The sequence below is a fragment of the Acidovorax sp. JHL-9 genome, from assembly GCF_000426205.1.
Taxonomy (GTDB): domain Bacteria; phylum Pseudomonadota; class Gammaproteobacteria; order Burkholderiales; family Burkholderiaceae_C; genus Acidovorax; species Acidovorax soli.
On the sequence record NZ_AUEX01000005.1, the window covers coordinates 112033 to 227375 of the forward strand.

The window sequence follows — 115343 nt, forward strand, 5'->3', positions numbered from 1 at the left end:
GCCATGGGGCTGCGCGACATCGACAAGCTGGCGTTGCGCGAAACCCCGGGCGAAGGGGTGGTGCAGGCGTTTCTTGCCCGCGCTGCACAGGAGTTGCAGATGTGGGTGGTGGGCGGCACCCTGCCCATGCAGACCGGTGATCCGGCGCGCGTGCGCAACACCACGCTGGCGTATGCCCCGTCGGGCCAATGCGCTGCGCGCTACGACAAGATCCACCTTTTTCGGTTTGACAACGGACGCGAGCATTTTGACGAGAGCCGGGTGATCGAGGCGGGGGCTGCACCGGTGCACTTTGACCTGACAGCGCGCACGGGCCACACCTGGCGCGTTGGCCTGAGCGTTTGCTACGACCTGCGCTTTCCCGAGCTGTACCGCCGGTACGCCCATGCCGGGGCCGACCTGCTGCTGGTACCCAGCGCCTTCACCCACACCACGGGACAGGCCCACTGGGAACTGCTGCTGCGGGCGCGGGCGGTGGAAAACCTGGCCTACGTGCTGGCCCCCGCGCAGGGCGGAGTGCACGAAAACGGCCGCCAGACCTGGGGGCACAGCATGCTGGTGGACCCCTGGGGCCAGATCGTCAACACACTGGCGCAAGGCCCGGGCGTGGTGCTGGGCGACCTGGATGCCGGGCGCGTGCGCCAGGTGCGCACGCAGTTGCCCGCGCTGGAGCACCGCGCCCTGTGACGCTGCCGCCACGCACCCGCACACCCTGGCAGCGCTGGCGCAGCGCCTGGCGCCGGTGGTCGCTCTGGACCCTGCTGGGGGTCCTGGTGGCGTCCATGCTGGTCACGCTGGTGTGGCTGGCCGGGCGTTACGAGGCCAGCCAGGTGCAGTCCCGGCTGGAGCGGGATGCCGCCGACGCGGGTTCCGACATCCGCACGGCGCTTTCCCGCAACGTGCAGAGCCTGCAGGCGCTCCAGGCGGGCGACCCGGGCCTGCTGGCCTGGGAGGTCAATGCGACCGAACTGCTGCGCCTGCGCCGCGAACTGGTGCGCATCGAGTGGCGAGACAACAACCTGCGCCTGCGCGCGCATGCCCAGACCCCCTACCGCCCCTTGTCGTGGGACGCCGCGAGCCGTGAGGACGCGCATACCGATGCGGCGCTGGCCTGCACCAATGCCCACCGGTTGGGTTCGCCGGCGTATTCGGGCAGCTATTTCCAGCCCCATGGCGATGGCATGGGGTCGGAAATGATGGAGCTGTGCCTGCCACTCAACAGCGCCGGGCGTCCGTCCGGCTTCCTGGTGGCCACCTATTCACTGCAAGAAATGCTGGTGGACCTGGTGGGACACAACCTGACCCGCAGCCAGGAGGCATCGTTCACCGAGGCCGATGGCACCCGGCTGGCCATACTGGGCGCGGCCAGACGCGGCACGCGCATGTTCACGGCCCAGCAGCTGCTCGATCTGCCGGGGACCACGCTGGTGCTGCGCATGGACCGCTGGCACGGTGCACCCAATCTCTTTCCCAACGTGCTGACCGCGCTGGTCACCGCCATGTCGATTGCGCTGGTGACCGTGATGGTGGTGCTGGTGCGGGACAACCGGCGCAGGCTGCGTGCAGAGCGGGACCTGGCGGATGCGCTCGCCTTTCGCAAGGCCATGGAAGACTCCCTGGTGACGGGCCTGCGCGCGCGTGACCTGCAGGGGCACATCACGTACGTCAACCCCGCGTTCTGCGCCATGGTGGGGTTCAGCCCGCAGGAGCTGCTCGGGCAAAGCACGTCCGCCCCTTACTGGCCGCCCGAATTTGCCGAGGAGTACCGGCAGCGCCAGGCCACCCGGTTTGCCGGTGGCATGCCGCCGCGCGAGGGCTTCGAATCGGTCTTCATGCGCAAGGATGGCACGCGTTTTCCGGTGCTCATCATCGAGGCCCCGCTGATCAATGCCCAAGGGCTGCACACGGGCTGGATGAGCGCGTTTCTGGACATCAGCGAACAGCGTCGCATCGAAGAACTCTCCCGCGCCTCGCAGGAACGCCTGCAGGCCACGGCGCGACTGGCCACCGTGGGCGAGATGGCGTCGCTGCTCAGCCACGAACTCAACCAGCCCCTGGCGGCCATTTCCAGCTATGCCACCGGGTCGCTCAACCTGCTCGATTCCAGCGCCCCCGGCAACCTGGAGGATGTGCGCATGGCGATGCAGCACATTGCCCGCCAGGCCGAGCGTGCCGGACGCGTGATCAAGAGCGTGCACGATTTCGTCCGCCGCCGCGACCAGGCCCGCGAGGCGGTTGCGCCCCAGGAGCTGCTCGATGCCATCCTGCCCCTCATCAGCCTGCAGGCCCGCAAGCTGGGCGTGCGCGTGCACACCGCGGTGGAACCCCATCTGCCACGCACGCTGTGCGACCGCACCATGGTCGAGCAGGTGTTGCTGAACCTGGCGCGCAATGCCATGCAGGCCATGGACGACCCGGCCATCCACCCGCGCATTCTGGACATCCGGGTGCGGCGGGGGGCGTCCAATGCCTACAGCGGTTGGCTGGAGATCTCGGTCACCGACGGCGGCGTCGGCATCGCGCCCGAGGTGGCACAGCAGCTGTTCACGCCGTTCTTTACCACGCGTGCCGAAGGCATGGGCCTGGGCCTGAGCCTGTGCCGCACGGTGGTCGAGCAGCACGGCGGCTTCCTCTCGTACGAGTCCCATGCGCCGCGTGGTACGGTATTCACCTTCACCCTGCCCGTCTGCCAACCAACCCCGACCTGATGGAACCTGTATCCGACGCTATTGTGTACATCGTGGACGACGATGCGGGCGTGCGCGAAGCGCTGGCCTGGCTGCTGCGCTCCCGCCGCCTGCTCAGCGAATCGTTCGACAGCGCAGAGGCTTTTGATGCGATGCGGCTGGCCCACCCCGCGCTGCGCCAGCCCTGCTGCCTGCTGCTGGATGTGCGCATGCCGGGCATGAGCGGCCTGGCCCTGTTCGATGTGCTGCTGGCGCGGGGCGAGCTGCCCGCCATGCCGGTCATCTTCCTGACCGGCCATGCCGACGTTCCCACGGCGGTTGATGCCGTCAAGCGCGGCGCCTTCGATTTCTATGAAAAGCCTTTTTCCGACAACGCCCTGGTGGATCGCATCGAGCAGGCGCTGGCGCAGTCGGCAGCCCAGCTGGAACAGGTGCGCCAGCGCAGCAGCCTGCAGGCCCGCCTGCACGACCTGACCGAGCGCGAGCGCGATGTGATGGACCTCGTGGTCGCCGGCCTGCCCAACAAGCTGATCGCCGACCAGCTGGAGATCAGCGTGCGCACGGTCGAGGTGCACCGTGCGCGGGTGTTCGACAAGATGCAGGTGAAGTCCGCGGTGGAGCTGGCCAACCTGCTGCGCACCGGGCCCTGACGGACCACCGGTGCGCCGCCGCGTACCGCTTTAGCCGCGGGGACGCTCACCCACGTAAATTTCAACCCGGCGGTTGCGGCTGCGGCCCTGTGCCGTGTCGTTGGTGGCAATGGGCTGGCGCGCGCCCATGCCTTCGATGGAGATGCGGCGCCCATCAACGCCCCGGCCCGTGAGGTAGTTGCGCGTGCTGGCCGCACGGTCCAGCGACAGCGGGTTGTTCACGGCGTCGCTGCCGGTACTGTCGGTGTGGCCGATGATGCGCACGTCCGTATTGGGGTTGTTGCGCAAGCCATCAGCGAAGCGGTCGAGCACCGGGGCAAAGTTGGACTGGATGTCCGAGCGGCCCACGGCAAAGGAGATATCGCTCGGGATATCCAGCTTGAGCTGGTTGTCCTGCGTCTGGGTCACGGCGATGCCCGTGCCCTGGGTGGCCTGCTCCATCTCGCGCTTTTGGCGCTCCATGTTCTGCGACCAGATGTAGGTGCCCAGGGCTCCCACGCCGGCACCCACCACGGCACCCGTGCCCGCGCGACCGCCCGTGGCCGAACTGAGCACGGCGCCCGCCAGCGCGCCCACGCCCGCGCCCGTGGCGGTGCGGCGCTGGGTATCACTCATCTCGGCGCAACCGGTGGCCAGGATGACAACGGCGGCGACGCCGGAAAGAAGGTATTTGCGCATGGCTAGGCTCCTTGTGAATGATGGGACGGCATACAAATCCGATATTGACTCGGAATTGTGACTCTACGCCTTCGAAAGCATATCGGCCAGCCTGCGCGCCTTGTGTAGGACGAAAGCTTGCGAATACCAGCCCTGCATTCATTGCGCGGGCGGGTCGGTGCCATCGTCCGGCGGCGCTTTCAGTTCGCCCCGCTGGCGACCGGAAAACATCGTCCACCAGACAATCAGCACCAGCACCACCAACGCCAGCAACGCTTCAAGCAAAATCAGCCCCATGAAATTGACACTCCTGCGCCTTGTGATGACGGCGCTGATTGTAGGAACGCTGGCGGCCTGCTCCACCGCGCCCACGCCAAGCCCCGCGCGGCCCGGGGCCATCCCCGCGCCGCCGCCCACCGCAGGCCTGGCCCTGCCGGGCGACACCGCGCCGCTGCCGCCGGCCATCGCGCAGCCCAGGAGCCGCTGGGTGCCCGTGCGCTGGGCCGAGCTGCCCGGCTTTGCCGACGACACCCTGCACGAAGCCTGGAACGCCTGGATCAAGGGCTGCGAGCGCCCGGCGCCCGCCTTCGCCCCCCTGTGCGGCGAAGTGCGCCAGCTCAGCATTGCCAGCGCCGAAGAGCAACGCGCCTGGATGGTGCAGCGCCTGCAGCCCTACCGCGTCGAGGCCGCCGATGGCAATGCCGAAGGCCTGCTCACCAGCTACTACGAGCCCATGATCGACGCCGCACGGCAGCCCGGCAACGGCTACACCGTGCCGGTGTACGGCCTGCCCGCCGGCCACGGCACCCGCAAGCCCTGGTACACGCGCCAGCAGATCGACACGCTGCCCGAGGCCCAGGCCGCGTTGCAGGGCCGGGCGATTGCCTGGCTGCGCGACCCGGTCGAATCCATGGTGCTGCACATCCAGGGCTCGGGCCGGCTGCAGATCACCGAGGCCGACGGCCGCATCACCACCGCGCGCGTGGCCTACGCCGGCACCAACGACCAGCCCTACCAGAGCGTGGGCCGCTGGCTGCTGGACCAGGGCGCGACGCGCGATGCCACCTGGCCGGGCATCCGCGCCTGGCTGGCGCAGAACCCGCAGCGCACCAACGAGCTGCTGTGGAGCAACCCGCGCTATGTGTTCTTTCGCGAAGAGCCCTTGAGCCCGCTGGACGCCCGGTTCGGCCCGCGCGGCGCGCAGGGCGTGCCCCTCACGCCCGGCCGCTCGATCGCCGTGGACCGCCAGAGCATTCCCTATGGCACGCCGGTATGGCTGGCCTCCCGGGGGCCGCAGGTCTCGATGCAGCGCCTGGTGATGGCGCAGGACACCGGCAGCGCCATCGTGGGCGCGGTGCGGGCCGACTATTTCGCCGGCTGGGGCGCCGAGGCGGGCGAGCTGGCGGGGCGGCTCAAACAGGGCCTGCGCCTGTGGGCGCTGTGGCCGCGTTGACGCATCGCAGCGAACCCCCTTGCCGCATCAGCGCTCCATGAGGTAGCGCACTACCTCCGGGGGCGATTCGCCCCGATGGAACGCCAGCTTGCGCTCGCGCAGCGCCACATCCGACGCGGTCACCCGGTCAAAGCGGCGCAGGTGCTCGGTCCAGGACTCGTCCACGATCTGCTCCACATAGCGCGCCGGATCGGCCAGGTCGTGCAGCAAATCGCACGACAGCGCCCCCTGGCGCAGGCGGCTGCGGCGGCTTTCCTGCATGAGGGCGCGAAATTCCGTGGCGCGCGCCGGGTCGATGGTGTACGCGATGGTGACCACCACGCGCCCGGCCTCGGGCGGTGTCGCCGCCACGGGGGCCTTGAAGGCCTGGGAAGGACTCAGGTCCTCTTCCATGTGGCGGTCGGTCACCAGGCGCTGCACCAGGGCCATGGCGACCACGCCCGTCAGCGCGGCCAGCGCCAGGCTCAGGTGCACCGACGCCACCGTGGCCACCTGCCCCCACAAGGCGGCGCCCAGCGCGGTGGCGCCCATGATGGCCATCTGGAAGATCGACATGCCGCGCGCGCGCACCCAGTTGGGCAGGGCCAGCTGGGCCGACACGCTGAGCGAGTTGGCCGTGGTGATCCACGCCATGCCCGCCAGCACCATGGCGGGCACGGCCACATAGACATTGGATGCCATGGCCATCACCGCCATGGCGGCTGCCTGGAGCAGCGTGCCCCGGCGCACCAGCACATCGCGCGCCATGGCCTGGCGCAGGCGCGGCAAAAACATGGCCGCCACGATGGCGCCCGCCCCCATGGAGGCCAGCAGCAGCGTGAACGTGCCCGCGCCACCGCCATTCAGCCCCTTGGCCACCAGCGGCAGCAGGGCCATCAGCGCCGTGGCGTTCAGGAAAAACACGGCGATGCGCCACAGCACGGCCCGCATGCGCGGCGACTGGTGCACGAACTGCAGGCCCACGCGCATGGCGCTGGGCAGCTTTTCGCGGCCCAGCGGGCTGGGCACATGGGCGCGCTTCCAGCGCATGATCATCAGGCCCGACACCACCGACAGCACGGCGTTGAGCACAAACACCCAGGCGCTGCCGGCGCTGGCGATGATGGCGCCGGCCAACAGCGGGCCGATGATGCGCGAGGCGTTCATGGCCACGCCGTTGAGTGCCAGCGCCGCGGGCAGCTGCGGGCGGCTGACCAGCTCGGGCACGATGGCCGAGAACACCGGCCAGCGCATGGCCAGGCCGATGCCGTTGGCAAAAGTCAGCGCCAGCAGCAGCGGCGCCGTCATGCCACCGGCCAGCACGGCCACGCACAGCACCAGCGCCACGGCCGCCACCCAGAACTGCGTGGCGATGAAATAACGCCGCCGGTCAAGGATGTCGGCCAGCGCCCCGCTGGGCAGGCCCAGCAGAAAGACCGGCAGCGTGGACGCCGACTGCACCAGCGCCACCAGGATGGGCGACGAGGTGAGCGTAGTCATGAGCCAGGCGGCCGCCACATCGTTCATCCACATGCAGGTGTTGGCCGCCACCCAGGTGAGCCAGAGCATGCGAAACACCGGCACCGACAGCGGCGCCAGCGGCGAAAGAGAGGCCCGCTGGGCTGCGCTTTCGTCCAGCCTGGCGGTGGTGGCCTCTTCGGCGCCCAGGGCGGCCGCCGCCACATCGGCCGACGACGGGGCGGAATCAGGGGATGGGGCGGGAAAAACGCCGTGGGCGCTGTCGTGGGGCGGCTGTGGAGGCATGGCCCGCCATTGTGCTGCGTAAGGGCGTGGAGCGCAGCGCCCGCCTGCGCGACCCGGCGTGGACCAGGGTCTGGTTTTCGTGGCAATTGAAGCAAAAACAACCTACAGCGCTTTACCAGAAAGCACCACAAGCTATTGAATAAATAGCATTCAGGGGCGCCCGCGCGCCAGGTGCGTAAGCGGCAAGGCGCTGCTATCTTTCACCTCACCCAGCGAAAAGCTGGTGTGCATGTCTTTCACATTGGGCAGGTTGAGCAGCACATCGCGGGCAAACAGCGAGAAGCTGTCCAGGTCGCGTGCCACCACCTGCAGCTCGAACGTGCCGGTGCCGCTGATGTAGTGGCAGGACACCACTTCGGGGATCTGCCGGATGGCCTCTTCCATCGCGCGGGTCAGGTTGCCCGTGCTGCGGTCGGCATCCAGCCGCACGAAGGCCAGCACCCCCAGGCCGATCTTGTGCCGGTCGATCTCGGCGTGGTAGCCCTTGATGAAGCCTTCTTCCTCCAGCGCCCGCACACGCCGCCAGCAGGGCGCGGCCGACAGGCCCACGCGCTGGGCCAGCTCGGCGTTCGTTAAGCGGGCGTCAGCCTGCAGCTCGTTGAGGATGGCGAGATCGAATTTGTCGAGAGTGTTCACAAAATGGCGACAGAAAGAAAGATCCTTTCTCAGAATAGCCTAAACACGGCACACAACGCAAAGACATATCTGCCACGCAGACATACACTCACCTTCACACTGGAGCCGCTGCCCTAAACGGGCGGATGGTCCCTGCCCCACCGGCCCACAAGGCCCGGCCCTACAAAGAAGCCATTGGAGACATAGCCATGAATGCCCCCCTGCCCGAATCCATCCGCAAGGCACTGGAAACCGTCACGCTCGACGACAAATACTCCCTGGACCACGGCCGGGCCTTCATGAGCGGCGTGCAGGCCCTGGTGCGCCTGCCCATGCTGCAGCGCCAGCGCGACGCCGCAGCGGGCCTGAACACCGCCGGCTTCATCAGCGGCTATCGGGGCTCGCCGCTGGGCACGTATGACCAGTCGCTGTGGGCCGCCAAGAAGCACCTGGCCGCCAACAACATCGTCTTTCAGCCCGGCGTGAACGAGGAACTGGCTGCCACGGCGGTGTGGGGCACGCAGCAGCTTGACCTGTACCCGCAAAGCAAGAAGTTCGACGGCGTCTTCGGCATCTGGTACGGCAAGGGACCGGGCGTGGACCGCTGCTCGGACGTGTTCAAGCACGCCAACATGGCCGGCACGGCCCAGCATGGCGGCGTGATCGCGATCGCGGGCGACGACCACATCAGCAAGAGCAGCACGGCTGCGCACCAGAGCGACCACATCTTCAAGGCCTGCGGCACGCCGGTGTTCTTCCCCAGCAGCGTGCAGGAAATCCTGGACATGGGCCTGCACGCCTTTGCCATGAGCCGCTTTTCGGGCGTGTGGTCGGGCATGAAGACCATCCAGGAGGTGGTGGAGTCGTCCAGCAGCATCAGCGTGGACCCGGACCGCGTGCAGATCATCCTGCCCGAAGACTTTGCCATGCCACCGGGCGGCCTGCACATCCGCTGGCCCGATGCGCCGCTGGAGCAGGAGGCGCGCCTGATGGACTACAAGTGGTATGCGGCCCTGGCCTATGTGCGCGCCAACAAGCTCAACTACAACGTGATCCAGGGCCCCAACGACCGCTTCGGCATCATCGCCAGCGGCAAGGCCTACAACGACACGCGCCAGGCGCTGGTGGACCTGGGCCTGGATGACGACACCTGCCGCCAGCTCGGCATCCGCGTGCACAAGGTCAACGTGGTGTGGCCGCTCGAAGCCACCATCACGCGCGACTTCGCGCAGGGCCTGCAGGAGATTCTGGTGGTGGAGGAAAAGCGCCAGGTCATCGAGTACCAGCTCAAGGAAGAGCTCTACAACTGGCGCGCCGATGTGCGCCCCAACGTGCTGGGCAAATTCGACGAACCCGAGGGCGATGCCACGGGCGGCGAATGGAGCATGCCCAACCCCAGCCAGAACTGGCTGCTGCGCGCCAAGGCCGACCTCACGCCCGCCATCATCGCCAAGGCGATTGCCAAGCGCCTGAAGAAGCTGGGCGTGCCCGGCGACACCATCGCCCGCATGGATGCGCGCCTGGCCGTCATCGAGGCCAGCGAACGCGCCATGACGGAGCTGAAGATGGACACCGGCGAGCGTGCGCCTTGGTTCTGCAGCGGCTGCCCGCACAACACCAGCACCCGCGTGCCCGAGGGTTCGCGTGCCGTGGCCGGCATTGGCTGCCACTACATGACGGTGTGGATGGACCGCAGCACCAGTACTTTCACGCAGATGGGCGGCGAGGGTGTGAGCTGGGTCGGCCAGGCGCCATTCACTAAGGACGCGCATGTGTTTGCCAACCTGGGCGACGGCACCTACTTTCACAGCGGCCTGCTGGCGATTCGCCAGAGCATCGCGGCGGGCGTGAACGTCACCTACAAGATCTTGTACAACGATGCCGTGGCCATGACCGGCGGCCAGCAGGTGGGCGAGCGGCCCGAGGGGCATTCGGTGGCGCAGATTGCGCACAGCCTGCGCGCCGAGGGAGTGGTCCAACTGGTCGTGGTCACTGACGAGCCCGGGAAATACCACGGCCGCACGCACCGGCTGGACAGCAGCGCCGTGCGCGCCGGCCACCCCGAACTGATCAACGACCTGCCGCCCGGCGTCGAGGTGTTTCACCGCGACGAGCTCGACCGTATCCAGCGCGAATTCCGGGAAATCAAAGGCTGCACGGCGATCATCTACGACCAGACCTGCGCCACCGAAAAGCGCCGCCGCCGCAAACGCGGCTCCCTGGTCGACCCTGCCAAACGCGTGGTGATCAACGAACTGGTCTGCGAGGGCTGCGGCGACTGCTCGGTGCAGTCCAACTGCCTGTCGGTCGAGCCCGTGGAAACCGAGTTCGGCCGCAAACGGCGCATCAACCAGAGCACCTGCAACAAGGATTATTCCTGCCTCAAGGGTTTTTGCCCGAGCTTTGTGACCGTGGAAGGCGGCCAGCTCAAGAAGCCCAGGAAGGAGAAGAAAGGCGACCTCTCGGCGCTGCCCGCCGTACCCGAGCCCGTGCTGCCGGTGGCCGAAAGCGCCTGGGGCATCGTGGTGGGCGGCGTGGGCGGCACGGGGGTGATCACTATCGGATCTCTCCTGGGCATGGCGGCACACCTCGAAGGCAAGGGCGTGGTCACGCAGGACGCCGGTGGCCTGGCGCAAAAGGGCGGTGCCACCTGGAGCCACATCCAGATCGCCAACCGGCCCGACGCCATCTACACCACCAAGGTCGATACCGCCAAGGCCGACCTGGTGATCGGCTGTGATTCCATCGTGGCCGCCCACAAGTACACGCTGGCCGTGATGCAGCCGGGCCGCACCTTCGTGGCGCTCAATACGCATGGCACGCCCACGGCGGCGTTCGTGACCAACCCCAACTGGCAGTTTCCGGGCGCCAACTGCGACAGCGCCATTGCGGCGGCCGTGGGCGCAGGCGGCGTGGGCAGCTTCGACGCGGAACAGGTGGCCACGCAGCTGCTGGGTGACAGCATCTACACCAACCCGTTGATGCTGGGCTACGCCTGGCAAAAGGGCCGCGTGCCCCTGACCCTGGCCTCGCTGATGCGCGCCATGGAACTCAATGGCGTGCAGGTGGCAAACAACCAGGCCGCGTTTGAATGGGGCCGCCGCTGCGCCCATGACCTGGCCTCGGTGCAGGCGCTGTTTGCCGCGGCGCAGGTGATCCAGTTCGTCAAGAAGCCGTCGCTGGCCGAAATGGTGGGCAAGCGTGTGGAGTTCCTCACCGGCTACCAGAACGCCGCCTACGCCGCCGACTACCAGGCCTTTGTCGAAAAGGTGAAGGCGGCCGAAGCGAAGCTGGGCACCACCACCCGCCTGTCCGAGACCGTGGCCCGCTATCTTTTCAAGCTCATGGCCTACAAGGATGAATACGAAGTGGCGCGCCTGCACACCGACAAGGCCTTCACGGACAAGCTCGCCGCCATGTTCGAGGGCGACTACAAGCTGGTGCACCATCTCGCGCCGCCCCTCGCAGCGAAGAAAAATGACAAGGGCGAGCTGGTCAAGCAGCCCTATGGCCCCTGGATGCGCAGTGCCTTTGGCCTGCTGGCCAAGCTGAAAGGCTTGCGCGGCACCGCGCTGGACATCTTCGGCAAGACCGGCGAGCGCCGCATGGAGCGCGCCCTGATCGGGGAATACCGCGCCTGCATCGACGAGCTGCTGGCCGGCCTCACCCCCGAGAAGCTGCCACTGGCCGTGGAGATTGCCAGCATTCCCGAAGGCATCCGCGGCTATGGCCATGTGAAGGAGCGCCACCTGAAGACGGCGCGCCCGAAATGGGACGGCCTGATGGCGCAATGGCGCAGCGGCCAGACGACCGCGCCCCGGCGCCAGGCGGCCTGAACCCGTGCCATGGCCCGCGGCGCCCGGGTGCGTCGCGGGTTGCAACTATCAAAAAAGAGAGCCTTTGGCGCTTGCCCATTCAGCGCCAAAGGCTCTTTTCCTCACCCATTGCTGCGCTCCCTCGGCCGATCCACCGTGAACGGCTAACACCCGGCACCGGCTTGGGTCTTAGCCCTTGGGTGCCGGGCGGGGGCCCGCATACAATGGTCTGTTTCGCCCCGGCAGGTGCGTGTCAAGCGTGTCTGCGGCGGGTTCTGTGTGTTTCGACCATCCATTGTGGAGTCCTGTCCGTGTTTATTTCTTCTGCTTTCGCCCAGACCGCTCCTGCTGCCGCCACGGGTGGCGGTGACATCATGTCCTCGCTCACGGGCATGCTGCCCCTGGTGCTGATGTTCGTGGTGCTGTATTTCGTCATGATCCGCCCCCAGATGAAGCGCCAGAAGGAGCACCGCGCCATGATCGACGCCATTGCCAAGGGCGACGAAGTGGCCACGGCCGGCGGCATCATCGGCAAGGTCACGCGCCTGTCCGAAGGTTTCCTGCACATCGAGATCGCCAGCGGCGTGGAAGTGCAGATCCAGCGCAGCGCCGTGGCGCAGGTGCTGCCCAAGGGCACGGTCAAGTAAAGATGCACATTCCCCTGAGCGGCTGCGCCGCTTCCCCCTTCTCTCGCGCAATGCGCGCGAAGGGGGACGATGCCGATGGCCTGGCAAAGCCAGTTCCACGGCATCCCTGGCAGGGGCTGGCGCCATGCGCCATGGACAACTGAGTAGAGCGCGATCATGAACCGTTACCCGGTCTGGAAGTACGCGATCCTGGTGATCGTGCTGCTGGTAGGTGCCCTGTACACCCTGCCCAATTTCTTCGGCGAAGCACCTGCTGTGCAGGTTTCGTCCGCCAAGGCCACCGTCAAGGTGGATGCGGCCGTGCAGCAGCGCGTGGAGGAGGTGCTCAAGGAGGTGGGTGTCACCCCTGACCTCGTGACACTCGAAGGCGGCTCGGTGCGCGCACGCGTGGACACCCCCGACACCCAGCTCAAGGCCCGGGACGCGATCCAGAAAGCCCTGGTGCCCGACCCCGCCAATCCCTCGTACATTGTTGCGCTGAACCTGGTGTCGCGCTCACCGGCCTGGCTCACGGCCCTGCATGCGCGCCCCATGTACCTGGGGCTGGACCTGCGCGGTGGCGTGCACTTCATGCTGCAGGTGGACATGCAGGCCGCGCTGACCAAGAAGGCCGAGTCCTATGCGGGCGACATCCGCACCGCGCTGCGTGACAAGAACATCCGCCACGGCGGCATCAGCCGCGACGGCCAGACCATCGACATCAAGGTGCGCGACGAAGCCACGCAGACGGCGACCCGCAACCTGATCTCCGACCAGTTCCCCGACCTGCAGACTGTCAGCACGCCCGAGGGCAGCGAATTCAGGCTGCGTGCCACCATCAAGCCCGAGGCCATGCGCCGTGTGCAGGAACAGGCGCTCAAGCAGAACATCGTCACCCTGCACAACCGGATCAACGAACTCGGCGTGGCCGAACCCGTGATCCAGCAGCAGGGCCTGGACCGCATCGTGGTGCAGCTGCCCGGCGTGCAGGACACGGCCAAGGCCAAGGACATCCTGGGCCGCACCGCCACGCTGGAGGTGCGCCTGGTGGACGAAGGCACCGAAGCGCGCGCTGCAGAAGCCGGCCGGGGCCCGGTGCCGTTTGGCTCCGAGCGCTACCTGGAACGCAACGGCCAGCCTGTCATCGTGAAAAAGCAGGTCATCCTGACCGGCGAGAACCTGACCGACGCCCAGCCCGGCTTCGATGGGCAGACCCAGGAACCCACCGTGAACCTCACGCTGGATGCCAAGGGCTCGCGCATCTTCCGCGACATCACGCGCGAAAACATCGGCAAGCGCATGGCCATCGTGCTGTTTGAAAAGGGCAAGGGCGAGGTGGTCACGGCCCCCGTGATCCGCTCCGAAATCGGCGGCGGCCGCGTGCAGATCTCCGGCCGCATGACCACGGCCGAGGCCAACGACACCGCGCTGCTGCTGCGCGCCGGCTCGCTGGCCGCGCCCATGGAGATCATCGAGGAATTCACCATCGGCCCGAGCCTGGGCGCCGACAACATCGAGCGCGGCATCCACAGCGTGGTCTGGGGCATGGTGGCCGTGGCCGCCTTCATGTGCGTGTATTACCGGTTGTTTGGCGTGTTTTCCACGCTGGCGCTCTCGGTGAACGTGCTGCTGCTGCTGGCCATCCTGTCGATGCTGCAAGCCACGCTGACGCTGCCCGGCATTGCCGCCATGGCGCTGGCGCTGGGTGTGGCGATCGACTCGAACGTGCTGATCAACGAGCGCATCCGCGAGGAGCTGCGCGACGGCATGTCGCCCCAGGCTGCCATCCACGCAGGCTACGAACGCGCCTGGGCAACCATTCTGGACTCCAACGTGACCACGCTGGTCGTCGGTCTGGCGTTGCTGGCGTTTGGCTCGGGGCCCGTGCGCGGTTTTGCCGTGGTGCACACCATCGGCATCCTGACCAGCATGTTCTCGGCCGTTTTCTTCTCACGCGGCGTGGTGAACCTCTGGTATGGCCGCCAGAAAAAGCTCAAGAGCGTGTCGATCGGACAGGTCTGGAAAGCAGACGCCGACTCCGCCGTGGCCAAGACCAACTGAAGGAGGAAGACCATGGAATTCTTAGTTCCAGCATCACATGCGCTGCGCGCATATGAGCTTCCTCTGAAAACTCCAACCAAGGAATAAGAATCATGGAGTTTTTCCGCATCAGAAAAGACATCCCCTTCATGAAGCACGCGTTGGTTTTCAACGCGATCTCCTTCATCACCTTTGCGCTGGCCGTGTTCTTCCTGATCACGCGTGGCCTGCACCTGTCGGTGGAGTTCACCGGCGGTACGGTGATGGAGGTGGCATACAGCCAGCCGGCAGAACTGGCCAAGGTGCGCGAGACGGTCTCCGGCCTGGGCTACCCCGACGTGCAGGTGCAGAACTTCGGCACCGCGCGCGACGTGATGATCCGCCTGCCCGTGCAAAAGGGGGTGACCTCTGCCCAGCAGAGCGAGCAGGTCATTGCGGCGCTGAAGACGGCGGATCCGGCCGTCACGCTGCGGCGCACCGAGTTTGTCGGCCCGCAGGTGGGCGAAGAGCTGGTGCACGGTGGCCTCATGGCGCTGGCCATGGTGGTGGTGGGCATCGTGGTCTACCTCGCCTTTCGCTTCGAGTGGAAGTTCGGCGTGGCCGCCATCATTGCCAACCTGCACGATGTGGTGATCATCCTGGGTTTCTTCGCGTTCTTCCAATGGGAGTTTTCGCTATCGGTGCTGGCGGCCGTGCTGGCGGTGCTGGGTTACTCGGTCAACGAGTCGGTGGTGATCTTCGACCGGATCCGCGAGGCCTTCCGCAAATACCGCAAGATGAACACGCACGAGGTGATCGACCACGCGATCACCAGCACCATGAGCCGCACCATCATCACCCACGCATCGACGGAAGCGATGGTGCTGTCGATGTTCTTCTTTGGCGGACCCAGCCTGCACAACTTTGCGCTGGCGCTCACCATCGGCATCCTGTTCGGCATTTACTCGTCGGTGTTCGTGGCCGCCGCCATTGCCATGTGGCTGGGCGTGAAGCGGGAAGACCTGGTCAAGACAGCCAGGAAAGAGAACGAGGATCCGAACGATCCCAACGCCGGGGCCACGGTCTGACACGCTAGCATTGACGCATGGCTGCCCCCCCCCCGTCCCTTCCGCAGCGTCGACTGGCCTGCCAGGCGCGCCAGAAGTTTGTGGAAGGAGTCTGCGCCGGGTTGCCTGACGTGGACCAGGCGGTTCTGGACTTCCTGACCCAGCTGATGTCCCAGACCGGCACGCAGCGCGAGATGCAGTCGCGGCGCGATGCCTGGCTGCTGTACCAGCAGCACCACGACGACTGGCTGGCGCGCATGGTCAAGGCCCTGCGCGATGCACTGGTTCCCCCCATCAGCGCGACACGCGACAGCCGGGCCACCGGCGCCCAGTTCGAGCTGCTCAGCGACGATGTGGTGGAGAACAAGATCGCTGCCTCGCGCATGGCGCTCACGATCACCGAACAGGTCAGCCAGCAGCTCGACACGGTACGTCAGCGAACCCAGTCGCTGGAAGGCCAGGACCTCGACAGCAATGACATCCTGCGTCCCGAGGCCGTCTGCCTGATCATCGTCGAGCAATGGTGCGCTGCAGGCCTGCAGCGCACGGATCTGCTGACCGTGGTGGACCCCCTGCAGCGCGACCTGGCCAACCTGCTGCAAAAGCAGTACCAGGCTGTGAACGCGTTCTATGTGGAGCAGGGCATCACCCCGCAAAACAACCTGCGGGCACGCGTGCGTCGGGCCGAAGGCGGTGCCGTGGCCGGCAGCGATGGCAGAGCGGGTGGACTGGCATCGCAGGCACTGGCGCAAACGCGGGGGGCCATGGCCGCATCGCACGCAGCGCCACCGAGGCCGTCCCAGCCCCAGGGCATGGGAGCGGTCTTCGCCGGCATGACGCCACTGTCGCGTGCACGCCTGCGGGCGCAAGGCATCATGGGCCAGCTGCGGCGGCTGCTCACGCAACCCGCCACCGGCATGGACCTGGTCCATGCGCCGCCCGCATCGGCGGCGCTGGCGCAAGCCCTCACGGCCCACCGCGTCCAGGCGGACACCTATTACAACGGTGTCGCCACGCGCATCGAAGACTACAGCCCCGCCGCGGTGGTCCAGCTGGCGGGCGCAGTCCGTGAGCGATCCACCGAATTGAAGAAAAAAGCCTCGACGGCAGGAGAGAAGGCCATCATCGAAGTGGTGGCGCTGATGTTCCAGAGCATTCTGGCCGAGGACCGCATTCCCCCCGCCGTGCGCGTGTGGTTCGCGCGCCTGCAGGTTCCGGTGCTGCGCGTGGCGCTGGCCGAACCGGAATTCTTCAGCAACAGCGCTCATCCTGCACGCCAGCTCATCGACCGCATGGGTGCGTGCGTCATGGGATTTGATGCCACCACCATCAATGGCAGCGCACTGGAAGCCGAAATTCGCCGCGTGGTGCAGGTGATCGAACAGTATCCCGAGACCGGACGCCGGGTCTTTCAGCTGGTGTACGACGAATTCGAGAACTTCCTGTCGAAGTTCCTGACCGAAACGCAGGCCACCTCGCACCTTGTCAGCGTGGCCCAGCAGGTGGAACAGAAGGAAACGCTGGCCATCCAGTACACGATCGAGCTGCGCACCATGCTGCGCGACATGCCGGTGCGCGACGAGATTCGGGAGTTCCTCTTCAAGACCTGGGCCGAGGTGCTGGCCCTCTCGGCAGTGCGCGAGGGCCCACAGCACGCCGACACCATCACATTCAAGCGCACGGCCGCCGATCTGGTGTGGGCTGCCAGTGCCAAACCCCATCGCAGCGAACGGGCACAGGTCATCCAGAGCCTTCCGGGCCTGCTGCAGCGCCTGCGCCAGGGCCTGGTATTGATGGGGATCCAAGGAGCCGCCCAGGATGCCCAGATCAAGGTGCTGACCGATACCCTGGCCGATGCCTTCCTGTCCAAGACCGCGTCCATCCCGCAGGCCCACATCGACGCCATGGCCAAGCGCCTGGCCAACCTGGAAGACTTCATCGGGGATGCCACGCTGGGAGACATGCCGTTCAATGCCGACAACATCGAAATGATGCTCGGCATCGACGCCTCCTCCATCCACGTGATTGCCGACAACGGCGCCCCGGTGGACGATGCCATGGTGGCGTGGGCCCAGGAACTGCAGCGCGGTGCGTGGTTCACACTCGACCACAACGGGGCTTCGGCCCAGGTGCAGTACGCCTGGCAGAGCCAGCGCAAGCAATTGCACCTCTTCGCTGCCACGGACGGCAGCAGCTACCTCATCCAGCTGCGCCGGCTGGCGGCCTACCTGCAGTCCGGACTGCTGGTGGCGCAGGACGAGGAAGGCCTGACCCTGCGCGCCACGCGCGACGCGCTGGCCAAGCTGGACGCCAATCCGGAGCGGCTGCTGGGCTGAGGCACCCCGACCGGCAACGCAGGGCCGCTCAGGCGCTGCCCATGCGCTGGAACAAACCGCCCGGCAGCCGGGCCACGGCCCCGGCCAGCTCCAGCTCCAGCAGCTCGACCTGCATGGCGGCGGTGTCCATGCCCGTGCGCGCCATCAGTGCATCGAGCCCCACCGGATCGAAACCCATCGCCTGCAGCAATGCGCTTTCGGGCGGATGGGCGGGCGCCGTCCCAGGAGAAGCCGGCGGTGGTGGCACCGATGCAGCGGGAAAGTGGAGTTCTTCCAGCACATCCTGCACCGATTCCACCAGCTTGGCGCCCTGCCGAATCAGGGAATGGCATCCGCGCGACTGGGGTGCGTGGATGGAGCCCGGAATGGCGAACACTTCACGGCCCTGCTCCACCGCCAGCCGGGCCGTGATCAGCGAACCCGATGCCAGCGCCGCTTCCACGACCAGCGTTCCCTGCGAAAGCCCTGCAATGATGCGGTTGCGCTTGGGAAAATTGGGCGCCAGCGGCGGTGTGCCCAGGGGGTATTCGCTGATCAGCAGGCCGTGTGCGGCGATGCGCCGTGCCAGCCCCAAATTCTGGCGGGGGTACACCCTGTCAAGCCCGGTGCCGACCACCGCAATCGTGGCGGGGAATGTGGCATCTGCCATTGCGCTGTCCAGCGCCCCCTCATGTGCCGCCGCATCCACCCCCAGCGCCAGCCCGGACACGATGGTCAGCCCCGCCGCATGCAGCGCACGCGCAAACTGCCGTGCGTTGTCCGCACCCTGGGCAGTGGGATTGCGGCTGCCCACGATGGCCAGACAACGCCCGGTGGAAAAAGGCCGGGCGGCCCACAACGCCGCAGGTCCGATGCCATACAGCACCAGCGGAGGGTCTTCTGTGTCGAGCAGGGCCTCTGGATAACGCGCATCGCCCAGGGTCAGGAACACCCGTGCCGTCCCCTCTGGCGCCGGCCCCTGAAGCCAGGCCCAGGTGGTCTCCAGTTGCGGCGCCAGGCCCTCGGGAACCTGGCACAGGGCCCGGGCCTGCACGGGCGTGACGTACTGCCCCAGCGCCCCCTCGGACTGCTGAAAAATGGCGGCTGGAAGACCGAAAGCCGCCAGGAGGCGGCGGGCCGTGCTGTTGCCGACGCCCGGTGTCAGCGTCAGGCGCAGCCAGCTGGAGAGTTCATCGATGTCCATGGTCAGGACAGGGGAAACACACGGGACACCGAGGCCGCAGCATGGCCACCGGCGCCCTCCTTATTCGGGATTGACCAGGCGGTCACCCACCCGCACGCCGGTGCGGATTTCCAGAATCAACGCGTAGGAAACCCGGTCAAAGGTGCGGAACACCATCACATGGCCATTGCGCTCGCTGGGCAGCTTGATCACCGTCTTTGCGGCATCGGTGCTGTCCTTGAGGCGGTCGCCCTTGGTCATGATGTGAAGCACCTGGCCGGCTTCCATGCCGTCCTTGGTGCCCCGGTTGATGGCAATGACCTGGTTCTGTGCGGCGTAGGTCACCGAGTTGCCGCCGTAAATCGAGACCACCCGCGCATCGACCTCCATCTGGGGTGCGCGTGGCGTATAGCTGACGAAAGCGCGCGCTGGCGCTGGCAGCAGCCGGTCTCCCGCACGAACCTCTTGCTTGGTTGCAGACAGCTCCACGGTGGCGGGCACGTAGTCATACGCAATGCCGCCCTTGCCATTGGCCGATTCTTCCACCGACTCGCCACGCACCAGCTCTGCCTTGCCGACATATTGCGCTTCGTAACCCAGGATTTCACCCGTCAAAGGGTCCTTGAGGGCAATGGCATCCCGGAACACCCGGTAGTGGCGGGGTGCGCCGGCCTCCATCCGCAGCGGGCTGGATTCATCGCCGCGGGCATAGGCACGGTCGCCGTCGGCCATCAGCACGCGCTCGTCCACGGTGGCCACGATGCGCGGCGCACGCTGGAGCACCTCGGCGTCCACCACCAGCGGCTCCACCAGGAAAGGTTCGATGAGGTGCGGCTTGAGTGTGGGCAGGGCGGTATCGGCGAGGCTGTCGCTGCGCGTGCGAGGTGACACCCGCACCGTGTCAGGTGCGCCGCGGGCGCTGGTGCGCAGGCGTGCATAACCGCCGTTCTTTTCGAGATAGAGCGTCTGGCCGGGAAAGATCAGGTGGGGATTGGGCAGGGCCTGGAGGTTCATGCCCCACAGCTCGGGCCAGCGCCATGGGCGCTGGAGGTACATCCCCGAAATGCCCCAGAGCGTGTCTCCGCGTTTCACCACATAGGTGTCAGGAGCCCCGGGTGCCAGCTCGGAAAGAGGAACGCCACGTTCGGCCACCTGTTGCGCCGTGGCACGCTGCCCGCTCGAAACAGGATAGTTCTGCGCGTGAACCGGCGCGGCAAGCAAAGCGCCGGCCATTACTGTCAACGCACCCAGGGCGGTTCGCCGCACGCTGGTGAATGCCGTCATGTTGTTCCTTTTTTGATGCATTGTGAAACGCCCCCTCACTGGCGCCGCGATCGATTGCCCAATGCAAGCTGCCGGGCAGATACGTTACAAACCGTCTGAGATTTTCTGCTCAAGCCCTTGATTGGGCAACGAATAATGCACCAGGCGGCTGCAGCGCGGGGCAAAAGTGGCGAAAATAGCGACAGCTTTCACCTTCATTCATGGCAATTCTTCCCATTCTCTGTTATCCGGATCCCCGTCTTCACAAGGTCGCTCAGCCGGTCCAGGCCGTGGACGCCCGTGTCCAGGCACTGGTGGCGGACATGCTCGCCACCATGTACGACGCCCACGGCATCGGCCTGGCGGCCACGCAGATCGACGTGCACGAGCGCATCGTGGTCATCGATGTCTCCGAGGAGCGCAACGAGCCGCTGGTGCTGATCAATCCAGAGATCGTCTGGGCCAGCCCGGAGAAGCATGTGGGCGACGAGGGTTGCCTTTCGGTGCCTGGCATCTACGACGGCGTGGAACGCTCGGCAGCCGTGCATGTGCGGGCGCTGGATGCGCAGGGGCAGTCGCGCACCCTCGAAGCCGAAGGCCTGCTGGCCGTCTGCATGCAGCATGAGATGGACCACCTCATGGGCAAGGTGTTCGTCGAATATCTCTCGCCGCTCAAGCGCAACCGCATCAAGACGAAGATGCTCAAACAGCAAAGAGAAGCACGCGAGTGAGCACCAACGCACTGCGCCGCCTTGGCATCGGCGCCGGTGCGCTGGTGCTGCTGGGACTGCTGTCGGCCTGTGCCTCGCCGGACCGGGAAAAACCCGGGGCCAGCCGCGCCGAAGTGCTGTCGCGGCTGGGCCCGCCCTCCAGCGCGACCGCCCTGGAGGGCGGGGCAGAACGCCTGCTTTATTCCACTCTGCCAGCGGGCCGCCAGGTGTTCCACCTGGACTTCGATGCCGCCGGACGCCTTCAGCGCGTCGAGCAGACCCTCACCCTCGCCCGCTTCTCGGGCATTGCACTCAACGCATGGACCGCGGCCGACGTCGAGCGCAGCTTCGGCCCGCCGATGCTGGTCGAGCGGGTGGCCCGCTTTGATGGCGATGTCTGGACCTACCGGTTCATGGACGACTACGAACCGCGCATGGCGCACATCCACATCGACCGCGCGGGCACGGTGCGCCAGCTGCTCTTCAGCGACGACCAGCCCGTCGGCGACGACCGGAACCCCTGAGAGCGATCGCCCGACATTCCTTCATGAACATCATCTTTGCCGGAACCCCCGAATTCGCCCGCATTGCCTTGCAGCGCCTGCTGGACGCCGGATTCACCGTCCCCCTCGTCCTCACCCAGCCCGACCGTCCCGCGGGCCGGGGCATGAAACTGCAGGCCTCGCCCGTCAAGCAATGCGCACTGGAGCATGGCATTGCGGTGGCCCAGCCCCGCAGCCTGCGCCTGGATGGCAAATTTCCAGAAGATGCCGCTGCTGCACGCGACGCCTTGCAGGCCGCCCAGGCCGATGTAATGGTGGTGGCCGCCTACGGCCTGATCCTGCCGCAGTGGGTGCTGGATGCCATGAGCGCCGCCCGGCCGCCCGAAGGCGCGAAGGCCCCCTCGGGGGGCAGCGAACCACGCGCAGCGGGGAGCGTGGGGGCCAGGGGCCTGGGTTGCCTGAACATCCACGCCAGCCTGCTGCCACGCTGGCGCGGCGCCGCCCCCATCCACCGCGCCATTCAAGCGGGCGATGCCGAGACGGGCGTCACCATCATGCAAATGGATGCAGGCCTGGACACGGGCGCCATGCTGCTGACCGAAAAGCTGGCCATCAGCCCCCGCGACACCACGGCCTCGCTGCACGACCGGCTGGCCCACATGGGCGGCCGGCTGATCGTGGAGGCCCTGGAGCTGGCGGCCTGCGGCGGCCTGCAGCCGGTGGCGCAGCCGGCACAGGGCGTGACCTATGCCCACAAGATCGAAAAATCCGAAAGCACGGTGGACTGGTCGCTGCCGGCCGAGGTGATCGGCCGGCAGATCCGGGCCTTCAACCCTTTTCCCGGGGCTAGCACCACACTGGGCACCGAGACCATCAAACTCTGGGACTATGAACTCCATGGCCATCAGGGCACACCGGACAAGCGCTGCGGCCAGATCTTGTCCATAGACAACACCGGGGTGCTGGTGGCCTGCGGCGAAGGCGCCCTGCGCCTGACCAGCCTGCAGCGGTCCGGCGGCAAGCGCTTGCCCGCCTCCGAGTTCCTGCGCGGCTTCCCGCTGCAACCCGGCATGGTGCTGGGGGCCGAGCCTCCCGCGCCAGCGATCGCGTCCACGGGCCCATGAGCATCGCGTCGGTCCGCCAGACCCTGCGCCACTCGGCGTTTCGCCTGGCCATCACCGACATGGCCGGCACCTCGCTGGGCCTGGCCGCCTGGGCCCTGGTGACGGGCGTGGCCATGGTCAAAAGCGGCATGTCGGTGTCCATGGCGATTTTCATGTCACTGGTGGTCTATGCCGGCAGCGCCCAGCTGGCCGTGATTCCGCTGCTGGCCACCGGGGCGCCGCTGTGGGTGGTCTGGCTCACGGCGTCGTGCGTGAACCTGCGCTTCGTGATCTTCAGCAGCCTGTGGCGCAGCTACTTTGCGCACCTGCCGCGGCGCTGGCGCGTGACCATTGGCTACTTCAGCGGAGACGTGATCTTCGTGGCCTTCATGAAGCGCTTTCCGGCACCGCAGCCTGCGCCCGACCAGCTGCCCTATTTCTGGGGCGCCGCCGCCACCAACTGGCTGGCCTGGCAGGTGCCGTCGATTGCCGGCATCCTGCTGGCCAACGCCGTGCCGCTGTCCTGGGGCCTCGGGTTTGCCGGTGTGCTGGCGCTGCTGGGGGTGCTGCTGTCGCTGCTGTTCGACCGCGCCACCTGGCTGGCCACGGGGGTGGCCGCCACCGCCGCCATTGCCGCGTTTGCGCTGCCGCTCAAGCTCAACATCCTGGTGGCCATTGCCGCAGCAGTCACCGTGGGGCTGCTGATCGAGGCCGTGGACCGGCGCCGCCACAAGCCCGAGGTGCTGCTGGTGCCGGCCAACAGCCGGATCACCGCCGATGGGCTCGAACAGGTCGAAGCGGGCGACGCCGTGGCACTGCGCGAGGAGCAGCATCCATGAACTGGGATGGACTGGAAGCCTTTGTCGCGGTGATCGGCCTGGCCTTGCTCACGGTGCTGACGCGCTCGTTCTTCATGATCCCCGAGCGCGAACTGCCCCTGCCCGACTGGCTCAAGCGCGGGCTCAAATATGCGCCGCTGGCGGCGCTCACGGCCGTCATTGCACCCGAGATACTCATGTCGCACGGTGCGCTCATCGCCACGCTGAAAGACGCGCGCCTGCCCGCCGTGCTGTGCGCCGTGACCTACTATTTCTGGCGCCGCGGCATCCTGGGCACCATCGTGGTGGGGATGCTGGTGTACCTGCCACTGCACATCGGCTGGGGCTGGTAGGCCGGCAGGCCCCGCAGCACGGCGGGACGGGGCGGGGCCGGGCGCCTAAAATGACAGCCCCGTTACACGTGCCCCCTTCGCGAGCTACTTGCCCATGAACATCCTGCGTTTTTCCGACCTGTGCGCCCAGAACCGAGTCCGTGGTCAGCGCGTCTTCATCCGTGCGGACCTGAATGTGCCGCTGGACGCCGCCGGCCACATCACCGAAGACACCCGCATCCGCGCCTCGATTCCGTGCATCCGCATGGCCCTGGACGCAGGTGCCGCCGTGATGGTGACCAGCCACCTGGGCCGCCCCACCGAAGGCGCGTTCCAGCCCGAAGACTCGCTGGCCCCCGTGGCCCGGCGCCTGTCCGAGTTGCTGGGCCGCGACGTGCCGCTGCTCGCCAACTGGGTGGACGGCGTCACCGTAGCCCCGGGCCAAGTGGTGCTGCTGGAAAACTGCCGCGTCAACGTCGGTGAAAAGAAGAACAAGGAAGAACTGGCCCGCAAGCTGGCCGCCCTGTGCGACGTTTTCGTGAACGACGCCTTTGGCACGGCCCACCGCGCCGAGGGCACCACCTACGGCATCGCCCAGTACGCGCCTGTGGCCTGCGCAGGCCCGCTGCTGTCGGCCGAAATCGACGCCCTGACCAAGGCCCTGGCCCAGCCCCAGCGCCCCCTGGCGGCCATCGTGGCCGGCTCCAAGGTGTCCACCAAGCTCACCATCCTGCAAAGCCTGGCCGACAAGGTGGACCAGCTCATCGTGGGTGGCGGCATTGCCAACACCTTCATGCTGGCCGCCGGCCTGCCCATCGGCAAGAGCCTGGCCGAGCCCGACCTGCTGGATGCCGCCAAGTCCGTGATGGCCGCCATGAAGGCGCGCGGCGCCGAGGTGCCGATTCCCACCGATGTGGTCACCGCCAAGACCTTCGCCGCCGACGCCCCCGCCACCATCAAGGCCGCCACCGAGGTGGCCGACGACGACCTGATCCTGGACATCGGCCCCCAGACCGCCGCACGGCTGGCCGCCCAGCTCAAATCGGCCGGCACCATCGTCTGGAACGGCCCCGTGGGCGTGTTCGAGTTCGCCGCCTTTGAAAACGGCACGCGCGAGATCGCCCAGGCGATTGCGCAATCGCCCGCCTTCAGCATTGCCGGCGGCGGCGACACCCTGGCGGCCATCGCCAAATACGGCATCGAGCAGCAGGTGGGCTACATCTCCACCGGTGGTGGCGCCTTCCTGGAGGTGCTCGAAGGCAAGACCTTGCCGGCGTTCGAGATCCTCGAAAAACGGGCTGCTGCACAGTCCTGAGGAGCGCACTCAAGAAAGGCCGTTGCGACGGCCTTTTTGCTGCGCGCTTACACCCCGCCTGGCCCGCCTAAAATTGCGCCCATGACCTTCCTCGACATGCTGCGCAATGCCGCCACCCAGAACAACTCGATGCTCTGCGTGGGCCTGGACCCTGAACCCACCCGGTTTCCTGCCGGCATGCGCGGCGACCCGCACAAGATCTACGATTTTTGTGCCGCGATTGTGGACAGCACGGCGGATGTGGCCTGCGCCTTCAAGCCCCAGATTGCCTACTTTGCGGCCCATGGCGCCGAAGACCAGCTCGAGCGCCTTATGCAGCACATGCGCTGCAACGCGCCCCAGGTGCCGGTGATCCTGGATGCCAAGCGGGGCGACATCGGCTCGACTGCCGAGCAATACGCCAAGGAGGCCTTCGAGCGCTATGGCGCCGACGCCGTCACGCTCTCGCCCTTCATGGGGTTTGACTCCATCGAGCCCTACCTGGCCTACCACGGCAAGGGCGCGTTCCTGCTGTGCCGCACCTCCAACCCCGGTGGTGACGACCTGCAAAACCAGCGCCTGGCCAGCATCGAGGGCCAGCCCCTGCTGTACGAACATGTGGCCCGCCTCGCCCAAGGTCCCTGGAACAAAAACGGCCAGCTCGGCCTGGTGGTGGGCGCCACCTACCCCCAGGAAATCGAGCGCGTGCGCAGCATTGCGCCCACGCTGCCCCTGCTGATCCCTGGCGTGGGCGCCCAGGGCGGCGATGCCGTGGCCACCGTGCGCGCCGGCCTGCGCACCGACGGCCCCATCATCGTGAACTCGTCACGGGCCATTCTGTATGCCTCGGGCGGCGACGATTTCGCCACCGCCGCACGCCACGAAGCGCTGCGCACCCGCGCCGTGCTGCAGGCGGCGTGCGGCTAAGAGGCGCTTCGCAACATACCGGATTGCTATTGATTAAATAGCTGAAAGCGCCTGATGGATAAACGCTTCAGGCCTTTTTCATGCCCAACCGCGGCCCCAGCACCACGCACGCCAGGGCCAGCACCACGCAGGCCACGCCCGCCCATTGCCAGGCCGTGATGGCCTCGCCCAGCACCCCCATGCCTGCGGCAATGCCGACCAGCGGAACACCCAGGCTGAAGGGTGCCACGCGGTTGGCCGGGTAGCGCTTGAGCAAGGTGGTCCACATCCCGTAGCCCAGCACCGTGGCGGCCCAGCCCAGGTACGCCAGCGACAGCCAGGCCACCAGCGGCACGGCGGCCCAGGCGGCAGGATCGAGCCAGCGGCTCGCATCGGGGTCCAGCCAGAACGACAGCAGGGTGAAGGGCAGCACCGGCACCAGGCTGCTCCAGACCACGAACGAGAAAGGGTCGTAGCCCGGCGAGGCTTGCTGCGCCAGGCGCGAGACGATGTTCGACGCGGCCCACCAGGCCGCAGCGCACAGCGTCAGCAGCAAGCCGGCCAGCGTGGTGCCCGCCGCGGCATCACCCGGTTGTACGTAGTTCATCGCAAAGCACAGCAACCCCAGCCCCGCCAGCACGAGGCCCAGCACCAGCGGCCGGCCGGGGCGCTCGTGCAGCACCGCAAAACCGAACAGCGCTGTGAAGAACACCTGCGTCTGCAACAGCACGCTGGCCAGCGCCGCCGTCATGCCCATCTGCAGTGCCACAAACAAGAAGCCGAACTGCCCCACGCCCTGGAAGCTGCCAAACAGCAGCACCCAGCGCCAGTGCATGCGCGGCGCCTGCACCAGCAGCACCAGGGGCACCGCCGCGCACAGGTAGCGCAAGGCGCCCAGCTGGAAGGGCGTGAAGCTGCGCAAGCCCCACTTCATGGCCACGAAGTTCACGCCCCAGAGCACCACCACCGCCAGCGCGGCCAGAAGATCGCGGCCCCGCATCGGGCCCGGCACAGCAGCCATTTGCCGCCTTACTGCACAGCGCGCGCCGCTTCGCCGGCCCAGCGCAAGACGATTCCCCCCTGGATGCGGCCGGATGGCGATGGTGCGCCACAGCGGGCCAGAAAGCGCAAGGTGATGGAATGCATGCTGGGGGATCTCCGCAAAAGGGACGCCGGACATTATTCACCAGCACCTGCAGCCTGCCGATAGCCCCCAAGCCATCGACCAGCTGCCGCCATCGCCTGAGGCGAGCCCATACCACTTTGCGCGAGCATCCATGCACTGCGCTACGGATGGTGCAGCCCCGCATGGTTTTGCCATCTGCCCTGGCCGCCAGCACCGTAGCCGTGCAGGGCGGAGAGGTGGTGGGCGCCATCCGCCGCGTGAACGGGTATGGAAGGCCCTGCCCTCCAGCGAGAAGGTACCGCCCACACCGAGGATGCGCTGCGTGTATTTCCAGGTCTCGTACTGCGCGCGCCCGAGGTAGAACGGGCAGCCCCCAGCGTCGCCCAGGTACACGTCGCCTGCACCCATGGTGATCTCGCCTGGCAAGTAGCAGTTGGCCGCGCTGTTGTCGCGGCAGCCGCCCGACTGGTGGAACATCAAGTGCGGGCCATGTTTAGCTTGCAGAACGGCCACCAGCTCCAGCGTGCGATGCCAATAAAGTGCGGCAAGTTGGAACAACGAGCCGCCAGCAGCGCTTCCAGCGGTTCACAAACCGTCCCTGGCTAGGCGTCTCCGTCGCAGACAGTGGCAGCGCCACGGCAAGACGGCGCAACGACGCCAGGGGCGGTTTTTGGACCGCCACCCAAGATCAGAAGAAACCCAGTTTGTTTTCCGAGTACGACACCAGCAGGTTCTTCGTTTGCTGGTAATGGTCCAGCATCATCTTGTGCGTTTCACGCCCGATGCCCGACTCCTTGTAGCCGCCAAACGCCGCGTGCGCCGGGTAGGCGTGGTAGCAGTTGGTCCATACGCGCCCGGCCTTGATCGCGCGGCCCATGCGGTAGGCCACGTTGCCGTTGCGGCTCCACACACCCGCGCCCAGGCCGTACAGCGTGTCGTTGGCAATCGCCAGCGCTTCGGCCTCGTCCTTGAAGGTGGTCACGGCCAGCACGGGGCCGAAGATTTCCTCCTGGAAGATGCGCATCTTGTTGTGGCCCCTGAACAGCGTGGGCTGCACGTAGTAGCCGCCTTCCAGGTCGCCGCCCAGATGCGCCTGGCCACCACCGGCCAGCACTTCGGCGCCTTCCTGCTTGCCCAGGTCTAGGTACGACAGGATCTTGGTGAGCTGCTCTTTGCTGGCCTGCGCGCCCATCATGCTGTCGGTGTCCAGCGGGTTCTGGTGCTGGATGGCGGCCACGCGCTTCAAGACGCGCTCCATGAATTGGTCGTAGATCGATTCCTGAATGAGTGCGCGCGATGGGCAGGTGCAGACCTCGCCCTGGTTGAACGCAAACAGCACCAGGCCTTCGATGGCCTTGTCCAGAAACGCATCGTCCTTGTCCATCACGTCGGCAAAGAAGATGTTGGGGCTCTTGCCGCCCAGCTCCAGCGTGGCGGGGATGAGGTTGCTGGCGGCGGCCTGCGCGATCACGCGGCCGGTGCTGGTGGAGCCGGTGAAGGCGATCTTGGCAATGCGCTTGCTCTGCGCCAGGGGCATGCCGGCCTCGCGGCCAAAGCCGTTGACGACGTTCAGCACGCCGGGCGGCAGCAGGTCGGCAATCAGCTCGGCCAGGATGAGGATGGAGATGGGGGTGGACTCTGCCGGCTTGAGCACCACGCAGTTGCCTGCGCCCAGCGCCGGGGCCAGCTTCCAGGCCGCCATCAGGATGGGAAAGTTCCACGGGATGATCTGGCCCACCACGCCCAGCGGCTCCTGGATGTGGTACGCCACGGTGTTCTCGTCGATGTTGGAGAGGGCACCTTCTTGTGCCCGCACGCAGCCCGCAAAGTAGCGGAAATGGTCCACCGTGAGCGGGATGTCGGCGTTCAGCGTCTCGCGGATGGCCTTGCCGTTGTCCACGGTTTCGGCATAGGCCAGCAGCTCCAGGTTCTGTTCGATGCGGTCGGCAATCTTCAGCAGGATGTTGCCGCGCGTGGCGGCGTCGGTCTTGCCCCAGGCGTTGGCCGCAGCGTGGGCGGCGTCGAGTGCCAGCTCGATGTCTTCGGCGGTGGAGCGGGCGGCCTGGGTGTAGACCTTGCCGTTGACCGGCGAGATCACATCAAAGTATTGGCCCTTGACCGGGGGCACGAATTTGCCGCCGATGAAGTTGTCGTAACGGGGCTGGTAGGTGATCTTGGCGCCAGCGGCGCCGGGGGCTGCGTAAACGGTCATGGTGCATGTCTCCTGCGATGGTTGTGTGCATCGGGCAGACTCGGTGGAGCCTGTCCGATGCCAACCCCTTACTCAAAACACATGCCAGCGGGCCGTGGCGCGCGAAGTGTTGATTTCATTGGATTTTTTCGGCCCGCCAGGGCGGACACCTGTCGCAGCCGACCAAGCCAGGCTGTGCCGGGCCGCGACACCTGTCACGAAATGGAACAGTTGGCACACCGCTTGCGCCCACACCCTTGCCCCGCGCCGTGGAGCCCGCCATACTGGCCCACACACCACAAGCGGGCCACCCTGAGCCCGCGCGGAGACAAAGCGTGCGCCCCAACACCTCCCCCGTCGCCCTGCGACAGGCCCGCCAGCACCTGCTGGACTCTGGCCAGTGCCCCAGCGGCCTGGTGGACGAGCGCCTGGCGCGCTCCTGGTCGCGCAGCATGGCGGCCGGCCTGCTGCCCACCGGGCGGCCCCCGGCCATCGACCACCCCAGCAGCGGCACCCTGCGCCAGGTGCTGGCCAGCAACCCCGAGCTGCTCGCGCATTCGCGCCCGGTGATGGAGTACCTGTTCGAGCAGGTGCGCCACAGCCAGAGCGTGGTGGTGCTGGCCGACCGGCGCGGCATGCTCATGCACACCCTGGGCGACCCCTGCTTCATGGACAAGGCCGAGCGCGTGGCGCTGACCAGCGGCGCCTCCTGGCACGAGGCCCACCGGGGCACCAACGCCATCGGCACGGCCCTGGCCGAGGCCTGCGCAGTGGAGGTGCACGGCGGCGAGCATTTTCTGGAGCGCAACAATTTTCTCACCTGCGCGGCCTCGCCCATCCTGTCGGCCACGGGCGAGCTGCTGGGCATCCTCGACATCTCGGGCGACTACCGCAACGGCCACGCCCACGCGCTGGGCCTGGTCAGCACCGCAGCGCGCATGATTGAAAACCGCCTGCTGGCCGCCACCTGCAAGCGCAACATCCGCCTGCACCTGCACAGCGCGCCCGAGGGCATTGGCAGCGTGGCCGAGGGCATCGTGGCCGTGTCGGCCGACGGCTGGATCGTGGGCGCCAACCGCGTGGCCCTGGCGCAGCTGGGCCTGCACGCGTGCGACGTGGGCGCCACCTTGCTGGAGCGGGTGCTGGACGTGCGGCTCGATGACCTGCTCTCGCACCACAGGCGCCGCCCCCAGCAGCCGCAGGCGTTGCGCACACCGCAAGGCGGCCTGCTGTTTGCCCAGGTACAGCTTGACGCCGCCTGGGTCGCCACCCCCACGCGGCCCACCGCCGCGGCGGCCACCGCACCCCAGCACGACGCACTGGCCCAGCTGGACACCGGCGACGCCCGCTGGCGCGCCGCCGCCGACAAGGCCCGCCGCGTGGTGGGCAAGCCCATTGCGGTGCTGGTGCAGGGCGAGTCGGGCGTGGGCAAGGAAGTGTTTGCGCGCGCGCTGCACGCCAGTGGCCCGCGCCGCGATGCGCCGTTTGTGGCCATCAACTGCGCGGCGATTCCCGAGCACCTGATCGAATCCGAACTCTTCGGCCATGTGGCCGGGGCCTTCACCGGCGCGCGCAAGGAAGGCCACCTGGGCCGCCTGCGCGAGGCCCATGGCGGCACGCTGTTCCTCGACGAAATCGGCGACATGCCGCTGGCCCTGCAGACCCGCCTGCTGCGCGTGCTGCAGGAGCGCAGCGTGACGCCCGTGGGCGCCAGCAAGGCCGTGCCGGTGGACTTTGCGCTGGTCTGCGCCACGCACAACCAGCTCCTGCAGGCGGCGGAGCAGGGGCGCTTTCGGCAAGACCTGTACTACCGCATCAACGGCCTCACGGTGCAACTGCCCGCACTGCGCGAGCGCAGCGACTTGGTGGCGCTGCTGCAGCGCCTGCTGGCCGACCTGGCTGCCGAGCAGGGCCTGGGTTTTGAGGTGCAGGTGGCGTCCGACCTGCTCGCCCGCCTGGCCGCCTACCCCTGGCCCGGCAACTTGCGCCAGCTGGCCAACGTGCTGCGCACCGCCTGCGCCATGCTGGCCGAGGGCGAAGACACCCTGGGCTGGGAGCACATGCCCGACGACCTGGTGCAGTCATTGGAGACGGTGCCACAACCACCCGACAACCAGCCCGACACCCCTGCCCCCGGCGCATTGAGCTTGCAGCAACTGTCCAGCACGGCCATCGACCAGGCCCTGCAAGCCGCACGCGGCAACATGTCACAGGCAGCGCGCCAGCTGGGCATCAGCCGCCAGACGCTGTACCGCAAGCTGGCTTCGCGCACGCATTGATTCACTATCAATTCAATAGCTATCAACGCCTGATGGATATGCGCGAAAAGCCATTTCATCCAGATATCTTCCCCAAATACGGCGCCAGATACCGCCCGGTATGGCTGGCCGGGTTGGCCGCCAGTTCCTCGGGCGTACCCACGCCCACCACGGTGCCGCCACCCGCGCCGCCCTCGGGGCCCATGTCGATGAGCCAGTCTGCCGTTTTGATCACGTCGAGGTTGTGCTCGATGATGACGATGGTGTTGCCCGCGTCGCGCAGCTGGTGCAGCACCTTGAGCAGCAGGTCGATGTCGGCAAAGTGCAGGCCGGTGGTGGGCTCGTCGAGGATGTAAAGCGTGCGGCCGGTGTCGCGCTTCGATAGCTCCTGCGCCAGCTTCACACGCTGCGCCTCGCCGCCCGAGAGCGTGGTGGCGCTCTGGCCCAGGCGGATGTACGACAGGCCCACGTCCAGCAGCGTCTGCAGCTTGCGCGCGATGGTGGGCACGTCCTTGAAGTAGGCGGCGGCGTCCTCGACCGTCAGCTCCAGGATCTGCGCGATGTTCTTGCCCTTCCACAGCACTTCGAGCGTCTCGCGGTTGTAGCGCTGGCCATGGCACACGTCGCAAGGCACGTACACGTCGGGCAGAAAGTGCATCTCCACCTTCACCACGCCGTCGCCCTGGCAGGCCTCGCAGCGGCCACCGGCCACGTTGAAGGAAAAACGCCCGGGGCCGTAGCCGCGCTCCCTGGCGGTGTTGACCTCGGCCATCAGCTCGCGGATGGGCGTGAACAGGCCGGTGTAGGTGGCGGGGTTGCTGCGCGGCGTACGGCCGATGGGCGACTGATCGACGTTGATGACCTTGTCGAAGTATTCGATGCCCACGATCTCTTCGTGCGGCGCAGGCTCGTCGTGCGCGCGGTACAGCTGGCGCGCCACGGCCTTGTAGAGCGTGTCGTTGACCAGCGTGCTCTTGCCCGAGCCCGACACGCCCGTCACGCAGGTGAGCAGCCCCACGGGGAAATCCACCGTCACGTCCTGCAGGTTGTTGCCCGTGGCGCCCGCCACGCGCAGCGCCTGCACGGCGCCCTGGCGCGCATGGTGCTCGGCCATGCGCTCGGCGCGGCGCTTGCGGGCCTCGGTCTGCGGAAAGCGCGACTTGGCCTTGGCCTCGACCACCGGCGCGGCCGGCTCCAGCACCGGCAGCCAGGGCGTGCGGCGCCGGGGCACGGCAATGGTGCGCGCGCCCGACAGGTACTGGCCCGTGAGCGACTGCGCATTGGCGCGCACTTCGTCGTACGTGCCCTGCGCCATCACGCGCCCGCCGTGCACGCCGGCGCCGGGGCCCATGTCGATCACCTGGTCGGCGGCGCGCATCATGTCTTCGTCGTGCTCGACCACGATCACGCTGTTGCCGATGTCGCGCAGGTGCTGCAGCGTGGCAATCAGGCGGTCGTTGTCGCGCTGGTGCAGGCCGATGCTGGGCTCGTCCAGCACATACATCACGCCCGTCAGGCCCGAGCCGATCTGTGACGCCAGGCGGATGCGCTGCGCCTCGCCGCCGGAGAGGGTCTCGGCGCTGCGGTCCAGGCTCAAATAGCTCAGGCCCACGTCGTTCAGAAACTGCAGCCGCGTGGCGATCTCGCGCACCACCTTGTCGGCAATCTCGGCCTTGGCGCCGGTGAGCTCCAGGTCGTTGAACCAAGCATGGGCATCGCTCAGCGTGGCGTGGCTCACCTCATAGATGGCGCGGGCCTGCGCCCCCTCGCCCAGCTTCACATGGCGGGCCTCGCGGCGCAGGCGCTGGCCCTGGCATTCGGGGCAGGGCTGGGTGCCGCGGTAGCGGGCCAGGTCTTCGCGCACCACCACTGAATCAGTCTCGCGCCAGCGGCGCGCCATGTTGGGCAGGATGCCCTCGAACACATGCTTCTTGACGATAGCCTTGCCCTTGGAGGCGCCGCTGTCCATGATGTAGCTGAAGGCGATTTCTTCCTCGCCCGAGCCGTGCAGGATGGCGTGCTGCACGGGCGCGGGCAGTGATTCGAACGGTGCCTCGATGTCAAACGCGTAGTGCCTGGCCAGGCTCTCCAGCATGGCAAAGTAGTAGCCGTTGCGCCGGTCCCAGCCCTTGATGGCGCCGCTGGCCAGGCTCAAGGACGGAAAGGCCACCACGCGCGCCGCGTCGAACACCTCGCGCTGGCCAATGCCGTCACAGGCCGGGCAGGCGCCCATGGGCGAGTTGAACGAGAACAGGCGCGGCTCCAGTTCGGCCAGCGCATAGCTGCACACCGGGCAGGCAAATTTGCTGCTGAACAGGTGCTCCTGCCCCGTGTCCATCTCCAGCGCCAGCACGCGGCCGTTGCCTTCGTGCCCGCCCACGCGCAGTGCGGCCTCAATGCTCTCGGCCAGGCGCTGCTGCAGGTCGGCGCGCACCTTCACGCGGTCGATCACCACGTCGATGCTGTGCTTCTCGGTTTTCTTGAGCTGCGGCAGGTTCTCGTGCTCATGGATCTGGCCGTCCACCCGGAAGCGGATGTAGCCCAGCGCCTGCATCTGCGCGAACAGCTCGGTGAACTCGCCCTTCTTCTCGCGCGCCACGGGGGCGAGGACCATGAGCCTGGTGTCCTCGGGCAGGGCCAGCACGGCATCCACCATCTGGCTCACGGTCTGCGCCGCCAGCGGCAGGCCGTGGTCGGGGCAATACGGCGTGCCCGCGCGGGCGTACAGCAGGCGCAGGTAGTCGTGGATCTCGGTCACCGTGCCCACGGTGGAGCGCGGGTTGTGGCTGGTGGCCTTCTGCTCGATGCTGATGGCGGGCGACAGGCCTTCGATCAGATCGACATCGGGCTTGTCCAGCCGCCCCAGAAACTGCCGCGCATAGGCCGACAGGCTCTCCACATAGCGCCGCTGCCCCTCGGCATACAGCGTGTCGAACGCCAGGCTGGACTTGCCCGAACCCGACAGCCCCGTGATCACCACCAGCTGGTTGCGCGGGATATCGAGGTCGATGTTCTTGAGGTTGTGCGTGCGCGCCCCGCGGATGCTGATGCGCGCCTGCGCCAGGGCATGTCCCAGGTAAAGACCCGGGGGCCCGGAAGGCTGGTCATCGGCAGGACGTTGGGGCAGGGAAGGGTTCACAGTGGGGCGCACGCCAGAAAGCAGAAAAACCCACCATGATAGTGACGCGGGGCCTTCCATGCAGGGTGCCGTCCGGGCAGCCTGTGCGCGGATCGCGGACAATCCAACGCTTTATCGCTTCTGCGGCCCAGGCCCACCGGCCCCTTTTGAGCGTGTCTGACATTACCGTGCCCCCCCCAACCTCTTCGCCCACTCCCGCAAACCCCTCCACGGCCATGACCCCGCTGGAGCGCCGCTCCAGCATCAGCCTGGCGCTGATCTTTGCGCTGCGCATGCTGGGCCTGTTCCTCGTGCTGCCGGTTTTCGCCCTGGAGGCACGCAAATACCCCGGCGGCGACGACCCCGCGCTGGTGGGCCTGGCCATGGGCGTCTACGGACTGACCCAGGCCGTGCTGCAGCTGCCGCTGGGCATGGCCTCCGACCGTTTCGGGCGCAAGCGCGTCATCGTGCTGGGCCTGCTGGTGTTTGCGGCGGGCAGCCTGCTGGCCGCGCTGGCCGATTCGCTCACCGGGCTGCTGGTGGGCCGGGCGCTGCAGGGCGCCGGGGCCGTGTCGGCCGCCGTCACCGCCCTGCTGGCCGACCAGACGCGCGACGCCGTGCGCACCAAGGCCATGGCGCTGGTGGGCGGCAGCATTGGCCTGATGTTTGCCGTGGCGCTGGTGGCGGCCCCCGTGCTCACGGCGCATATCGGCCTGGCGGGCCTTTTTGGCCTGACCTGCGCCCTGGCGCTGGCTGGCGTGGCCGTGGTGCTGTGGTGGGTGCCTGCAGAGTCGGCCGCGCACAAGAACGCGCCGCGCGGCAGCCTGGCCGATGTGTGGCGACACCCCGATCTGCTGCGCCTGAACCTGGGCGTGTTCGTGCTGCACACCGTGCAGTTGGCTATGTGGGTGGCCGTGCCCGCCATGCTGGTGCAGGCCGGCCTGACCAAAGACCACCACTGGCAGGTGTACCTGCCGGCCGTGGTGCTGTCGTTCGCGGCCATGGGCGGGCTGTTTGCGCTGGAGCGGCGCGGCCGCCTGCGCGGCGCCCTGCTGGGCGCGATTGCCCTGGTGCTGCTGGTGCAGCTGGGCCTGGGCGCGCTGGCCGCCAGCGGCACCACGCCCACGCTGTGGGTGCTGGGGCCGCTGATGTTTCTGTTCTTTTGCGGCTTCAATGCGCTGGAGGCCAGCCAGCCCAGCCTGGTGTCGCGCATGGCGCCGACACCGGTGCGCGGCGCGGCGCTGGGCAGCTACAACACGCTGCAGTCGCTGGGGCTGTTTGCCGGCGGCGCACTGGGCGGCGCGCTGGTGAAATGGGCCGGCGCGCCCGGGCTGTTTGCCGCCACCGCCGCCTTGACCGCCCTGTGGCTGGTGCTGACCTGGCCCCTGCAGCCCGTGGGGCGCAACGCCGGCGGCGGGCACTGAAATCTAGGAGCCTGCGCGGCAGAAGGGACGTCGGCTGCAGGCCGTGAGCCCAGCCCCCGGTTGCGGCACAATGCAGCTTTTTGGCGCCTGGAATTCCCTCAAATCCGGCGCTTTCACCCTTTGAAGGCAAAGACACCACCATGGCATCCATCAACAAAGTCATCATCGTCGGCAACCTGGGCCGCGACCCTGAAATGCGCACTTTTCCCAGTGGCGACCAGGTGGCCAACGTGACCATTGCCACCACCGACAAGTGGAAAGACAAGCAGACCGGCGAAATGAAGGAAGCCACCGAGTGGCACCGCGTGGTCTTCAACGGCCGCCTGGCCGAGATCGTGGGCCAATACCTGCGCAAGGGCTCGCAGGTGTATGTCGAAGGCAGCCTGCGCACGCGCAAGTGGACCGACCAGGCCGGTATCGAAAAGTACAGCACCGAAATCCGCGCCGACCAGATGCAGATGCTGGGCGGCCGCCAGGGCATGGGTGGCCAGGGTGGCGGCCACGACGACGGCGGCTACGGCGGCGACCAGGGCGGCGGCTACGAAGCCCCCCGCCGTGCCTCCGCCCCCATGCAGCAACGCCCCGCAGCCCCCGCCCCCCGGCCCGCACCCGCCCCGGTGGCGCAGGCCCCGCGCGCGGCCTCGGGGTTTGACGACATGGACGACGACATCCCGTTCTGATTCGGACAACGCTTCAGCGAACCACAAAAAAGCCTGCCAGCTTCGTGCTGGCAGGCTTTTTTTGTGGGCATCCGGCAGCCCGGAGTGACCTCTTGGCGGCAGCGCAGTCGATTCAAAAATGACAGCGATCAGCAAATGTACTGAAAGCGTCAGCAGCCATTTTCTTCAAAATTCTCACACCGACGAATCCACCGCCGCAATCACGCCTCCACCCAGGCAGACATCGCCGTCGTAGAGCACCGCACTCTGCCCCGGCGTGACGGCCCATTGCGCATCGGGAAACTCCAGGCGAAAACCGGCGCCTGCCGCGCTCACCACGGTGCAGGCCGCGTCCTGCTGGCGGTAGCGCGTCTTGGCGGCATAGGCACCGGGCGCTGGCGCCTGGCCCGCGCACCAGCTCGCGTCCTGGGCATCGAGCCCGTGCGACAGCAGCCAGGGGTGGTCATGCCCCTGCACCACGCGCAGCACGTTCTTTTCCAGGTCCTTGCGCGCCACGAACCAGGGCGCATGCTCGCCCACGCCGCGCTGGCCACGCTCCAGCGCCGCCTTCAGCTCGGCGCCCTTGGCCTTCACGCCGCCAATGCCCAGGCCCTGGCGCTGGCCCAGGGTGTAGAAGCTCAGCCCCACATGCCGGCCCAGCGTGCGCCCCCGGTCGTCCTGGATGGGGCCGGGCGCGTGGCTGATGTAGCGGTTCAAAAACTCGCGGAACGGCCGCTCGCCAATGAAACAGATGCCGGTCGAATCCTTCTTCCTGGCGTTGGGCAGGCCAATCTCTTCGGCAATGCGCCGCACCTCGGTCTTGTGCAGCTCGCCCACGGGGAACAGCGTTTTCGACAGCTGCGCCTGGTTCAGCCGGTGCAAAAAGTAGCTCTGGTCTTTGCTCGGGTCGAGCCCCTTGAGCAGCTCGAACAGACCGTTTTGCGCGTTCTGGCGCACGCGCGCGTAGTGCCCTGTGGCGATTTTTTCCGCCCCCAGGCGCATGGCGTGGTCCAGAAAAGCCTTGAACTTGATCTCGGCGTTGCACAGCACATCGGGGTTGGGCGTGCGCCCCGCCTGGTACTCGCGCAGAAACTCGGCGAACACGCGGTCCTTGTAGTCGGCGGCAAAGTTGACATGCTCGATCTCGATGCCGATCACATCGGCCACGGCGGCCGCGTCCACAAAGTCGATGTTGGACGAGCAGTATTCGCTGTCGTCGTCATCCTCCCAGTTCTTCATGAAGATGCCGACCACCTCGTGGCCCTGCTGCTTGAGAAGGTAGGCGGTGACGGCGGAGTCCACGCCGCCCGAGAGGCCGACGACAACGCGCTGTTTGGTAGGGGCAGTCATTGGCCTGATTGTATTTTTTATGCACTGGCCGCTCTGCGCGAGGGTGCTAAACGCGCAGCGGCACGGAAGGCATGTGCCCGGCAGGGCTTCCTATGAGCGGCTATCGGCCACTACCGGTCATTGGCCAGTTGTGCCGAAAGCAGCCATGGCGAACGGCGAAAGGGTTAATCTGTCGAGATCGTGATCTTGAGGAGGCGTGATGCTGCCACCCATGCTGAAAATGATTAGTCGGGCACTGACAGGTTTGCTCCTCGCAGTGTTGCTGTCTGCTTGCGCTTCTACGCCAGGGCGAGATCAACCTTTGGGATACGTCGTTTCGACAGCGTTCTCGCCTGACGGACGGACTATCGCCGCCGCCACGAACGAAGGAGAGGTGGCCTTGTTCGACGCGCAACCGTTGTTATTCAGGCGAATTTTTACCCGGGAAGTTGATAAGACACCTATTCGACGGAGCTACCTTGATGTGATTGCGTCGATCTATCGCCCAATACCACTCACTTTCTCGCCGGACGGAAGCCTACTGGCAGCGGGCACCCTTTCGGGTAATGTTGTCGTGTGGGACGTCGCTTCAGGGATGGAGAAATACCGTTCGCCGGCCGGGGGCCCAATTGTCGATCTCATCTTTTCTTCTGATGGACAAGTGCTTATCAGCGCCGGGCCGGATTTGCTCTTGTGGCCCATGAAGAATACCGGACAGGCAAGCAGGGTCCAGTTACCCCTTGGCGCCAAGGCTACGGCCACCGCCATGTCTCCAGACGGATCGGTTTTGGTCGTGGGTCTTTCCAATGGAGAGATTGCGATATTTGATGCAAAAAACTTCGTTCTGTTATACAGCTCAAAAGCACATGAAGCACCGGTTACCGGCCTGGCGTTCCAAAGACAAAGCGGAATATTTGCGAGCACGGCGGGCGGATACGATTTGCGACTCTGGCAGCGTAGTCTGGAGGGGGGCTTCGAGAAAGCCGACGATTTACCAGTTGCTGCCGCAACCAGTGCGGCTGGGACATTTGATAAAGCACAAGGTGGCGGACTACTGCTGTGGCTGCTTGGCACAATTCGAGGTTTTCAGATTGTCGGGGCTCCGACTCTAGGCGCGCCACCCCTTATCGGTGGACCTGAGTCCAAGTTTGCCAAAGCTGCGCGGACAATTCCCCCTCATTGCGGATCGCAGGTAGCGTTTTCCGCGGACGGGCGTTATCTCGCATCATCGGCAAACCTAATGATGTGCCCGGATTGCATAGGAACACTCGCACCCGCTTTTCTAATGTTCGTAACGGATCTCGATAGCGGCGCGACAACGACCGTTCGAGACTTGGGTTGCGACGTTGCGATCTCGCCGGATGGTCGGACTTTCACTACTGGCGGCCCAGGGGCTCCTCAGATTCGAGATAGCGTCACGGGGCAGCAACTACCTCGCAACTAAATGGAGCATTTCGATGTAGGTCGGCTCCTCTGGAAAACTTAAGGCTGGTTTGGGTCGAGAGCCGTCCATCCGCCATCTTCGAAATCGCCACCACCTCTGCCGCACGCCGGATCGCTCGCATCCCATCCACCCGAGCGCTGACGAACTCCCCGGAAAAACGCGCTCGACCTTTATGGGCTATGGCCGCATGGCGTGACTGTGCGACCATCCCCCCATGGAACTGCGCCAACTCCGCTACTTCGTCCGCATCGTCGAACTCGGCTCCATGGGCCGGGCGGCGCTGGACCTCGACATGGTGCAGTCCGCCCTGAGCCAGCAGATCAGCCGCCTGGAGGGCGAGCTGGCTACCCGGCTGCTGCAGCGCACCGCCAAGGGCGCGGTGCCTACCGAGGCGGGGCTGGCGTTTTTTCGCGAGGCGCAGCTTGCCCTGCGCCATGCCGACCAGGCCGCGCGGGCGGCGCAGCAGGCGCGGCTGACGGGCACGGTGAGCGTGGGCCTGTCGCCCACCACGGCCTCGGTGCTAGGGGTGCCGCTGATGCGCGCCATGCACGAGCGTTACCCCGATGTGCGCCTGCACATGGTGGGCAGCCTCTCGGGCCATCTCTCGAACATGCTCAATGCGCGCCAACTTGACCTGGCCGTATTGTTCGACACCCAGCCGGCCCGCCGCTGGAGCGTGCTGCCGCTGCTGGAGGAGCGGCTGTTTCTGATCCGGTCGGCCCGGCATGGCGTGCGCACGCCGGCACTGGTCGGCAAGGTGGCCCTGGCGCAACTGGGCGATGAACCGCTGATCCTGCCCACCGGCCCGCACGGCCTGCGCAGCCGGCTGGATGCGGCCTTTGCCCAGGCGCGCGTGGCGCCGCGCATGGCCATGGAGATCGATTCGCTGGCGCTGCTGATGGACGCGGTGGACATGGGCCTGGGCAGCACCATCCAGCCCTGGGCCGCCGTGGGCCGCTATGCCGATGCGGCAGAGCGCTTTGTGCTGGCCGAAATCGAGGACGGCCCGGCCTACCGCCCCGCCGCGCTGTGCAGCCTGTCGGACGACGAGCTCTCGCCGGCCGCCCTGGCCGCGCGCGTGGTGCTGGGCGACTGCGTGCGCGAGCTGGTGCAGTCGGGCCAGTGGATTGGTGCAAGGTTGGCCTCCCCCTGAAGCGCTGCGCGCCTTCCCCCTGGGAGGGGGACGCCACCAGCGCCCGCACCGGGTGGTGGCGGCCCTTGCGCGGTGACCGTTGGCTTGTGCCGTGCTCTGTTGAATGGCCGCAGGCCGAGATAGCCCGTTTCAGCGGCCAAGCCATCACGATCCGTGATGGGGTCATGCCGCACAACCCCTGCGCAAGCGGGGGCGTTCTTTCTACAGTCCAGCCACCTTATGACTGAAAAGAACTGCCCATGAGCCCCGACGTCCTGGTGATTGGCGGCGGCAATGCCGCCCTGTGCGCCGCGCTGATGGCCCGCGAGGCCGGTGCCAGCGTGCTGTTGCTCGAATCGGCGCCGCGCGCCTGGCGTGGCGGCAACTCGGGCCACACGCGCAACCTGCGCTGCATGCACGATGCGCCGCAGGATGTGCTGGTCGAGGCCTACCCCGAAGAAGAATACTGGCAAGACCTGCTCAAGGTGACGGGCGGCCTGACCAACGAACACCTGGCGCGCCTGGTGATCCGCGCGTCCAGCACCTGCCGCGACTGGATGCGCAGCCACGGCGTGCACTTCCAGCCGCCGCTGTCGGGCGCGCTGCATGTGGCGCGCACCAATGCCTTCTTCATGGGCGGCGGCAAGGCGCTGGTGAATGCCTACTACCGCAGCGCCGAAAAGCTGGGCGTGCAGATCCGCTACGAAGCGCCGGTGGACCGCATCGAGATCGACAACGGCCGCTTCGTGGCCGCGCATTGCACCGTCAACGGCCAGCCAGAGCGCATCACCGCCAAGGCCTGTGTGCTGGCAGCGGGCGGTTTTGAATCGAACCGCGAATGGCTGCGCGAGGCCTGGGGCCAGAACGAGCGCGGCGAGTGGCCGGCCGACAACTTTTTGATCCGTGGCACGGCCTACAACAAGGGCGTGCTGCTCAAGCATTTGCTCGACGACCATGGCGCCGACCGCATTGGCGACCCAACGCAGGCGCACATGGTGGCGATTGACGCGCGCGCGCCGCTGTACGACGGCGGCATCTGCACCCGCATTGATTGCGTTTCGCTGGGCGTGGTGGTCAACCGAGCAGGTGAGCGCTTCTACGACGAGGGCGAGGACTTCTGGCCCAAGCGCTATGCCATCTGGGGGCGCCTGGTGGCGCAGCAGCCGGGGCAGATCGGCTACTCCATCATCGACAGCAAGGCGATTGGCCGCTTCATGCCGCCCGTCTTCCCCGGCGTCAAGGCCGACAGCCTGCCCGAACTGGCGCACAAGCTGGGCCTGCCGGTGGACACCTTCATGCGCACGCTCGATGCCTACAACACCGCCTGCCGCGTGGGCCAGTTTGACCACACGGCCCTGGACGACTGCCACACCGAAGGCGTGGCGCCCGCCAAGACACACTGGGCGCGGCCCATCGACACCGGCCCGTTCTACGGCTATGCACTCAAGCCCGGCGTGACCTTCACGTACCTCGGACTGCACACCGACGACACGGCCGCCGTACGCTTCAACCACCAGCCAAGCAGCAACCTGTTCGTGGCGGGCGAGATGATGGCCGGCAACGTGCTGGGCAAGGGCTACACGGCCGGCGTGGGCATGAGCATTGGCACGGCCTTTGGCCGCATTGCGGGCACGAACGCGGCGCAGGCGGCGTTGGCATCACAACAGCCTCCAGCGCTTACACAAAAATCGCCAAAAACGACAAAACAAGGAGCAGACCATGCAATCGCTTGAAGCCCTGACGCGCGACGCCCGGGCGCTGGCGAACGGCGAGATCGTGCTGTCTGCCCCCGAAACCGAGGTGGCGCGGCAGATGCAGATCTGCAATGCCTGCCGCTACTGCGAAGGTTTTTGCGCCGTGTTTCCGGCCATGACGCGCCGGCTCGAATTCGGCAAGGCCGACATCCACTTCCTGGCCAACCTGTGCCACAACTGCGGCGCCTGCCTGCACGCCTGCCAGTACGCGCCGCCGCACGAGTTTGCGGTGAATGTGCCCCAGGCCATGGCCCAGGTGCGCGGCCAGACCTATGCCGACTACGCCTGGCCGCTCGCGCTGGGTGCGCTGTACCAGCGCCAGGGGCTCACGCTGTCGCTGGCGCTGGCGACAGGCCTGGCGCTGTTCCTGGTGCTGGCCGTGGCCTTGAAAGGCACGCTGTGGAGCGCGCCCGGCGGCGACTTCTACGGCATCTTCCCGCACAACCTGCTGGTGGGCCTGTTTGCCCCGGTGTTCCTGTTCGTGGTGTTGGCGCTGGGCATGGGCGTGCGCCGCTTCTGGCGCCACATCACGCCCGCCACCAGCGGCGCGCCTTTGGGTGCGCCCGCCGCAGCCGAAGCCACCAACGCCGTGCTGCGCCTCAAATACCTGGACGGTGGCCATGGCGACGGTTGCCACAACGAGGACGACGCGTACACGCTCGCGCGCCGGCGCCTGCACCATCTCACGTTCTACGGCTTCCTGCTGTGCTTTGCCGCCACCAGCGTGGCCACGCTCTACCACTACCTGCTGGGCTGGGCCGCGCCCTACGACCTGCCCAGCCTGCCCAAACTGCTGGGCGTGGCCGGTGGCGTGATGCTGGCGCTGGGCACGGCGGGCCTGTGGCGGCTGAACCTGCGCCGCCACCCGCTGCACGGCGATGCCGCACAAAAGCCCATGGACCGTGGCTTCATCGCCCTGCTGTTCCTCACCGCCACCAGCGGTCTGGCCCTGTGGCTGGCCCGTGGCACACCGGCCCTGGCGCTGCTGCTGTGCCTGCACCTGGGCGCGGTGATGGCGCTGTTTGCCACCATGCCCTACGGCAAGTTCGGCCACGGCATCTTCCGCACCGCGGCGCTGCTGCGCCACGCGGTCGAAAAGCGCCAGCCCAACCCCATAGGACTGGGCGCGGACTGAACGCCACCTTCATCCCCACCCAACCACGACACCACCACAACCCGAGGAGACCTTCATGAACAAACGCCAATTGCTGCGCGCCACTGCGCTCGCTGCTTCCACTTTGCTGCTGGCCGGCACGGCCAGCGCCCAGGACTTTCCGCCCAAGAAACCCGTCACGCTGGTGGTGGGCTTCGCTGCGGGTGGCGCTGCCGATGCCGCTGCACGCCTGATCGCCAAGAAGCTGGGCGAGAACATCGGCCAGTCGGTGGTGGTGGACAACAAGGGCGGCGCGGGCGGCAACATCGCCCACCAGTTCGTCGCCAATGCGGCGCCCGACGGCACGGTGCTGCTGTTCGGCTCGGTGGGGCCGCTCACCATCGCGCCGCACCTGATGAAGCTGAGCTACGACCCGTTCAAGGACCTGGCGCCCATCTCGGGCGGCGTGAACTTCCCGAACGTGCTGGTGGTGCACAAGGGCGCGGGCGTGAAGACGCTGGCAGAGTTCATCCAGCTCTCGAAGAAGAAGCCCGGCAGCGTGGACTTTGCCTCCACCGGCGCGGGCTCGGCCTCGCACCTGGCGGGCGAGCTGTTCAACCAGCGCGCAGGCGTGGACATGGTGCATGTGCCTTACAAGGGCGGCGCCCCGGCGCTGCAGGACCTGCTGGGTGAGCGCATCACCTCGTACTTTGCCGCGCCGCCCACAGCCATGCCGCATGTGGAAACCGGCAAGCTGATCCCGCTGGCCACCACGGGCCTGACGCGCCCGGCCTACCTGCCCAACATCCCCACGGTGGCCGAGTCGGGCTTTCCTGGCTTCGAGGCGCTGAACTGGTATGCCTTCGTGGCGCCGGGCAAGACACCCGTGCCGCTGCTGGACCGCTGGAACCAGGAGATCGTGAAGGTGCTTCAGGATCCCGGCGTGAAGGAAGCCCTGCTCAAGCACGGCCTCACGCCCCAGCCCACCACGCGCGCCGAGTTCACGGCCTTCATGAAGAAGGAATCGGCCCAGTGGGCCGCCATCATCAAGGAGCGCAAGCTCACGGCGGACTGATTCCGGGAGTGCAACCCGGCGCGGCCCAGGCGGCCTCGTACCCACCCAGCGGCCCCGTCAGAGGGCCGCTACGCCTTGTAAAACGCTCGCGTCGGTATGGATCAGCCCCAGCGGCGCGCGCTGCCCGGCCAGGTAGTCCTGGACGCACTGCAGCACCAGCGGGCTGCGGTGGCGGTCGGCGCTGGCATGCAACTCTTCGAGGGTCATCCACACGGTGCGCACGATGCCTTCGTCGAGCGCGCGCCAGCCATGGTGCGTGCCCAGCGTGCCGGTAAACACAAAGCGCAGGTAGGTGATGTCATCGCCCGTGCGCGTGCGCGTGAAGCGGTTCAGGTACACGCCCACCAGGGCAGCGGGCGCAAAGTCGTGGGCGGTCTCTTCCAGCACCTCGCGCGCGCAGGCGTCGATGGGTGATTCGCCCGGGTCCAGGTGACCAGCCGGGTTGTTGAGCCTGAGGCCGTCGGCTGTGTCTTCTTCGACCAGCAGAAAGCGGCCATCGCGCTCGATGATGGCGGCCACGGTGACGTTGGGTTTCCAGCGGTTTGGCATGGCGCGCATTATGACGACGGGGCATGACAGGCGCCCGATGGGCGCGCCAAGGTGCTTTTTAGCGCGCCGCAGTTCAGTGCGATGCGCTGGGCGGCTGCACGAAGTCTTCGAGCGACAGGCCCTTCTCCTGGAGCAGCGCCTCCAGCACGGGCTGCAGGCGGCCCAGGCTTTCTTGCACGGCCTCGCGCACGGTGTCCACCACCACCTGCGTGCTGCGCTCGATCTCGATGTTCAGGCGGTCGCCCACTTTCTTGCTTTCAAACACGGTGGCGCGGCGCGTCTCGGGAATCATCCAGATCTCGAACCAGCCCTCGGTGCGGTTCACCTCGGCCACCGTGAGGCTGGCGCCGTGGATGGCGATGTAGCCCTTGGCAAAGATGTAGCGGCGAAACGCCTCGGGCACGGCGATGCGCCACACCAGGTTGTTGTCGAACTCGCGGCGCGCGATGAGCGTGCCGGTGAAATCGACGTGGCCCGACAGCGGGTGGCCGCCGATCTCGGCGCCTTCCTTGGCCGCGCGCTCCACGTTGACGCGGTCGCCTGGGGCATAGCTGCCCAGCGTGGTGATGTTCAGGCTTTGTTGCATCACGTCGAAGTCGGCCTGCGTGGGCGAGAGGATTTCGGTCACCGTCAGGCACACGCCATCGGTGGCCACGCTGGCACCAATGGACAGGTCCTGGCAGAAGCCCTCGGGGAAATCGAGCGTGAAAGTGCGCAGGCCTGCGCGGTCATGGATGGCGGCGATGCCCGCCGTGGCTTGGACGATGCCTGTGAACATGGTGGCGCGGCTTGTGGAGCGTTGGAGGGGAACGGAGAATTTTGCCACCCGCAGCGTTCACAGGTCACCATGGGGTTGAAACCTGCATGCGTCCCGCTTTCAGGTGAGTCGTACAAGTTCAGAGCGCAAAAAACGGGCGCAGCCCAAGGCCAGGGCAGCCGAGCGAGGGCTGCGTCCCCCTGCCCGCGCGCAGCGCGAGAGCGGGGGGAAAACGCGGGGGGTGTCACTTCATTTCGCTCGGAGCAGTTCGCCCACTTCGAGCAGCACCAGCTCGTTGTCATCCGCCTGGTTGGGCTCGCGACTGGAGCTGAAAGGCAGGTTGTTGTCGTTGCCCACCACGATGTGGGTGCTGTCCACGATGTCCACGTTCTCGATGGTGAAGAACGGGAAGGTCAGCACGCCGTTGTTTAGCGGCTTCCGGGCCAGGCGCTGCGGGTCCTGGATGGCCATGAGGTCGATGTAGCCCACCTTGCGGATCTCGCCGCCCACATTGGCGTCACTCATTTCCACCTTGTAGATGCGCTTGAACCTGGCGAGGTCGTGGAAGCAGTCGGCGCGCTTGTTGTCTGCGGGGCAGGCCTTGTCGGCCGTGCCTTCGCCGTTGTCGCGCTCGATGATGAGGCCCGTGCTGGCGTCGATCATGTTGAAGTCTCCGATGGCGTGGTGGTTGGCCTCCAGCACGTACTTCCAGTGGCGGCCCGTCCACTGCTCGGACTTCACGTCGAACTCCAGCACGCGCAGGTACTGCTTGCCGCCCAGGTTTTCGTAGGCCTTGGCCTCTTCGTTCCACAGCGCGCCTTCGAGCAGCGCGTAGAGCTTGCTGCCATCCCTGGAGGCGGCCATGCCTTCATAGCCCTTGGAGCGCTTGACCTCGAACGCCGTGGGCTTGGCGTCGGGGGCGCCGGGCATCAGCACGCCGGGCGCATCGGGCGAGCGCACCAGCTTGCCGTCCACCTGGGTCTCGAACACGGCCAGCACCTTGCCGTTCAGGTCGGCCTTGATGAGGAAGGGGCCAAACTCGTCGCCGATCCACAGCGCGCCACCGGCGAACTGGAAACTCTCGGGGTCGAAGTCGGCGCCCGTCAGGTAGCGCTTGTCGGTGCCTTCGTGGGTGATGCGAAACGGCACTTTCTTGTCAGGGTCGTGCAGGAAGACGGTCTTGAGGCGGTGGAACTGGCCGCTCTTGAAATCCACGGTGTAGTGGCTCAGGTGCAGCATGAAATCGGGCGAGTTGGCCTTGGAGCCCGCGCCGTTGTCGGTCAGGATCCAGAACGACCCGTCGGCCATGCGCTTGATGCCCGAATGGCCCTGCAGCGGCTGGCCCTTGAACGGCAGCGCGATGCCGGTGGGTCGGCCGACCGACTTGCCTTCCACGCTGGCCAGCTTCTCGACGCGGCTGCCGGTGGTGAACTTGCCGCTGGTCTGCAGGTCCGCCGGCGCGGCCTTGGGCGCGGCAATCAGCGAGAGGGCGGGCAGCACGGCGTGGCCCACCAGCGTGGCGGGATAGGCCTGCTGGGCCAGGGCGGCAGAGGAGGCTGCGCACAACAGTGCGGTGCAGGCGGCCAGGGAAGTGATTCGGAGCATGGTGGCTATCGGCGTGGATGAAGCCGCAACGATGCCGGGGCCACATGACCCGCCCGTGAAGGCGCCATGACACTGGCATTACGCGCCACGAATGCCGTTGCGTATCAAACACGCATGGCCCGCGCCATAGCAGGCCTGCTGCGCGGCCGGAGCACCCTCAAGGTCGCGGTGCGCGAGGGCGCGCAGGTGCACCGGGGCGCAGGGAACGCAGAAAGGGACATCACCGCGGCCTGCAGGCACAAGGCAGGCAATGGATTGTCGGGCAAGGACCGCCCGCTCGTCGCGGGTGCAGCGCGCTGGACGCGCAGGGAGAGAGCGGGATCAGGCGGCCTGCACGGCGGCAGGCAGGCCCCAGGCGCTGGCGGTCACGGTCAGCACGGCGGCAATGGTCGCGTTCAGGGGCGCAAGGGAAAGGATCGGCATGGCAACGGCAGTCAGGCAACAGAACAATGCCGCAACGATAGCCACCGGCTGTGACGCGGGGATGACATGGTTGCGCGCAAGAGATGACGCGCGGCACGCCCTTGTGCAGGGGCATTGCGGGCACGTCACACGGCCGTCATGCAAGGGCAAAACACTGCGCCTTCGTTGTTTCAAGTCGTCACATTACGGAAGACCCGCCATGCCCCTGCACATCCCGTTTGTATCGCCCCGCCGTCCGCTGGCCCTGGCCCTGATGGGCGCGCTCTCCCTGGGCCTGGTGGCCTGCGGCGGCAGTGACGATGCGCCCGGCTTCAAGGCCATCGAGCTGAACATTGCCCACATCAACGACCACCACTCGCAGCTCGACGCGTTTGCCACCACCGAACTCACCCTCGACGGCCTGGCCACGCAAGTGGAGCTGGGTGGCTTTGCGCGCCAGACGGCGCTGTTCAAGTCGCTGGCCGGCACGCCCAACCTGCTCAAGCTGCACGCGGGCGATGCCATCACAGGCTCGCTGTACTACACCTTCTTCAAGGGCAAGGCCGATGCGCAGATGATGAACAGCATCTGCTTTGACGCCTTCATTCCGGGCAACCACGAGTTTGACGACGGCGATGGCGTCTTCAAGGGGTTTCTGGATGCCCTGGCCGACCCGGCCAACGGCGGCAACTGCAAGACGCCCGCGCTGTCGGCCAACATCGTGCCGCAGGCCGGCACGCCCCTGGCTCCGGCAGGCGCCCCGGCCTACCTGCAGCCCTACACCATCAAGAAGATCGATGGCGTGGACGTCGGCATCGTGGGCCTGACCATTGCCGGCAAGACAACCACCTCGTCGCGCCCGCTGGCCACCACCCAGTTCCTGGATGAAGCCGCCTCGGCGCAAAAGGCGATCGACGAACTCAAGGCCAAGGGCGTGCGCCACATCGTGCTGCTGTCGCACCTGGGCTACGACAACGACAAGCAGATCGCCGCCAAACTGACCGACGTGGACGTGGTCATCGGGGGCGATTCGCACACCCTGCTGGGCGACTTCAAGGCCGTAGGGGTTGCATCCGCCACCGGCACCTACCCGACGGTGGTGACCAACCGATCGGGCGAAACGGTGTGTATCGGCCAGGCCTGGGAATACGCCAAGGCCTACGGCCTCATGAACGTGAAGTTCAACGACCAGGGCAGCGTCGCCAGCTGCGGCGGCAAGACCCAGCTGGTGATTGGCGACAGCTTCAAGCGCAAGGACAGCGCCGGCACCTGGCAACCGCTGGCCGATGCCGATCGCGCGGCACTGGTCAGCAAGCTGGCATCCAGCGCCAACGTGAAGGTCGTGACACCCGACGCCACAGCGACGCAGACGCTGTCCTCCTATGCCTCTCAGGTCACTGCCCAGAAGGCCATCCCCATCGGCACGGCCAGCGAAGCCCTGTGCCTGATGCGCGTACCCGGCGGCTCCAACAGCCGCAACACGGGTGTGGCGGGCTGCGAAACCGCCAACACCCTGGCCCGTGGCAGCGATGCCGCCCAGGTGGTGTCAGAGGCCTTCCTGCGCGCCAGCAAGCGCGCTGACTTTGCGCTGCAAAACGCCGGCGGTGTGCGCACCCCGATTGCCGCCGGCACGCTGAGCATGAACACGGCCTTCACGCTGCTGCCGTTCACCAACGTGCTGGTCGAGATGGACCTCAAGGGCTCCGAAGTGATTGCCGCCCTGGAAGACGGCGTGGCCGCCCATCTGGACGCCGCCGTGCCCTCGGACGGCGCGCACCCCTACGCCGCCGGCCTGCGCTGGGACCTGGACATGAGCAAGACCAAGGGCCAACGCTTCAGCAACGTGCAGGTGCGCAGCAAGACCACGGGTGCCTGGACCGCCATCGACCCGGCCCATACCTATGTGCTGGTGACCAACGACTTCGTGGCCGCAGGCGGTGACGGCTATGCCACGCTCAAGCCGATCTACGCCGCAGGCCGTTATGTCAATACCTACCTGCTCTATACGCAGAGCTTTGTGGACTATGTGATCGCCCAGGGCACCATCGCCCGCCCCGCGCCGGGCGATTACTCGCACCAGAAGGTCATCACCAAGGCGGGCGTGGCGCTGCCCTGAAGCCGCCCGGCGTGGCATGCGCGCGCCTGTGGCCCGCCGCGCATGCCACGCACCGAACCCGGGGGAAAGCCACGCCACCACCAGCCCCGCGCCATTCCCGCAGGTAAAGGCCTTTCGCACACAGAATATCCCGACCAGTCGCCGATGCCCAGCCTTTATGCACAGGCCAAGCCACATCGGAAGCCACCATGCCAGACCGCTGAAAATGTAATTTTTGAGTAACACTCACGCAGTAGCGTGTTACCTTCTACAACGATGGGGGCACAAAATGCGCTTTGCTCTGACTGTCATAGCTGCTTCAACGATTCTGGTTGCCTGTGGTGGCGGAGGGGGGGGCTCGGCAGGAACGCCTCCCGCCCCCTCGACAGCAACGCAGGCCACCATCACGCCCGCCAACTATGTGGCCGTGGCCCAGGAGGCCTTGTCTTCGAACTCCTTCTTGCTGGAAGCCACCAGCCTTGTCGTGGGTGCGCAGGTCAGCGACTCCAGCACGCTGATCCGTTTCGGCCAGAGCCAGCTGTCCAAGACACCGGGCCGCATCGCAAATGCTTCGGTGCAAGCCGTGGGCGCCACGCAGACCTTCACCGAGCAATGCGCGGGTGGCGGCACTCTGACTGTTGTCGAGAACGATCTCAACGGCAACCAGCAGGCCGACGCGGGTGATTCCGTTGCGTTGACGGCAAACAACTGTTCATTCGACGGCCAGGTGCTGAACGGGCAACTGAGCGTGACCTTGATTAGCGCGGCGGGCAACTTTGAAAGCGGTTATCCATACACCCTGTCCGGTACCCTCAGCTTCAACAACCTGACGGCGCAATCCTCCACCACACGCGTTGCCGCCAATGGCAGCATGACGATGAACATCGATGCACGCAGTGACGTCGACCAGTCTCTCGCGCTTGCCATTGACAGTTTTGCAATCAGCAGGACCTACGCGGGCGTCACATCCAGCCAGACCCTCACGAAATACGACACATCGCTCAAGGTGAGCCCCGCTGGAAGCGGTGCCAACTGGACCTCTTCCTTCCGTGGCACCCTGGCCAGCTCGGTCATCGACTCCAAGGCTGTCAGCATCGACACGCCGGTGGCTTTTGTGCGCTCCAGTAGCCAGACTTACCCGGCCAGCGGTCAGGCGACCATCCTTGGCGCGGCAGGTTCCAAGGTGAGGGTAACGGCGACCAGCGCCACCGACGTGACCATCGACCTCGATGCGGACGGCAATGGCACCTACGAGACGACCGTGACCAAACGCTGGAACGAAATCCTTTAAGAATGCTAGCCACCCACCATCGCGGCAGGACAACCTGGCGGAGGTTGGTATGGGCCTGCTTGGTGGCTATGCCCGGCACTGCGGCTGCCGTGGACTGCGGGGCGCCCAGGTTGGGGGCCCTGGCCGGCGCGGAACGAAGCCAGTGGGAAGAATTCGACGCGCAGGGAAGATCCTTGGTACGTGAGCAAGGAACCCTCAAGGTCGTTGGCCTGCAAATGGCGGGGCAGTGCCGCACACTGGACTGGTCCGTGCACTGGACACTGAGCCGCGGTGAGCGCGATTACGACGGCCTGACCAGCACCCAGGCACCATTTCAAACCCACAGCCGCCTGCAGGCTCAGCACCTCGCGGTGCATGCATGGCTACCCATGAATGCCGGTTGGTCCATGGGTTCACAACTGGGTTATCGACATACCGAGCGCGACATCGCCGGCAAGGGCAATGTGCTCGGTTATCCCGAGCGTTTTGGCTACTGGCAGGCCGCGCTGGGTGCGCGCTACCAGGCGGGGCTGGGTGAGCGTGTGCGCCTCACGGCATCTACCTGGCTGGGCGGCGGGCCGGGTGGGCACGTCAAGCTGGATTTGCCCAGTGCCGACCCGGTGAGTCTGAAGCTTGGAAGCAACCGCCTGCTGGCTTTGGCCCTGGAGCTGGAGGGCGGGGAGGCAGCAACCCAGCCTGGATGGTCATGGCAGGCCGGCATGTCTTTTCGGCGCGAACAGACCAGCGCAGGTACGGCCAAGGCCCTGTTACGCAACGGCATACCCGTGGGAGCGGCCTTGCAACCGCGTTTTGTGCAGCGCCATTGGGGCGGCACCGCGCGCGTCACCTATCGCTTTTGACGACGCGGATTTCAAAGCACGGAAAACACCTCGCATCGCCACATGTGCGGCGCGCAGTGCCGGGATCACGCGCGGCAACCGCGCCAATGTGGCAAGCCGGTGGGCAGTTGGCGCCCTACCGCGCCACCGCCAGTCCCGCGCCATGCCCGCGCGTGAAGGCCTCTTCGAACACCGAATACCCCGACCAGTCACTGTGCGCAAACGCCAGCCGCGCCGTGGTGGGCGTGGGCAGCCAGGCAGTTCGATCACCATGGGATCGCTGGTTGCGCGTATTGGACGGGCGCTGCAGGCCCATCTGGCTTAAAAAACCCAGCACACCCGGCGTGGGGATGGCCATGGCATGGCCGTAGCGGGTGATGTCGATGCGCGTGGCGCGGCGCGGCAGGTCGGGGTGGGGGCCGCTCAAAGCGGCCAGCGCAGCCTGGGCCCAGTGCGTCCAGGGCTGGTTGGCCAGTTGCGCGCGGCCCTGCGGCACATCGCCCAGGGCCTGGTAGTAGCTGAGCACGGTGGGCCCGGCGAGCACGGCGCGGGGATCCAGGCGCTGGTGGCCGGCGTCCACATAGCCCAGGCCGCCGGGGTTGGTGTCGCCGTAGAGCACGTTGTCCCACGCGGGCGCGGCGCCGGGGCGGTCGGCCAGCGGTGCATCGATGTGGATATTGGCCACCAGCCAGGGCGCCCACTGCAGGCGCCGCGCGGCCTCGCGCAGGAAAGCCGGAGGCTGTTGCACCACGCGCGCGGCCACCATCACCGGCAGCGCCACGATGCAGCGCTGCGCCTGCCAGCGCTCCACGCTGTCGGTGGCGTGGTTGTAGGCGTCCACCTCCACGCCGTGGCGGCCCTCGGCGATGCGCAGCACGCTGCAGGCAGTGCGCAGCTGCCCGCCGTCCTGCAGCGGCGCGGCCAGGCGCCGGGTGAGCCAGCCATTGCCCTCGGGCCAGGTGAGCACGCCCTCGCGCTCCTCGGGCGCGGCATCGCCCGGCGCATGGAAGCCGTGGCGGCTGGCGAAGTAGTGGATGCCGGCCCAGGCCGACACACGCGCCGTGCCGGCGCCGTAGTCGTCGCGGCAGCAGTAGTCGAGGTACCAGCGCAGGTGCGGGTCGTCCAGGTTTTCGCGCACCAGCCATTCACCAAAAGTGATAGCATCCAGCGCCTTCTGGACAGGCGCAATAGACCTTTTTGAGTCAAAACTCTTGAGCATGGGCATGGTGAAGCGCGCGGCCTGGCCCAGCGCCTGCACCCGCTCGGCAAAACGCCGGTACTGCGCCAGCGTGGCCGCGCCCACGCCCTGCACGGGCAGCAGGCCCTCTTGCCACTCGCCCTCGAAGAACAGGCGCTCCTGCGGGCTGTGGCACAGGTGGCGCTCGTCGTAGCGCCAGCGCCCGGCCACGCGCTGGCGCAGGCCCAGCTCTTCCAGCAGGTTCTGCACCTCGCGCGCGTCGTCGCCAGGCACGGGCAGGTAGTGCGCGCCCAGCGGGCAAGCAATGCCGTTCACCTGGCCGCCGCGGCTGTTGCCGCCGGCCTCGTCTTCCAGCTCCAGCAGGGCGAAATCATGAACCCCCGCCAGCCGCAGCGAGCGCGCCGCCGCCAGCCCGGCCACGCCGCCGCCCGCGATGACGACCTGCGTGCGGCGCACCAGGGCAGGCGCGGGCAACGTGCCGGTGGTCAGCAGGTCGCGCAGCGCATGGCCGCGCGCCATGTCGATGCCGGTGAAGCCGCCTTCGAGCGTGCGCGGTACCTTGTCACACCCCGCCGACAGCAAGGCAGCCGCCGCCGAGGTGGCAGCCGTGGCTAGGAAATGGCGGCGTTGCATGGGGCTTGATTCTGCGCCGGTGATACAGCGCAGCGCACGCAACGGGCACGCTCCAGACCCGTGCCGCCGGGGGACCGGCTTGGCCGGGCCAGTGGTGGCGTCACACTGAGGGGGAAGACGCGCAGCGGCTCAGGGGGCATCTAGTGCTTTCCCCACTCGCGCTCGTAGGTGTGCACCAGCGCCTGGTTCGACAGCCGGTTCACCTCGGCCGGCACGCGCACCATGTCCAGCGGAAAATCAAACAGCAGCGGCAGCGTGCCAGCGCCCAAAAACTGCAGCCCCGCGGGCAGCGCCTCGGGCAGGCGCCAGGGGCGTCGGCTGGCGATGACGAAACCCCACTCGCCAAAGCTGGGCACATGGGCATGGTAGGGCGCCGTGCGCAGACCCGCCGACTCGATGGTCTGCACCACGGTCCAGAAACTCTGGCGCGCCACCAGGGGCGAAGTGGTCTGCACCACGGCGTAGCCGCTGGCGGCCAGGCGCTTGTCGAGCAGCGCGTAGAAGCTGTTGGTGTAGAGCTTGCCTATCGAGAAGTTCGTAGGGTCGGGAAAGTCCACCACGATGACATCAAAAGTGTCCGTCCCTGCCTGCAGCCAGCCAAAGGCATCGGTGTTGACGATCTTCACCCTGGGGTCTTGCAAGGCGTGGCCGTTCAGGCGCGCCAGCATGGGGTTGCCTGTGAAGATGCGCGTCATGGCCGGGTCCAGCTCGACCAGCGTGACCGATTCCACCGAGGGGTATTTCAGGATCTCGCGCACCGCCATGCCGTCGCCGCCGCCCAGCACCGCCACGCGCCGGGGTGCGCCGTGCGCCGCCATGGCCGGGTGCACCAGGGCCTCGTGGTAGCGGTATTCGTCGCTTTCCGAGAACTGCAGGTTGCCGTTGAGGTACAGCCGGTGGCCATTGCGGCCCTGCGTAACCACGATGCGCTGGTAGGGCGATGCCGTGCTGAACACGATGCGGTCCTGGTAGAACTTGTCTTCGGCAAAGCTGGTGATCTGCTCGGCCCCGGCCAGGGCCGCCAGCAGAATGCCCAGCACCATCGCGCAGGCCGCCACATGCGCCTTCAGGCGCCGCAGCTCGTACCGGAACAGCCACACGGCCCACAGCGCCACCAGCGCATTCATCAGGCCAAACAGCAGGCCCGTGCGGATCAGCCCCAGCTGCGGCACCAGCAGCAGCGGGAACGCCAGCGACACGGCCAGCGCGCCAAGATAGTCGAAGGTCAGCACCTGCGAGACCAGGTCTTTCAGCGCCACGTTGCGCTTCAAGATGCGCATGACCAGCGGAATCTCCAGCCCCACCAGCGTGCCCACCATGAACACCATGCCGTACAGCAGGAAGCGAAAAGCGCCCGGCGTGTAGGCGTTGGCCAGGAACAGCGTGGCCGGCAGCGCCCCGCCCATCAGCGCCACCAGCAGCTCGATGCGCAGGAAATGCGCGGGCAGCTGCCGCTCGAAGTACCGCGACAGCCAGGAGCCCACGCCCATGGCGAACAGGTAGGTGCCGATGATGGTGGAAAACTGCAGCACCGAGTCGCCCAGCAGGTACGACGCCAGCGCGCCCGCCGCCAGCTCGTACAGCAAGCCGCAGGCGGCCACCACGAACACGCTGATGAGCAGGGCGACTTCGATGGGGCGGGGGCCGGAGGGGCCAGTTTCCTTCATGTGACGGCGCATGCAATGGGCGCGGCGCTGGCCAGCGGGCGCCGCGCAAGGGCCGCCAAGCCGCTCGGGCGGCGCTTCGCTGGCGTGCGCTGGCGTCGTCCCCCTGCCCGTATCGCGCAGCGATGCGAGAGCGGGGGGCAGCGGCGCAGCCGCTCAGGGGGGTGTTTCAATGTATCGCCGCCGCCACGATGATGCTGATGCCCAGGCACATCGCGGCCACCACCAGGGCCAGGGCCTGGTTTTGTTTTTCGACGATTTCGCGCCACAGGTCGGCAGGGGTGATCTTGTCGATCAGCCAGAAGCACAGCCAGAAGATGAGCACGCCGATCAGCGCATAGAGGATGGAGCCGAGAAAGGCCGCGGGCCGAAGCCACTCAATTCCTGCCATGGTGTGTTTCTCCTTGAAATGTCATTTGTGGCTGCCGCCGGAGGAATACCCCCCGAACGAGCCGCCCGAACTGCGGTAGCTGCTGCCCGACGAGCCCGAGCAGTTGCTCATGATGATGAGCACGATGAGCAACACCACCACGATGAGGATGACCGTGCCGCAGCCCGCCCCCTTGGCCGCCACGAAGGGGCCGGGGTCGTCGCGCTGCAGCACGTCTTTCTTGTCTTCCAGCCCGAACGCCTTGACCACGGTGTCGCTGGCCAGCCTGTCGCCGGCGGACCAGGTGATCTCGTTTTTGCTTTGCTCCATCGACAGCAGGCCCTTGCTGCTTTCAAAGTCGCGGTTGCTGGTTTTCTGGCCGCGCTCCACCTGCCAGTAAAACTCGCCCAGCACGTAGGTGGTTTCGGCGTCGTAGGTGTATTTGAGCTGGTAGGGGGTGCCCAGATAGGTGGCGCTGCGGCCGCTGGCGGCCATCTGCGGCGCGCCGGTGGTGGGGCGCACCATGCTCCAGCCTTCTTCCGAATCGACCAGAAAGGCAAAGCCGCGCATCTGGTTGTAGAGCAGGTATTCGCTCCAGCCGAAGTGTTCGTCGTCGCCGGGCGCCACCCCCATGCGGTGCTGAAAGCCCACCACCTGCCAGTGCACGCCCTGCAGCTGGCCCTTGGCGCCCAGCGGGATGATGGGGCGCACGGGTTCGTCCTGCATGGCCGAGCGCAGCTCGCCGCCCACGCCGTCGTCGAGGCTGATGATGCTGGCGCACGCGCCGCAGGTGATGCTTTGGGTGGTGGCCAGCTGCACCTGCACCGGCGCACCACAGTGCGGGCAGTTGAACTGGCGGCCTTTTTCGTCCTTGGCGGATTCGTCTTTGAGGCCCTGGAGCTGCAGGTCTTCGAGCAGCACGGCGCGGCCGCGCTCGACACTGGGCGGGGTGTGGCCGTAGTCGATGCTGAGCACTTCGCCGTCGCTGCTGCGCAACTCGACCATGCCGAAGGGCTGGCCCAGCGGCGGCAGCCTGGGCAGCTCGCCCTGCGCCGAGATCAGCTGGGCCTGGCCGGTGTAGGCCACGCTGTAGGGCTTGCCGTTGATGGCCGTGGTGGTGCCGATGCGCAAGCGCGCGGCCTCGGGCAGCTCGCGGCCGGGGTCGATGGGGCGGGTGAAGACGTAGGCGCCGTTGTCCTCGCCCAGCGTGGCCAGGGTGCCGTCTTGCAAAAAGGCGGCCCATTCGGTCCAGACACCCGCGTCGCCCTTGTACTGCAGGCGGCCGATCAGCGTGAAGGGCTGCGCTTTGCCACCCTCCGTGATGCGCCCGCTGGCCATGAGCTGCAGCGGGCTGTGGTCGTCGAACAGCTCGGCCATCTTGCCCAGGCGCGTGAGCACCTCGCCGCTGCGCACCACGGTGCTCTGGCAGTAACCGCAGACGGCGTGCGTGGACTGCGCGCTGCGGAACTCCACCGGCGCGCCGCAGCCCGGGCAGGGCGCGCGGTAATAACGTTGGGTGGCGCTGGTCGCCATTCTTTCAGGTATTTTTGGCCTCTGGCGCTTATTCTTCAAGCGTCAGAAGCTATCTAAACAATAGCAATCAAACGAGCTTCTTGAGCAGCTCGGCCTTCTTGGCGTCGAACTCTTCCTGCGTGAGGATGCCCTTGGCCTTGAGCTCGCCCAGCTTCTCCAGCGTGGCCATCACTTCGTCGGGCCGCACGCCCACCGGGGCCGCCGCCGCAGGCGCCTGCGCCGCCGCCCCGCCGCCTTGCAAACCCGCCTGCAGGTTTTGCGCCAGCACCTGGCCCAGCGCCACACCGGCGCCCAGGCCCATGGCGTCGCCGGCAATGCCGCCACCGCCACTGCCCGCGCCTTCGGCAAACTTCGGGATGGCCTGTGCGGTCTGGTACTGCATGAACTTGCCCATGTCGTTGCCGACCATGCCCATGCCGATTTTCTGGTCGAGGATCTTCTGCAGCTCTTCGGGCAGCGAGACGTTCTGCACCGTCAGGCTTTCGATGGCCAGGCCAATCTTGGCAAAAACGGGCGCCAGCTCCTTGGCCAGCGCTTCGGCAAACACCACCTGGTTGGCGGCGAGGTCGAGAAACGGCAGGCCGCTGCCCGCGATGGCGTTGCTGATGTTCTGCAGCACCAGGCCGCGCAGCTGGCCTTCGAGGTCGGCCACGGGGTAGCTGTCGCGCGTGCCCGAGATCTCGGTGTGGAACAGCTTGGGGTCGGCGATGCGGTAGGCGTAGTTGCCGAACGCGCGCAGGCGCACGGCGCCAAAGTCCTTGTCGCGGATGGTGATGGGCTGGGGCGTGCCCCATTTCTGGTCGATCTGCTGGCGCGTGCTGAAGAAGTACACATCGCTCTTGAAGGGCGACTGGAACAGCTTGTCCCAGTTCTTCAGGTAGGTGAGCACCGGCAGGGTCTGCGTGGTGAGCTTGTAGGTGCCGGGGCCGAACACGTCGGCCACCTGGCCCTCGTTGACGAAGACGGCCATCTGCGACTCGCGCACCACCAGCGTGCCACCGTTCTGGATTTCCATCCCCGCCATCGGGTAGCGCCAGGCCAGGGTGCCATCGCCCGCTTCGGTCCACTCCAGGATGTCGATGAACTGTTTCTTGATGAAGTCCATGAGGGCCATGCGGTGCTCCCGGTTGCGATGAGGGGTTGGGGGGAAAGGCGGCCATCATAGCAACGGGGGGTGACGCGGAAGGCGGCTTGTCCGGCACCGGCTGCGGTCGGCTATCCGCGGCTTAGGCACGATCAATTGGCCATCGATATTGAGAATGACTACCATTTGAATGTGCCTGTTTTTCACCGCAGGCCCTGTCGAAGCCAAGGAGTCCGCCATGTCCCCCATCCGCCGCACCGCCCGCCAGAACAAGACCATGCTGATGAAGACGGGCAGCTACTACCTCATCCACATCTGCGTGGCCGCGCTGGTGGCCTATGCCGTCACCGGCAACCTGTGGGCCTCGCTCACGCTGAGCCTGCTGGAGCCCACGGTGCAGGCCGTGGCCTTCTTCTTCCACGAAAAAGCCTGGGAGCGTGCCGCGCGCCGCCAGGCAGGCAACAGCCCGGCACTGCACAACGCCTGAACCACCCACCACTTCAAGGAGCCCACCATGTACCGCATTCCCTTGCACAGCCGAAGCAGAGCGGGCCTTGCCTTTCAGCGCTGGCTGGTCCAGCGCCTGGCCGGACTGGCTTCGGCGGGTTGATGGACGTTGGAAGGCGAAACCGTATCAGGCTTTCACGCCGAGCAGCGCACCCACCCGCCGGTCCTGTGCCCTGAGGGTTTGCAGGCTGGCGCCCTCAGATCCTGTGGACGATCTCGCAAGGCTGGCGCAATGCCGTGGGACTACCCACCATGCGCGGCCAGCAGGCATTGCGCAAAAGCCTGGGCCGCGCGCGATGGCTGGGGCGACTTGCGCAGCACGCTGACAAACTGGCAGCGGTAGAAAAACTGCGCGGGCTGCACGGCCTGCATCTGGCCCTGGCGCACGAAGGCTTCGGCGTAGTGATCGGGCAGAAAGCCCAGGTAGCGGCCCGAGAGGATGAGCGTGGCGATCGACTCCTGGTCAAACCCCGTGGCCTTGCGCGGCAGGTGCGCGCTGTGGCTCAGCTCCATGTTGGGCGAGTGGTAGCCCAGGCCGGCAAACTGGTGGGCGCGCAAGGCGTCCCAGGTCAGGGCCGCATGGTCGGCCCCGAACAGCGGGTGGCGCGCGCCGCAGTACAGCAGCATGGTCTCGGTGAACAGGTTGGCATACACCAGGCTTTGCGAGGCGCGGTGCGCCGGGATGATGCCGATATGCAGGCTGCCGTCGATCAACCCGCGCTCTATGGCGTTGATCGAGGCCACATGCATCTGCAGGCTCACGTCCGGTGCCTGCTCGGAGAACAGCGCAATCGCGTCACCGATGTGCGCCGCCGGGTTGCTGGCGGTCTTGTCGAACACCGCCACCTCCAGGCGCCCGCCCATGCGGCGGTGGATGTCGTCGATGCTGCTGCGAAACGCGTCCACGGCGCTCAGCAGCCGCAGAGTTTCGTCGTACACGCGCTGGCCCTCGGGCGTGAGGGCAAAGCCCGCCCGCCCGCGCCGGCACAGCGTGAGGCCCAGGCGCGTCTCCAGGTCTTTCATGTGGCGGCTGACGGTGCTGGTGCCGATGTTCAGCTCCAGCTCGGCCGCCGACATGCCGCCGCACTCGGCCACGCTCTTGAACACCTGCAGCAGGCGCAGGTCCATGTCGCTGAGCTGGCCCAGCACGGCGCGTTCACGGGGGGAAGGGGCGGGCATGGCGGTGATGGGGGCAAGGGGAAAACACCCCCCAAGGCTACCAGCCCGACAGCCGGTGCCAGCGCGAACGCAATAGCCGAAAAAGGCTACCGGCTTGGCCGGAACAGGCGCTTGCATTGGCCCCAGGCCTCCACCTACCATGGTCGCGTCCCACAAGAAAGGAACAAGACCATGACTCCCTCTCTTCAGAAACTGCTGGCCGCCCCCGCACTGGCCCTGCTTTGCACGGCCTCCCTGGCCGCCGGCGATGCGCCCGCACCCGTCAACCTGGTGGGCCGCGCCGTGCCCGAGATCGACCAGCTGCCGCCCGGCCAATACCGCGAGCTGGTGAAGTATGGGCACGAGCTGACCACGCGCACCTTTGCCCACATTGGCCCCGAGGTGCAGGACGTGCGCCGCCGCCTGGCGGGCAACAACCTGGCCTGTGCCTCGTGCCACCAGAGCAATGCCACCAAGCCCTTCGCCATGCCCTGGAGCGGCGTGTCGGCCACCTTCCCGCAATACCGCGGGCGCGAGGACGCCATCAGCACCGTCGAAGAACGCGTCAACGGCTGCATGGAGCGCAGCATGAGCGGCAAGCCCCTGCCGCTGGACTCGCGCGAGATGAAGGCCTTTGTGACCTACATTTCCTTCCTGTCCAAGGGCATTCCCGTGGGCGCCGAGGTGCAGGGTGCGGGCATGGTGCAAAGCAAGATGCCCAACCGGCGCGCCGACACGGTGGCGGGCAGCAAGGTGTACGCAGCCAAGTGCGCGGTGTGCCACGGCCCCGACGGCCAGGGTGTGCGCGCCGGCCAGGTGGGCGATGCGCAGGGCTACACCTTCCCGCCGCTGTGGGGCAACGACACCTTCAACAACGGCGCGGGCATGAACCGCCTGATCATGGCCACGCGCTTCATCAAGCACAACATGCCGCTGGGCGCCTCGCACGACGCGCCGCAACTGAGCGATGACGAGGCCTACGACGTGGCCGGGTTCATGCTCTCCAAGCCGCGCCCCACCAAGGCCAACCTGGAGGTGGACTTCCCGGCACGCTGGAACAAACCCGTGGACTCGGCCTTCCCGCCCTACCTGCTGGGCGCCGATGCAGACCAGCACCGCTTTGGCCCCTTCCCGCCGCTGGTGGCCAAGCAAAAGGAAATGATGGAGCAGCTCAAGGCCGGTGCCGCCGCCGAGCGCGCCAAGGCCGCGCCCCAGCCTGCCCGCTAAAGGCCTGAAAGCTCAGACAATTATGGCTGTAGCGCTTTCTGGAAAAGCGCTAACAGCTCTTGATTTGATAGCTCAAACAGGGTGCGACGGCGGTACGGAGGTGCCGCCGTCGTCCAGCGCCCGGGGGTCGGCGCGCAAGATCAGGCGGGCCAGGTCGGCGGCATGGCCGCTGCCGGTCTTCTCGGTGATGCGCTGGCGGTGGACATGCACGGTGTGGTCGCTGATGCTCAGCTGCCGCGCCACTTCCTTGTTGCTCAGGCCCAATGCCACCAGGCGCGCCACATCGCGCTCGCGCGGCGACAGGCGCCCGAGCTGCTCCTGCGCGGCGGCGCGCAGCCCCTGCTGGCGCTGCGCCGCCAGGTTCACGCCTACGGCGTAGTTGAGGGCATCGAGCAGCGCCTGCTCACGAAAAGGCTTTTGCAGAAAGTCGATGGCGCCCGCGCGCATGGCCTGCACGGCCTGGTCGATGTCGCCATGCCCAGTCATGAACACGATGGGATAGTCGCGCCCCAGGTCGGCCAGGCGCCGCTGCAGCTCCAGCCCGCTCATGCGCGGCATGCGGATGTCCAGCAGCAGGCAACAGCCCTGGGGCGCGGGCGCTGGATGGGCGTCCAGAAAATCCTGCGCCTGCGCGTAACCCACGGGCGCAAAACCCAGCCCTTCGACCATGAACAGGGTCGAGCGCAGGAAGGCGGGGTCGTCGTCCACCACATGGACGATGGGAGGGGATGCAGTCATGGCGTGGGTTCCTGCGGGTCTGGGCCCGGTAGGGCGGTGGGGCCGAGCGGCAGCAGCAATTCGAACACCATGCCGGGGCCGCCGTTGGCATCCACCGGGCGGGCCTGCAGCGCACCGCCATGCGTTTCGGCAATGCCCCGGCAGATGGCCAGGCCCAGGCCCAGGCCGTCGGGGCGGGTGGTGTAGAAGGGCTCGAACAGCCGCGCGCGCTCGGCATCGCTCAGGGGCGCGCCCTGGTCCTGCACGGCGATGGCCAGGCGGCCCTCACGGTGCTCGATGTGCACGGCGATGGGCGCATCGGCACGACCAGCAGCGCGGTGGGCGTCCAGCGCATTCTTGAGCAGGTTCAGCAGCACCTGCTGGATCTGCTGCGGGTCACCTGGCACACGCAGGCCCCGGCTGCCGGGCGCGCATTCGACGCGAATCGGCGGTGCCCGGCCCAGCAGGCCGCCAAACAGCGCCACGGCCTCGTTGGCCAGTGCCACCGGGTCGCTGAGCACGCGCACTGGCACGCGCCGGCGTGCCAGCGCCCGGATGCTGGCGATCACGCGCGTGGCACGCTCGGTTTCCTGGGCCATTTCCTGCAGCGCCTGTGCCAGCGCGTCGGGCGTGAGCTTGCCGCTCGCGGCACGCCGCTGCACACTGGCGGCGTAGTTGGCAATGGTGGCCAGCGGATGGCTGAGTTCGTGCGCCAGCGTGGCCGACAGCTCGCCCAGGATGGACAGGCGCGAGAGGTGGTCCATGGTCTCCTGGCCCTGCGCCAGTTGCTGCGCCAGCCGTTCGCGCTCGCGCAGGCTGCGCGTGAGCTCGGCGGTGCGACGCTTGACCAGCAGTTCCACATGCAGCATGTAGGCCGCACCCAGCAGCAGCATGGCCAGCATGCCGGCCAGCAGGTACCAGTAGCGGCCCAGCAGCGCCTGCACCCGCGTCTCGCGCAAGAACGCATAGGGCTCGGCCTGCAGCGCGCGCAGTACGTCATGCACGCGCTGGTAATCAGCGGGCACCGACCAGCGGCCGCCCTGGGCATCGGCGGGCAGTGTCAATAACGCCAGCAGCACGGTGCGGCCCAGCTCGGGCGGCGTGCTGGCCAGCGCGGCAAATGCCCAGCCGGGGTACAGCGGCGTGGACGACTGGCAGGCCGCCGGCGCATCGGGCCGCGCGCCCACCACCACCAGCGCGCCTGGGGCCACGCGGCCCGCGCGTTCGAGCTGCTCCAGCACGCAGGTGCGCAGGATGCCCGCGTCGGCCCGGCCCGCCAGCACCGCGTCGGCCACGCGCTGCATCGGAAAGCCGGTGAACACCCGCTGCACCGCGCCCGCCTCGGCGTCCAGGCCGCTCTGCAGCCACTCATGCGCCACCAACTGGTAGCCGCCAAAGGCATCTTCGGCCACGGCCGCCACGCGCTGCCCGCGCAAGGCCTGGAGCGTGGCGGGCAGCGGCGCACCCGCGCGCACCACCACGGCCGAGCCCACGGTGTGGGCGGGGTCGTCGCTTTCGGCGGTGGTCTGGGTGGCGATGCGCGTGGCGCCGTGGCGCGCCTCCAGCCGCACGTAGTGCCCCGGGTTGGTCACCACGAAGTCCAGGGCCTGCCGCGCCAGCGCCGCCTCCAGCGCATCCGGGTCGAGCACCTGCAGCCGCACGCTGTGCTCCGGCAGGGCGCGCGCCAGCCCGTCGGCCAGCGGCTGCCACAGGCGGCGGGTGTCCTCGCCTTCGAGCACGGCCAGCACGCCGATGCGGATGGGCGCGATGGCCACCGCTGGCGTCTGCCCGGCCCCCGCCAGCGGCGCAGCCAGCAGGCAGGCTGCCGCCAGCCAGCGCCCTGCCGCGCCAGCGCATCGGTAGAAGGTGGGCTTGCGCATGGTCGAATTGTAAGCAAAGGTCGATTCAGTCTTTGGGGGAAAAGGCTGAGGCTCTTTCCTGTTCAGCACAAATAGCTATTTATTTAATAGCAAATCAATCGCCGTCACCGTACAGAAAAAACGGTCAATGCTTGCATAAATTAGCAAGTGAACATTGATATTGCGTTCTTTGAGCAATTGGCAACCGGAACAACAATGGCGACTCCGTGCCCCAGCCGGGGCGCCCATCCCGATCTGTATGCACCGGAGAACCCCCATGAGCTTTGCCCCCATCGACACCCCCGCCGCTGGCGCCGCACCCCGCATGGACGCCGAATGGTTGGACGCGCACTGGATGCCCTACACGGCCAACCGCCAGTTCAAGCAGAACCCGCGCATGATCGTGGAGGGCAGCGGCGCGTATTACACCGACAGCGAAGGCCGCAAGATCTTTGACGGCCTCTCGGGCCTGTGGTGCGCGGGCCTGGGCCACGGCCGCCGCGAGATCGCCGAGGCGATTGGCAGACAGGCGCAGAAGCTGGACTATGCGCCCGCCTTCCAGTTCGGCCACCCGCTGGGTTTCGAGCTGGCCAACCGCGTCAAGGAACTCACGCCTGCCGGACTGGACTATGTGTTCTTCACCGGCTCGGGCTCCGAGTCGGCCGACACGTCCCTCAAGATGGCCCGCGCCTACTGGCGCGCCAAGGGCCAGGGTACCAAGACGCGCCTGATCGGCCGCGAAAAGGGCTACCACGGCGTGAACTTCGGCGGCATTTCGGTCGGTGGCATCGTGGCCAACCGCAAGCTGTTCGGCCAGGGCGTCGAGGCCGACCACCTGCCCCATACCCAGCCGCCGGCGGGCTCGTTCCACAAGGGCATGCCGCCCACCGGCAAGGAACTGGCCGACCGGCTGCTCGACGTGATCGCGCTGCACGATGCATCGAACATCGCGGCTGTGATCGTGGAGCCGTTCTCGGGCTCGGCGGGCGTGGTGATCCCGCCCGCGGGCTACCTGCAGCGCCTGCGCGAAATCTGCACGCAGAACAACATCCTGCTGATTTTTGACGAGGTGATCAGCGGTTTTGGCCGCAGCGGTGCCTGGACCGGCGCCGAGGCCTTTGGCGTGACGCCCGACATCCTGAACTTTGCCAAGCAGGTCACCAACGGGGCGCAGCCGCTGGGCGGCGTGGTGGCCAGCAAGGAGATCTACGACACCTTCATGGCAGCAGGCGGCCCGGACTACATGCTGGAGTTCCCGCATGGCTACACCTACTCGGCCCACCCCGTGGCCTGTGCAGCGGGCATTGCGACGCTCGACATCCTGCAAAAGGAAGACATGATCGGCCGCGTGAAAGCCCTGGCGCCGTATTTTGAAGAAGCCGTGCACAGCCTGAAGGGCGCCAGGCATGTGCTGGACATCCGCAACTTCGGCCTGGCGGCGGGCCTGACGATTGCGCCGCTGCCCGGCGAGCCTGCCAAGCGCCCCTACGAGATCGCGATGAACTGCTGGAAGAAGGGCTTTTACGTGCGCTACGGTGGCGACACCATCCAGCTGGCACCGCCGTTCATCAGCGAACGCGCCGAGATCGACCGCCTGGTCAATGCGCTGGGCGATGCGCTGGCGGAGACGGCGTAAAACGCGCCAGACGCCTACACACGCCAATGGCTGCAACATTCATAGCATCTGGCGTTTTCTTGCACATTCTGGCTCCGCTCGCCAGACATTCGCTGGCCACGGAACCGATGCTTCCGATCTTGCAGCTTTGATCCTTTCCTGAACAAGTGTTGCAATCAGATAAGCACGTTGGCGAGCCAGGGCTTTCACGGGACCCAGCCTACAATGCACCTCCCCTTACAAAGCCGACGGTCCGCCCCGAGCAGATCCACCGCGGACCCCGGCACTTTCTGAAAGCTGGAGACGCTTGATGCCCGAGAACACCACGGCCGACAACCATCCTCTTCCCGACAAGCGTGCGCTCCTGCGCAAGGCCGCTCTCGAATACCACGAGTTTCCCAAGCCCGGCAAGATTGCGATTGCGGCCACCAAGCAGATGGTCAACCAGCACGACCTGGCGCTGGCCTACTCGCCCGGTGTCGCCGCTCCCTGCGAAGAAATCGTCAAGGACCCCAACGCCGCCTTCAAGTACACCAGCCGCGGCAACCTGGTCGGCGTGGTGACCAACGGCACGGCCGTGCTGGGCCTGGGCGACATCGGCCCGCTGGCCGGCAAGCCCGTGATGGAAGGCAAGGGCGTGCTGTTCAAGAAGTTCTCGGGCATCGATGTGTTCGACATCGAGATCAACGAGAAAGACCCCGAAAAGCTGGTCGAGATCATCGCGGCGCTGGAGCCCACCTTTGGCGGCATCAACCTGGAAGACATCAAGGCCCCCGACTGTTTCTACATCGAACGCAAGCTGCGCGAGCGCATGAAGATCCCGGTCTTCCATGACGACCAGCACGGCACGGCGATCACGGTGGGCGCCGCCATCCTCAACGGCCTGAAGGTGGCGGGCAAGGACCTGCAGAGCATCAAGCTCGTGACCTCGGGCGCGGGCGCCGCGGCACTGGCCTGCCTGGGCCTGCTGGTCAAGCTGGGCATTCCGCGCGAGAACATCTGGGTGACCGACATCGCCGGCGTGGTCTATGAAGGCCGCACCGAGCTGATGGACGAGGACAAGCGCTTTTTCGCGCAAAAGACCGATGCGCGCACGCTCGGCGAGATCATCACGGGCGCCGATGTGTTCCTGGGCCTGTCGGCCGGCGGCGTGCTCAAGAAGGACATGGTGGCCCGCATGGCACCGCGTCCCCTGATCTTCGCCCTGGCCAATCCCAACCCCGAGATCCAGCCCGAGGACGTGAAGGCCGTGCGCGACGACGCCATCATGGCCACGGGCCGCTCGGACTATCCGAACCAGGTCAACAACGTCCTGTGCTTCCCCTACATCTTCCGCGGTGCGCTCGATTGCGGCGCCACCACCATCACGATGGAGATGGAAATCGCCGCCGTGTACGCCATCGCCGAGCTGGCCCAGGCCGAGCAGAGCGAAGTGGTGGCCGCGGCCTATGTGGGCGAGCCGCTGGCCTTCGGCCCGGAATACCTGATTCCCAAGCCGTTCGATCCACGCCTGATGATGATGATCGCGCCGGCGGTGGCCCAGGCGGCCGTTGACAGCGGCGTGGCCCTGCGCCCCATCGCGGACATGGACGCCTACCGCGACCATCTGCAGACCTTCGTGTATGCCTCGGGCACCACCATGAAGCCCATCTTCACCGCCGCCAAGGCCGCCACCAAGAAGCGCGTGGCCTACGCCGAGGGCGAGGAAGAGCGCGTGCTGCGCGCCGCGCAGATCGTGGTGGACGAAAAGATCGCCCGCCCCACCCTGATCGGCCGCCCGGCCATCATTGCGCAGCGCATCGAGAAGTTCGGCCTGCGCCTGAAGGAGGGGCAGGACTATGACGTGGTCAACGTCGAGCAGGACCACCGCTACCGCGACTTCTGGCAGACCTACCACCGCATGACCGAGCGCAAGGGCATCACCGCCCCCATCGCCAAGATCGAGATGCGCCGCCGCCTGACCCTCATTGGCGCCATGCTGCTGCACAAGGGCGAGGTCGACGGGCTGATCACCGGCACCTGGGGCCAGACGGCACACCACCTGCAGTACATCGACCAGGTGATCGGCAAGCGCGCGGGGGTCAACACCTACGCGTGCATGAACGGCCTGCTGCTGCCCGACCGCCAGGTGTTCCTCATCGATACGCATGTGAACTACGACCCCACGGCCGAGCAACTGGCCGAGATCACCGTCATGGCGGCCGAGGAAATGATGCGCTTTGGCATCAAGCCCAAGGCCGCGCTGCTGTCGCATTCCAACTTTGGCTCCAGCAACCAGCCCAGTGCCGTGAAGATGCGCCAGACGCTGGAGCTCTTGCGCGTGCAGGCGCCCTGGCTGGAAGTGGACGGTGAAATGCACGGCGACGTGGCCCTGGACGGCAAGGCGCGCGCCGCGCTCATGCCCCACAGCAGCCTGGCGGGCGATGCCAACCTGCTGGTGCTGCCCAACATCGACGCCGCCAACATTTCCTACAACCTGCTCAAGACGGCAGCGGGTGGCAACATCGCCATCGGCCCGGTGCTGCTGGGGGCCGCACAGCCGGTGCACATCCTCACCCCCAGCACCACCGTACGGCGCCTGGTGAATATGACAGCCATCACCGTGGCCGACGCCAGCGCAGCACGGTAAGCCTTCAACAAACAGCGTGCACTAACTTTGGTGCACCCCCAAAACCCCCGGCGCCTGCCCAATCTTTGTGCAGGCGCTTGCTTTTTGGGGGGCTTTGAGCGACACTAGCCCCTTGAAATTTCGGGTTAACCCGTAGTTTCTGAAAGGTGTCGTTGATGCTCAAGGCTGTAGCCACCCAAGTGCGAAAAGCAGGGGTTTTGTGTGTTGTGGGTGTTGCGTTGGTCCTGGGTCCGGTTGCCGGGCACGCCCGTCAATCCCCGTCCACCGACGGTTCCATTGCTTCCATCGCCGTGGCAGATCTGCCCCCCCAGGGCCGCTCGACCTATGCACTGATTCACCAGGGCGGTCCTTTTCCTTTCGACAAGGACGGCACGGTTTTTGGCAATCGTGAACGGATATTGCCGGCCCACCAGCGTGGCTATTACCGTGAATACACCGTCAAGACACCTGGCGCCCGCAATCGGGGTGCCCGGCGCATCGTGTGCGGTGGCAAGCCCCGGGTACCGGATGCCTGTTATTACACCAGCGACCACTACGCCAGTTTTCGCAGGATTGTCGAATGATGCCTGATGGGTTGTCCGCCCACCCTTGCCGGGGCGGTGGACAGCAGGCCCCCTTGTTTTCCCGACCCGAATCCCGCATCCTGCGGTTTTGTGGTCAGCCAGAAGTTTTTGGACCTTATAAAGAAAGAGCAACGGAGATGCAGACGCCCCTTCGTAAAGACCTGGAAACGCCACTGCGTGGCGTGCGCACCAACATCGTGCAATCCATTCGCGCTTTTCGCGTGCAGGATCTGCAAGATGCCGCAGGTTCCCTGGGTCACCATTTTCTGTATGCCAACCTGGCCCACGCCCAGTCCAAACAGGATGTGCTGGACCTGATTGCCGCGCAATTCACTTTTCCGGCGCACTTCGGCAAGAATTTCGATGCGCTCTACGACTGCATGACCGACCCGCTGCACAAGTCGGGACCGCAGCCGGGCTTCATCGTCGTGCTCGAACAGATCCCGGCCACGGGCAAGTTCGACAAGGAAGCACGTGAGCAGCTGCTCGATATCTTCCGCGATGCAGCAGATTTCTGGGGTGACCGCAAGATTCCCTTCCGCTGTTTCTATTCTTTTCTGTAGCCCGTTCTGCAACCACCAGCCAAGCAGAACGGGCGAACGAGGCTAAGGAAACACCACCGGTCCAGGGCATCGCCATCGACCCGGAAACCGCCGAAAAGATGCCCACCGACAAACTGGTCGACATCTCGCCCCTGGCACTGCGCATGAGCAGCCCCTTCAACGCGGGCTACTGGCTCACCGCCGCGTGATAGCGACATCCCCCTGAGGCGCTAATGCGCCTTCCCCCTTCTCTCGGCTACGCCGGGAAGGGGGACGATGCCCTCGCTGCGGGGCGGCCCTTGCTCGGCATCCCTGGCCTGGGCCGCGCCAGTGGCCAGGCGCATCTAGTCCTAGCGCTTATTTATCAAGCGTGACAGCTACCAATTCAAGAGCATGCCTGGGCCAGTGCCACATATTCAGCCACGGGCACTTCCTCGGCGCGGCGCTGGGTGTCGAAGTGGCCCGCAAACTGGCGTGCATCGAGCCAGCGGCCCAGGGTGTGGCGCAGCAGCTTGCGGCGCTGGCTGAAGGCCACCTGGACCAGCTCGGACAGCAGTGCCGGGCGTACCGCAGCCGGTGCGGCGTGGGGCACCATGCGCACCACCGCGCTGTCCACGCGTGGCGGCGGATCGAAGCTTTCGGGCGGCACGAACAGCACGTTCTCCATGGCATAGCGCCACTGCAGCATCACCGAAAGACGCCCGTAGTCCGACGTGGCGGGCGACGCCACCATGCGGTCTATCACCTCTTTTTGCAGCATGAAATGCTGGTCTTCGATCGCCTGCACATGCTCCAGCAGATGGAACAGGATGGGCGTGGAGATGTTGTAAGGCAGGTTGCCGACCACCCGTATCTTGGGAACACCGAGCTGCTGCGCCAATTGCGTGAAATCGACTTTCAGCACGTCGGACTCGATGACATCGAGCTGTCCGTGCAGCCGCAGCCGCAAGGCCAGGTCCCGGTCCAGCTCGATCACCGTCAGGCGCCCCAGGCGCTCCACCAGGGGTTGGGTCAGCGCGGCCAGGCCGGGGCCGATTTCCACCATGGGCTGGCCCGGCAGCGGCGCGATGGCGCTGACGATGGCCTCGATGATGCCGCCGTCGGACAGGAAATGCTGGCCGAAGCGCTTGCGGGGTATATGTTTCATGCAGCGGCCATCTTCACTGCGGCGCTTCGCGGTATTCGACGTAGGCGCGGCCCCGCAACTCCTGCAGCCAGTTGGTGAAGGCCTCCTCGACCTTCTTCTCGCGCACCGTGTCGCGGGCCATGTCGCGCTGTTCGCGCTGGGTGAGCTTGGCCTCGCGGCGCGCCACCAGCTGGATCAGGTGCACGCCAAAACGCGACACCAGGGGCTCACTGACCTCGCCGGGCCGGAGTGTACTCATGGCCTGCTCGAATTCGGGCACGTAGCGGCCCGGATTGGCCCAGCCCAGATCGCCGCCCTGCTTGGCGCTGCCGTCCTGCGAATGCTCGCGTGCCAGCTCGGCAAAATCTGCCTGGCCCGCCACGATGCGACGCCGGTAATCGGCCAGCCGCGCTGCGGCGGCGCTTTCCGTCAGCTGGGGGCCGGTGCGCAGCAGGATATGGCGCACATGGCTCTGGGTCACCAGGGTGGAGACACCGCCGGTGGACTTGTCGGCCAACTTGAGCACATGAAAACCCGCCCCGGAACGCACGGGCCCGGCAATGCCCCCCACGGGCAGCTGCGCCGTGGCACTGACAAACAGCTCGGGATACCGGTCGGCCGGGCGCAGGCCCAGCAGCCCGCCCGCCGTCTTGGCTTCGGGGGAGTCCGAGAACTCTCTGGCCACGGCCGCAAAGTCCTCGCCGGCGCGCACCTTGTCGGCGGCGCGCTGGGCGCGGGCCTGGCGCTCGGCAACCTGGTCCGGGCTGGCGTTCTCGGGCACCCGCACCAGGATATGGCCCAGGTTGATTTCGACCTTGGAGGCATCCGCACTCGATTGCTGCTCGCGCAGGTACTGGTCCACGTCGAGATCGCTCACGCGCACCCGGGACTGCACATCGCGCTCGCGCAGGCGTTGCAGCAGCAGCTGGTTGCGCAGCTCTTCGCGAAAGCGCTCCTTGCTGATGCCGTCGGCAGCCAGCCGGCGGTGCATCTCCGCCACGCTGACGCTGTTTTGCTTGGCCACGCTCTCCTCGGCCTGGCCCACGGCAAAGTCATCCACGCGCATGCCGGCTTCACGGGCCAGCTGCAGCTGGATCTTTTCCACGATCAGGCGCTCCAGCACCTCGCGGGCCAGTGCCTCGCGGGGCGGCAGGTTGCCGCCCTGCTGGGCCACCTGCTGTGCAATGCGTTCCGCCCGGGACCGCACCTCGTTGTTGGTGACAGGTTCCGAATTGACCACCGCCACGATGAAATCGGCCTGCCGCAGTGCGGTGCCCGCACCGGGAGCGGGCAAGGTGAAGGAAGGTGCCGCAGGCGAAGTGCGCGAGAGGCCCGCTCCCGCCGCCCCCGAAGAGCGCAAGCCCTGCGCCGCAGCGCCATGGGTCACGAAAGATGCCAGGCACGCCAGGCCCAAAGCAATTGCACGGTGGTTCATGGTGTCAGGTTAGTCATAGTTGCTGAAGCGGCTGGGGGTGCTGACCTGATCGCGCAGGTATTGGTAGCGCGGCACATTCCGTTTCAGGGTGTCGAGGGGGTTGTTGCCCAGGCTCAGGCGCGAGAAACCCACGAATTCGATCTGGAACAGCAGCCGCGTGTTGGCGGTCGTCACGCTGCTTTGCAGGCGCTCCAGCACCACCCGGCCAATCCAGCAGCAGCTGTCGTATTCGAAGCCCACCACGGTGTCGACCAGCTTGCGGTCGCGCAGGCTGTAGTTGAGGCGGCCCACGCTGTACCAGCGGCCGCCGTCCTGGCCCTTGACGCGCTCGGGGCCGCTGCCCGCAGCTTGCCCGCCCCACAAGGCCGCCAGCGGCCACTGCCAGCCCACGTCGATCTGCTCGCTGGTGCCGCGCTGCAGGCGATAGACCGCGTTGATGGTGCGGAAGTTGCCCGGGCTGTAGCGCGCGCCCACGGTGGAACGGATGGAGCGTCCCGTCTTGGGGTTGTATTGCACGGTGGAGTCAAAGCCCCACTGCGGTGTCCAGTTGATGCCCGCCCCGAGCAGCACATCGGACAGGCGTTCGCTGATGGGCTGGTTGTCCAGGGTCACGTTCTGGTCGGAGAAGCGCAGGCGCTGGGCAATGCCCAGGCGCAAGGCCTCGGCGCCGGTATTGGGATCCAGGAAGCGCGTTGTCACGCCCATGGTCAGCAGGTTGTTGTCTGCCAGGCGGTCATTGCCGCCATAAGCGTTTTCGGTGTAGATGGTGCCGAAGTTGAAGTCCGTGGCCGCCGTGTCGTACAGCGGCAGGTAGCGCTGGTCGCGGTAGGGCGTGTAGGTGTAGAACGCGCGCGGCTCCAGCGTCTGCGTGAAGGCGCGGCCCAGCAGGCGCGCATCGCGCTCGAACACCAGCCCGCTGTCCAGGCTGAAGGTGGGCAGGGTGCGGCTGGCCGAGCTCTGGCCATTTCTCAGCGGTTTGTCGAACTGGTATTGCGTGGCATGCAGTTGCACTTTGGGGATGACGAAGCCCCCTGGCGCCAGAAACGGGCGGCTCAGCTGCGCCTGCACAAAGCTGCGCTGGCCATCGGCCGGGTTGGGCAGCGCCCGGTCCGCCTCGAAGCGCGTGGTGTCGGCCACCATGCTGAAATCCAGGCCCCGGTCCAGATCCTGGGGCGCATAGCGCCACAGCAGCTGGGGCATGAGGTTGTAGGGTGGCACGATGGGCGAGGCCACATCCTGCAGGGCCTGCCACTTCAGGGTGCGCACCTGGGCCGACATGTCGGCTGCAGCCCATGACAGGGTGGCATCGCTGGGCAGCAGGCGCTGGCGCAGCGGCAGCGGGCCCCGGCGGAAATCGCGCCAGTAGTTGTCGTCGCTCACCCGGTTGAGGTTGAGGTTCAGGCCCACACCGCCCACGGGGGTGCTGATCTGCCCCTGGTGCTGCGCCGAATAGCCCCAGCGCATGCGGTCGCGCTGGCTGTCCGTGGGCATCAGGTTGACGTCCACCAGGCCGCGGTAGTCGCTTTCCAGGTACCGGAACTCCCCCCCGACCTCGACGCCGCGTTTGGCCAGGATGGCGCCGCGCAGCGTGGCATCGCGGTTGGGGGCGATGTTCCAGTAGTAGGGCTGCATGTATTCGAGGCCATTGCGGCTGTCCAGGCCCACCGTGGGCGGCAGCAGCCCCGACTTGCGCTTGTCCGACAGCGGAAAGCTGATGTGCGGAATGGGCAGTACCGGCACCCCCTTGAACTCCAGCACGGCCCCGTCGGCGATGCCGACCTCCTCCGCCATGTCCAGGTGGATGGTCTTGGCGCGCAGCACCCAGTCGGGCTCCCAGCTGGCCGAGTCGTCTTTCTGGCAGGTGGTGTAAGTGGCGGTGTGCACCATGGTGCGGTCGCGGTCCAGGAAATCCACGCGCGTGGAATCGCCATGGGCGCCGGTGGCGAGAAAGCGGTAACGCGCATCGCTGAAGAAGCCCTGGAACGCGTCCACGCGCAGCTCCAGCTCCGAACCGTCATAGGTGTTGCCGGCCCGGTTGATGCGCACGCTTCCCTGCGCCTGGGCGAGGTCGTCAGCCACGGTGTAGTCCAGCCGGTCGGCCCGGATCACGGTATCCCCGCGGCGCAGCTCGGCATGGCCGTCGATGGTGGCCTTCACATCGGGCTGGCCGGTGATGTGGTCGCCCGACACAAACACCGGCAACTGGGGGCGCAGGTCTGCCGGCAGGGTCTCCTGCAGTTGCGGGCTGCGGCGCAGTGGCGGGGCATCCCAGGCACTGGGCGCATCGGCCTGCGCCAAGGCGGCCTGCGGCAGGCCACACCAGGCCAGCGCCACGGCACAGGCCAGAGGATGCAGCCCCGGCCGGCGGGCCCGCGCAGCGGCTTGCCGCACCGGCCGGGAAAGGGGTTGGGGGTTCTGCACGAAAGAGGGCGGGCGGCGGGGCACGTCGGGCAATATGAACAAGGCTTGAAAAACGGCCCGCGCCAGGCAGGGCGGGTTTGTAAAATGGGATTATCCATGAGCCACCCCTCTTCCCCCCCAACGCCCCTCGCCGCGGCATCGCCCGCCATCGCCAACCCTGCCAGCCTCGTCAGCTGGCCCGATGCGGCCCGGCAGGCAGCGTTCGCGCAGTGGCTCGCACCGCTGGTCCCCACCCACCAGCTGCTGCCCGCCAGCCTGCGCCCGGCCTCGGCCGACGCCAGCTTTCGGCGCTACCTGCGCATCGACCGCGCCACGGGTGGCAGCTGCATCGTGATGGACGCCCCGCCCGACAAGGAAAACTGCCGCCCCTTCGTGCAGGTGCAAGGCCTGATGGCCGCAGCCGGCCTGAACGTGCCGCAGATCCTGGCGTGGGACGAGCCCGGCGGTTTCATGCTGCTCAGCGATCTGGGCAGCACCACGCTGATCGAGCTGCTCCAGCCCGAAAACCCCCGGGCCGCCTACGGCTGGTACCAGCAGGCCACCGACGTGCTGCTCGACTGGCAGAAGGCCTCCAGGCCCGGCGTGCTGCCGGCCTATGACGAAGCGCTGCTGCGCCGCGAGCTGGCGCTGTTTCCCGACTGGTATCTGGTCCGGCACCGCGGCGTCACGCTCGATGACCGACAGCAGGCAACGCTGCAAAGCGCCTTCGATGCCATCGTGGCCCACAACCTGGCCGCCCCGCAGGTCTATGTGCACCGCGACTTCATGACGCGCAACCTGATGGCGCCCATGCAGGAAGGCGGCCCTCTGGGCGTGCTGGATTTCCAGGACGCCGTCCACGGCCCCATCACCTACGACATCGCCAGCCTGCTGCGCGATGCCTTCATCAGCTGGGAAGAAGATTTCGTCATCGACATTACCGTGCGTTACTGGGAAAAGGCGCGCAAGGCCGGCCTGCTGGGCGCCACCAGCGCCAGCGGCTGGGGCGATGACTTCGGCGAGTTCTACCGCGCCGTGGAGTGGATGGGCCTGCAGCGCCACCTCAAGGTGGCCGGCATCTTTGCGCGCCTGACCCTGCGCGACGGCAAGCCCAGGTACCTGGCCGACGCGCCGCGCTTCATGGGCTATATCCGCGCCACGGCCAACCGCTACCGCCAGCTGGGGCCGCTGCTCAAGATGCTGGACCAGATCGAAGGCACCGAACCCGTGACAGGCTTTGCCTACGGCCGGATGTGACGGGCTGCACCGTCCACCTGGCGCTCCAAGAGAAACATGGCTCTAGCGCTTATTGAAAAATCGCCTATAGCTATTAAATAAGTAGCATATGCCCCGTTTCCACTGCCCGGCACCCCTGGCCACCGGCGCCGAAATCGACCTGCCCCCGGGCGCCGCGCGCCATGTGCAGGTGCTGCGCCTGCAGCCGGGCGACGGCATCACGCTGTTCCATGGCGGCCAGGGCGCGAGCGACCCCGGCGGCGAATTCGACGCCACCGTGCTGCGCATGGGCCGCAGCGATGTGCGCGTGCTGATCGGCACCCACCACGCCATCGATCGCGAGGCACCGCGCGCCGTGCACCTGCTGGCCGGCATCACCGCCAACGAGCGCATGGACTGGCTGGTGGAAAAGGCCACCGAACTGGGCGTGGCCAGCATCACGCCGCTGGTGGCCGAGCGCAGCGTGCTCAAGCTCAAGGGCGAACGCGCCGAGAAAAAACTGGCCCACTGGCAGGCTGTGGCCGTGGCTGCCTGCGAGCAATGCGGGCGCAACCGCGTGCCCGTGGTGCATGGCGCGGTGGACCTGGCCGGCTGGCTGCGCGCCCACCCGACGGTGCCCGCGCAGGGCGCGCGCCTGCTGCTGTCCTTGCGCACCGGCACGCAGCCCCTGCGCGCGGCGGCGCCGGGCGACGGCGCGCTGACGTTTCTCTCGGGCCCCGAAGGCGGTCTGAGCGCTGCCGAGGAAGACCTGGCGCTGGCGCAGGGCTTCGCGCCCGTGACGCTAGGCCCGCGCGTGCTGCGCGCCGAAACCGCGCCGCTGGCGGCCCTGGCTGCGCTCACCCTCTGACTACATCCCGTAGTCGCGCTCCACACGCGCAATGCGGGTCTTGAAACCCGCATACCACCGGTCCCGGCCCAGGCGCTGGGCTTCGAGGTGCTCGGCGTTCGCCTTCCAGGCGGCGATGGACTCCAGGTCGGCCCAGTACGACACCGTGATGCCCAGGCCGTCGCGCGCCGACTCCACGCCCAGAAAGCCCGGTTGTTGCGCTGCCAGCGCCACCATGCGCTCGGCCATGGCGCCGTAGCCGTTGTCACCGTCCGTGCGCAGGCTGGTGAAGATCACCGCGTAGTAAGGCGGCGCGGGGGTATTGGCGAATTCCATCTCAGCGCGCCGGCTTCGGAGGCTGCATGGGCTGGATCGCGCCGCAGCTGTCCGCCAGCCACTTGCCCGACTGCGCCATGTCGATCTGCTCGGGCTTGCCCTGGTTCTCGGTCCTGAGCCTGAACTGGCCGGTGTAGGCGGTGGGCCCCTGCAGGGTGACCGTGCCCTCGCCGCTCGACGGCGGCTGGCCCTGGCCGCCCTTGCAGCTGAAAGCGACTTTCATCGTACTGGCGTTGATGCGCTCCACCTTCTGCATGCAACCCTGCTGCTGCGGAACCTGGTCCAGTTCGGCCTGCTCCCGGGTGACGCAGACCTTCACCGTCTGGCCCGTGGACCCCATGCCCACGCCCTGCTGGGCCATCATCTGTTCCATCTGCTGGCGCTGCGCGGGCGGCATGCTGGCCAGAGACTTCTGCATCTCGGCCATGGCGGCTGCCATCTGGCCACTCTGGCTTTTCATCACCACGCTGTGCTCCCACAGCCCGGGCCGCATTTTTTGTACCTGTGCGTGGGCCAGGCCAGGGGCGCCGGCGAACAGCACCACAGTGGTCAGGGCAATGGCAAATCTTTGCATGGCCGGGCTCTCCGGGCAGGATGGCGAAAGACCGACAGTATCCCCAAGCCGCGCCGCGCTGCCAAGACCCGGTGCGCTCAGGCGCTCAGGTGCGGCGGCGCACGCAGCTGCTCGGGCGTGGTGAAGTAGGCCGCCGCATCCCCCAGCCCGGCGCGCGCCCGGGCCAGCTCTTGCCGCGCCACGGTGCGCAGGTGCACCTCGTCGGGCCCGTCCATCAGGCGCAGGGCGCGGCCCCAGGTCCAGAAGGCCGCCAGCGGCGTGTCGGGCGACAGGCCCATGGCGCCGAAGATCTGCATGGCACGGTCCACCACGCGCTGCTGCAGGCGCGCGGCCACCACCTTGATGGCGGCGACCTGCGCGCGGGTCTGCTGCACGTCCGCAGCGCTGCCCTGGTCCAGCAGCCAGGCGGCGTGCAGCACCAGCAGGCGCGCCTGGTCGATCTCGATGCGCGACTCGGCGATCCACTCCTGCACATTGGCCTGCTCGGCCAGCGGCTTGCCAAAGGCCGTGCGCTCCAGCGCGCGTTCGGTGGCGAGGCGCAGGGCCAGCTTGCACTGGCCGATGGTGCGCATGCAGTGGTGCACCCGCCCCGGCCCCAGGCGCGCCTGGGCCATGGCAAAGCCCGCGCCCCAGTCGCCCAGCAGGTGGTGAGCGGGCACGCGCACGCCCTGCAGCAGGATCTCGCAATGCCCCTCGGGCGCATGGTGGTGCAGCACGCTGATGTTGCGCACGATCTGCACGCCCGGCGTGTCCACGGGCACCAGCACCATGCTGTGGCGGTGGTGGCTGCTGGCATGGTCGGCATCTGCATTGCGGCACAGCACGATGAGCAGCCGGCAGTGCGGGTGCGCCGCGCCGGTGATGAACCACTTGCGGCCATGGAGCACCAGGTCGCCTCCCTCACGCCGCACCGTGGTCTGCAGGTTGGTGGGGTCGGACGAGGCCACGTCGGGCTCGCTCATCGCAAAGGCCGAGCGCATCTGGCCGTCAAGCAGCGGCACCAGCCACGCGGCGCGCTGCGCGGGCGTGGCGAAGCGGTGCAGCAGCTCGATATTGCCGGTGTCGGGCGCATGGCAGTTGAACACCTCGGGCGCCCAGGGCAGGCGGCCCATGGCTTCGGCCAGTGGCGCGTAGTCGAGGTGGCACAGGCGCGTGCCGGGCTCGTCATCCCGCAGCGTGGGCAGGAACAGGTTCCACAGGCCTTCTTCGCGCGCCAGGGCCTTGAGGTCTTCCACAAACGGCGGGGGGTAGTCGCCCGCCTGCACGGCCGCATGCCAGGCCGCGTTGTAGGGCAGCAGGTAGCGGTCCATGAAGGCCAGCAGGCGTTCATGCAGTTGCCGGGCCAGGGGGGAAGGTGCGAAGTCCATGCCGGCATTGTGAAAACACCGCCGGTGCGCGTCAAAACGCAGGCGACACGGGCCTTGATGCACATCAGCGGCAGCAAGCTTGCGAGCTTGGGTGTCACTGAATTCGCTTTCATTTTGATAGCTGCAAGCGCCTATTCAACAGGCTCTATAGGACTTTTCTGTTTCCAACCTGCTCAGGGCGCGGGTACCATCGCCCCATGAGCGCCCATTACGAAACCCTGCAGCAAGCCGACCGCTACCGCGAGGCTTTCGCGGTGGAGCCCCCGCATGCGCTGGGTGAGCGCCACCTGTGGCCGCGCAAGCCGGGCTTCTTCATCCTGCATGCGGCCACGGCGGCGGCGCTGGCGCCAGCACCGGGCGCGGCGCCAGAGGCGGCCACCGATGCCAACACCGCCACCCCCCGCGTGCTGGTGCCCGCGCAGTGGGGCCTGGTGCCGCACTGGGTCAAGTCCGCATCCGACGCCAGGCTGCGCGCGCCCAAACTGGTCCATGCCAAGTCCGACCTGGCCTCCACGGGCACGGCGTTTCGCGATGCCTGGCTGAACGGCCAGCGCTGCATCGTGCCCATGGCCGCGTTTTATGAAGACGACCTGCGCAGCGGCAAGGCCGTGCCCACCCGCATCGCGCGCGTGGACGGCAAACCCATGGGCGTGGCAGGCCTGTGGGCGCGCTGGCAGGGTGCCGATGGCGAAGTCATCATCAGCTACTGCCTGCTCACGGTGAACGCCAACCACCACGCGCTGCTGCGCCGCTACGGCCCGCCGGGCAGCGAAAGGAACATGCCCGCCATCCTGAACGAAGGCGCCTACGACGCCTGGCTCACGGCCCGGCCCGACAAGGCCAAGGAGTTCATGCGGCAATACGCGGCAGAGCGCCTGCTGGCCAACCCGGTGGAGAAGAAAGCCGACAAGGTGCCCAAGGGCTGGCTGGGCTGATACCGCTCAGCTGCCGTCACCGGGCTCCTGCGCGCCCGCCCAGCCCGCACCCACGGCCTGGTACAGCGTGGCAGTGCCCTGCAGGCGGCGCGCCTGGGCCGCCACCAGATCAGCGCGGATCTGCTGCGCCTGCTGTTGGGCACTGAGCAGCTGCAAGTAGCTGGCGGAACCCAGTGCGTACTGCCGCTGCACCGACTGCAGGCTGCCCTGCGCGGCGGCATCGGCACCGACCTGCGCGGCCAGCGCCTGGGCGTCGGTGTCCAGCGCGTGCAAGGCATCGGCCACGCTGCGCAAGGCCTCCAGCACCACGCCCTGGTAGTTGGCGGCGGCGGCGTCCAGCGCCGCCAGCGCAGCGCGCCTCTCGGCCGGCAGCGCGGGGTTGAACAAGGGCTGCGTGATCTGGCCGATCAGGCTCCACACGGCGGCGCCGCCGCCAAACAGGGCGCCCGTGGTCAGCGCCTGCGAGCCCAGGCTGGCACTGAGGTTGACTTGCGGGTACAGGCGCGCCACAGCCACGCCGTAATCGGCCGTGGCCGCATGCAGCAGCGCCTGCGCACCCTGGATGTCGGGGCGCTGGCGCACCCATCCGGACGGAATGGCCTGTGGCAGATCGGTGGGCAGCGTGAAATCGTGCAGCGCGAACCGGGGCAGCCCCTGCGCGGTGGGCTCGCGCCCGGCCAGCGTGGCCAGTAGGTGGCTGCCTTGCTGGTGCTGCTGGCGCAGCAGCGGCACGCTGGCGCGTGTTTGTTCCACCTGCGCCTGCAGCGCCAGCACCTCGCTGTGCGCGGCCTGGCCCAGGCGCAGGCGCTCGCCGGCCAGGTGCAGCTGCTCGTCTTGCAATTGCACGATGGCCTGCAGCGCCTCGATCTGCGCCGCCAGCCGCGCCTGCGTGATGGCGGTGCCGACGATGCTGGCCACCAGGTTCAGCCGCGCGCCTTCGCGCTGGTAGCGCCGGTAGTCGGTGCGGGCGCCCAGGGCCTCCAGGGCGCGCCGGTTGCCGCCGGCCAGGTCGAGCGTGTAGCGCACGCCGAGGCTGGCGCTGTACTGGTCAAAGCTGCGCCCTTCGCCCGGCAGGCCTTGCGCGCTGGGCGAGATGCGCTGGCGCTGGGCGCCCGCGCTGGCATCGACGCGGGGCAGTTGCGTGGCGCCGGCCTGCGCCGCCTGCATCTCTTGCGCCTGGCGCAGCGTGGCCTCGGCGGCAGCCAGCGTGGGGCTGGCTGCCAGCGCCTGGTCAATCAGCTGGTTCAAGGGGGGCGAGCCCAACTGGTGCCACCACGGCGCGGCCAGGTCGATGGCGGCCTCCGGGTGGGGTGCGGGCCCCCGCGCGGAAATCTGCACGCTGTCGGGCGCGGCCGGCGGGTGAAAGTCGGGCCCGGTGGTACAGCCGGCCAGCAGCGCCGCACAGGCGGCAGCGGCCAGCGCAAGCCGGGCACGGGCGCTGCGCTGCGTTGTCTTTGCCATGGCGTTTCCTTGTGGGGGGTTATGCAAGACTGCGGCCTTCGCCCGCTTCCTCGTGCGTCACGCCGTCGCGGATGTGGTAAATCCGCCGGAAGGTGGGGATGATTTTTTCGTCGTGCGTGACCACGATGACGGCGGTTTCGAACCGGCGCGCCATGTCGTTGAGGATGCGGACCACGGCCAGGGCGCGCGCGCTGTCCAGCGGCGCGGTGGGCTCGTCGGCTAGGATAACGGGCGGGCGGTTGACGAGGCCGCGGGCAATCGAGATGCGCTGCTGTTCGCCGCCCGAGAGCTGGGCCGGCATGGCGCGCGCGCGGTGCTGCACATCGAGCGCGGTGAGCAACTCCAGCGCCCGGGCACGGGCCTCGGCGTTGGGCACGCCGGCCAGCATGGGCAGCAAGGCGACATTGTCGGTGGCGTCCAGAAACGGAATCAGGTAGGGCGCCTGGAAGACAAAGCCGATCTTGTCGCGCCGCAGCGCCCGCAGGTCGCGCACCTGCCAGCCGTTGTCGTAGATCACCTCGTCACCCAGCACCATGCGGCCGGCGCTGGGATCGATGACGGCGCCCAGGCATTTGAGCAGCGTGCTCTTGCCCGAGCCCGACGGCCCCACCAGCCCGACCACTTCGCCAGGGCTGACCTGCAGGTTGACGTCTTTCAGGGCGTGCACGGCGGTGTCGCCCTTGCCAAAGCTTTTGCTCAAACCCTCTACGCGGATGCCTTTGGCGCTCATGGCATCACCCGATGGCCTGTGCCGGGTCCACCCGCAGCGCCATGCGGATGGCGACCACGCTGGCGATCACGCAAATGCCCAGCACGGCGAAGAAGCCGGCCACCGAATCCATGGGCATGAGCAACACGTATTTGGGAAAAAACGGTGCGGCAAACGTGGCCGAGATCTTGCCCACCACGAAGCCGATCACCCCCAGCGCCAGCGCCTGCTGCAGGATCATGGCGGCGATGGTGCGGTTGCGTGTGCCAATGAGCTTGAGCACGGCGATCTCGCGGATCTTGTCCATCGTGAGCGAATAGATGATGAAGGCCACGATGGCGGCGCTGACCACGGCGAGGATGGCCAGGAACATGCCGATCTGCTTGGCCGACGTGGCGATCAGCTTGCTGACCAGGATTTCTTCCATCTGCGGGCGCGTGTAGGCCGTGAGGCGCTTCCAGCGCTGGATGGCCTGGGCCACCTCGTGCGGGGCGGCGCCGGGCTGCACGGTCACCAGCACGGCGTTGACGAAGGCATTGGTGCTTTGCGAGGCGATCACGGCATCGAGCAGGCCGGGCACCGCCGGGCGGTTGAAGGCCGGGTTGGCCTCGGTGCGGCGGCGGCTGTGCCAGATGGCGTCGTTGTCCTTGAGAAACTGCGCCTCTTGCGCATCCTTGAGCGGTATGAACACCATGGGATCACCGCTGGAGGACACCATGCGCCGCGTCAGCCCGACCACGGTGTAGTGGTTGCGCCGCACCGTCAGGCGCTCGCCCAGCTGAAAACCGGCGGCCACGTCGGCCACGGCTTCGTAGTGGCCGCGCGTGACCTGGCGCCCGTCCACCAGGTGCGGTGGCCAGCCCGGCGTGACACCCGCCGCGCCCGGCGCAATGCCCACCACCATGGCGCGCACATCGCTGCTGCCCTTGCGCACCTGCGTGGTGAGGTAGGTGACATTGGCGGCCTGGGCCACGCCGGGCATCGCCAGGATGCCGCGGTACAGGTCGTCCTGCAGGCTGGACGATTCGGCATAGGGCCCGAGCGTGTCTTTCTGCACCACCCAGATGTCGGCGCGGCTGTTGTCGAGCAGCGCCTTGCCATCGTCCACCATGCCCCGGTACACCCCGGCCATGGTCAACGTCACCCCGATCAGCAGGCCCAGGCCCACACCGGTGAAGACGAACTTACCCCAGGCATGCAGGATGTCGCGGCCGGACAGGCTGATCATGGCGCGCCCTTGCTTGCACCCTTGGCAACACGCTCCACCACCCGGATGCGGCTGCGCGCGGTCAGGGGTTTTTCGCTGTAAGCGACCACTTGGTCGCCCTCGTCCAGCCCCTGCAGCACCTGCACGTGGCCGTCGAGATCGGCGCTGCCCAATTGCACTGGTGCGAATTGCAGCTTGCCATCGGCCCAGCGCCACACGCCGGTCTGGCCGCCCACGCGCTGCACGGCGGCATTGGGCAGCACGGGCTGCGCCGCCAGCGCGGGCAGGGCTATGGTGACCTCGGCCAGCTCACCGAGCGGCGGCAGGGGCGAGGGCAAGGCCTCGAACACCACCTTGGCCAGCGTTTCCTCGGTCACGGCATCGGCCAGCGGCTCGACGCGCAGCACGCGCCCCGCCAGCGCCTGGCCCGCGCGCGAGCGCAGCACCACATGTGCCGGCAGGCCGGCCTTCAGGCCATGGGCGTTGATCTGGTCCAGACGCACATTGATCCACAGGCTGGCAGGGTCCACCACCTCCACCACCGCCTGGCCGGCCACCACGGTGGTGCCGGGGTCGGCAAAGCGCAGCGTCACCAGACCAGCGGCGGGCGCCACCAGGCGCAGATGGCGCCGCTGCGTGCCGATGGCGGCGCGCTCGGCACGCACGCGCACCGCTTCGGCCTGCGCGGCGGCCACGGCGGCATCGGCCACCTGCAGCTCCTGCTGCTTGGCAGCGGCCAGCTCTTCGCTGGTCGAGCGCACGGCCAGAAGTTGCGCATACCGCGTGGCCTGCGCCTGGGCATGGACCTGGCGCGCCTGGGCCTCGCGCAGGCTGGCCTGCACGCGTTGCAGTGCGGCCTCCTGGGCCTGCAAGCGGTCCTGCAGGTCGACCGCATCCATCTCGCCCAACACCTGGCCGGCCTGGACAGAGTCGCCCACGTCCACATCCAGCCGCTGGATACGCCCAGCCACCGTGGGGCCGATTTTGGTGGTGGTGCGGGCGCCGATGGTGCCTACGCCAAACAGCGCCGGCGTGAGGGCCTTGCGCTCGACCTGGGCCAGTGTGACCGCCACCGGGGCCAGCGGGCCCGAGCGCAGCACCACATAGACGAACAGCGCCAGCAGGGGCACCACCACGGCCAGCAGCGCCAGCGTGCGGTTTTGCAATGGGAATTTTTTCATCGTGTGCTTTCGCTGGCGGACGCAATGCCGCACTGGTAGATGGCAAAAACCCGGGGGGCATCGCTGCGCATGCGCTGCATATCGCCGGTGATCAGCGACTGCATCACCAGGCCCTGGATGGTGCCGATGAACAACGTGGCCGCCGCCGGCACATCCAGCCCCGCGTGCACCTCGCCCTGCGCCTGGCCTTGCGCGATCAGACCTTGCAGGCGCTTGCCATAGCTGGTGATGAGCGTCTGCACCATCTGCTTGGGGAGCGTATCGCCCGCGCGCTGCAGCTCGCTGAAGATGATGCGCGGCACGCCCGGGTGCTCGGCCACGAAGGCGACATGCGCCATGAACATGGCCCGCAGCGCCGCCAGGGGCGAAGCCGCGCCCTCGGCCGCGCGGTCGATGCGCGCCAGCAGCTGCGTGGCCACCCAGTCCATCACCGCCTGCAGGATGGCGTCCTTGTTCGGAAAGTGCCGGAACAGCGCGCCCTGCGTGAGGTGCATGTGCCGGGCAATGGCCGAGGTGGTGATCTCGCTCGGGTTCTGCGTGGCCGCCAGCGCCACCACGGCCTCGACGGTGACGGCACGGCGTTCGTCGGCAGGCAGGTGTCTGGGCGCAGCGGCCTCGGTGGCGGTGTTTTTCATGATGAAAGTAAGTAATCTATTACTATCTTATCGCTGTTTGTGAACGGTGTCATCTGGAAAGAAAACCGGGTCGCCGGTGGTATTGACCCTGGTTGCCCTTACAACCCCAGCGACTGGTACAGCCCGTCCATGCGCGCCACCACCTCGGCATCCATGGCCATGGGCCGGCCCCACTCGCGCTGGGTTTCACCGGGCCACTTGTTGGTGGCGTCCAGGCCCATCTTGCTGCCCAGGCCGCTCACGGGCGAGGCGAAGTCGAGGTAGTCGATGGGGGTGTTCTCCACCATCATGGTGTCGCGCACCGGGTCCATGCGGGTGGTGATGGCCCAGATGACTTCCTTCCAGTCGCGCACGTCCACATCGTCGTCCACCACCACGATGAACTTGGTGTACATGAACTGGCGCAGGTGGCTCCACACGCCCATCATCACGCGCCGGGCGTGGCCCGCGTAGGCCTTCTTGATGCTCACCACCGCCATGCGGTAGCTGCAGCCCTCGGGCGGCAGGTAGAAGTCCACGATCTCGGGGAACTGCTTTTGCAGCAGCGGAATGAACAACTCGTTCATCGCCAGGCCCAGCACGGCGGGCTCGTCGGGGGGCTTGCCGGTGTAGGTGCTGTGGTAGATCGCGTTCTTGCGCAGGGTGATGCGGTCGATGGTGAGCACGGGGAACTCGGCGCACTCGTTGTAGTAGCCGGTGTGGTCGCCGTACGGCCCTTCGAGCGCGTGCTGCCAGCCGCTCGCGTGGCTGGCATCGGGCTGGATGTGGCCTTCGAGCACGATCTCGGCCGTGGCCGGCACCGTGAGCGGCACGCCCAGCGCGGGCGTGACCTCGGTGCGGGCGCCGCGCAGCAGGCCGGCGAACTGGTATTCGCTCAACGCGTCAGGCACGGGAGTGACGGCGCCCAGCAGCGTGGCCGGGTCGGCACCCAGCGCCACCGCCACGGGATAGGGCTGTCCAGGGTGGGCCGCGCAATGGTCGCGAAAATCCAGCGCCCCGCCCCGGTGGGCCAGCCAGCGCAGGATGAGCTGGTTGCGCCCGACCACCTGCTGGCGGTAAATGCCCAGGTTCTGGCGTGCCTTGCGCGGGCCGCGCGTGATGGTCAGGCCCCAGGTGATGAGCGGCGCCACGTCGCCGGGCCAGCAGTGCTGCACGGGCAGGCGGTCGAGATGAACATCGGGGCCTTCCCACACCTCCTGCTGGCAGGGCGCGCCCCGGCCCACGGTGTGCGGCGCCATGTTCCACAGGGTCTTGAGCAAGTGGCCCATGCCCAGCATGTCCTTGAAGCCCTTGGGCGCCTCGGGCTCCTTGAGCGTGGCCAGCAGCTCACCGAAAGCACGCACGCCACGCAGGTCGGCCACGCCCATGGCGCGGGCCACGCGCTCGGGCGTGCCGAACAGGTTGGTGAGCACGGGCATGCGGTGGCCCGTGGGCTGCGTGAACAGCAGCGCGGGGCCACCGGCGCGCAGCACGCGGTCACTCAGCGCGGTCATCTCCAGGTGGGGAGATACGGGGTCGGAAACACGGCGCAGGTCGCCCGTGGCTTCGAGCTGGGCCATGAAGTCGCGCAGGTCGCGGTAGGCCATCTCAGTACCCATACTTGAACCAACAGGCCGCCAGGCGCAGGGAGTGGTGCAGAGGGATCTTATGGAGCATCTGCCGCCAACCCCTCCCAGCGCGGCGCCAGGTCGTGCGCCACGTCGATGAGGTCGAGCGCGCGCGCCACGCTGTAGTCCACCACCTCGCCCACGGTCTGCGGGCGCAGGTAGAAGGCAGGCAGTGGCGGGCAGACGATGGCGCCCATCTCGGTCACCGCCACCATGTTGCGCAGGTGCGTGAGGTGCAGCGGCGATTCGCGCACCATCAGCACCAGGCGGCGGCGCTCCTTGAGCGCCACATCGGCCGCGCGCGTGAGCAGGTTGTCGGCCAGGCCATGGGCGATGGCCGCCAGCGTGCGCATGGAGCACGGTGCGACCACCATGGCGTGGCACTGGAACGAGCCACTCGCAATCGCCGCGCCCACGTTGGCCACATCGTGCACGCGGTGCGCCAGGGCCTCCACGGCGGGGCGGTCCATGTCGAGCTCGTGCCGCAGGTTGCGCCAGCCGGCATCCGACACGACCAGGTGCGTCTCCACGCCCGGCTGGCTGCGCAGCACCTGCAAGAGGCGCGCGCCATACACGGCGCCGCTGGCGCCCGAGATGGCAACGATGATGCGGCGCGGTTGTTGGGTGTCAGCCATGCGAGGGCTCCACGGCGGCGGGCCGCAGCGCCGGGCGTTGCAGGGGCTGCGCCATCTGGTCGGCCTCCACCTGCTCCAGCACCAGCGCGGCCTGCACGGGGTCGAAGTCTTCGTGCACGCGCTTTTTCACGCCGTATTGCTGCAGCTGGTAATGCCGGTCGGCAGCGATGCCATGGCGCGCCAGCGTGCTTTTGACGCAGACCAGCGGGCAACCGTCGAGCGCAATGATGGGCCGGCCCGAGCGGACGATCTTCATCAGGTGCGGCACATCGCCGCCCACGCCGGCGATGCACGACATCTCGGCCACGCCGCGCCGGTCGAGCTGCAGCGCCACATGGTTGGCCAGCTGCGCGGCGCTGGAGCAGCCGGAGCAGGAATAGACCAGGGGGTGGTTGGGATCGGCGGCCATGGTCATCGTCCGGCGCTGCGCGCGGAATCCATGCGCTGGCGCAGGCGGCCCAGCACCTGGCGCGGCGTCCACTGGCGCGGGTCGAGCACGGGCAGCTCGATGGCGTCGAGCGCGTTTTTCACCACCAGGCCCAGCTCGGTGTCGCCCTCCATGGACAGGCGGCGGTTGAAGAACAGGGTGTCGGGGTCTTGCTGGCGCTGGGCCAGCAGCAGAAAGTCGTGGGCGGTGGCACTCAGCGTCAGGTCGGCCACGGCGGGTGCCACCAGCGGGGCCTGGGGCGCAAAACGCTGGCCGGTCCAGGCGAAGTCGAAGGTCAGGCGTGCATCGCGCACCTGCACGCGCATCTTCTTGTGCAGCATCAACTGGCCCACGTCGGCGGGCAGGTGCCGTGCCAGCGCCAGGTTGAGCGCGGTCACCAGCAGCAGCGAGCCGGGGTAGGCGGGCAGGCGCGACAACAAGGCCCCCACCGGAGCGGGAACCACCAGAAGATCAGAAGAAGCAGCCATGGCGTGGGCGTGGCACTCGGGCCAGGGTGAAAAGCACGGTGAACATCAGGAGGCGGTGGCGGTGGCACCGGCGTGCCCCTGCTCCAGACCGGGACGGCCCAACCAGTAGCCATTGCAGGGCTGGTCGGGCATGAAGGGCTGCATGCGCTCGACATAATCCACGCCGCCGGCCTGCGCCGGTCCGCGCGCTTCGTCGAACAGCGCGATGATCTGCGCCATGTGCTGCGACTGCGGGCTCAGCCGCACCAGGTCCACACCCATGGCGCCCATCGCGGCCAGTTCGTTGGCCAGGTTGTAGACGCGGGCCGATTGTGTCTGCGTGCCATTGAGCACGAGAAAGTCCTCGCTCTCGCGCGTACGCAGCGTCAGGCCGTCGGCGTGCTCCAGGCAGCTGAAACCGCAGTCGTCCTTGGGCAGGTTGCAGTGGCGCGCGGTGAAGCAGCGCGCCGAGTAGGCCAGCGGCATGCGCCCGTAGGCGAACACTTCCGTTTCGAGCCCGGCCGGGCGGTTCACCAGCATGGCGGCCAGGGCATCCTGCGCCATCTCCAGCGGCATCACCCAGCGGCTGGCACCCAGCTGGGCCATCCATTGCAGCGAGGGTGCGTTGTACAGGTTCAGGTGCGGGCCGGCCACGAAGGGGCGCCCCACCGTTGGGCCCGACAGGCAGCGCACCGCCCCCATGTCGTTGGCCTCGACGGTGAAGCCGGTGTTGGCGGCGATCTTGTGCAGCACGCTCACGTCCGAGCCCGACTCGATCAGCACCTGCGTGGACAGCACGGCCTGCTTGCCCGCGTCCTGCAGCATGCGGGCGATGTCCAGCCAGTCGGCCAGGCGCAACTCATGGCGGCGCGAGCACACGGTTTCGCCCAGATAGACCACGTCGAGCGGCGTGGCGGCCATGGCCTCATAAAAAGCAAAGATGGTTTCGCGCGGCCAGTAATACAGCAGCGGACCCAGGGATAGTTTCATCACGGTACTCTCTATGTTTCAGGGCGTTGGGCGCAGCCCACTTGGCATAAAACTGGCGCGCTCCAGGCCAGCGGACGCCGCGCAAGGGCCGCCCCGCCGCGCTGGCGTCGTCCCCCTTCCCCTAGCGCGAAGCGTATAGAGAGAAGGGGGAAGCCGCGCAGCGGCTCAGGGGGTTGTGTCATCACTTCCAGGGGCGGTGGTAGGCGCCCAGCGTGTGCTGCTGACCCTCGGCCACCTGGTCGAGGCTGGCCATCCAGGTCGTCTTGGGGGCATAGCGGTGGGGATTGGCCAGGCACTGGTCCATGGCCTCGCGCCAGACCTTGGTGACCTGCGCCACATAGGCCGGGCTGCGCTGGCGGCCTTCGATCTTGATGGCGCGCACGCCGATTTTCGACAGCTGGGGCAGCAGTTCCAGCGTGTTGAGGCTGGTGGGCTCTTCGATGGCGTAGTAGTTCTCGTCGTCGCCCACATCGAAGCGGCCCTTGCACAGGGTAGGGTAGCCGGCGTTCTCGCCGGGTGCGTAGCGGTCGATCAGCACGCCGTTCAGGCGCGACTCGCGGCCCTGCGGCGTTTCCTGCCAGCGCACGGCCTTCGGCGGCGAGCACACGCCATGCGTGTTGGGCGACTCACCCGTGACGTAGGACGACAGCGCGCAGCGCCCCTCGACCATCACGCACAGGCTGCCAAAACCAAACACCTCGATCTCCACCGGCGTCTTGTCGATGACCTGGCGCACCTGCTCCATCGACAGCACGCGCGGCAGCACGGCGCGCACGATGCCGAACTGCTCGCGGTAGAAGTTGATGGCCTCGTAGTTGGTGGCCGAGCCCTGCACCGACAGGTGCAGGCGCAGCTGCGGATGGCGCTGCGCGGCGTATTGCATGAGCCCGGGGTCGGCCAGGATGACGGCATCCACGCCCAGCTCCACCGCCTTGTCCATGGCGCTGCGCCAGGGTGCGGGGTCGGACGCCTGGGGGTAGGTGTTCAGCGCCATGAACACCTTGCAGCCACGCTCGTGCGCATAGCGGATGCCATTGGCGATGGCCGCCTCGTCGAAATTGAGGCCGGCGAAGTTGCGGGCGTTGGTGGCGTCGCGCAGGCCCAGGTAGACGCAGTTGGCACCGTTGTCCACCGCCGCCTTCAGGGCCGGCAGGCTGCCGGCGGGGCAGACCAGTTCAAGGGCAGGCGCCGCAGGGGGCGCCGCAGGAGGGTTCAGGGATTCCATGGCAAACGATCAATGGCCGGCTCCGGGCATGGAGCCATGGCACTGGCGGCACCTTAGCGATCACGGGCCACCGGGTGGCTGATCTTCATCAACTGCAGGCCACAATGCCGGACAACCGATGCCGGGCTTTGATGCAACCCATGTTTCGGGCAGCGCCCGCTCACCAGGTAGGCTCTCCTCTTTTCTCCACACCCCACTGCCGTGAACAGAAACCTCTGGCTGCTGGCCCTTTGCCAGGGCCTTTTCCTGACCAACAACGTGGTCTTCATCGCCATCAACGGCCTGGTGGGCCTGCAACTGGCGCCATTCGGCTGGATGGCCACGCTGCCCGTGATGGGCTATGTGGTGGGCGGCGCCCTGTCCACCCCGCTGGTGGCACGCAGCCAAAGGCGCTGGGGACGGCAGGTGTCGTTCCAGATCGGGCTGGCCGTGGCGGTGGCATCCGCCGCGCTGTGTGCCTGGGCGGCTTTCAGCGCCAATTTCTGGCTGCTGTGCACTGCGACCCTGGTGGCAGGCTACTACAGCGCCAACGGCCAGCTCTATCGCTTTGCAGCCGCCGAACTGTCGCTGCCTGCTTTCCGCGAAAAGGCCGTTTCACTGGTGCTCGCCGGTGGCCTGCTGGGCGCCGTCACGGGCCCCAATCTGGCCAGCGCCACGCGCACGCTGTTCCCTGTGCCTTTTGCGGGGGCTTACATCGCGCTGATGGGCGTGGCGCTCATCGCCATGGCCTGCATGGCCGCCATCCGCTTTGAGGCGCAGCCACCGGTGCTCGACGCGGCAGGCCAGCCCGCCCAAGGCCGGCCCCTGGCCGAACTGCTGCGGCAACCGGCTTTCATCGTGGCAGTGCTGGGCGCCGCCCTGGGCTACGGCGTGATGAACCTGCTGATGGCCGCCACGCCGCTGGCCATGCAGGTCTGTGGCTTCGCCTTTGACGATGCGGCAACGGTGCTGCAATGGCATGTGATCGGCATGTTTGCGCCGGGCTTCTTCACGGGCCACCTCATCAACCGCTTTGGCGTGCTGGCGGTCATGGGGGCGGGCGTGCTGCTGAACGCCGCCTGCGTGGTGATTGCGCTGATGGGGCTGGAGCTGCAGCACTTTGGCGTGGCCCTGTTCCTGCTGGGCGTGGGCTGGAACTTTCTGTTCACCGGCGCCACGGCGCTGGCCCTGACGGCCTACCGCCCCGAGGAAAAAGACCGTGCCCAGGCCGCCATCAATTTCTGCGTTTTTGCCACCCTGGCGCTTAGCTCTTTTTCGTCAGGCGTGCTGGTCACCACGCAGGGTTGGACGCTGCTGAACGCGGGCTCGCTGGTCCCGATCGCCGTGACGGGGCTGGCGCTGGCATGGCTCGCGCTGCAGCGCAGGCGCGCAGTGCCGGTGCGCTCAACGCAATAGCTGCAACCGCAGCGTCCACGGGTTCCAGAAAGCCTATATGGCTTGAACTCATCCGGCCATGGCACCCGGGGGTGCCAGCGGGCAATGGCGCACCAGCCACTGGTGCAGCAGGCCATACACCGGCGCGGCCAGCGCGGGGCTTTCATTGAACAGTTCGTGGAACAAGGGCTCAAAGCATTGCGACTGCACCACACTCTGGGGTGCCGCCGCGGCAAAGGCCCGGCTGCCAGCAGGATGGACCAGTCGGTCGGCCCCCGCCCACATCAGCAGGGTGGGCACACCCCAGTGCCTGGCACGCGCCATGGTGGCCGGCCCCGCGTCGGCCATGAACCGTGCCAGGCGGCCGCTGATGCGGTCATGGCACAGCGGATCGGCCAGGTAGGCGGCCACCACAGCCGGGTCGTGCGAGAGGTATTGCGCATCCAGCCCGTTGCCCACGCGCAGGTTGGGCGCGATGCGCGGCAGCATGGCCAACAGCAGCTTTTGCACGGCGTTGAGCCCCAGGTCCAGCGCGGGCGATGACAGCACCAGCCCATCCACCGGCCGCAGGTGCAGCGACACGAACCGCGCCGCCACCAGCCCGCCCAGGCTGTGGCCCAGCAGCACCAGCGGCTGGCCTGGCGCCATGCGGGCACGGGTGGCGTCCACCATGTCGGCCAGATCGTCGAGCAGGCGCATGGCCGTGGTGAGGCCGCCGCGCGGCCCGCCCGACTCGCCGTGGCCAAACTGGTCGTAGCCCCGCACGGCAAAGCCCCAGGCATTGAGGCGCCGCGCCAGGGCGTCGTACCGCCCCACATGCTCGCCCAGGCCATGCACCAGCAGCACGGTGCCGCGGGGTGCGCCCTCCATCAGGGGCCAGTCCTGGACGGCCAGGTTCTCACCGTCTGCCGCGGTGAAGGTCGTCAAGGTGCTCAAGGTGGATACAACAGCGTCAGACATGGGCGGGACGACCAAGGTTGGGAGCAAGCGAAGTGCACGGGTGGCATGCGTTGCGGTGGAGGTTCCAGCAGATTGCCGGGGTGGTTGGCGCGCGCGCCCTGCCGGTGCTCAGGCCGTAGCGGCCGCCGAGGCGGCCTGCCGGGCCATGGCGCCGATCACCTGCGCTACCGAGGCGGTGAGGCGTTTGGCATAGGGCACATGCAAAAACTCGTTGGGACCATGCGCATTGCTCTTGGGGCCGAGCACGCCGCACACCATCATCTGGGCTTTCGGAAAACCCTCGCTGAGCATGTTCATCAGCGGGATGGTGCCGCCCTGGCCGATGTAGCCGCAGGGTGCACCAAAATGCGCCTGCGAAGCTGCGTTGAGCGCCTGCTCGAACCAGGGCGTGGTGGCGGGGGCGTTCCAGCCCGTGGCGCCGCCACCGCCGTCGAACGTGACCCGGGCCTGGTAGGGCGCGTTGTCTTCGAGCAGGGCCTTCAAGTCCTGCACGGCCCGGGCTGCGTCCACCAGCGGCGGCAGGCGCAGGCTGAGCTTGAAGGCGGTGTAGGGTCGCAGCACATTGCCCGCGTCCTGCAGGGCCGGAAAGCCCTCAGCACCGGTCACGCTGAGCGTGGGCTCCCAGGTGCGCTTGAGCAGGGCCTGCAGCGGGTCGGTGGTGGTGGGCAGCGCAAAGGTGGTGGAGCCGCCGCAGTCGTAATGCGCCCACGGAAAGCGCCGGGTCACCTCGTCGCCCAGGATGGCGGCCGTGGCACGGGCCTGGGCCAGGCGGTCGGCAGGCACCTGGCAATGGAAGCTGGCGGGCAGCAGGCGGCCGGTGGCACTGTCTTCCAGGCGGTCGAGCACCTGGCGCATGATGCGGAAGCTGGACGGCACCAGGCCCGAGGCGTCGCCCGAGTGGATGCCTTCGGTGAGGATCTCGACCTTGAGCGTGCCGCTGGCCATGCCGCGCAGGCTGGTGGTGAGCCAGAGCTGGTCGTAGTTGCCGGCGCCGCTGTCCAGGCAGATCACCAGACCCACATCGCCCAGGCGCGCGCGCAGGGCATCGATGTAGGGCAGCAGGTCGTGCGAGCCGCTTTCCTCGCAGGTTTCGATGAGGCCCACGATGCGCGGGTGCGGCACGTTCTGGCGCTGGAGTTCCTGCACGGCGGCGATGCTGGCGTACACGGCATAACCATCGTCGGCGCCGCCGCGCCCGTAGAGCTTGCCGTCTTCGTACTTGGGCGTCCAGGGGCCGAGGTCGCTGCGCCAGCCGGAAAACTCGGGCTGCTTGTCCAGGTGGCCATACATCAGCACGGTCTGGGTGGCGGCGGCCTCGGTGGCCTCGATCTCGAAGAACAGCACCGGGGTGCGGCCGGGCAGACGCACGATTTCCAGGTGCAGGCCCGCCACCTTCTGCGCCTCGATCCAGGTGGCAGCATTGCGCACCACGGTGTCGAGCAGGCCCTGCTGCGCCCAGTCGGGGGCAAAGGTGGGCGACTTGGCCGGAATGGCGATGTATTCGGTGAGCTGGCGCAGGATGTCGCTGTCCCATGTCTGGCCGATCCGCTCCAGCGCCAGCGCGGGTTCAAGGATTTGAGAGGGGACACGGGCGTTCATGGGCGGGCTCCTGCGGCGTTGCGAAAACCGCATTCGACCACAACGTGCACGCAGGCGCCAAGTTCTCAGTGGCCAGGCGAGGAACGCGTATCAGGAGGGGCCTGCTTCGGCCCCGGGGTGGAGGCGCGGTCCAGCGCACGGATCAGCGCGCGGCGGTTCTCCGCGCCGGCGAGAGCATCCACCGCCGCCATGGTGCGGTTGCTTTCATCGGCACGGTGCATGGCATGCTGACAAAGCCGATCGAATCGAGCAGCACCACCAGGCCAATGGCCATCCATGACCTGGCGCGCCACGGAGCGGTTGTGGGCAAAGGAGGCGGCCATGAGGGGGTCATCAGGCGTGCTCGAAATGGAACACGGCCGTGCCCGCCCGCGCGTTCGGGCACCAGCGAACCGTGCGCCCGGCCTGCAGGCCGAACGCATCGATCACGCGCAGGTGGTTCTTGAGCGCCAGCACCTCGAAATCCTTGTAGGTGCCCACGCGGATGTTGGGTGTGTCGTACCACTGGTAGGGCAGGCGCCGCGTGACCGGCATGCGCCCGCGCAGCACCGACAGGCGGTTGGGCCAGTGCGCGAAGTTGGGGAAGGCCACCACGCCGGTGCGACCCACGCGGGCGGTTTCTCGCAGCATGACCTCGGCGTTGCGCAGGTGCTGCAGGGTGTCGATCTGCAGCACCACGTCGAAAGAGTTGTCGCCAAACATGGCCAGGCCCTCGTCGAGGTTGAGCTGGATCACGTCCACCCCGCGCTGCACGCAGGCCAGCACGTTGGCGTCGGCTATCTCGATGCCGTAGCCGCTGCAGCCTCGTTCACGTTGCAGGTAGGACAGCATGGCGCCGTCGCCACAACCCAGGTCGAGCACGCGCGAGCCGGGTGGAACCATGCGGGCAATGGCCTGCATCGTGGTTTGCTCGGTCATGCCAGCTCCTTTGCAATGCTATCGAAGTAAGAGCTCATGACGTTCATGTAACGGGCGTCATCGAGCAAGAAGGCATCATGCCCGTGGGGGGCATCGATTTCGGCGTAGCTCACGCTGCGTCGGTTATCGAGCAGGGCTTTCACGATCTCGCGGCTGCGCCGGGGAGAAAACCGCCAGTCGGTGGTGAAACTGACCAGCAAAAATTTGGCCGTGGCGCGTGCCAGCGCCTGGGTGAGGTCGCCGCCATGGCCGCGCGCCGGATCGAAGTAATCGAGCGCGCGCGTGATCAGCAGGTAGGTGTTGGCATCGAAATACTCGCTGAACTTGTCGCCCTGGTAGCGCAGGTAGCTTTCGATCTGGAACTCGATGTCCTGGGTGCTGTACAAATAATCGCGAAGGTCCGGCGCTGGGCCGCCCCGAGCCGGACCAGTCCCCTCGGGGAGCGTGGGGGCACGCAGACTGCGGCCGAACTTCTCGTTCATCACATCGTCGCTCAAATACGTGATGTGGCCGATCATGCGCGCGATGCGCAGGCCGCGCTTCGGGATCACGCCGTGGCGGTAAAAATGGCCGCCGTGGAAGTCGGGGTCGGTGACGATGGCGCGGCGCGCCACCTCGTTGAAGGCAATGTTCTCGGCCGTGAGGTTGGGGGCGCTGGCCACCACCACGGCATGGCGCACCCGTTCGGGGTACTGCAGCGTCCAGGACAGGGCCTGCATGCCACCCAGGCTGCCGCCCAGCACGGCAGCCAGCTGCGTGATGCCCAGCCGCTCCAGCAGCCGGGCCTGGGCGTTGACCCAGTCCTCCACCGTCACCACCGGAAAATCGGCACCGTAGACCTCGCCCGTGTCCGGGTGCAGGTGCATGGGACCGGTGGAGCCGAAGCATGAGCCCAGGTTGTTCACGCCGATCACGAAGAGCCGGTTGGTATCCACCGGCTTGCCGGGGCCAATCATGTTGTCCCACCAGCCCTCGCTCTTGTCCTGGCCCTCGTACACGCCGGCTACATGGTGCGAGGCGTTGAGGGCGTGGCACACCAGCACAGCGTTGGACGCGTCGGCATTGAGCGTGCCGTAGGTTTCGTAAGCCAGGTGGTAATCACGGAGCGACGCGCCGCTTTGCAGCGGCAGCACCTCCGGAAAATGCATGGTCTGGGGTGTGGCAATGAACGACATAAAAAAACCCGGCGTCGCTAAAAACGAGGCCGGGATGTGTCGGACGGGTCTTTAGCAGAATTTATTAAGCGCCCGCAAGCTGTGGCAAATCGGCGCATGCGGCAAATATACCAAAAGGGCCGCCCGGCGGCGACCCTGGCCCATCAGGCCGGCGCAAAAATCGCCACCAGCCCGAGGACCACGAAAATGGCCGCAGACACAAGGTGCACGATGCGGATGGGCACCAGGCGCGTGATGCGGTCGCCCAGCCAGACCACGGGCGCATTGGCCAGCATCATGCCCAGCGTGGTTCCGGCGACGACCCACAGGTAGGCGTTGTACTGCGCCGCCAGCATGACGGTGGCGATCTGCGTCTTGTCGCCCATCTCGGCCAGGAAAAAAGCCACCAGCGTGGTGCCGAACACCCCCCAGCGCGGCGAGCCGTCGGCATCGCCTTCGTCGAGCTTGTCCGGAATCAGCATCCACACCGCCATGGCAATGAAGGAGGCACCCAGAATCCAGCGCAACATCTGCGGCCCCACCAAGGTAGTCACCCAGGCGCCAACGGCCCCCGCCAACCCGTGGTTGGCCAGCGTGGCGACCAGGATGCCCAGCACAATGGGCCAGGGTTTTCGGAAACGCGCAGCCAATACCAGCGCCAGCAGCTGGGTCTTGTCGCCCATCTCGGCCAGGGCGACGATGGCGGTAGAAACAAAGAAGGCTTCCATGGGGAGGGGGGTCCAATCCGGCCGGATGGGTGGTGAACGCATTGACCGCACACCAACTCCGGCCAATGGATCGGCATGCAGTCAATGGTCTCGCCCAGCTCATCACAAGCCGCGTGCGCCATAGGTTGTAGGAACCCAAGTGTGTTGACGCAAGCCCCCGGCGCCTTGTGCGGCCGGGCGGGCTACTCCCCAAAGACGGCGCTATTTTAGTGCAACGCGTTCCCAGGGTCCCTTTACAACGTTTTCTACCCGAAAAATTTCTCCTTAGAAATAAATATCCGCGCAGCGCATAAAAGTGACTGATAATGGCTTGGCTTTTTCTGCCCAGCAGGAAAGCAGTTAAGTTAGCGGTGATTGGTCAGTTTCGCGTCTTTGAAGTCGTCACAGGTTTGTTGATTGCGTAGGACTCCCATCGCGTTTTCATGTTTTTTCAGGAGTCCTTCATGGGCAACAAACTTTACGTGGGCAACCTGCCCTACTCTTTCCGCGACGAAGACCTGCAGCAGACCTTCAGCCAGTACGGCTCGGTCGGCAGCGCCAAGGTCATGATGGAGCGCGACACCGGCCGCTCCAAGGGTTTCGGCTTTGTCGAAATGGGCAGCGATGCCGAAGCCCAAGCCGCCATCCAGGGCGTGCATGGTCAGAATTTCGGTGGCCGTGACCTCGTGGTCAACGAAGCCCGCCCCATGGAGCCACGCGCTCCCCGTAGCGGTGGTTTCGGTGGTGGCAATGGCGGCGGCGGTTACGGCGGCGGCCGTAGCGGTGGTGGCTACGGCGGCGGTTACGGTGGTGGCCGTGAAGGTGGTGGCGGCTACGGCGGTGGCCGCAACAGCTACTAAGACCGTTCAGCAGGTGTTCGCACCTGCCACCGGAAAACAAGGAGCCTCAGGGCTCCTTTTTTCATGGGCGCGGCATTGTTGCCACAGCGGGCAAAAGCACTTGCGTTTTCCCAAAAACTGTGCGACATATCCCATTTGCGGGGTTTTTCTCGCCTAAAAGTTTGCGGTGATCCGTCGGTTTCGCGCTCAAGGCTTCGTTGAGATCAACTGGCTGCGTTTTCGGGACTCCATCGCTTTATCCATGTGTTTTTGAGGAGTCCCGTGATGGGCAACAAACTGTATGTCGGCAACCTCCCTTATTCGGTGCGCGACAGCGATCTGGAACAGGCCTTTGCTCAATTTGGTGCCGTAACCAGCGCCAAGGTCATGATGGAACGCGATACTGGTCGCTCCAAGGGCTTTGGCTTCGTCGAGATGGGCAGCGATGCCGAAGCGCAGGCGGCCATTCAGGGCATGAACGGCCAGCCCCTGGGAGGCCGTGGCATCGTTGTCAATGAAGCCCGCCCGATGGAGCCACGTCCGCCCCGCAGTGGTGGAGGCTTTGGCGGTGGTGGCTACGGTGGCGGCGGACGCAGCGGTGGTGGCGGATACGGCGGCGGCGGTGGCGGATACGGCGGCGGCGGTGGTGGCTACGGCGGCGGCCGTGAAGGCGGCGGCGGTGGCTATGGAGGTGGTGGCCGAGGCGATGGCGGCGGCTACGGCGGCGGCGGACGCAGCGAGGGCGGTTTCCGCAGCCCCTATGGCACGGGCTCACGCAATGGTGGCCGCAGCGGTGGCGGCTATGGCGGCGGCGACAGTTACTGAGCCGCTCGCCCGTAGTTTGTCTTGAGCGGAAGGCCCCTTCGGGGGCTTTTTTCATGGCCGGAAGCTTGGAATGTTCGCACGAGCGGCCCAGTTTTCCGGAACCGGCGCGCCATCCCAAGGACCACCCTGCTCCCACCCACTGCAGCTATGGCTCTGCACCCTGGCGTTGCTTGCGGGGACGGCCGGCCAGCAGTGGGTCGAACACCGCGTTCGGGAGCATGCGCAGCAGCTTGGCGACCACGCCCATTTGCCAGGGGATGACCCGGTAGCGCGCACCCGCAGCGATGACCTTGAACGCGCGGTCGGCAAAATCATCGGCACGCATCAGAAACGGCATGGCATAGCGGTTCTGGCGGGTGAGCGGTGTGTCGACATAGCCCGGTGAAATGGTGACCACGCGCACCCCATGCGGGCGCATTTCGCCACGCAGGCTTTCGCAATAGCTGATGACCGCCGCCTTGCTGGCGCAATACGCCCCATGCCCTGGCAAACCGCGAATGCCCGCCACGCTGCCGATACCCACCAAGGTACCGCCGCGGCGTTGCACCATGCCCTCCACAAACGGCTGGAAGGTGGCCGCCATGCCGATGGCGTTGGTGGCAAAGGTGCGTGCCATGACGTCGATGTCGGCACGGATGGCGGTGTCCATGCCCACGCTGATGCCGGCGTTGGCAATCACCACATCGGGCAACCCCTGGCGCGCGATGCAATCCTGGCCTGCCGCCATGATGCTGGCGGGTACAGACACATCGGCACTATAAATTTCATAGCTATCAGCGCTTATACCTTGAGCGTCAGCCCATGATCTGATCTCAACTATGCGCCGCGCCACCAGCGCCAGCCGGTAGCCTTGCCGGTAAAAGCGCAGGGCCAGGGCCTGGCCAATGCCGCTGGAGGCACCCGTGATGAAAACAAGAGGAGCCGCCATGGGGGTCGCCTGGGTGCTGCGGGCAAGCTATCGCGTCGCAGCGGGCATCAGCACACCCCGCACACGCCCGCGCAACTGGAGCACCTGATCCACGTGGTCATATTCCATGGCATCGGCCGTGAACCGGTCGTTGCCACGCGTGAGCACGACAGGCTGGTCGGAACGAACACGCTCGGCCTGGGTAAATGCATGCAGGAATTCGCCACGGAACTCCAGGCGCGGCTGGACCTCGCGCGTGACCACCGCGTTACCCAAAAGCTGCACCTCCGAGCCGTCGCCATTGCTCAGGGCGCGACGGGCCGTGGCGACGGTGAGCACGCCCTGCGGCGTCACCGATCGCATGCGCACGTTGTCGATTTCCAGGGTGTCCGTGTCGGGATAATGCCGCCCCACGTCACCCGTCACCTCGCTTTGCATGCGCCCTGTGGCATCAAAGCTCTTGACCGAAAAACCCTTCATGAAATAGTCGGGCTCGTGCAGGCGGCTGGGCTCGCTCGCTGGAGGCAGGGGCGCGGGGGCATTGCGTACCAGCCACCAGGTGCCCATGGCCAGCAATCCCATGAGGATGATCGGGAGATACAGCGTGAACCGCTCCCAGCCCTGGCGCAGCACGGGACTCATAGGGTGTACCCCGCCAGCAAGGCTGCATAGCGGCCACTGGCCACCAGCAGCAGGTCGCAGAACTCGCGCGCAGCGCCCTCTCCGCCGCGCGCCTGGGTCGTGTATTGGGCGACATGGCGCACCTCCACATGGGCATTGGCAGGTGCACAGGCCAGAGCGCAGCGGCGCATGACGGGCAGATCCGGCCAGTCGTCGCCCATGGCGGCCGCCTGCGTCCAGTCCAGTCCCAGATGGGCCAGCATCTGCTCGGCGGCGGGCCGCTTGTCTTCGGTACCGAACACGGCATGCTCGATACCCAGCGCCTGCAGCCGCAGGCGCAGCGGGGCAGAATCGCGGCCGGTGATCACGGCCGGGGTGATGCCGGCCTTTTGCAGCAATTTGAGACCGTGCCCGTCCAGGGTGTTGAAGCGCTTGAGCGTTTCGCCAGCTTCGCTGATGTACAGGCCGCCATCGGTCAGCACCCCGTCCACATCAAAAAAGGCCACGCGCACGCCCTGCGCCTGCAGGAGCAGCTCGGGGGGAAATTGCAGTACGGGCAGGGTCATTTCAACAAAGGGCATGGCAAAGGGGATAGGCGCAGCCTAGGCCAGTGCACCCGTGGAACCGGCTTTGCCGGGCACCGGGTGCGTCCCTCTCAGGGGGGAAGGCGCGCAGCGACTCAGGGGGGGTCATATGACTTTCGCGCGCATGAGATCGCGGATGTGGACCACGCCTTCCAGCGTGCCGTTGGCGCCCACCACCAGCACACTGGTGATGCCGTGGGTTTCCATCATTTCGGCGGCATTGACGGCCAGGGCGCCGGGCGCAATGCGGCGGGGTGTGGCATGCATGACCTGGGCGGCCGTGGCCGTGCGCAGGTCGGCGCCGGCTTCGATGCGGCGGCGCAAGTCACCGTCGGTGAAGATCCCCAGCACCTGCCCCGCGCCATCGACCACGGCGGCACAGCCCAGCCCCTTGGCACTCATCTCCCGCATCAACGCACTGAACGAGGCCTCGGGCAAAACCCGGGGAACGGCGTCGCCGGAGCGCATGACATCGCTCACATGCGTCAGCAGTTTGCGGCCCAGGGCGCCGCCGGGGTGCGAACGGGCAAAGTCTTCCGGACGAAAGCCGCGCGCATCGAGCAAGGCCACGGCCAGGGCATCGCCCATGGCCAGCTGCGCGGTGGTGCTGGCCGTGGGCGCCAGGTTCAGCGGGCAGGCCTCGCGCTCCACGCTGCAGTCGAGCGTGAGGTCGGCGTGGCGGGCCAGCGTGGAGTGCGGGCCGCCCGTCATGGCGATCAGGGGCACGCCCAGGCGCTTGAGCACCGGCAGCAGCGCCGTGAGCTCGCCGCTTTCGCCGCTGTTGGAGATGGCCAGCACCAGGTCTTCTGCCGTCACCATGCCCAGATCGCCGTGGCTGGCCTCGGCGGGGTGCACAAAGAATGCCGGCGTGCCGGTGGACGCCAGCGTGGCCGCGATCTTGCGCCCGATGTGGCCGCTCTTGCCCATGCCCATGACCACCACGCGCCCCGCGGTCTGCAGCACCCGCTGCACGGCCTGCACGAAACTGCCGTCCAGGCGCGCCGCCAGTCCCGTGAGGGCAGCGGCCTCGATGTCAAACGTTTCCCGCGCCAGGCGCAGGACCTGATCCGGATCAAGGGGGAAATGGACGGCGGAAGTCATGCGCGGATTCTATCGACCGGGGTGCACGGGCTCGGATAGCATCGGTCCATGTCCTCACTCGCGCTGACCTTGCTGTACCTCCTGGCCGCAGTGTTGGGCGTGGTGGTATGCCGCAGCCTCAAGCTGCCGCCCATGCTGGGCTACCTGGCCGCCGGGGTGCTGATCGGCCCCCATGCGCTGGCGCTGGCCCAGAACTCGGAAGGCGTGCGCCATCTCGGCGAGTTCGGGGTGGTGTTCCTGATGTTTACCATCGGGCTGGAGTTCAGCCTGCCCAAGCTGCGCGCCATGCGCCGCCAGGTGTTTGGCCTGGGGCTGCTGCAGGTGGTGCTGAGCATGCTGGTGGTCACCGCCCTGGCGCTGGCGCTGGCGCACCTGGTGGGCGGTGTGTGGGAAATGCGCTGGCAGTCGGCCCTGGCACTGTCGGGTGTGCTGGCCATGAGCAGCACGGCTATCGTCGTCAAGCTGATGGCCGAGCGCTCCGAACTCGAAAGCGAGCATGGCCGCCGCGTGATGGGCATCCTGCTGTTCCAGGACCTGGCCGTGGTGCCCCTGCTGGTGCTGATTCCGGCCCTGGGCTCGTCGCCCGACCACCTGCTGACGGCCCTGGGGCTGGCCCTGCTCAAGGCCGTGGTGCTGGTGGGCCTGCTGCTCACGGGCGGCCAGCGGCTGATGCGCTGGTGGCTCACGCTGGTCGCGCGGCGCAAGAGCGACGAGCTGTTCATGCTGAACCTGCTGCTGATCACGCTGGGCCTGGCCTGGCTGACCGAGCTGGCAGGCCTGAGCCTGGCGCTGGGCGCCTTCATTGCCGGGGTGCTGGTTTCGGAGACCGAATACCGGCACCAGGTGGGCACCGACATCCGCCCGTTCCACGACGTGCTGCTGGGCCTGTTCTTCATCACCATCGGCATGATGCTGGACTGGCATATCCTGGTGAACCGCTGGGCGCTGGTGCTGGTGCTGGTCACGGTGCCGCTGCTGCTCAAGCTGGTGCTCATCCTGCTGCTGGCGCGCAGCATGGGCGCCACCACCGGGGTGGCCTTGCGCACGGGGCTGTACCTGGCGCAGGCGGGCGAGTTCGGCTTTGTGCTGCTGGCGCTCACGCAGAGCAATGGCCTGGTGCAGCCGGCGCTGATGAACCCCATTCTGGCGGCCATGGTGCTGTCGATGCTGGCCACGCCGTTTCTCATCCTGTACAGCAACCGCATCGTGATGAGGCTGGTGGCCAGCGACTGGCTGCAGCAGTCGCTGCAGATGACCACCATCGCCCGCAAGTCCATCAACACCAGCAAGCATGTGATCATTTGCGGCTTCGGCCGCTGCGGCCAGAACCTGGCCCGGATGCTGGACCGCGAAGGCATCCCCTACATGGCGCTGGACCTGGACCCCGACCGCGTGCGCCAGGCCGCCGCCGCCGGCCATTCGGTGGTCTATGGGGATGCCACCCGCCTGCAGGCGCTGATGGCTGCTGGCCTGGTGCGCGCCAGCGCGGTGGCGGTGACCTACCTGGATGTGCCGTCGGCGCTCAAGGTGCTGGCCAGCGCGCGCGCCCATGCGCCACAGGTGCCCGTGGTGGTGCGCACCCAGGACGACCTGCACCTGGACAAACTGCAGGCCGCCGGTGCCACGGAGGTGGTGCCCGAAGCCATCGAGGGCTCGCTCATGCTGGCCAGCCATGCGCTGGCGCTGGTGGGAGTGCCCATGCGAAGGGTCTTGCGGCTGGTGCAGGACCAGCGCGACGCGCGCTACCACCTGCTGCGTGGCTATTTCCATGGCGCGGATGACGACACCGTGAACGAGCGCGACCAGGAGCGCCTGGCCACCGTCACCCTGCCGCCGGGGGCCAAGGTCATCGGCAAGCCGCTGGGCGGACTGGCACTGCCCGCCATGGGGGTGCGGGTGGTCAATCTGCGGCGGGGCGACGGCCATCCGGGCGCCGCAGTGGCCGAAGCCTTGCTGGCGGCGGGAGACACGCTGGTGCTATCGGGGCACCCGGCAGCGCTGGCGCTGGCCGAGGACAAATTGCTGCGGGGGTAGCTGGGGCCATCCCCCTGAGGCGCTGTGCGCCTTCCCCTTCTCTCGGCCGCGCCGGGAAGGGGGACGATGCCCTCGCTGCGGGGCGGCCCTTGCTCGGCATCCCTGGCTTGGGGCATGCCACTTGCTGGGGTCAGCACCAGAATTTGAACGAAATGTGATGCAAGCGCTTATCCATCCAGCATTAATTGCTATATTTTTAATATCAATCTAGAGCAATTCTGCCGGCTCGGGTCGCCCGAACAGGTAGCCCTGGAACTGCTGGCAACCGTTGCGCAGCAGAAATGCACGCTGCCCCTCGGTTTCCACCCCTTCGGCCACCACATCCAGCCCCAGGCTGCTGGCCAGCGTGATGATGGTGCAGGCGATGGCCGCATCGTTGGGGTCGGTCAGCACGTCGCGCACAAAACTCTGGTCGATCTTGAGCTGGTCAATCGGCAGGCGCTTGAGATAGCCCAGCGATGAATAGCCCGTACCGAAATCATCCAGCGAAAACCCCACACCCAGGTTGCCCAGGGCCTGCATTTTCAGGATGCTGTCTTCCACGTCGTGCAGCATCAGGCTCTCGGTCAGCTCCAGCTTCAGCCGGTCAGGCCTCGCTCCGGACTCGCGCAAGGTATCCAGCACCTGTGGCACAAACTGGGGGTGCCGAAACTCCTGCGCACTGACGTTCACCGCCACGCTCCAGCCGGCGGTGCGGGGCTGGGCCGCCCACAGCGCCAGCTGGTCGCAGGCCAGGCGCATGACCCGCCGCCCCAGCGGCAGTATCAACCCGGTCTGCTCGGCCAGTGGAATGAAATCGTCCGGCGGCACCATCCCGCGCTGCGGGTGCATCCAGCGCACCACGGCTTCCGCTCCCAGCACATCGCCCGCCGCGTTCACCACGGGCTGGTAGTGCAGCAGGAATTCGTTGTGTTGCAGGCCATGCCGGATATCCCTTTCCAGCGCAGCCCGCGCACTGGCGGCCGCCTGCATGGCGGGATCGAAGAAGCACAGCGTGTTGCGGCCCAGGGCCTTGGCCTGGTACATGGCCAGGTCAGCCCGCTGCAACAGTTCGTGCACCGGCTGCTGCGCGTCCCGGAACAGCGCAATGCCGATGCTCGGCGTGCTGTGCAACTCGCGGTTGTCCACCTCGAAAGGCGCATTCAGCGCAGCGATGATCTTCTGCGCAATGGCTTCCGCTTCGATGGCCGCCTCGGGCTCCACCCCGTGCAGGTGCTGAAGAATCACCACGAACTCGTCACCTCCCAGGCGTGCCACGGTATCCACCGCCCGCACACAGGCCTGCAGGCGCGCGGCCACCTGGACCAGCAGGCGGTCACCCCATTCGTGGCCCAGGGTGTCGTTGATGGCCTTGAAGTTGTCCAGGTCCAGAAACAGCAAGGCGCCATGGCATCCGTCGCTCGCACCACCCAGGGTGGCGTGCTCCAGCCGGTCGAGCAAGAGCCTGCGATTGGGCAAGGCCGTGAGTTCGTCATAGAACGCCAGGCGTTCAATCTCGGCCTCGGCCTGCTTGCGTTCGGTGATGTTGCGCGCAACACCGCGATAGCCGGTGAACCGGCCTTCGGTATCAAAAATGGGTTCGCCACTGATGGACACCCAGATCAGCGTGCCATCGGCGGTGGTGCGCTGCATCTCGAAGTCATGAAAGACCTCGTGGGCTTGCAGCTGTTTGCGGTGCTTGCGCCACTGCCCCGGAGCCACGGCAGTCTCGGGCAGTTCCCAGCGGGTCAGCCCATAGTGCATTTCATCCGGGATACCCCGATCGCGCTCGGCCCTGCCGTCAAACCGGACAAACCGGAAGTCGGCATCCTGCTCCCAATACCAGTCCGAGGAAAGGTGGGTGAGGCTGCGCCAGCGCGCCTCGCTCTCGCGCAACGCCTGCAGCGTGCCCAGGTAGTCGCTCACATCCGTAAACGTGCGCACGCGGCCCCCCGCCTCCAGGCGCCGGGTGCGTACTTCCAGGAAGCGCCCGGCGCGGGTTTTGCGGATATAGGTCGCGGGCACATCGGGCCCGTCGATACGCCCGCCGGTGTGCCCAGATGCCACATAGGCCCGTGCGGGCGCTTCGACCAGTCCGAAATCGGGGCCGAAATCCCCCCGTTCGGCCTGGAATCGCACCACTTCTTCCACCAGCGGCTGCGTTTCCAGCAGCGCTTGCGGCAAATCGAGCAGCTCCAGATAGCGCTGGTTGTAGACACGGATGCGTCCCGTCGCATCCACATTCGTGATGCCCTGTGAAACGCTGGCCAGCGTGCTTTCGAGCGCCCGGGTCTTTTCGGCCAGCAGCGCACTGGTGCGGGCCAGCTGGGATTCGACTTCGCTGCGCGCCAGCGCAGCCCGGCGGGCCAGTTCCAGCTGGCCTACCGTGTTGAGCAGCGGCTGCAGAAACTGTACATCCGCCCTGGAGTAGCCCCCCGGGCGATTGGCCAGCCCGACCATGGCGACCAGCGCCCCGGCGGCATGGATGGGCAAGCCCAGATAGGTTGCGACCACCGGATAGCCCCGCGGCACCCCGGCGCTGCGCGGATCGGCGCCGGGGCTGTTGCTGATGTCGGGCTCGCCCGTGCGCAGCGCCGCACCCATCAGCGGGTCCAGATTGTCGAAAACCATCCCGTCTTGGACATGCTGGGCATAGTGGGCCCGCGAAACGGTGTCCCAGCTGAGATCGGTCATCGCATGCACCCGCAGGAACGGCTGCCCCTCGGGTGAATGCTGCACCTGCCCCACCAGTCCGAACATGCTGTCGGTCAATGCCATCAACTCCTGCAGCACCGCGTCGAACGCAGCGTGAGGGGCTGTGCCGGCAATGAAGAGGGCCTGGACTTTCGAGATGGCCTGCAGCAAGCGGTGCTGGCGCGCCAGCATGGCCTCGGCAGTCTGGCGAGCCCGCACGCCCGTGCTGCGCTCCAGCACCGCCTCGATCTGTGCAGGCAGCGCCAAGAGATGATCGCGTTGCGGTGTCTGCAGCAGAAAATCGCTGAACCCGTGCCGCATGGCCCGTGCCGCCTCAATCTCTTCTCCTGGGTGCACGATGACCAGGGCCGGTACCTCGCCAAGCCATTCCAGCACATCGAAGGCCGTGCCGTCGGCCATGCTGCGCGCCGTCAGCACGACATCGGTCTGGCGGCGGGCCAATATCCAGCGGGCTTGCGCAAGGGTGGACGCCACTTCGACGGTCCAGTCCAGCCGGGAATCCACCAGCGCATGGACCACTGACTGTGCATAGACAGAGTCACCATCGATCAAGAGAACAGAGATGGACATGGACCGATCCGGGGTGCGCAACGCATGCAGCCGCAAAGCCGATGCGGTACAAGGAGAAACAAGAGTTACCCATTATGGGGTTCCGGAAAATCGGCCTTTCTCTCTGGTCCCTGCCCCATCTGCCCCTCCATGCAGCCCCTCAGCGTCAACGCATACCTTCGCCAACACATCCGCACCGTGCCTGACTGGCCCGCGCCAGGCGTGCAATTTCGTGACATCACACCCCTGTGGCAAGATCCCAAGGTCTGTCACGTCTTTAGAGCCTGTTGACGAGCTCGCAGGGGATCGCGTGCTGCTGATCGACGACCTGATTGCCACCGGTGGCGCCATGATGGCCGGCGCCCGTGTTCAGTTCAGATCGCCGTACTGGGTGCTGCTGAGATCGGGAAAGGGCCCGTCTGCAGCCTGCATCACGGTGTCTTCAAAACCGGTCGGCCGTGACGGTGCCAGCAGGGGGCCTGACCGCACCGGAACGCCCGGTTTGGTGGCCGCAGCAGGCGTGGCCCGGACACTGGCGGCATCCGACAGCGCCCGCTTGAACGCAGCCACTTCATCGGCCTCGATCGGATCAAACCGCTGCGCAGGGGCAGCAGCGGGACGGGCCGGCGGCACTGGCGGCGCTGTATGGGCAACCGGGCGCGCGGCAGGCGCCCGTACCGGCATGGCTGGCGCCATTGGGGCCGCGGAGGCCCCTGCGGACAGCGAAGCCCCCTGCGGCGCAATGGCTTTTTGCGGAATACCCGCCGCCACATGGTCGTTGATACGCCAGTAGACCGCCGTCACCTGAATGTCGTAGCGCGCCTTGGCCGTCTGGGCCACCAGCGCCTCGATCTCGCTGAGCCGCACGGTCTCTCCCCCAAACTCGCGGGCCAGGTCCATCATGACGAGAAACTGCCGGCCCCGCTGGTCCAGCGACAGCACCTTGAACTTGTAACTGGCCGACAGCACACCGGCGCGGACCATGGCATCGCGCACCACGGTATAGAGCAGCTCCCGCCGTTCCATGCGCTCGCTCTTGCGGTTCGCTGGCCGGGATTCAAGGGCCGGGTTGCGCCCCGCAGCCATGGGAGTCGCATCCGCATGGAGCAAACCCGAAGGCTCCAAGGCCGAACGGGGCTTGGAGGGTTGGGATTTGCGGCTAAACCAACTGAACAGGGACATGGTTTGCTTTCTGGGATAGCACCGGTAAACGACCTCATTGAGTTTACCCGGCACACTCCCGCAAGCCCCCGCACATTGCGGTGACGGGCGCCCAAAGCCCCCGGCGTCAGGTGGCCGCGACGCGGCGGCGGCGGTTACCCAGCCGTTTGGCCAGCACGGCGCCAGCGGCCATGGCCAGGCCCAGGGCAATGGCTGGCTGGCGGTTGGACAGTTCGGTGAAGCGCAACGCTGTCAGGCTCCAGAGCTTGGTCGGGACACCCCCCTGAACGGTGGCGCTGCGCGGGCGCATCGAGAAGAAGGCGCCTTCTCCCACCACCGAACCCGGCCCCACGATCGCCAGCCGCAGGCGTTCTTTCTCGTCCTGGTAATGCACGCTCAGGCTGCCACTTTCGACCAGGTAAAGGGTTCTGTCGGACGCGCCCTGGGAAAACAGCACATGCCCTGCCGGCAAGGCATAGGGCTGCAGGTAGGCCGAGAGGATTTCCCACTGCGCAGGCGACAGGGGATTGGTCATGCTGTCTTCTGCGGTGGCCTGGGCAATGGCATTGAGCAGACCAGTGAGATCAATCTTGGATGAAATGGGCGTAATGGCATTCATGGTCTGCCGAAACTAACCTTGTAACAGAGCAGGCACAAGCACTCTTTACGTATGTTTACAACAAATGCCAGCCGATGTTGTTACTTGCCGATACAAAAGCTGGAGAAGATGACACCAAGCAAGTCGTCAGAGGTGAACTCACCCGTGATGGTGCTCAGCGCGTTCTGGGCCAGCCGCAGCTCCTCCGCCAGAAGATCCAGCGCGGGGCCACGCGCATCCAGCTGCGCCGCAGCTTGCTCCAGATGCGCCTGCACGCTGCCCAGCGCCTGCACATGCCGTGCGCGGGCGATGTACACGCCCTCCGGCGCCGACTGCCAGCCCGCCACCTCCAGCAGGATGCGGCGCAAGGCATCCAGCCCCTCGCCCGTGCGGGCCGACAGGTGCACGGCAGCGCGCCCGGCGGATTGGGGCTGCCGCACACTGGGCACGCAATCGACCTTGTTCCATACATCGATGACAGGCACGGATGAAAGCAGTTTCTGGCCCAGTGCGCTTTCTATGGCTGCGTCGGCAGCTCTGTATTCGCTCGCCTCCCAGCGCGCCAGATCGTGCAGGAACAGCACCGCATCGGCAGCTGCAATGGCGTCCCAGGCACGGGCGATGCCGATGCGCTCCACCTCGTCATCGCTGTCGCGCAGGCCGGCGGTGTCGATCACATGCAGCGGCACGCCTTCGATCTGGATGGTCTGCTGCACCTTGTCGCGCGTGGTGCCGGCAATCGGCGTCACGATGGCCAGTTCGGCGCCCGCCAGTGCATTGAGCAGCGAGCTCTTGCCGGCATTGGGCTGGCCGGCAATCACCACCTTGATGCCTTCGCGCAGCAGCGCACCCTGGCGGGCACGCTGCATCACCTGCGCCAGCGTTTGCTCCAGTTGGAATAGCTGCCCACGTGCATCTGACTTGCGCAGAAAGTCGATTTCTTCCTCCGGAAAATCCAGCGTGGCCTCGACCAGCATGCGCAGATGGATCAACGCGTCGCGCAGCGCGTGAATCTCTGTCGAGAACGCACCGGTCAGCGAGCGGCTGGCGCTGCGGGCCGCCGCCTCCGTGCTGGCATCGATCAGGTCGGCAATCGCCTCGGCCTGGGCCAGGTCGATCTTGTCGTTGAGGAACGCGCGCTCGGTGAACTCGCCGGGCTGCGCCACCCGCAGGCCGGGCAGGCAAGGCCGGCCCGTGGCAGCCTCCAGGGCGGCACCGGCTTCCAGGCAGCGCGCCAGCAGCAGCTGCAGCACCACGGGGCCGCCATGGGCCTGCAGCTCCAGCACGTCCTCGCCGGTGTAGCTGTGCGGGCCGGGAAAAAACAGCGCCAGCCCCTGGTCGATGGCCTGGCCCTGCGCATCGCGAAAGGGCAGGTAGGTGGCCTCGCGGGGTTTCAGCGCTCGGCCGCACAGGGCCTGCACCAGCATGTCCAGCCCGCGCCCCGAGACACGCACGATGCCGACGGCCCCGCGCCCCGGGGCAGTGGCGATGGCAACGATGGGGTCATGGTGGCGGGCAAGCATGGTGGCGACTGTACAGGGTGGATGGAAATGAAAAAGGCCGCTTGCGCGGCCTTGGGGAACCCGGGGGCTCAGCGACGCCAGGTCACTTGAACTTCGGCAAATTAAATTGCGGTGGCACGCCCATGCGGGTGTTGATGATCCACTGCTGCGCAATCGACAGGATGTTGTTGGTCAGCCAGTACAGCACCAGGCCGGCCGGGAAGAAGAAGAACATCACGCTGAAGATCAGCGGCATGAACCACATCATCTTGGCCTGCATCGGATCGGGCGGCGCGGGGTTCAGCGCGGTCTGCAGCAGCGAACTGGCCGTCATCAGCAGCGGCAGGATGAAGTAGGGGTCGGGCGTGGACAGGTCGCGGATCCAGCCGATCCAGGGCGCGTTGCGCATCTCGACGCTGGACAGCAGCACCCAGTACAGCGCAATGAACACCGGGATCTGGATCATGATGGGGAAGCAGCCGCCCATCGGGTTGACCTTTTCCTCGCGGTAGATGCGCATCATCTCCTGCTGCATCTGCTGGGGCTTGTCCTTGAGGCGCTCACGCATCTCCGTGATCTTGGGGTTGATGGCCTTCATCTTGGCCATGCTGGCGTAGGCCTTGGCGTTGAGCCAGTAGAACGCGATCTTGAGCAGCAGCACCAGACCCACGATGGACCAGCCCCAGTTGCCCAAAATTTTGTGCAGCTGGTCCAGCAGCCAGTACAGCGGCTTGGCCAGGATGGTGAGCCAGCCGTAATCCTTGACCAGTTCGAGGCCAGGGGCGAGTTTTTCCAGGCTCGTCTCGACCTGCGGGCCGGCAAACAACTGCGCCTGCACGGTCTTGCTGGCGCCCGGAGCGATTTCGCCCACGGGCGTGATCATGCCGACCGAATACAGGTTGGCGTCCACCTTGCGCATGAAGAGTTCGCGCGTGATGCCGTCGCCCAGCAGCCAAGCGCTGGCAAAGTAGTGCTGCACCATGGCCACATAGCCGTTGGTGGCGGTCTTTTCGATCTCGGCCTTGCCTTCTTCAATCTTCTTGAACTCAACCTTCTGGTATTTCTTGGCGTCGGTATAGACCGCCGGGCCGGTGAAGGTGGAATAGAACGACGACTCTCCGGGCGGAGGGTTGCCATCGCGCACCAGTTGCAGATACAGCTGGGGCGAAACCGGCGTGCTGCCGGTGTTCACCACCTCGTGGGCCACGGCCATGTCATACGAGCCGCGCTTCAGCGTCCAGGTCTTGACCAGCTTCAGGCCGCCCAGGTCGGGCGATTCAAAGCGCACGCTCAGTTCGTTGTCGCCATCCCGCAGCGCGCGGGGGCCCGGCACGGCCTTCATCACCGTCTTGTGGGTGGGGTAGGCGCCGCCGATCAGGCCCGTCTGGGCCACGTACACCCGCGCAGCGCTTTCGTCGAACAGCACGAAGTTGCGGGTCTTGTCGGCCATGTCCACATGCTTGAGCAGTTCGGCATGGGTGAGAGAGCCGCCTTCGCTGTCGAAGGTGAGGCGATAGACGTCGGTGGTGACTTCGACGCGTTCGCGCACGGCGGGCGCTGCGGGGGCAGGCTGGCCGGGTACCGCGGAGACGCCCTGCTGCGCAGCCGCAGAGGACACGCTGGCCACCGGAACACTGGCAGCACCGGTGGCACCGGACGCCGCACCCGTGGCAGCGGGCGCAGTCACGGCCGGCGTGGCGGGAAAGAAAGTGGCTTTGTTGCCGTTGTGCAGTTGCCACTTGTCCCACAGCAGAACCATGGAAAAGCCAAGAATCACCCACAGAATGGTGCGGCGAATGTCGTTCATGAAGACTTCTTTGGTGAGGATGGTTGGGTGTTGGAAGGAGAAAGCCGCGAAAAAAGCCGCATGCTGCGCGGCAAATCTTGCGACCCCGGAGGAACCGGATCGTGGCCCCCGTCACACCAGGGGTGGCAGCGTACCAGCCTGCGCACTGTAAGGTAACTGCCGGCCGCGGCACCGTACCGCTCCAGCGCCTGCAGCGAATAGGCCGAACAGGTCGGCTCAAACCGGCAGGCCGAACCCAGCCAGGGGCTGAGAAACAGCCGATAGCCCTTGACCACGCCAATCAGCAACGCACGCATCATGGCGCCACCTGCGCTGGTGCTGGCACCTGTGCCACGGCAGGGCGCCGTGTGGCGTGCCCAAACAGCTGCAGCAACTCGGCCCGCACGGCCTGCTTGAGCGGGTCGGACGTGGCACTGAGAAACTGCTTGCGATCAAACGTGGCCCGCAGGCGCACGACATGGGCCGCCTGCGGCAAACGGGCCTCGAACAAGGCCGCCACGGCATGGATCTGCCGCTTGATGGTGTTGCGCGTCACGGCACGGCGCGCCCAGCGCTTGGGCACCATGGCACCCAGCCAGACATCAGACACGCCAAACAGGGCCTGCGACCCTTGCACGGATGGCAAGGAGTCGGGCCCTGTGGGAGCAATGCCTGTCACGACAGCCTTCTCAGCGTCCAGCACCAGACGGTGCAGCGCAAAGTGCGCCGTGCGGGAGACAGTGCCTCCCGCCATGGCCGCCTGGAACTGCGGACGGGTTTTCAGCCGTTGCATGCAAGCACCCCGTTTGGAACCTGACGGCGCAAACCGGGGAGCAGGTCCAAGACCGTAACGGCCTTAGACGGCCAGGCGCTTGCGGCCCTTGGCGCGGCGTGCGTTGATCACGGCGCGGCCACCGCGGGTCTTCATGCGGACGAGGAAACCATGGGTGCGCGCGCGGCGCGTCTTGGAAGGCTGGTAAGTACGTTTCATTTTGCTATTCCTTGAGGCTCAGTTCCGGACTGCTGCTCTTGAACCCCGCCATCTGCGGCCGCAGCGCCCCTAGCGGGGATCGCACACAACCAAAGACTCGCGGGGCAGAAATAACGGCGCGCCGGGTCAAATCACCCTGAACGCATTCAGGGAAACCCGAAATTATCGCAGGCTTGGCGCTGGCTGGCAATGCCCATTGTGTTGTGGGCCTTTGGCGAGGCGCGCAAAACCCGTTCCGGGAGCACGCCGGCACCTGGCCCGAAGTGGCCTCTCAAATTGTGGATAACTCCTTGACAAGCTACAATCCGCCGCCTCGAACCGTTCCTCTATCCACAACAAGAATGCCCCCTGAAATGACCGAGGAATCCCATCGCAGCCCCACAGGCCAGCCCGGCGCCGATGCCGGCCAGGGCCTCTGGCAGGCCTGCGTTGAACAGCTCGCCCAAGACCTGCCAGAGCAACAGTTCAACACCTGGATCAAGCCCCTGACCGCCCAGGTGGCCGAAGACTTCTCCAAGGTCACCGTGCTGGTGGGCAACCGTTTCAAGCTGGACTGGATTCGGGCGCAGTATGCAGGCCGCATTGCCGCGCTGCTCGAAGGCCTCTACGGTCAATCCGTGACACTGGAGTTAGCGCTCGCTCAGCGCGAAGCCATTGCCCGTACTTATGTACGACCAGCAGCCCCTGAACAATCCAGCACCACAGCGCTGTCTGAACCATCCTCTGGCAACAACGACGAAACGCCGGCCGGTGCATTCCGCAACCGGCTCAATGCCGCCCTGACTTTCGAGACCCTGGTGGAAGGCACGGCCAACCGCATGGCGCGCTCGGCCGCCATGCATGTGGCGGGCATGCCCGGGCATCTGTACAACCCGCTCTTCATCTATGGCGGCGTGGGCCTGGGCAAGACCCACCTGATGCATGCGGTGGGCAACCGCCTGCTGGCCGACCGGCCCGACGCCAAAGTTCTCTACATCCACGCCGAGCAGTTTGTGTCGGATGTGGTTAAGGCCTACCAACGGCGCACCTTCGATGAATTCAAGGAGCGCTACCACTCGCTGGATCTGCTGCTGATCGACGATGTGCAGTTTTTTGCCAACAAGGACCGCACGCAGGAAGAATTCTTCAACGCATTCGAGGCGCTGCTGGCCAAAAAATCACACATCGTGATGACGTCGGACACCTATCCGAAAGGCCTGGCCAACATCCACGAGCGCCTGGTGTCGCGCTTCGATTCGGGCCTGACGGTCGCGATCGAGCCGCCCGAGCTCGAAATGCGCGTGGCCATCCTGATCAACAAGGCGCGCGCCGAAAGCACCGAGATGCCCGAGGAAGTGGCCTTTTTCGTGGCCAAGAACGTGCGCTCCAACGTGCGCGAGCTCGAAGGCGCCTTGCGCAAGATCCTGGCCTATTCACGCTTCAACCAGAAGGAAATCTCCATCCAGCTGGCGCGCGAGGCGCTGCGCGACCTGCTGTCCATCCAGAACCGGCAGATTTCTGTGGAAAACATCCAGAAAACGGTGGCCGACTATTACAAGATCAAGGTCGCCGACATGTACAGCAAGAAGCGCCCGGCCAGCATTGCCCGGCCGCGCCAGATTGCCATGTACCTGGCCAAGGAGCTGACGCAAAAGAGCCTGCCCGAGATCGGAGAGCTGTTCGGCGGTCGCGACCACACCACGGTACTGCATGCCGTGCGCAAGATTTCGGGCGAGCGCCAGCAACTCACCGAACTGAACCAGCAGCTGCATGTGCTGGAGCAAACACTCAAGGGTTGACATGGAGCACACCCTGAGTTGCCCTCGGCGGCGTCCCTCGCCTGGGCAATGCCGGTCCCAGAGGCCGGGAGGGTCTCCATCGCACCGGATAACCGGAAAATGCGTCTGTAGCAGCAATGCCCTTGCAAGAGGGCAAAATGGCGGTTTGTGCGGCAGGGGGGAGGCACCACCGGTGCTGCTGTCCACACACCGTCCCAAAAACCACAAGAGGTTGACATGATCGTCCTGAAGGCAACACAAGACAAGGTTCTCGCGGTTCTGCAATCGGTCTCCGGCATCGTCGAGCGCCGCCACACCCTGCCCATCCTGGCCAATGTACTGATCCGCAAGACGGGCAACGCCCTGCAGCTGACGACCAGCGACCTCGAAATCCAGATCCGCACCACGGCCGAGCTCGGTGGCGACACCGGCGACTTCACCACCACGGTGGGTGCGCGCAAGCTCATCGACATCCTGCGCACCATGCCCGGCGACCAGACAGTGAGCCTGGAATCGGCCCAGTCCAAGCTCATCCTCAAGGGTGGCAAGAGCCGCTTCACGCTGCAGACCCTGCCCGCCGAAGACTTTCCGCTGGTGCAGGAATCGGCCGCCTTCGGCCCCGCGTTCAGCGTGCCGCAGAAAGTGCTGAAGGACCTGCTCTCCCAGGTGTCGTTCGCCATGGCGGTGCAGGACATCCGCTACTACCTGAACGGCATTTTGTTCGT

98 protein-coding genes, 2 pseudogenes and 1 riboswitch (2 of these 101 only partly in view) are annotated in these 115343 nt (G+C 66.8%); of the genes and pseudogenes, 43 read left to right on the forward strand and 57 right to left on the reverse strand.

Annotated elements, in window-relative coordinates:
- The 3 genes in view from K225_RS0105825 to K225_RS0105835 are tightly spaced (each overlapping or abutting the next) and all read left to right on the forward strand, a layout consistent with a single transcriptional unit that may run on beyond the window.
- Positions 1-687, forward strand: partial view of a carbon-nitrogen hydrolase family protein gene (locus tag K225_RS0105825; RefSeq protein WP_026435542.1) — the 3' portion only. The gene continues 129 nt to the left of window position 1, outside the view; 687 of the gene's 816 nt are visible here — the last part of the coding sequence; its start codon lies off the left edge, out of view; it ends in the stop codon at positions 685-687.
- The gene (locus K225_RS20415) at positions 684-2708 is read left to right on the forward strand and encodes a nitrogen regulation protein NR(II) (RefSeq protein ID WP_051248729.1); all 2025 of its coding nucleotides are present in this window, start codon (positions 684-686) and stop codon (positions 2706-2708) included. Before K225_RS0105825 ends, K225_RS20415 begins: the two co-directional genes overlap by 4 nt.
- Positions 2708-3337 (forward strand): response regulator transcription factor, encoded by a 630-nt coding sequence (locus K225_RS0105835; protein ID WP_026435543.1) that lies wholly within the window; start codon positions 2708-2710, stop codon positions 3335-3337. Before K225_RS20415 ends, K225_RS0105835 begins: the two co-directional genes overlap by 1 nt.
- A 30-nt stretch (positions 3338-3367) precedes the next feature.
- On the opposite strand, the gene K225_RS0105840 is transcribed toward K225_RS0105835, so the two are convergent.
- Both K225_RS0105840 and K225_RS22360 read right to left on the reverse strand, forming a co-directional pair.
- Positions 3368-4015 (reverse strand): OmpA family protein, encoded by a 648-nt coding sequence (locus K225_RS0105840; RefSeq protein WP_026435544.1) that lies wholly within the window; start codon positions 4013-4015, stop codon positions 3368-3370.
- Between the two features lie 138 nt (positions 4016-4153).
- Positions 4154-4291 carry a hypothetical protein gene (locus K225_RS22360; protein WP_162143879.1) on the reverse strand — a complete coding sequence of 46 codons (138 nt, stop codon included), beginning with the start codon at positions 4289-4291 and terminating at the stop codon, positions 4154-4156.
- Here K225_RS22360 and K225_RS0105850 point away from each other — a divergent pair.
- Positions 4290-5447, forward strand: coding sequence for a murein transglycosylase A (locus tag K225_RS0105850; RefSeq protein WP_026435545.1), 1158 nt, complete (start codon positions 4290-4292; stop codon positions 5445-5447). The two genes, K225_RS22360 and K225_RS0105850, sit on opposite strands and share 2 nt — an antisense overlap.
- A 27-nt stretch (positions 5448-5474) precedes the next feature.
- On the opposite strand, the gene K225_RS0105855 is transcribed toward K225_RS0105850, so the two are convergent.
- Both K225_RS0105855 and K225_RS0105860 read right to left on the reverse strand, forming a co-directional pair.
- Positions 5475-7190 (reverse strand): MFS transporter, encoded by a 1716-nt coding sequence (locus tag K225_RS0105855; RefSeq protein WP_026435546.1) that lies wholly within the window; start codon positions 7188-7190, stop codon positions 5475-5477.
- 150 nt (positions 7191-7340) lie between these two features.
- Positions 7341-7826 carry an Lrp/AsnC family transcriptional regulator gene (locus K225_RS0105860; RefSeq protein WP_026435547.1) on the reverse strand — a complete coding sequence of 162 codons (486 nt, stop codon included), beginning with the start codon at positions 7824-7826 and terminating at the stop codon, positions 7341-7343.
- 188 nt (positions 7827-8014) lie between these two features.
- Here K225_RS0105860 and K225_RS0105865 point away from each other — a divergent pair, with 188 nt between their 5' ends.
- From K225_RS0105865 to K225_RS0105885, 5 genes are all read left to right on the forward strand, one after another.
- On the forward strand, positions 8015-11641 hold the full coding sequence (locus tag K225_RS0105865) for an indolepyruvate ferredoxin oxidoreductase family protein (RefSeq protein WP_026435548.1): 3627 nt from the start codon (positions 8015-8017) through the stop codon (positions 11639-11641).
- Between the two features lie 290 nt (positions 11642-11931).
- Positions 11932-12267, forward strand: a complete 336-nt coding sequence (yajC, locus tag K225_RS0105870; protein WP_026435549.1) for a preprotein translocase subunit YajC — start codon at positions 11932-11934, stop codon at positions 12265-12267.
- A gap of 156 nt (positions 12268-12423) precedes the next feature.
- Positions 12424-14307, forward strand: a complete 1884-nt coding sequence (gene secD, locus K225_RS0105875) for a protein translocase subunit SecD (protein ID WP_026435550.1) — start codon at positions 12424-12426, stop codon at positions 14305-14307.
- A gap of 92 nt (positions 14308-14399) precedes the next feature.
- Complete coding sequence (secF, locus tag K225_RS0105880) at positions 14400-15353, forward strand: protein translocase subunit SecF (RefSeq protein WP_026435551.1); 954 nt, start codon at positions 14400-14402, stop codon at positions 15351-15353.
- A 17-nt stretch (positions 15354-15370) separates the two neighbouring features.
- Positions 15371-17668 carry a DUF1631 domain-containing protein gene (locus K225_RS0105885; RefSeq protein WP_026435552.1) on the forward strand — a complete coding sequence of 766 codons (2298 nt, stop codon included), beginning with the start codon at positions 15371-15373 and terminating at the stop codon, positions 17666-17668.
- A 28-nt stretch (positions 17669-17696) separates the two neighbouring features.
- On the opposite strand, the gene dprA is transcribed toward K225_RS0105885, so the two are convergent.
- Together dprA and K225_RS0105895 are read right to left on the reverse strand one after the other, a co-directional pair.
- Entirely contained in the window at positions 17697-18851 is a 1155-nt protein-coding gene (gene dprA / locus K225_RS0105890) for a DNA-processing protein DprA (RefSeq protein WP_026435553.1), read from the reverse strand.
- Between the two features lie 60 nt (positions 18852-18911).
- On the reverse strand, positions 18912-20114 hold the full coding sequence (locus tag K225_RS0105895; protein WP_026435554.1) for a LysM peptidoglycan-binding domain-containing protein: 1203 nt from the start codon (positions 20112-20114) through the stop codon (positions 18912-18914).
- A gap of 200 nt (positions 20115-20314) precedes the next feature.
- On the opposite strand from K225_RS0105895, the gene def reads away from it, so the two are divergent.
- The 7 genes from def to pyrF all read left to right on the forward strand — a co-directional run bounded on the left by def (position 20315) and on the right by pyrF (position 25780).
- Positions 20315-20824 (forward strand): peptide deformylase, encoded by a 510-nt coding sequence (def, locus tag K225_RS0105900; protein ID WP_026435555.1) that lies wholly within the window; start codon positions 20315-20317, stop codon positions 20822-20824.
- A complete protein-coding gene (locus K225_RS0105905) occupies positions 20821-21327 on the forward strand; it encodes a hypothetical protein (protein WP_238323194.1) in 507 nt (168 codons plus the stop codon). The genes def and K225_RS0105905 overlap by 4 nt, the downstream gene beginning before the upstream one ends.
- Positions 21328-21350: 23 nt before the next feature.
- Positions 21351-22430 carry a methionyl-tRNA formyltransferase gene (locus K225_RS0105910; RefSeq protein ID WP_026435557.1) on the forward strand — a complete coding sequence of 360 codons (1080 nt, stop codon included), beginning with the start codon at positions 21351-21353 and terminating at the stop codon, positions 22428-22430.
- A complete protein-coding gene (locus K225_RS0105915; protein ID WP_026435558.1) occupies positions 22427-23248 on the forward strand; it encodes an AzlC family ABC transporter permease in 822 nt (273 codons plus the stop codon). Before K225_RS0105910 ends, K225_RS0105915 begins: the two co-directional genes overlap by 4 nt.
- The gene (locus K225_RS0105920) at positions 23245-23580 is read left to right on the forward strand and encodes an AzlD domain-containing protein (protein ID WP_026435559.1); all 336 of its coding nucleotides are present in this window, start codon (positions 23245-23247) and stop codon (positions 23578-23580) included. Before K225_RS0105915 ends, K225_RS0105920 begins: the two co-directional genes overlap by 4 nt.
- Before the next feature lie 94 nt (positions 23581-23674).
- On the forward strand, positions 23675-24874 hold the full coding sequence (locus K225_RS0105925; RefSeq protein WP_026435560.1) for a phosphoglycerate kinase: 1200 nt from the start codon (positions 23675-23677) through the stop codon (positions 24872-24874).
- An 81-nt stretch (positions 24875-24955) separates the two neighbouring features.
- Positions 24956-25780: an orotidine-5'-phosphate decarboxylase gene (gene pyrF / locus K225_RS0105930; protein ID WP_026435561.1), complete on the forward strand. Its 825-nt coding sequence runs from the start codon at positions 24956-24958 to the stop codon at positions 25778-25780.
- A gap of 67 nt (positions 25781-25847) precedes the next feature.
- Here the strand turns inward: pyrF and K225_RS0105935 are convergent, their stop codons facing one another.
- From K225_RS0105935 to K225_RS0105945, 3 genes and pseudogenes are all read right to left on the reverse strand, one after another.
- Complete coding sequence (locus K225_RS0105935; RefSeq protein WP_026435562.1) at positions 25848-26780, reverse strand: EamA family transporter; 933 nt, start codon at positions 26778-26780, stop codon at positions 25848-25850.
- 360 nt (positions 26781-27140) lie between these two features.
- Positions 27141-27443, reverse strand: a pseudogene (locus tag K225_RS21580) (DUF779 domain-containing protein); the annotation flags it as partial.
- A gap of 130 nt (positions 27444-27573) precedes the next feature.
- Positions 27574-29097, reverse strand: coding sequence for an aldehyde dehydrogenase family protein (locus K225_RS0105945; protein ID WP_026435563.1), 1524 nt, complete (start codon positions 29095-29097; stop codon positions 27574-27576).
- Positions 29098-29411: 314 nt separating this feature from the next.
- Between K225_RS0105945 and K225_RS0105950 the strand changes: the two genes are divergently transcribed.
- A complete protein-coding gene (locus K225_RS0105950; RefSeq protein ID WP_026435564.1) occupies positions 29412-31355 on the forward strand; it encodes a sigma-54-dependent Fis family transcriptional regulator in 1944 nt (647 codons plus the stop codon).
- Positions 31356-31410: 55 nt separating this feature from the next.
- Here K225_RS0105950 and uvrA read toward each other — a convergent pair whose 3' ends face one another.
- Entirely contained in the window at positions 31411-34533 is a 3123-nt protein-coding gene (gene uvrA / locus K225_RS0105955; RefSeq protein ID WP_369794836.1) for an excinuclease ABC subunit UvrA, read from the reverse strand.
- Positions 34534-34688: 155 nt separating this feature from the next.
- Here uvrA and K225_RS0105960 point away from each other — a divergent pair, with 155 nt between their 5' ends.
- Both K225_RS0105960 and ssb read left to right on the forward strand, forming a co-directional pair.
- Positions 34689-35876 carry an MFS transporter gene (locus K225_RS0105960; protein ID WP_026435566.1) on the forward strand — a complete coding sequence of 396 codons (1188 nt, stop codon included), beginning with the start codon at positions 34689-34691 and terminating at the stop codon, positions 35874-35876.
- Positions 35877-36016: 140 nt separating this feature from the next.
- Positions 36017-36556, forward strand: a complete 540-nt coding sequence (gene ssb, locus K225_RS0105965; RefSeq protein WP_026435567.1) for a single-stranded DNA-binding protein — start codon at positions 36017-36019, stop codon at positions 36554-36556.
- Between the two features lie 174 nt (positions 36557-36730).
- Here ssb and mnmA read toward each other — a convergent pair whose 3' ends face one another.
- Complete coding sequence (mnmA, locus tag K225_RS0105970; protein ID WP_026435568.1) at positions 36731-37885, reverse strand: tRNA 2-thiouridine(34) synthase MnmA; 1155 nt, start codon at positions 37883-37885, stop codon at positions 36731-36733.
- 379 nt (positions 37886-38264) lie between these two features.
- On the opposite strand from mnmA, the gene K225_RS22125 reads away from it, so the two are divergent.
- The 5 genes from K225_RS22125 to K225_RS0105990 all read left to right on the forward strand — a co-directional run bounded on the left by K225_RS22125 (position 38265) and on the right by K225_RS0105990 (position 44362).
- A complete protein-coding gene (locus K225_RS22125) occupies positions 38265-39308 on the forward strand; it encodes a WD40 repeat domain-containing protein (RefSeq protein WP_162143881.1) in 1044 nt (347 codons plus the stop codon).
- A gap of 214 nt (positions 39309-39522) precedes the next feature.
- Positions 39523-40461, forward strand: coding sequence for a LysR substrate-binding domain-containing protein (locus K225_RS0105975; RefSeq protein WP_026435569.1), 939 nt, complete (start codon positions 39523-39525; stop codon positions 40459-40461).
- 239 nt (positions 40462-40700) lie between these two features.
- The gene (gene tcuA, locus K225_RS0105980) at positions 40701-42173 is read left to right on the forward strand and encodes an FAD-dependent tricarballylate dehydrogenase TcuA (RefSeq protein ID WP_026435570.1); all 1473 of its coding nucleotides are present in this window, start codon (positions 40701-40703) and stop codon (positions 42171-42173) included.
- On the forward strand, positions 42160-43329 hold the full coding sequence (tcuB, locus tag K225_RS0105985; RefSeq protein WP_026435571.1) for a tricarballylate utilization 4Fe-4S protein TcuB: 1170 nt from the start codon (positions 42160-42162) through the stop codon (positions 43327-43329). The genes tcuA and tcuB overlap by 14 nt, the downstream gene beginning before the upstream one ends.
- A 55-nt stretch (positions 43330-43384) precedes the next feature.
- The gene (locus K225_RS0105990; RefSeq protein WP_026435572.1) at positions 43385-44362 is read left to right on the forward strand and encodes a tripartite tricarboxylate transporter substrate binding protein; all 978 of its coding nucleotides are present in this window, start codon (positions 43385-43387) and stop codon (positions 44360-44362) included.
- 57 nt (positions 44363-44419) lie between these two features.
- Here the strand turns inward: K225_RS0105990 and K225_RS0105995 are convergent, their stop codons facing one another.
- The 3 genes from K225_RS0105995 to K225_RS0106005 form a co-directional block, all read right to left on the reverse strand.
- On the reverse strand, positions 44420-44911 hold the full coding sequence (locus K225_RS0105995) for an NUDIX hydrolase (protein ID WP_026435573.1): 492 nt from the start codon (positions 44909-44911) through the stop codon (positions 44420-44422).
- Between the two features lie 73 nt (positions 44912-44984).
- On the reverse strand, positions 44985-45689 hold the full coding sequence (locus K225_RS0106000; protein WP_026435574.1) for a riboflavin synthase: 705 nt from the start codon (positions 45687-45689) through the stop codon (positions 44985-44987).
- 228 nt (positions 45690-45917) lie between these two features.
- Entirely contained in the window at positions 45918-47273 is a 1356-nt protein-coding gene (locus tag K225_RS0106005) for an esterase-like activity of phytase family protein (RefSeq protein WP_026435575.1), read from the reverse strand.
- Positions 47274-47895: 622 nt separating this feature from the next.
- Here K225_RS0106005 and K225_RS0106015 point away from each other — a divergent pair.
- The 3 genes from K225_RS0106015 to K225_RS0106030 all read left to right on the forward strand — a co-directional run bounded on the left by K225_RS0106015 (position 47896) and on the right by K225_RS0106030 (position 51900).
- A complete protein-coding gene (locus K225_RS0106015) occupies positions 47896-49791 on the forward strand; it encodes a bifunctional UDP-sugar hydrolase/5'-nucleotidase (protein ID WP_026435576.1) in 1896 nt (631 codons plus the stop codon).
- A gap of 268 nt (positions 49792-50059) precedes the next feature.
- Positions 50060-51061 carry a hypothetical protein gene (locus K225_RS0106020; protein ID WP_155885232.1) on the forward strand — a complete coding sequence of 334 codons (1002 nt, stop codon included), beginning with the start codon at positions 50060-50062 and terminating at the stop codon, positions 51059-51061.
- Between the two features lie 248 nt (positions 51062-51309).
- Complete coding sequence (locus K225_RS0106030; RefSeq protein WP_162143882.1) at positions 51310-51900, forward strand: hypothetical protein; 591 nt, start codon at positions 51310-51312, stop codon at positions 51898-51900.
- A gap of 115 nt (positions 51901-52015) precedes the next feature.
- On the opposite strand, the gene K225_RS0106035 is transcribed toward K225_RS0106030, so the two are convergent.
- From K225_RS0106035 to K225_RS0106055, 5 genes are all read right to left on the reverse strand, one after another.
- A complete protein-coding gene (locus K225_RS0106035; protein ID WP_026435579.1) occupies positions 52016-53710 on the reverse strand; it encodes an FAD-dependent oxidoreductase in 1695 nt (564 codons plus the stop codon).
- A gap of 140 nt (positions 53711-53850) precedes the next feature.
- The gene (locus K225_RS0106040) at positions 53851-55377 is read right to left on the reverse strand and encodes a polyamine aminopropyltransferase (protein WP_155885234.1); all 1527 of its coding nucleotides are present in this window, start codon (positions 55375-55377) and stop codon (positions 53851-53853) included.
- Between the two features lie 166 nt (positions 55378-55543).
- Positions 55544-55765 (reverse strand): DUF350 domain-containing protein, encoded by a 222-nt coding sequence (locus K225_RS0106045; RefSeq protein WP_026435581.1) that lies wholly within the window; start codon positions 55763-55765, stop codon positions 55544-55546.
- Between the two features lie 21 nt (positions 55766-55786).
- The gene (locus tag K225_RS0106050) at positions 55787-57277 is read right to left on the reverse strand and encodes a DUF4178 domain-containing protein (protein ID WP_026435582.1); all 1491 of its coding nucleotides are present in this window, start codon (positions 57275-57277) and stop codon (positions 55787-55789) included.
- 67 nt (positions 57278-57344) lie between these two features.
- Positions 57345-58391, reverse strand: coding sequence for an SPFH domain-containing protein (locus K225_RS0106055; protein WP_026435583.1), 1047 nt, complete (start codon positions 58389-58391; stop codon positions 57345-57347).
- Between the two features lie 208 nt (positions 58392-58599).
- Here K225_RS0106055 and K225_RS0106060 point away from each other — a divergent pair, with 208 nt between their 5' ends.
- Complete coding sequence (locus K225_RS0106060; protein ID WP_026435584.1) at positions 58600-58848, forward strand: DUF2061 domain-containing protein; 249 nt, start codon at positions 58600-58602, stop codon at positions 58846-58848.
- Positions 58849-59111: 263 nt separating this feature from the next.
- Here K225_RS0106060 and K225_RS0106065 read toward each other — a convergent pair whose 3' ends face one another.
- Positions 59112-60047, reverse strand: coding sequence for a LysR family transcriptional regulator (locus K225_RS0106065; protein ID WP_202900025.1), 936 nt, complete (start codon positions 60045-60047; stop codon positions 59112-59114).
- A gap of 171 nt (positions 60048-60218) precedes the next feature.
- Between K225_RS0106065 and K225_RS0106070 the strand changes: the two genes are divergently transcribed.
- Positions 60219-61253: a c-type cytochrome gene (locus tag K225_RS0106070; RefSeq protein ID WP_026435586.1), complete on the forward strand. Its 1035-nt coding sequence runs from the start codon at positions 60219-60221 to the stop codon at positions 61251-61253.
- A 72-nt stretch (positions 61254-61325) separates the two neighbouring features.
- Here the strand turns inward: K225_RS0106070 and K225_RS0106075 are convergent, their stop codons facing one another.
- On the reverse strand, positions 61326-61991 hold the full coding sequence (locus K225_RS0106075; protein WP_026435587.1) for a response regulator transcription factor: 666 nt from the start codon (positions 61989-61991) through the stop codon (positions 61326-61328).
- Positions 61988-63850 carry a PhnD/SsuA/transferrin family substrate-binding protein gene (locus K225_RS20425; protein ID WP_081679607.1) on the reverse strand — a complete coding sequence of 621 codons (1863 nt, stop codon included), beginning with the start codon at positions 63848-63850 and terminating at the stop codon, positions 61988-61990. The genes K225_RS0106075 and K225_RS20425 overlap by 4 nt, the downstream gene beginning before the upstream one ends.
- A gap of 256 nt (positions 63851-64106) precedes the next feature.
- Here K225_RS20425 and K225_RS0106085 point away from each other — a divergent pair, with 256 nt between their 5' ends.
- From K225_RS0106085 to K225_RS0106100, 4 genes are all read left to right on the forward strand, one after another.
- On the forward strand, positions 64107-65465 hold the full coding sequence (locus K225_RS0106085) for an aspartate aminotransferase family protein (RefSeq protein ID WP_026435588.1): 1359 nt from the start codon (positions 64107-64109) through the stop codon (positions 65463-65465).
- 289 nt (positions 65466-65754) lie between these two features.
- The gene (locus K225_RS0106090; RefSeq protein WP_026435589.1) at positions 65755-68073 is read left to right on the forward strand and encodes an NADP-dependent malic enzyme; all 2319 of its coding nucleotides are present in this window, start codon (positions 65755-65757) and stop codon (positions 68071-68073) included.
- 155 nt (positions 68074-68228) lie between these two features.
- A complete protein-coding gene (locus tag K225_RS0106095) occupies positions 68229-68636 on the forward strand; it encodes a ribonuclease domain-containing protein (RefSeq protein WP_026435590.1) in 408 nt (135 codons plus the stop codon).
- 137 nt (positions 68637-68773) lie between these two features.
- Complete coding sequence (locus K225_RS0106100; protein ID WP_026435591.1) at positions 68774-69199, forward strand: barstar family protein; 426 nt, start codon at positions 68774-68776, stop codon at positions 69197-69199.
- Between the two features lie 364 nt (positions 69200-69563).
- Here the strand turns inward: K225_RS0106100 and rsmA are convergent, their stop codons facing one another.
- Genes rsmA through K225_RS0106120 form a run of 3 tightly spaced genes read right to left on the reverse strand, consistent with a single transcriptional unit; the run spans position 69564 to position 74160 of the window.
- A complete protein-coding gene (gene rsmA, locus K225_RS0106110) occupies positions 69564-70325 on the reverse strand; it encodes a 16S rRNA (adenine(1518)-N(6)/adenine(1519)-N(6))-dimethyltransferase RsmA (RefSeq protein ID WP_026435592.1) in 762 nt (253 codons plus the stop codon).
- 13 nt (positions 70326-70338) lie between these two features.
- Positions 70339-71739: a peptidylprolyl isomerase gene (locus K225_RS0106115; RefSeq protein ID WP_026435593.1), complete on the reverse strand. Its 1401-nt coding sequence runs from the start codon at positions 71737-71739 to the stop codon at positions 70339-70341.
- Between the two features lie 9 nt (positions 71740-71748).
- Positions 71749-74160 carry an LPS-assembly protein LptD gene (locus K225_RS0106120; RefSeq protein WP_081679611.1) on the reverse strand — a complete coding sequence of 804 codons (2412 nt, stop codon included), beginning with the start codon at positions 74158-74160 and terminating at the stop codon, positions 71749-71751.
- A 96-nt stretch (positions 74161-74256) separates the two neighbouring features.
- Here K225_RS0106120 and K225_RS0106125 point away from each other — a divergent pair, with 96 nt between their 5' ends.
- Both K225_RS0106125 and K225_RS0106130 read left to right on the forward strand, forming a co-directional pair.
- Complete coding sequence (locus K225_RS0106125; RefSeq protein ID WP_026435595.1) at positions 74257-75396, forward strand: aminoglycoside phosphotransferase family protein; 1140 nt, start codon at positions 74257-74259, stop codon at positions 75394-75396.
- 88 nt (positions 75397-75484) lie between these two features.
- On the forward strand, positions 75485-76222 hold the full coding sequence (locus tag K225_RS0106130; RefSeq protein ID WP_026435596.1) for a 16S rRNA (uracil(1498)-N(3))-methyltransferase: 738 nt from the start codon (positions 75485-75487) through the stop codon (positions 76220-76222).
- Here K225_RS0106130 and K225_RS0106135 read toward each other — a convergent pair whose 3' ends face one another.
- The 3 genes from K225_RS0106135 to K225_RS0106145 form a co-directional block, all read right to left on the reverse strand.
- Positions 76223-76537: an antibiotic biosynthesis monooxygenase gene (locus K225_RS0106135; protein ID WP_026435597.1), complete on the reverse strand. Its 315-nt coding sequence runs from the start codon at positions 76535-76537 to the stop codon at positions 76223-76225.
- A gap of 1 nt (position 76538) precedes the next feature.
- On the reverse strand, positions 76539-77111 hold the full coding sequence (locus K225_RS0106140) for a DUF3617 domain-containing protein (protein ID WP_026435598.1): 573 nt from the start codon (positions 77109-77111) through the stop codon (positions 76539-76541).
- Positions 77112-77188: 77 nt separating this feature from the next.
- Positions 77189-78478, reverse strand: a complete 1290-nt coding sequence (locus K225_RS0106145) for an acyl-CoA dehydrogenase family protein (protein ID WP_026435599.1) — start codon at positions 78476-78478, stop codon at positions 77189-77191.
- A gap of 197 nt (positions 78479-78675) precedes the next feature.
- Here K225_RS0106145 and K225_RS0106150 point away from each other — a divergent pair, with 197 nt between their 5' ends.
- Positions 78676-79413, forward strand: coding sequence for an SOS response-associated peptidase (locus tag K225_RS0106150; protein WP_026435600.1), 738 nt, complete (start codon positions 78676-78678; stop codon positions 79411-79413).
- A 6-nt stretch (positions 79414-79419) separates the two neighbouring features.
- Here the strand turns inward: K225_RS0106150 and K225_RS0106155 are convergent, their stop codons facing one another.
- The 11 genes from K225_RS0106155 to K225_RS0106205 all read right to left on the reverse strand — a co-directional run bounded on the left by K225_RS0106155 (position 79420) and on the right by K225_RS0106205 (position 89957).
- Entirely contained in the window at positions 79420-80874 is a 1455-nt protein-coding gene (locus K225_RS0106155; RefSeq protein WP_034711868.1) for an efflux transporter outer membrane subunit, read from the reverse strand.
- Positions 80875-80893: 19 nt separating this feature from the next.
- A complete protein-coding gene (locus K225_RS0106160) occupies positions 80894-81604 on the reverse strand; it encodes an ABC transporter ATP-binding protein (RefSeq protein ID WP_026435602.1) in 711 nt (236 codons plus the stop codon).
- A 4-nt stretch (positions 81605-81608) separates the two neighbouring features.
- Positions 81609-82811 carry an ABC transporter permease gene (locus tag K225_RS0106165; RefSeq protein WP_026435603.1) on the reverse strand — a complete coding sequence of 401 codons (1203 nt, stop codon included), beginning with the start codon at positions 82809-82811 and terminating at the stop codon, positions 81609-81611.
- Positions 82808-83971: an efflux RND transporter periplasmic adaptor subunit gene (locus K225_RS0106170; RefSeq protein WP_026435604.1), complete on the reverse strand. Its 1164-nt coding sequence runs from the start codon at positions 83969-83971 to the stop codon at positions 82808-82810. Before K225_RS0106170 ends, K225_RS0106165 begins: the two co-directional genes overlap by 4 nt.
- Positions 83968-84606: a TetR/AcrR family transcriptional regulator gene (locus tag K225_RS0106175; protein ID WP_026435605.1), complete on the reverse strand. Its 639-nt coding sequence runs from the start codon at positions 84604-84606 to the stop codon at positions 83968-83970. The genes K225_RS0106170 and K225_RS0106175 overlap by 4 nt, the downstream gene beginning before the upstream one ends.
- Before the next feature lie 98 nt (positions 84607-84704).
- Positions 84705-86192: a 4-hydroxy-3-polyprenylbenzoate decarboxylase gene (gene ubiD / locus K225_RS0106180; protein ID WP_026435606.1), complete on the reverse strand. Its 1488-nt coding sequence runs from the start codon at positions 86190-86192 to the stop codon at positions 84705-84707.
- Positions 86193-86251: 59 nt separating this feature from the next.
- Complete coding sequence (locus K225_RS0106185) at positions 86252-86848, reverse strand: UbiX family flavin prenyltransferase (RefSeq protein WP_026435607.1); 597 nt, start codon at positions 86846-86848, stop codon at positions 86252-86254.
- The gene (locus K225_RS0106190) at positions 86841-87263 is read right to left on the reverse strand and encodes a putative zinc-binding protein (RefSeq protein ID WP_026435608.1); all 423 of its coding nucleotides are present in this window, start codon (positions 87261-87263) and stop codon (positions 86841-86843) included. The genes K225_RS0106185 and K225_RS0106190 overlap by 8 nt, the downstream gene beginning before the upstream one ends.
- Positions 87260-87763: an SCP2 domain-containing protein gene (locus K225_RS0106195; RefSeq protein WP_026435609.1), complete on the reverse strand. Its 504-nt coding sequence runs from the start codon at positions 87761-87763 to the stop codon at positions 87260-87262. The genes K225_RS0106190 and K225_RS0106195 overlap by 4 nt, the downstream gene beginning before the upstream one ends.
- A gap of 45 nt (positions 87764-87808) precedes the next feature.
- A complete protein-coding gene (locus K225_RS0106200; RefSeq protein ID WP_026435610.1) occupies positions 87809-88732 on the reverse strand; it encodes a U32 family peptidase in 924 nt (307 codons plus the stop codon).
- A gap of 181 nt (positions 88733-88913) precedes the next feature.
- The gene (locus K225_RS0106205; protein WP_026435611.1) at positions 88914-89957 is read right to left on the reverse strand and encodes a peptidase U32 family protein; all 1044 of its coding nucleotides are present in this window, start codon (positions 89955-89957) and stop codon (positions 88914-88916) included.
- A 201-nt stretch (positions 89958-90158) separates the two neighbouring features.
- On the opposite strand from K225_RS0106205, the gene K225_RS0106210 reads away from it, so the two are divergent.
- On the forward strand, positions 90159-91352 hold the full coding sequence (locus K225_RS0106210) for an MFS transporter (protein WP_026435612.1): 1194 nt from the start codon (positions 90159-90161) through the stop codon (positions 91350-91352).
- Positions 91353-91400: 48 nt separating this feature from the next.
- Here the strand turns inward: K225_RS0106210 and K225_RS0106215 are convergent, their stop codons facing one another.
- From K225_RS0106215 to K225_RS0106240, 6 genes are all read right to left on the reverse strand, one after another.
- Positions 91401-92291 carry an alpha/beta hydrolase gene (locus K225_RS0106215; RefSeq protein WP_026435613.1) on the reverse strand — a complete coding sequence of 297 codons (891 nt, stop codon included), beginning with the start codon at positions 92289-92291 and terminating at the stop codon, positions 91401-91403.
- A 108-nt stretch (positions 92292-92399) separates the two neighbouring features.
- Positions 92400-93890: a M20 family metallopeptidase gene (locus K225_RS0106220; protein ID WP_026435614.1), complete on the reverse strand. Its 1491-nt coding sequence runs from the start codon at positions 93888-93890 to the stop codon at positions 92400-92402.
- 65 nt (positions 93891-93955) lie between these two features.
- A complete protein-coding gene (locus K225_RS0106225; protein WP_026435615.1) occupies positions 93956-94213 on the reverse strand; it encodes a hypothetical protein in 258 nt (85 codons plus the stop codon).
- A 10-nt stretch (positions 94214-94223) separates the two neighbouring features.
- Positions 94224-94808 carry a methionine biosynthesis protein MetW gene (gene metW / locus K225_RS0106230; protein WP_026435616.1) on the reverse strand — a complete coding sequence of 195 codons (585 nt, stop codon included), beginning with the start codon at positions 94806-94808 and terminating at the stop codon, positions 94224-94226.
- A complete protein-coding gene (locus K225_RS0106235) occupies positions 94805-95983 on the reverse strand; it encodes a homoserine O-acetyltransferase (protein ID WP_026435617.1) in 1179 nt (392 codons plus the stop codon). Before K225_RS0106235 ends, metW begins: the two co-directional genes overlap by 4 nt.
- A gap of 143 nt (positions 95984-96126) precedes the next feature.
- On the reverse strand, positions 96127-96690 hold the full coding sequence (locus K225_RS0106240) for a TMEM165/GDT1 family protein (RefSeq protein WP_026435618.1): 564 nt from the start codon (positions 96688-96690) through the stop codon (positions 96127-96129).
- Positions 96691-96709: 19 nt separating this feature from the next.
- A riboswitch (yybP-ykoY riboswitch) is annotated at positions 96710-96893 on the reverse strand.
- 240 nt (positions 96894-97133) lie between these two features.
- On the opposite strand from K225_RS0106240, the gene K225_RS0106245 reads away from it, so the two are divergent.
- Positions 97134-97529, forward strand: a complete 396-nt coding sequence (locus K225_RS0106245; RefSeq protein WP_026435619.1) for an RNA-binding protein — start codon at positions 97134-97136, stop codon at positions 97527-97529.
- A gap of 264 nt (positions 97530-97793) precedes the next feature.
- Positions 97794-98333, forward strand: coding sequence for an RNA-binding protein (locus K225_RS0106250; protein WP_026435620.1), 540 nt, complete (start codon positions 97794-97796; stop codon positions 98331-98333).
- Positions 98334-98478: 145 nt separating this feature from the next.
- Here K225_RS0106250 and K225_RS0106255 read toward each other — a convergent pair whose 3' ends face one another.
- From K225_RS0106255 to K225_RS0106270, 4 genes are all read right to left on the reverse strand, one after another.
- Positions 98479-99261 (reverse strand): SDR family oxidoreductase, encoded by a 783-nt coding sequence (locus K225_RS0106255; protein WP_026435621.1) that lies wholly within the window; start codon positions 99259-99261, stop codon positions 98479-98481.
- A gap of 27 nt (positions 99262-99288) precedes the next feature.
- On the reverse strand, positions 99289-99882 hold the full coding sequence (lptC, locus tag K225_RS0106260) for an LPS export ABC transporter periplasmic protein LptC (RefSeq protein ID WP_026435622.1): 594 nt from the start codon (positions 99880-99882) through the stop codon (positions 99289-99291).
- Positions 99879-100442: an HAD family hydrolase gene (locus K225_RS0106265; RefSeq protein WP_026435623.1), complete on the reverse strand. Its 564-nt coding sequence runs from the start codon at positions 100440-100442 to the stop codon at positions 99879-99881. The genes lptC and K225_RS0106265 overlap by 4 nt, the downstream gene beginning before the upstream one ends.
- 108 nt (positions 100443-100550) lie before the next feature.
- Entirely contained in the window at positions 100551-101546 is a 996-nt protein-coding gene (locus K225_RS0106270; RefSeq protein WP_026435624.1) for an SIS domain-containing protein, read from the reverse strand.
- Between the two features lie 48 nt (positions 101547-101594).
- Between K225_RS0106270 and K225_RS0106275 the strand changes: the two genes are divergently transcribed.
- Complete coding sequence (locus K225_RS0106275; RefSeq protein WP_026435625.1) at positions 101595-103580, forward strand: monovalent cation:proton antiporter family protein; 1986 nt, start codon at positions 101595-101597, stop codon at positions 103578-103580.
- Between the two features lie 207 nt (positions 103581-103787).
- Here the strand turns inward: K225_RS0106275 and K225_RS22750 are convergent, their stop codons facing one another.
- Positions 103788-106844 (reverse strand): EAL domain-containing protein, encoded by a 3057-nt coding sequence (locus K225_RS22750; protein WP_026435626.1) that lies wholly within the window; start codon positions 106842-106844, stop codon positions 103788-103790.
- A 129-nt stretch (positions 106845-106973) separates the two neighbouring features.
- Between K225_RS22750 and K225_RS22785 the strand changes: the two are divergent.
- A pseudogene (locus K225_RS22785) lies at positions 106974-107099 on the forward strand (adenine phosphoribosyltransferase); the annotation flags it as partial.
- A 93-nt stretch (positions 107100-107192) separates the two neighbouring features.
- Here K225_RS22785 and K225_RS0106285 read toward each other — a convergent pair.
- From K225_RS0106285 to rpmH, 7 genes are all read right to left on the reverse strand, one after another.
- On the reverse strand, positions 107193-108005 hold the full coding sequence (locus K225_RS0106285; protein ID WP_026435627.1) for a hypothetical protein: 813 nt from the start codon (positions 108003-108005) through the stop codon (positions 107193-107195).
- 106 nt (positions 108006-108111) lie between these two features.
- On the reverse strand, positions 108112-108603 hold the full coding sequence (locus K225_RS0106290) for a Crp/Fnr family transcriptional regulator (RefSeq protein WP_026435628.1): 492 nt from the start codon (positions 108601-108603) through the stop codon (positions 108112-108114).
- Positions 108604-108683: 80 nt separating this feature from the next.
- Positions 108684-110105 (reverse strand): tRNA uridine-5-carboxymethylaminomethyl(34) synthesis GTPase MnmE, encoded by a 1422-nt coding sequence (mnmE, locus tag K225_RS0106295; protein ID WP_026435629.1) that lies wholly within the window; start codon positions 110103-110105, stop codon positions 108684-108686.
- A gap of 82 nt (positions 110106-110187) precedes the next feature.
- Positions 110188-111891 (reverse strand): membrane protein insertase YidC, encoded by a 1704-nt coding sequence (yidC, locus tag K225_RS0106300; protein WP_026435630.1) that lies wholly within the window; start codon positions 111889-111891, stop codon positions 110188-110190.
- A complete protein-coding gene (gene yidD / locus K225_RS21590; protein ID WP_081679608.1) occupies positions 111888-112190 on the reverse strand; it encodes a membrane protein insertion efficiency factor YidD in 303 nt (100 codons plus the stop codon). The genes yidC and yidD overlap by 4 nt, the downstream gene beginning before the upstream one ends.
- The gene (locus K225_RS0106305; protein ID WP_026435631.1) at positions 112187-112663 is read right to left on the reverse strand and encodes a ribonuclease P protein component; all 477 of its coding nucleotides are present in this window, start codon (positions 112661-112663) and stop codon (positions 112187-112189) included. The genes yidD and K225_RS0106305 overlap by 4 nt, the downstream gene beginning before the upstream one ends.
- Before the next feature lie 63 nt (positions 112664-112726).
- Positions 112727-112861, reverse strand: coding sequence for a 50S ribosomal protein L34 (gene rpmH / locus K225_RS0106310; protein WP_005798102.1), 135 nt, complete (start codon positions 112859-112861; stop codon positions 112727-112729).
- 353 nt (positions 112862-113214) lie between these two features.
- Between rpmH and dnaA the strand changes: the two genes are divergently transcribed.
- Positions 113215-114639: a chromosomal replication initiator protein DnaA gene (gene dnaA / locus K225_RS20430; RefSeq protein WP_051248733.1), complete on the forward strand. Its 1425-nt coding sequence runs from the start codon at positions 113215-113217 to the stop codon at positions 114637-114639.
- Between the two features lie 216 nt (positions 114640-114855).
- Positions 114856-115343, forward strand: the 5' end (the start) of a protein-coding gene (gene dnaN / locus K225_RS0106320) for a DNA polymerase III subunit beta (RefSeq protein ID WP_026435632.1). It continues 631 nt past the right edge of the window; only the first 488 of its 1119 coding nucleotides appear in the window; it begins with the start codon at positions 114856-114858; its stop codon lies off the right edge, out of view.

Coding starts and splice junctions, on each gene's coding strand:
- K225_RS0106020 (WP_155885232.1), top strand. CDS start 50,060: ATGCGCTTTGCTCTGACTGTCATAGCTGCTTCAACGATTCTGGTTGCC.
- K225_RS0106195 (WP_026435609.1), bottom strand. CDS start 87,763: ATGGCTGCTTCTTCTGATCTTCTGGTGGTTCCCGCTCCGGTGGGGGCC.
- K225_RS0106035 (WP_026435579.1), bottom strand. CDS start 53,710: ATGCAACGCCGCCATTTCCTAGCCACGGCTGCCACCTCGGCGGCGGCT.
- K225_RS0105840 (WP_026435544.1), bottom strand. CDS start 4,015: ATGCGCAAATACCTTCTTTCCGGCGTCGCCGCCGTTGTCATCCTGGCC.
- K225_RS22750 (WP_026435626.1), bottom strand. CDS start 106,844: ATGTCCATCTCTGTTCTCTTGATCGATGGTGACTCTGTCTATGCACAG.
- K225_RS0106090 (WP_026435589.1), top strand. CDS start 65,755: ATGCCCGAGAACACCACGGCCGACAACCATCCTCTTCCCGACAAGCGT.
- secD (WP_026435550.1), top strand. CDS start 12,424: ATGAACCGTTACCCGGTCTGGAAGTACGCGATCCTGGTGATCGTGCTG.
- K225_RS0106200 (WP_026435610.1), bottom strand. CDS start 88,732: ATGAAACTATCCCTGGGTCCGCTGCTGTATTACTGGCCGCGCGAAACC.
- dprA (WP_026435553.1), bottom strand. CDS start 18,851: ATGGACATCGATGAACTCTCCAGCTGGCTGCGCCTGACGCTGACACCG.
- K225_RS0106225 (WP_026435615.1), bottom strand. CDS start 94,213: ATGGCCGCCTCCTTTGCCCACAACCGCTCCGTGGCGCGCCAGGTCATG.
- K225_RS0105885 (WP_026435552.1), top strand. CDS start 15,371: ATGGCTGCCCCCCCCCCGTCCCTTCCGCAGCGTCGACTGGCCTGCCAG.
- lptC (WP_026435622.1), bottom strand. CDS start 99,882: ATGAGTCCCGTGCTGCGCCAGGGCTGGGAGCGGTTCACGCTGTATCTC.
- K225_RS0106160 (WP_026435602.1), bottom strand. CDS start 81,604: ATGAGCGCCAAAGGCATCCGCGTAGAGGGTTTGAGCAAAAGCTTTGGC.
- K225_RS0106085 (WP_026435588.1), top strand. CDS start 64,107: ATGAGCTTTGCCCCCATCGACACCCCCGCCGCTGGCGCCGCACCCCGC.
- rsmA (WP_026435592.1), bottom strand. CDS start 70,325: ATGAAACATATACCCCGCAAGCGCTTCGGCCAGCATTTCCTGTCCGAC.
- K225_RS0106140 (WP_026435598.1), bottom strand. CDS start 77,111: ATGCAAAGATTTGCCATTGCCCTGACCACTGTGGTGCTGTTCGCCGGC.
- K225_RS0106220 (WP_026435614.1), bottom strand. CDS start 93,890: ATGAACGCCCGTGTCCCCTCTCAAATCCTTGAACCCGCGCTGGCGCTG.
- K225_RS0106240 (WP_026435618.1), bottom strand. CDS start 96,690: ATGGAAGCCTTCTTTGTTTCTACCGCCATCGTCGCCCTGGCCGAGATG.
- K225_RS0106245 (WP_026435619.1), top strand. CDS start 97,134: ATGGGCAACAAACTTTACGTGGGCAACCTGCCCTACTCTTTCCGCGAC.
- K225_RS0106205 (WP_026435611.1), bottom strand. CDS start 89,957: ATGGAATCCCTGAACCCTCCTGCGGCGCCCCCTGCGGCGCCTGCCCTT.
- K225_RS0106250 (WP_026435620.1), top strand. CDS start 97,794: ATGGGCAACAAACTGTATGTCGGCAACCTCCCTTATTCGGTGCGCGAC.
- K225_RS0105910 (WP_026435557.1), top strand. CDS start 21,351: ATGAACATCATCTTTGCCGGAACCCCCGAATTCGCCCGCATTGCCTTG.
- K225_RS0106290 (WP_026435628.1), bottom strand. CDS start 108,603: ATGAATGCCATTACGCCCATTTCATCCAAGATTGATCTCACTGGTCTG.
- K225_RS0105935 (WP_026435562.1), bottom strand. CDS start 26,780: ATGGCTGCTGTGCCGGGCCCGATGCGGGGCCGCGATCTTCTGGCCGCG.
- K225_RS0106305 (WP_026435631.1), bottom strand. CDS start 112,663: ATGCAACGGCTGAAAACCCGTCCGCAGTTCCAGGCGGCCATGGCGGGA.
- K225_RS0106055 (WP_026435583.1), bottom strand. CDS start 58,391: ATGGCCCTCATGGACTTCATCAAGAAACAGTTCATCGACATCCTGGAG.
- K225_RS0105990 (WP_026435572.1), top strand. CDS start 43,385: ATGAACAAACGCCAATTGCTGCGCGCCACTGCGCTCGCTGCTTCCACT.
- ubiD (WP_026435606.1), bottom strand. CDS start 86,192: ATGGCCTACCGCGACCTGCGCGACTTCATGGCCCAGCTCGAAGCCACG.
- pyrF (WP_026435561.1), top strand. CDS start 24,956: ATGACCTTCCTCGACATGCTGCGCAATGCCGCCACCCAGAACAACTCG.
- K225_RS0105855 (WP_026435546.1), bottom strand. CDS start 7,190: ATGCCTCCACAGCCGCCCCACGACAGCGCCCACGGCGTTTTTCCCGCC.
- K225_RS0106170 (WP_026435604.1), bottom strand. CDS start 83,971: ATGAAAAAATTCCCATTGCAAAACCGCACGCTGGCGCTGCTGGCCGTG.
- K225_RS0106000 (WP_026435574.1), bottom strand. CDS start 45,689: ATGTTCACAGGCATCGTCCAAGCCACGGCGGGCATCGCCGCCATCCAT.
- K225_RS0106215 (WP_026435613.1), bottom strand. CDS start 92,291: ATGTCTGACGCTGTTGTATCCACCTTGAGCACCTTGACGACCTTCACC.
- ssb (WP_026435567.1), top strand. CDS start 36,017: ATGGCATCCATCAACAAAGTCATCATCGTCGGCAACCTGGGCCGCGAC.
- K225_RS0106145 (WP_026435599.1), bottom strand. CDS start 78,478: ATGGACTTCGCACCTTCCCCCCTGGCCCGGCAACTGCATGAACGCCTG.
- K225_RS0106270 (WP_026435624.1), bottom strand. CDS start 101,546: ATGACTTCCGCCGTCCATTTCCCCCTTGATCCGGATCAGGTCCTGCGC.
- K225_RS0106100 (WP_026435591.1), top strand. CDS start 68,774: ATGCAGACGCCCCTTCGTAAAGACCTGGAAACGCCACTGCGTGGCGTG.
- tcuB (WP_026435571.1), top strand. CDS start 42,160: ATGCAATCGCTTGAAGCCCTGACGCGCGACGCCCGGGCGCTGGCGAAC.
- K225_RS0106045 (WP_026435581.1), bottom strand. CDS start 55,765: ATGGCAGGAATTGAGTGGCTTCGGCCCGCGGCCTTTCTCGGCTCCATC.
- K225_RS0106165 (WP_026435603.1), bottom strand. CDS start 82,811: ATGATCAGCCTGTCCGGCCGCGACATCCTGCATGCCTGGGGTAAGTTC.
- K225_RS0106130 (WP_026435596.1), top strand. CDS start 75,485: ATGCCCCGTTTCCACTGCCCGGCACCCCTGGCCACCGGCGCCGAAATC.
- K225_RS0106115 (WP_026435593.1), bottom strand. CDS start 71,739: ATGAACCACCGTGCAATTGCTTTGGGCCTGGCGTGCCTGGCATCTTTC.
- K225_RS0106070 (WP_026435586.1), top strand. CDS start 60,219: ATGACTCCCTCTCTTCAGAAACTGCTGGCCGCCCCCGCACTGGCCCTG.
- dnaA (WP_051248733.1), top strand. CDS start 113,215: ATGACCGAGGAATCCCATCGCAGCCCCACAGGCCAGCCCGGCGCCGAT.
- K225_RS0106150 (WP_026435600.1), top strand. CDS start 78,676: ATGAGCGCCCATTACGAAACCCTGCAGCAAGCCGACCGCTACCGCGAG.
- K225_RS0105850 (WP_026435545.1), top strand. CDS start 4,290: ATGAAATTGACACTCCTGCGCCTTGTGATGACGGCGCTGATTGTAGGA.
- K225_RS0106235 (WP_026435617.1), bottom strand. CDS start 95,983: ATGTCGTTCATTGCCACACCCCAGACCATGCATTTTCCGGAGGTGCTG.
- K225_RS0106255 (WP_026435621.1), bottom strand. CDS start 99,261: ATGGCGGCTCCTCTTGTTTTCATCACGGGTGCCTCCAGCGGCATTGGC.
- yidC (WP_026435630.1), bottom strand. CDS start 111,891: ATGAACGACATTCGCCGCACCATTCTGTGGGTGATTCTTGGCTTTTCC.
- K225_RS0106265 (WP_026435623.1), bottom strand. CDS start 100,442: ATGCCCTTTGTTGAAATGACCCTGCCCGTACTGCAATTTCCCCCCGAG.
- K225_RS0105835 (WP_026435543.1), top strand. CDS start 2,708: ATGGAACCTGTATCCGACGCTATTGTGTACATCGTGGACGACGATGCG.
- metW (WP_026435616.1), bottom strand. CDS start 94,808: ATGACCGAGCAAACCACGATGCAGGCCATTGCCCGCATGGTTCCACCC.
- K225_RS0106050 (WP_026435582.1), bottom strand. CDS start 57,277: ATGGCGACCAGCGCCACCCAACGTTATTACCGCGCGCCCTGCCCGGGC.
- K225_RS0105975 (WP_026435569.1), top strand. CDS start 39,523: ATGGAACTGCGCCAACTCCGCTACTTCGTCCGCATCGTCGAACTCGGC.
- K225_RS0106040 (WP_155885234.1), bottom strand. CDS start 55,377: ATGAAGGAAACTGGCCCCTCCGGCCCCCGCCCCATCGAAGTCGCCCTG.
- secF (WP_026435551.1), top strand. CDS start 14,400: ATGGAGTTTTTCCGCATCAGAAAAGACATCCCCTTCATGAAGCACGCG.
- K225_RS0106190 (WP_026435608.1), bottom strand. CDS start 87,263: ATGACCATGGCCGCCGATCCCAACCACCCCCTGGTCTATTCCTGCTCC.
- K225_RS0106135 (WP_026435597.1), bottom strand. CDS start 76,537: ATGGAATTCGCCAATACCCCCGCGCCGCCTTACTACGCGGTGATCTTC.
- mnmA (WP_026435568.1), bottom strand. CDS start 37,885: ATGACTGCCCCTACCAAACAGCGCGTTGTCGTCGGCCTCTCGGGCGGC.
- K225_RS20425 (WP_081679607.1), bottom strand. CDS start 63,850: ATGCGCAAGCCCACCTTCTACCGATGCGCTGGCGCGGCAGGGCGCTGG.
- K225_RS0106285 (WP_026435627.1), bottom strand. CDS start 108,005: ATGTCCCTGTTCAGTTGGTTTAGCCGCAAATCCCAACCCTCCAAGCCC.
- tcuA (WP_026435570.1), top strand. CDS start 40,701: ATGAGCCCCGACGTCCTGGTGATTGGCGGCGGCAATGCCGCCCTGTGC.
- K225_RS0105960 (WP_026435566.1), top strand. CDS start 34,689: ATGACCCCGCTGGAGCGCCGCTCCAGCATCAGCCTGGCGCTGATCTTT.
- K225_RS0105915 (WP_026435558.1), top strand. CDS start 22,427: ATGAGCATCGCGTCGGTCCGCCAGACCCTGCGCCACTCGGCGTTTCGC.
- K225_RS0105865 (WP_026435548.1), top strand. CDS start 8,015: ATGAATGCCCCCCTGCCCGAATCCATCCGCAAGGCACTGGAAACCGTC.
- K225_RS0106185 (WP_026435607.1), bottom strand. CDS start 86,848: ATGGCTGACACCCAACAACCGCGCCGCATCATCGTTGCCATCTCGGGC.
- K225_RS0106095 (WP_026435590.1), top strand. CDS start 68,229: ATGCTCAAGGCTGTAGCCACCCAAGTGCGAAAAGCAGGGGTTTTGTGT.
- K225_RS0106125 (WP_026435595.1), top strand. CDS start 74,257: ATGAGCCACCCCTCTTCCCCCCCAACGCCCCTCGCCGCGGCATCGCCC.
- def (WP_026435555.1), top strand. CDS start 20,315: ATGGCAATTCTTCCCATTCTCTGTTATCCGGATCCCCGTCTTCACAAG.
- K225_RS0105995 (WP_026435573.1), bottom strand. CDS start 44,911: ATGCCAAACCGCTGGAAACCCAACGTCACCGTGGCCGCCATCATCGAG.
- K225_RS0106015 (WP_026435576.1), top strand. CDS start 47,896: ATGCCCCTGCACATCCCGTTTGTATCGCCCCGCCGTCCGCTGGCCCTG.
- uvrA (WP_369794836.1), bottom strand. CDS start 34,533: ATGGAAGGCCCCGCGTCACTATCATGGTGGGTTTTTCTGCTTTCTGGC.
- K225_RS22360 (WP_162143879.1), bottom strand. CDS start 4,291: ATGGGGCTGATTTTGCTTGAAGCGTTGCTGGCGTTGGTGGTGCTGGTG.
- K225_RS0106175 (WP_026435605.1), bottom strand. CDS start 84,606: ATGAAAAACACCGCCACCGAGGCCGCTGCGCCCAGACACCTGCCTGCC.
- K225_RS0106005 (WP_026435575.1), bottom strand. CDS start 47,273: ATGCTCCGAATCACTTCCCTGGCCGCCTGCACCGCACTGTTGTGCGCA.
- rpmH (WP_005798102.1), bottom strand. CDS start 112,861: ATGAAACGTACTTACCAGCCTTCCAAGACGCGCCGCGCGCGCACCCAT.
- K225_RS0105925 (WP_026435560.1), top strand. CDS start 23,675: ATGAACATCCTGCGTTTTTCCGACCTGTGCGCCCAGAACCGAGTCCGT.
- K225_RS0105945 (WP_026435563.1), bottom strand. CDS start 29,097: ATGACCGTTTACGCAGCCCCCGGCGCCGCTGGCGCCAAGATCACCTAC.
- mnmE (WP_026435629.1), bottom strand. CDS start 110,105: ATGCTTGCCCGCCACCATGACCCCATCGTTGCCATCGCCACTGCCCCG.
- K225_RS0106155 (WP_034711868.1), bottom strand. CDS start 80,874: ATGGCAAAGACAACGCAGCGCAGCGCCCGTGCCCGGCTTGCGCTGGCC.
- yidD (WP_081679608.1), bottom strand. CDS start 112,190: ATGATGCGTGCGTTGCTGATTGGCGTGGTCAAGGGCTATCGGCTGTTT.
- K225_RS0105920 (WP_026435559.1), top strand. CDS start 23,245: ATGAACTGGGATGGACTGGAAGCCTTTGTCGCGGTGATCGGCCTGGCC.
- K225_RS0106065 (WP_202900025.1), bottom strand. CDS start 60,047: ATGCCCGCCCCTTCCCCCCGTGAACGCGCCGTGCTGGGCCAGCTCAGC.
- K225_RS0105895 (WP_026435554.1), bottom strand. CDS start 20,114: ATGACGGCATTCACCAGCGTGCGGCGAACCGCCCTGGGTGCGTTGACA.
- K225_RS0106060 (WP_026435584.1), top strand. CDS start 58,600: ATGTCCCCCATCCGCCGCACCGCCCGCCAGAACAAGACCATGCTGATG.
- K225_RS0106275 (WP_026435625.1), top strand. CDS start 101,595: ATGTCCTCACTCGCGCTGACCTTGCTGTACCTCCTGGCCGCAGTGTTG.
- K225_RS0106075 (WP_026435587.1), bottom strand. CDS start 61,991: ATGACTGCATCCCCTCCCATCGTCCATGTGGTGGACGACGACCCCGCC.